Here is a 115,343-nt window from a genome sequence, read left to right on the forward strand (position 1 = left end):
CAAGACTTCTTGCACGGTAGTCAACCCAGCCATTACCTTCTCTACCGCTGCCTTACGGAAAGACGCATAGTTAATCTCTCGCAAGTAACGCTGTAACTGGGTCATCGTACCTTCGTAGATAATATCGCGGATGCGATCGTCTACGTCGATTAATTCGACAACTGCTTCTCGTCCCAAAAATCCCGAATTGAAACACATCGAGCAACCTCGACCTTTACGCCACGTATCAGTACGCATTTGCTCTCGTCCCAATCCCAGCACTTTCAAATCTGATTCTGTAGGGTTATAAGGTTCGCTGCAATGAGGACAAACGCGACGTACCAAGCGCTGAGCCACAACTCCTAACAACGCATCGCTTAACAAACCAGGATCTATACCTAAATCCTTCAGACGCGGAATTGCTCCGAGTGCATCATTCGTGTGGAGAGTGGTAAATACCAAGTGTCCGGTTAGCGCCGCTCTAACTGCGGTTTCTGCCGTTTCGCTATCGCGGACTTCACCCACCATGATAATGTCTGGATCTTGACGCAAAATTGCCCGCATCCCTGCGGCAAATGTCATTCCTGCTGCTTCGTGGACTTGAGTTTGAGTAATTCCTGGCAGTACGTACTCAACCGGATCTTCTACCGTGACGACGTTAACGTGTTCTTTAGCAACATTCTGCAAACTCGTATACAGCGTACTAGTTTTACCGCTCCCCGTGGGACCCGTTAGAATAATCATGCCTTGAGGTTGTTCTAACCAAGCTTTGTAGGCGTTCATCGTTTCTGGAACAAAGCCCAGGTTACCCAAGTGAGTAAAGGGATTTTCTCGGGGCAAGAGGCGGATAACTGCTTTTTCGCCATTGACGCAGGGCAAGGTACTGACGCGCATATCCATGTTGAGTTCTGCTTCATCGCCTGAAGCATACTTTTCCTCAATCCTGCCATCTTGAGGGCGACGGTGTTCGGCAATGTCCATGTTGCACATCACCTTCAATGCCATCACGACGCGGCGGCTCATGGTTATTGGTAAGGTGGTAATGTCACGTAGCACGCCATCAATTCGGTAACGCACTCTCAAGCCGTCTACCATTGGCTCTAAGTGGATGTCGCTAGCTCGGTTGCGTAATGCTCCAGAGATAATCGTTTTGATCCGCTCGATTTGATCGCCAGCTTTGCTCAGATAAATTTCTGTCGTTTCGCTGATGTCTTCTTGCTCAAGTTGTCCCGTGATCGGGTTAACTATGGGCATAGAGCTAATCCGATTGGGATTGAGGCTTTGAGAGTGAAACCAAGTGCGGTAGCTCTTATCAGCAATTGGGACGACTTCGATTTGGCTACCCGTGCGCTGTTGTAGTTGGGCTAGTGTTTCTTTCGAGAGGGGTACGGGCGAACCGAGATAGTAACATCCACGCCACAATAGCAAGGGAATCGCTGGGGGCAAAGAAGACTTATCGGGAAAGTGGCGCAAAAATCTGCTACTAACTTCCTTATCTAGTAGTGTTTGGTTGACAATTCCTTCATTATCTACTAGAAGGGCGATCGCTTCTTCACAGCTCAGTTCGTTTCTTTTGAGCCGTTGCCAAGCGGAGGTAATGTTTGGGGAAGCTTGCATGATTCCTCTGTAAAAGATTTGTGTAGCAACATTGACAGATATTGCACGCCAAACACTTCAAGCAAAACTAGAGATTGCCCAATTTGCCGACGCTAGGGGATGTTCTCGAATTAATTTACTAACATAATTTAATGAACTTATAAAAATTCCTTCACAAACTTATCTTCACTTTCATTCAATCTTCAAGCGGACTTTTACTGTAACTTCATTTTATTTTTTATACCAACTGCTCGTTACTTCCGTAAATGTACAGTTATATTCTAGAAAAATCTCGTCCAAATATGAGTTTGATTATAACGTTTTTTGACTTGCTGAAGTCACATTTTTTACATCAATTTTAAGCATATACGTATGAGAAAATATTACCGCTAAATCCGATCGCGTAATTTAGTTGTTGGTTGTTGGTTAACTGATAACTGGTCACTGATAACTGATAACTGATAACCCAGACCAGCGATCGCGCAACAGTCCGGCAAGGGATTTTAAACCCCATTGCTCGCAACGGCGATGTCCGACTGCGATCGCGCTAATTCCTGTTTCCTTCAAAGCTTCAATAGCTGGCTGGCGCATTTGTCCGGTTACATACAGATGAGCGCCGCGTGTTGCAGCTTCCCTAACTAGTTCATCGTTCATTCCTCCTACAACTGCTATACGTGAAACTTCGATTGCTTTACCTAAATGTACTTCCTCTCGTCCGCCAAAAATTTCGGTAATGCAATGTAAATATTCCGCGATCTTTTGCTGGGGTATGTTGCCGATCGCCCCAATCGCTCGCCCTTGTTTTTCTCCCAGTACCTCCAAGTCTGACATAGATAATACATCCGCTAGACGGGAATTAAACCCCAATGTCATGCACTCGTCAAAAGCCAAGTGATAGGATAAGACCCCAATATCTGGCAATAATTCCGCTTGGAAATTCCAAGGACGATGGAGAAACAGAGCATCCAATTTTTGTTGCTCCACCCATTGGGGTAAATTTTCCCACGGCTCCAAAGCTAGTCCTATTCTACTAATTGGGCGCGTTGATGGGATGTAAACACCACCCCTTTCAGAAGTAGAATAGCGCTCGATCGCGAAAAAGCGATCGAGAAATTGAGCTAAATCGTTTAAGTAAGGCATGGAGATCGGTTAACAGTTGACGGTTGACAGTTGACGGTTAACTGTTAACTGTCAACCGTCAACCAACAACCCTTTACCACCCTCCCTTAAACAGCTGTTAATTCTTGAGGTTGAGATTCGGCTGGCATTTCTGCGGGAACGCCATCTTGGACTAGAGAACGTGGTTTGTCTTTGCCTTGAAGCATATTGCTGGTAAATGCGATCAGAGCGTTGACTTTACGGGTGCGCCACTCATCTACAAGTTGTTGCACTTGGGTTGCAGGCATTCGCCGCATCATGGCTTCATAGAGGTAGTTGGCGTGACCAGTTTCATCTTGAGCTACACTCAGAAGGCTCTTTTTCAGGTTACGGCTAGTTGGTTCGTCTTCAGGTAATACATTTGCCATGCGGACGAAATCTTTGCTAGCATCCAACTCTAAAATGTAGGTGCTAGCTAAAAATACATTCCACTCCATATTTTCCGGCTTGAGCTGCTCTGGGGAGTAGTCTTTGAAGAAAGCATCAAAAAAGGGACTGCGCTGCTGCTCCTTCGGTTTTTCATCTGGCGTTTTTTCGCGCTCCCGCTTGAAATCGATGACCTGTTTATTCAGTTGTTTCAAAGCATGGGCGAAAATTTGACCGTGCCTAGTTTCATCAGCTGCGTGTTTCGCCAGTTTCTCAGCCAACCACTCATCGCCTTCTGCTTTGGCACGTTGACTCAATTTTGTCAAGAAGGGAACCGAGCCTGATTCTGCTAATTGGAAGCCAGCGAGAGTATTGGGACGTGTGAGGGGATCGCGGATTTGTCGAGCAGTATAGTACGCGATCGCACCCGAACCTACTACATGGAGAATGTAAGTTAAAAAGTTCATGCCTGCTGCATCTGGAAGATTTCTCTGTTTTATCCTAGTACATTTGTTAGGGAGCAGGGAGCAGGGAGCAGGGAGCAGGCAGGGAGCAGGGAGCAGTTAATTCTCTACTTACGGCTTACGACTTTATAGTGGTTCTTTTTTGTCGGTAGCGATGATGTGTAAATCGACGTTTTTTAGTAGGCGGACTAATTTTTGAGTTAGGGAGCCTTTCAATAAGATTTTCCAACGAGATCTTTGACTTTCTCCAATGACGATTTGGGTGACATGATACTTACAGGCTACCTCTGCGATCGCTTTGGCAATGTCATGATTCTTGACGCGAATAAATGTACCGCCAAATTCTTGACACAACTTTTCACAAGTCTCGACGTGTAGGCTTTCTTCCCTGGTGAGGAATTTATCTGGATCTTCCACGAATGCTGCATATAGTGGTGCATTCATGTAGCCAGCAATTCTCGCGCCTCGGCGTAAGAGCTGAACGGAATTAGGATAAGTAGAGACGCAGACTAAAACCCGTTCGTGAATGTTACAATACTGTCCGTCTAGGTCACTTCCGTTGTTACGGGCGTTCAGTTCTAAAGCATCTTCTTCGACATTATCGGCGACTTCTCTTAGTGCTAGTTCGCGCAAAGCGATCAGATTGCGGCGTTGGAAAAAGTTTTGCAAGCATTGGTCGATTTTGTGAGAAGCGTAAATTTTACCTTCTAACAATCTTTCTTCCAAAGTTTCTGGCGTGACATCGACTACCACCACCTCATCTGCTTCGTCTAGTAGGCGATCGGGTACGCGCTCTCGTACTACAATTCCAGTAATTCGCGCTACCAGATCGTTGAGACTTTCGAGGTGTTGAATATTGACGGTAGAGTAGACATCAATTCCCGCTCTTAAAATATCTTCGACATCCTGATAGCGTTTTTCATGGATCGAATCAGGGACATTTGTATGAGCGAGTTCGTCTACTAATACTAACTGAGGCGATCGCTTGATAATTGCCTCGGTATCCATTTCTGTTAATGTCATACCACTACGCTGAATTTGTTGGCGTGGTACGATTTCTAAACCTTCAGCTTTCTGAGCGGTTTCTTTCCTTCCGTGGGTTTCTAGCAATCCAATAACAACATCAATTCCTTCTCGCTTTAAAGCATGACCTTCATCTAGCATCCGATAGGTCTTTCCTACCCCAGGAGCCATACCTATAAAAATTTTATGCTTACCTTTTTTTGTCATTTGTCATTTGTCATTTATCAGTGGTGAGGAGTTAGTATTTGATAACTTTTGACTTTTGACTTTTAGCTTTTGACTTTTGATTTACGACTTCCCCTTTGTGATTTCTAAAATATCTAATTCTTGATTTAGCTTTAGTACGTTAACTCCAGGTTCACCAAATATTCCTAAAAATCTACCTTGAGTGTGTTTATTTACCAAAGGTACAATTTCATCAGTTGAAAAATTCCGTGCTTTGGCAACTCGTACTAACTGTGCTGCTACAGAGTCTAGTGTAATATGAGGGTCTAAGCCAGAACCAGAGGTATAAACCAGATCGCCACTGGGTTGAATACCGTTCTCTTGCAACTGCTTGGCTTGGGTTTCAATTCGTTTGAGTAATTCTGGATTGCTAGGAGCTAAATTACTCGCACCAGATATTCCTGTAGGTGCAGCTTCTTTGTCAGTACTATATTCAACCGTACTAGGACGACTTTGGAAATACTTTTCAGAGGTAAACGGTTGACCGATTAAAACCGAACCTACAGGTTGATTTTCTAAATTTACTACGAGACTACCATTAGCTTGACTTTGTAAAAATGGTAATTGTCCAACTAATAAAATTAAACCAGGATAAATAACTGCCGTTAATATCCACAGTACCAGAGTCAGACGAATTCCTTTGATAATTTCTCGAAATACGGACATTAGTATCGCTCCGGTCGAAATACGACATCAAATAAATAAACTACTAGTCCCAATGTTACGAAACCTAATATTCCTAGTGCGTATGCTTGGGTTCGTTGCCACGTTCCATCTGTTGCTGCATATACTATTGGAGCGAGGATGACGTTAAGAGATAGAACTAGGAAAATTACGAGGGGTAGTTTGTGGCGGAATGAAAGATTAGTAGTTGATAGTTGGTAGTTGGTAGTTGGTAGTTGGTTCAATTTTGTCTGTCGTTTCATTTATTTTGACTCCTCTATATCTTCATTTGTGTTCATCTACGTTCAAATTATCTAAATATCTCGCAGGGCGGGTTTGTGTGGATATTGGGTGAGAGTCAAATATGGTAGGTAAACCCGCCCCTACAGGCGATCGCCATCTGCGTTCAAAATCATCATGCCAAACCTATCCCTGACACCAACACATCAATTAACTTAATTGCAATAAACGGTGCAATTACTCCACCTAAACCATAAATTAGAATATTTCGTTGTAGCAATTGATTTGCCGATAGTGGTCTAAATTTCACTCCCTTCAAAGCCAGAGGAATTAGAGCCGGAATAATCAAAGCATTATAAATTAACGCCGATAATATAGCTGAATTTGTGCTAGTTAAACCCATGATATTTAAACTTTGTAAATTAGCTGAAGCAAAAATGACGGGGATAATTGCAAAATACTTAGCGATATCATTGGCAATAGAAAAAGTTGTCAGCGCCCCACGGGTAATTAATAGCTGCTTACCAATCGTTACGATATCTATTAGTTTTGTCGGATCGGAATCTAGATCGACCATATTCGCTGCTTCTTTCGCCGCCTGAGTTCCCGAATTCATGGCTACACCCACGTTAGCCTGTGCTAAAGCTGGTGCGTCGTTTGTCCCGTCTCCTGTCATAGCAACAATTTTGCCCTGCGCCTGTTCCCGTTGAATCACTTCGATTTTATCTTCGGGTGTGGCTTCGGCAATAAAGTCATCTACCCCAGCTTCTTGAGCAATTACACTAGCAGTAATCCGGTTATCTCCAGTTAACATCACCGTGCGTACACCCATGCGCCGCAACTGATCGAAGCGATCGCGTATGCCCGGTTTAACGATATCTTTAAGGTAAATTACGCCATAAATATCGCCATTAAGTGCAACTGCTAAGGGCGTACCACCTAATTGAGAAATGCGTTCGTATGCTGTATCGAGTTCGGGGGTTTCGCGTCCGTTGCGCGATCGCACGAACCCTTTAATCGCGCCTACCGCACCCTTACGCACCTCACTCCCATCGGGTAAATTCGTCCCACTCATGCGAGTTTTAGCAGAAAATTCAATTCCTTCAGCCTTATTGCGATCGAAGTCTACTGTTGCTCCCAATTTTTCCGCTAGGCGGACGATTGATTTTCCTTCCGGTGTATTGTCAAACACGCTGGCTGCTAAAGCTACCCGCGCAATGTCATGTACCGTATGACCGTTGACAGGCACGAATTCCTCTGCCAAGCGGTTGCCTAGCGTGATCGTCCCTGTTTTGTCTAAAACGAGAGTGTTGACATCGCCGCAGGCTTCTACGGCGCGTCCAGAGGTAGCTATGACGTTAAATTGTGCCACCCGATCCATACCTGCAATCCCGATCGCGCTCAATAAACCGCCGATGGTAGTTGGGATGAGTGCGACTAACAAGGCAATCAAAATTGCGATACTGACGGGACTATTTACATAACTAGCAATTGTTGGTAATGTCGCTACAACAAACAGAAACACCAATGTTAAAACTGCTAATAACACCGTTAAAGCAATTTCGTTGGGAGTTTTAGCGCGTTCCGCCCCTTCTACCAGGGAAATCATGCGATCGATAAAACCTTTGCCAGGATCGGCGGTAATGCGGATACTCAGTTCGTCGGAGAGAATGCGCGTCCCACCCGTGACGGAACTAGCCACATCCGAACCTGGTTCTTTTAATACGGGTGCGGATTCCCCCGTAATTGCCGATTCATCTACAGAAGCTACACCCGCTAACACTTCGCCATCAGCAGGAATGATATCACCTGCAACTACCTTTACCAGATCGCCGCGATGCAGTTGGGTGGATGAAATTTCTTGAATCGAGCCATCGGGTAAAAGTTTTTTGGCAATTGTATCTGATTTCGTCGATCGCAAAGCATCGGCTTGCGCCTTACCTCGTCCTTCTGCCACGGCTTCGGCAAAGTTCGCAAAAACAATGGTGAAGAATAAAATTACGGCGATTAATCCGTTAAAAAATCGTAGGTTTTCTCCTTGAACTGGTCCAAATAAATTAGGATCGAATGTCATTAAGACGGTGATAATTGTTCCTACGTAAACCACAAACATGACGGGATTTTTTAACATCACTCGTGGCTTAAGCTTGACAAAAGATTCCTTAATTGCTCTTTTGTAAAGTCCTTTTGTGTCTACTTTCGGTGTATGCTTGCGATCGCCGCGTGGTCCTTGGGGTCTGGGACGTGGGGGTTTTGTAGAGGTTGCTTCCATATAAAAGTGTTGCGTGGTGCGTGGTAGGGGCGCACAGCCGTGCGTCCGCGTTAATTGCCAGATACTAGTTGAAATCCTTCTGCAATTGGTCCCAAAGCTAGGATGGGGAAGAATGTGAGTACGCCAAGGATGAGAATTACGCCAGCCGTAACGCCTGTAAATAGCAGCGTGTCAGTTCTCAAAGTACCAGTTGTTTCTGGAACTGGCTGTTTGCGTGCCATGCTATCGGCTAATAGCAACAAGGCAATAATTGGTAAGTATCGTCCAGCTAATAAGCTGAAACAAGCGGTTAAATTCCACCATAAAGTAGCATCTCCTAATCCTTCAAAGCCAGAACCATTGTTAGCGGCAGCTGAGGTATATTCGTAGACAACTTGAGAAATTCCGTGAAACCCAGGGTTGCTAATTCCTGCTAAGGTATCAGGAAAGGCAAGGGTAATCGCACTGGGAATTAAAATCGCGATCGGGTGGACGAGTAAAATAACGCTAGCAAGAACGATTTCCCGTTTTTCAATTTTGCGTCCCAAAAATTCTGGGGTTCTCCCTACCATTAAACCCGTGAGAAACACGGTCAAAATTAGGTAAACGAACAAATAAGCCGTTCCCGTTCCCTGTCCGCCCCAAACCATTTGAACGAACATATTAAATAGGGTGGAAAATCCCCCATTGGGCATAAGAGAATCGTGCATTCCATTGACTGCACCGCACATCGTTCCTGTTGTTAAGACTGCCCACAATGCGGTTTCTGCCCAACCAAATCTGATTTCTTTGCCTTCTAAATTGGGCTGGTCGCCAATTAAATTATTTACGAGAGGGTTGCCTTGATATTCACCTACTCCTGTCACGACAACTAGCGTGACAAAAATGATAAATACCATCCAAAACAGCAACCACCCCTGCTTTTTATTATTAGCAAAGATACCGTAGGTGATGATTAATGCGGCTGGAACGCAAACCATCGCAATCATTTCTACCAAATTTGTAAACGCATTTGGGTTTTCAAAGGGATGGGCGGAGTTGATGCCAAAAAAGCCGCCGCCATTTTCTCCCAGTTCTTTAATAATTTCAAAATGGGCAACTGGACCTCTGGCAATAACTTGAGTTGCGCCCTCTAAAGTAGTAACTGTTGCTGGTTCTGCTAGGGTTTCTGGTACACCTGCAATTAATAATGCGATCGCCCCTACGATCGAAATTGGCAGTAAGATTCGGGTAATCGATCGCACTAAATCCACATAAAAATTACCTAGAGGTCTACCCGTCAAACCGCGAATAAAGGCTATTCCTACAGATAACCCCGTGGCGGCTGAGGTAAACATCAAAAATCCTAAAGCTAGCATTTGACTGGCATAACTAAAGGTTGTTTCACCAGAATAATGCTGTTGATTGGTGTTTGTGACAAATGAGATAGTGGTGTGTAGGGCTAAATCCCAACTGGATGCTGGTAAATTCGTTGGATTTAAGGGCAATCTTTCCTGAAACATTAATATGAAATAAACAAAAATGCCCATCACAATATTGCTGTAAAGTATTGCTTGGGCGTATTGCCATCCGGTCATATCACCTTTGGTACGGATGCCTCCTAAAGTATATATAATCCGTTCTATTGGCTTTGCCACCGGATCGAGAAGCGTTCTCTTTTCTAAGAAAACAGAGGCGATGTAGCTACCAAAGAAAGGAGTGATGGCTACCAAAATAATGAGTGTTATTGCAATTTGAAAAAATCCTTGCCACATATATATTTAAAATTGATATGTTTGATAGCAAAGTAGGTTTTGTTCACCTTATGCTTGAGATTCTGCTGACTTTATCCTGTAGAGTAAGCTCACCACCTGCTAATATCAATGGTTTTTTCTGTTCCAAACTATAACAACATAATTATTTGAGCAGTCTGCTAAATATTTATGACTTGTAATAACTTAGCTGATGTTACTTAAATTTTACAATTGAGTTTAGATATAAGTTTTATCTTGCTACTGTTTATACAATGACAAGAAAAAGAGCAGCGATCGCATAGAGTAGACTATATATATAATTTATTCTCTTGTTATATCTGTCGGTATAGTTAGAACTAAACACTGACTAAACACTCCCTCCAGTAGAGACAAACAGTAAGATATATCGGAGATTGCCTAGATTTTTTCGTTAAAGATGACAAAATAATAATTAAAGAATCGAACGAGGATAAGACCATCGCACTTCACAAAAACTTTAGCTGGAGTTCGCTGTGGCAAGTTATTAGCCTATTTGCAGTAGTGCTGATACTAGAGTTCGTGACTCCTGTAGATTATGTCTTTGGCTATCTTTACACGGGACCAATCCTAATTTCAGCTTCCCGCTTGGGTAGAAAAGCAACATTTTACACTACTCTTGCTGCTGTAGGATTGACAATTTTAAATTTATGGCTGCCTGGGGATAAGATTGCAGAACCTTCAACGGTAGCTAGTCGCATCATTGCCGCGATCGCTCTGATTGTGACAGGAATCTTGGGCGATCGCAACCGTCAATACGAAATTGCGATCGCTCAACAACAAGTTCAGTTACAATCTCAACAGGAATTGGCTAGAGTCAGAGAAGATTTTGCCTCGACGCTTACCCACGACTTAAAAACTCCGTTACTCGGTGCGATTGAAACTCTCAAAGCTTGGGAACAAGGAAAATTTGGCACGGTTACGCCTACCCATCACAAGATTTTAGAAAAAATAATCCGTTCGCATCAGTCTAGATTACAACTGGTGGAAACCTTGCTAGACGTTTATCGCAACGACACGGAAGGATTGCAATTACAACTAGCGCCTGTGGATTTAGTCACAATCGCGCAAGCAGCGATCGCCTCCTTGACAGATCTCGCTGCTTCGCGTCAAATTTATATCAATTTGGGATATGGCGACTCAGATTTTCGCCGCGCCATGCGAGTAAATGGTGACGCGCTGCAATTAGCACGGGTGTTTACCAATCTCCTCACCAACGGAATTAATCATTCGCGTCGCGGTGGTAAGGTAGAAGTGGTATTTGAATCCCAGACGGGATATTGCCTTGTCAAAGTTTTGGATAACGGTTTGGGAATTACCAGCGAACAACTACCCCATTTATTTGAACGATTTTATCAGGGACATAGCGATCGTCAAGCGAAAGGTTCGGGTTTGGGACTCTACCTAACACGGCAAATTATTTCCGCGCGTGGCGGTACAATTTGGGCAGAGAATCGTTTGCCTCAAGGTGCGCTGTTCTGTTTTCGCTTACCCGCTTTGTCAGTTTATACATAAGAATGTCTCCTTCCTTACGGTTACTCCTGGTTGAAGATGACGAACTCTTTCGCCTTGGTTTAGAAGTCAAATTGCAACAAGAATCGGATATCGAAATCGTTGCTGAAGCGGAGGATGGAGAAACAGCCGTAGAAATGGTACAGCGTCACGCCCTCGATGTGGTATTACTCGATGTAGGATTACCTGGAATTGGCGGTGTAGAGGCGTGTCGGCAAATTAAACAGCAAAATCCTCAGCTACCAGTTTTAGTTTTAACTTCTCATTCTCAAAAGTCTTTGATTGCGCGGTTGATTGCCGCAGGAGCAGCGGGTTATTGTTTGAAAGGGATTGCTGCCGAGACTTTGATTTTAGCAATTCGTTCGGTGGCTGCTGGTGCTTCTTGGTGGGATCGCACGGCAACCACAGAAATTCGCACTACATTCGAGCATAACCCAGATACGGGTGAGGCGATCGCAACTCCAGCCGAATCGACTTTACCGCTAACACAACGAGAACGAGAGATTTTAGCTTTGATTGCGGCGGGTAAGTCTAACCAAGAAATTGCTTCTACCCTATACATTACCCCAGGTACGGTGAGGGTACACGTCCATACCATTATCCAGAAATTAGGAGTACGCGATAACTTCGTTAAGCTTCGCTAACGAACCCAGGCGGCGGTGTTGGCAATTTAGAATAAATGGATTGCAGGTGGGTAAGGGCGGGTTTACCAGCAATCTCTGCTGCTTATCTAGATCTCGGTGAACCCGCCCTTACATTTTCCAAGCCACGACTAAATCGCTAAATTTCATAAAGATATTCAAACAATTTTCTCCCCTTTGTGCAAGTGCAGCTAAGCTATTCGGAGATTCAAACCGACCAAGAGCTGTATAGCGAGGATGTCAAATATGACCTATACGATCGCCACTGCTAATATGAAAGGGGGTGTCGGCAAAACGACTCTCAGCGTCAACTTAGCCACGGCGCTAGCAAAAGAGCATGGTAAGCGAGTATTGATTTTTGACTTAGATACCCAAATTAGCGCCACTCTCAGCTTAATGGCTCCCACAGAGTTTGCTAACTATAGAAAAAGAAAGCGTACCCTCAAGAATTTTATTAATCAAATTATTCAGCCGAATCCACCAGCTAAAATTCCGATTCAAGATGCAATTCATCGTTCTGTCTGTAACATCAATAACCTGGATTTGTTACCAGGAGATATTGAGTTATATGACGAATATATGGTGGCAGAAATGCTACATGAAAAAGCTTTTGAAGTCGATCGCTTGGACTTTGAAGTTGTCTGGAATCGGTTTGAGAGAACTTTGCTCAGACAGATTTTGCAGCCAATTATGTCTGACTACGATTGCATTATTTTTGATTGCGCTCCTGGCTACAATCTCATGACTCGTAGCGCCCTTGCTGCCAGCGATTTCTATATTTTACCAGCTAAGCCAGAACCTCTATCAATTGTAGGAATTCAGTTATTAGAAAGACGCATTGCCGAATTAAAAAAAAGCCATGAAGCCGAGGCTGTCATGGGAATTCAACTCATTGGTATTGTGTTTACAATGGCTGGCAATCTATTTACAGGTAGATACCAAAGACAAGTCGTACAGCGAATTAATCAAGATTTTACCCCTGATAAAATCTTTAATACTCAAATTCCAATGGATGTCAATGTTGCTAAAGCAGTTGATAGTTTCATGCCCGTAGTTTTGAGCAATCCTCACTCTGCTGGAGCCAAAGCTTTTAGTCAGCTAACTCAGGAGTTCGTTCAGAAGTTAAACGTAGCTCAAGAGCGAAAAACTCAGCCGATGAATCCTAGTTTTGCTACTGTTTAAAATAGTCAGGTGCGTTATTAACGCACCCTCCGACTATCCTTTAGAAATTTTCCCTTCAAGAATAACTCTATTTGCGATCGCAATTAATGTTTCTGCAACCTCATCGCGACTCATTAAGTTAACCAAACCAATAATTGAACCAGATAAACAACTATTATCAATAACCACATTTAAGCCTGAGTGTTCGCCAATCAACCGTTGTACTAACTCAGCTTTATCTTCTAGTGGCAAACTCTCTGCAAGAGGCAGAACTTCATCTAATGTACGTTTAATGTTACCGTTTGAAGCCACAACGCACCTTTTGTTTTCTAAGTGAAAATTGAATATGAGATCATCCTAGAATGAGGTTGATTTTTATTTAACCGCAAATTCACTGGTTTATTCTGCACTTGTGCAGCTGTCTCCGCATTCTTACTTAGACATGACTAGGTATTTATTGGTATATTCTCAGGTGATGGGATGCGATCGCCTATTTTAAAAGGTATATCGGTAAGGTTACTGAATTGCTGAGATGAAACACGTAACCTGTAGTAGGGGCGCACAGCTGTGCGCCTCTACAAGTATCATGCTGTATAGAATATTTACGTTCTCATCCCCAATGTCAAACGATCCTTATGCTTGGATAGAACAATCTCTAGCAACCATCCACAAAGCCAATTGGTATCGCGTCGTACAGACAATTGACAGCCGCCCTGGTGCTACAATCCAGATGGAAGGGCGATCGCTACTCAATTTTGCTAGTAACGACTACTTAGGGTTAGCAGGGGACGAACGCCTAATTCAAGCCGCTATAACGGCTACGCAGATATACGGTGCGGGAAGTACGGGTTCTCGTTTACTTAGCGGACATCGAGAATTGCATCGAGAATTGGAACGAGCGATCGCAATCTTAAAACAAACTGACGATGCTTTGGTTTTCAGTTCTGGATATTTGGCAAATTTAGGCACAATTGCGGCTTTAGTTGACAAACGAGATCTAATTCTTTCAGACCAATACAATCATTCTTGCTTAAAAAATGGAGCGCTTCTCAGTGGTGCAACAATTATTGAGTATCCCCACGGCGATATTTTGTTTTTAAAAACCCAATTAGAACAACGCGATCGCTACCGTCGTTGTTTAATTATGACTGATAGCGTCTTTAGTATGGATGGGGATTTATGTCCTTTACCAGAACTAATAGATCTAGCAGCGCAATTTAACTGTATGCTATTAATTGATGAGGCTCACGCTACTGGAGTTTTTGGTGAGACTGGGGCTGGTTGTGTCGAACATTTTAATCTTACTGGTAGCCCGTTAATTCAAGTCGGAACTTTGAGTAAAGCTTTAGGAAGTTTAGGCGGTTATGTCGCAGGTTCAGCCGCTTTAATTGACTTTTTACGCAACCGTGCGGCTAGTTGGATTTATACTACAGCTCTTTCTCCTGCTGATACTGCGGCTGCGATCGCGGCAATTTCTATTGTACGGGAAGAACCAGACCGCAGACAGAAACTCTGGCAAAATATTAATTATTTAAAACAGTTACTTACTCAAGAATTACCCCAATTAAAATTATTACCTTCTGAGTCGCCAATTCTGTGTTTGCAATTAGCAGATGCAGCGACGGCTTTAAAATTTGGTTCGGATTTGAAAGAGTTGGGAATTTTTGCCCCAGCAATTCGTCCCCCCACCGTACCGACAAGTAGGATTAGATTTTCCATAATGGCGACTCATGAGTTAAGTCAGATTGAGCAATTAGTAGAAATTTTGTGTCAGCTTAATTCTCAGGTGCATTTCAAGATATAGTTTTGTGTCGCGCATCAGCCGTAGGCGAAGCGTTCACGAAGTGTAGCGCAGCGTTAGCGTTAGACGCAGAGGCGCCAAGAAGAAGACTTTAACTTATAGATCCTTCGCCATAAAAATACTGTTTGGATCTTCTTTATATGTGGCAAAAGGCGCACAGTTCTTAAAGCCGTATTTCTCATATAAATTGCGTGCTGGCTGAAAAAAAGGCATTGAACCAGTTTCTAAACTTATACGCCGATAACCTCGTAGCTTTGCTTCGTTCAAGATATGCTGAAGTAGCATTGATGCAATACCTTTCCCTCTATATGCAGTAGCCGTACGCATCGACTTAATTTCAGCATGGCTTGCGTCTAATTCTTTCATCGCACCACAGCCGATTAACCTACTATCATCCCACACCGTCCAAAATGTAATTTCTGGTTTTCTTAACCCTGCTAAATCTAAAGCATGTTTACTTTCAGGAGGCGAAACGGACTTCATTTCTCTGATATGATCTTTCAAAAACTCAGCAATTTCAGAGCCAGAAAGATCGTCAATCTTTATTTCCATTTATATTTCCATTTGTCTCCTTTTCTGCTGCTGTCGCGTTCGATAAGCGTATGATGGACTATTACGAATATCTGCTTCTGCACTTGCGATCGCGCGATCGAGTAACTCATTCAACTCGTCAAACTGACGACAAACTTCCTTCAACTTCTCAACAGATCGCCTTCTAGTTTCTGGATCGGGTATTCTAGGTTGGTTACTCATAGCAAATTCCAGTTCCTTTTGACATCCATAATACTTGCTGCTGCTGAATCAACATAGGCTTGTGTCTGCTCTATCGATTGCTCCAGTAAATTTAGCGTAGCAGAACTAGCTACTGGTTGAGCCTCTGCTACTCTCAACAAAAGAGTGTAGAGTCGAGTGTAAGCAGATGTCGATCTCTCCCTAATACTTTGGAGTTCTTCTAGTTCTGGTCTTGTTTCCCACTTCTCCAAACCGCTCAAAGATGGCTGCATCTGTAGCTGTAGCTTCATTGATGCGTTCTAGCAGTCGTCGTTGCAAGCTAAAGATAGTTGAAAATGTTTCATCAGGTAACTTTGCCATTTCGTTCGCCGTTGCATTTTTGAATCATATGGCATATTACCTTTAAGAGAGACTGCATAAACTGACTGACTCGATGGTAAACATTCCCCAACTACTAGCTCAAGAACTGACTCTCAAACCCTTCCAGGTGCAAAGCGCACTCGAACTGATGGCAGAGGGTGCAACAATTCCATTTATCGCTCGTTACCGCAAAGAACGCACGGGGGAGATGAACGAAACCCAATTGCGGGAACTAGCTGACAGACACGCATATCTCACAGAACTAGAAGAAAGAAAAGCAGCAATTTTAAGCGCGATCGCCTCTCAAGGTAAACTGACAGAGGAACTACGGGCAAAAATAACCGCCTGTTTGCAGAAAACTGAATTAGAAGATTTATACCTCCCCTATCGCCCCAAACGCCGCACCCGCGCTACGGCGGCGCGAGAAAAGGGATTGGAACCACTTGCCGATTGGATTAAATCTCTCAATGTCAAAAACGCCCCCATCGTACCTTTAGAAACAGAAGCAGCGAAATATATTTCTGAGGAAACAGGAGTTAAGTCAAACGAGGAAGCGCTTAAAGGTGCGGCTGATATCTTAGCGGAAGAAATTGCCGAAAAAGCAGAGTTACGCGCCTATATTCGCGAATATCTCCTCAACGAAGGGTTATTTGTCTCGCGAGTCAAGGACGATTACCCCGAAGGTACGACAAAATTTGAAATGTACCGCAACTATCAAATTCGAGTTGAAGATATCGCACCGCACAATCTACTCGCGCTATATCGCGGTGAAGCCGAAGGAATATTGAATTTCGATCTCAGTTTTGATGAAGGGGTGGTACTGTCCTATCTAGAATCGCAGGAAATTCGCACGAAGAACCCCAGTTTGAGGAAATTTTACCACGATTTACTCAAAGATGGATGGACGCGATTAATGAAAGAGTCATTAATTAGTGCCGTCCGTGCTGAGAAGAAAAGCTTTGCCGATGTTGAATCAATTAAAACTTTTGAAGCAAATTTACGCGATTTATTGTTATCCAGTCCCGCCGGAATGCGCCCGACACTAGCGATCGATCCTGGGTTTCGGACGGGGTGCAAGGTAGCCGTGCTATCGCAAACAGGGCAGTTTTTGGCATATCAAGCAATTTTTCCCCACCAATCAGCAGCAGCGCGATCGCAAGCAGCACAAACTGTGAAGCAATTGTTGGAAAAACATCAAATTGAGTTAATTGCGATCGGTAACGGTACGGCAGGACGAGAAACGGATGAATTTATTTCAGAAGTTTTGCAAACGGTAGAACGCAAACCAATTAAAGTGATGGTGAACGAATCGGGTGCATCGATTTATTCCGCCAGTCAAGTCGCGATCGCGGAATTTCCCGATCTCGATGTTACCGTGCGCGGGGCGATTAGTATTGGACGACGCTTGCAAGATCCGCTAGCAGAATTAGTCAAAATCGATCCCAAATCAATTGGTGTGGGACAATATCAACATGACGTAGACCAAAAGCTTTTGAAGCAAAAGCTAGAGGAAATTGTAGAAAGTTGCGTCAACTACGTTGGTGTAGATCTCAATACTGCTTCGCAAGAATTGTTAGGCTACGTCTCTGGAATTACACCAACAATTGCCAACAATATTGTCGCCTATCGGGATACCAACGGTGTATTTAAAAACCGCCGCCAATTACTGAAAGTAGCAAAATTAGGACCGAAAGCTTTCGAGCAAGCTGCCGGATTTCTGCGAATTCGAGGTGGAGAAAACCCTTTAGATAATACCGCAGTGCATCCTGAGAGTTATAAAATTGTAGAGGCGATCGCTAAAGATTTAAACGTATCTCTAACTCAGATTTCTCAAGTTGCATCTAAGCTCAAAGGAACGAATCTGAAAAAATACGTTACCGAAACTGTAGGCGAACCAACATTAAGAGACATGATCGGCGAATTAGAAAAGCCAGGGAGAGATCCCAGAGCTGAATTTAAATATGCTACATTTCGAGAGGATATTAAAGAAATTTCCGATCTCAAATCGGGAATGGAATTAGAAGGAATTGTGACTAACGTAGCCAACTTTGGCGCATTTGTAGATATTGGCGTACACCAAGATGGTTTAGTTCATATTTCTCAACTAGCCGATCGCTTTGTGGACGATCCGAAAAAGATTGTTAAGGTTGGGCAAATTGTGAAAGTGCGCGTATTAGAAATTGACGTGCAAAGAAAACGAATTGGGTTGTCAATGAAGTTAAATAAATAAAACGTAGGGCAAGTTTACCAAGACACTGCGATTAGCCTAAAGATTGTTGGTAAACCATCCCTACGATGACACGTTCAAACCAATAAAATTAAATTTAAATTATCCGTCCGCATTAATTTGACTAATGATTTCCCTCAATGTTTCATCCACTGCTTCATGCGCGACCTGACAAGTTCCAGCGTTAGCATGACCACCACCACCATACTTTAACATCAACTCGCCAATATTAACTTGAGAACTGCGATCGAAAATCGATTTGCCAACTGCGAAAACTGTATTTTGTTGCTTCAAACCCCACATCACATGAATTGAGACAGTACACTCAGGATACAAAGCGTAAATCATAAACCGATTTCCCGCGTAAATTATCTCTTCTTGCCTTAGATCTAATACAACTGTCTTATCGCGAACGATCGCACACTTTTTAATTTGTGCTTTAAACTTAGCCTCGTGTTCGCGATAAATATCGACCCTTTCTTTCACGTCAGGAAGATTTAAAATCTCGTCAATCGTGCTACTTTTGCAAGCATCGATCGAATTCATCATCAGCTCGTAATTAGAAATTCTAAAATCTCTAAACCTGCCTAACCCCGTTCTCGCATCCATCAAAAAATTCAGCAGGACCCAGCCTTGAGGTTGTAAAACTTCCTCTAGGGTAAACTGAGCCGAGTCCGCTCGGTCAACTGCTGTCATCATCTCTTGGGAAATATGAGGAAATTTTTCCGCTCCACCAAAATAATCGTAAACAACTCTGGCAGCAGATGGAGCGTTAGGATCGATGATATGAGTAGAGGAGCGATCGCGATTTCTCAGCGTTTCGCTAAAATGATGGTCGAAGGCTAAATATGCACCTTCAACATAAGGTAAATTTGTAGTAATATCATGATTAGTAATTTCAATTTTGCCATCTTGCATATCTTTCGGATGGACGAACTTAATCTCATCGATTAAATTCAAACTTTTTAGTAAAACAGCACATACGAGACCGTCAAAATCGCTTCTCGTAACTAACCGATACTGTTGGGTTTTTAGTAACATAGTAATCTTGACCTCTTGAGTAAGCGTTCAAATCGATTTGCATAGACAGTACACCTCTTGGTTTCTAGCTATGCTCGATCTAGTTTTCCCAGGAATTTGCTTAAATAAACAAATAAGAAGGGAATCGGGAGTCGGGAGTCGGGGGAAGAATTCAAAACTCACGCATTCAAAATTCAAAATTATCTAGCCACCAGTCACTAGTCACTAGCCACTCTTTACTGATAACTGACGAGAGAAAATTCTTGAACACACTCTACTTACTAGAGCAAATTTCAGCCGCAGAACGCCTACAGATAGGAGAAAAGGCATTCCATCTCGGTCGGATTGCGATAAACGGTTATCCAGTAGTACCTAGTTGTGTCGTTCCCGCTCAAACTCTATGGAAATTTCTCACGCAGTTAAATTCGTCCGATCCATTAATTGCCGATCTGCCAGAATCTTCATTGAGAATAAATGTTGATGATAGTCATCAACTCCAGAAAGTTGCCCAACGCCTACAGCAAGAAATTCTTGCCGCACCCTTACCAGAAGAGTACTGGCGATCGCTGCTAGAAGCGACGCAATCGTGGCAAGCATCGGCATTAATTTTTCGCCCTTCTTTAATCCTGAAAACTGCGGCAATCCAAAATCTCAATTTCTCTGGACTGCTAGAAGCTCAAATATGTTGTCCAGAACCGGAAGCGATCGCCCTAGCTTTGAAGCAAACCTGGAGCCAGTTATTTCGCGCCAGAAGTCTTTTATATTGGCAGCGCCACGGGATTGAATGGCGAGACATTCATCTCGCAGTCTTGGTACAACCCCTACAAAATGCGATCGCCTCGGGAATTTTAACGTGTAACCCTTCTGAGATTGAGATTAGCGCCACTTGGGGTTTAGGTATAGCGATCGCCCGTGGGGAAGTTTCACCCGATCTCCACTTCGTTTCCACCGCAACGAATCAAGTGCGATCGCGGCAGTTGGGTAATAAAATCTTGGCTTATGGAGTCGGCAATATTCCCTTCATTCCAGATTTAACTCTTTGTACGACTTCTCTTTTACCCTCATCTGTCACTCCTTGCTTGCAAACATACTTGTTGAGCGAAGCACAACAGCAGCAGTATTCTCTCAGCGATGAGTTTCTCCAACAACTGATTCAACTCACGCAACAACTAAAAACAGATTTGGGCGCAACATTCTATTTAGAGTGGACGTTGGCTCAAACAGCAATCGACGCAGAACCGCAACTCTACTTGACCCACGCGAATACCTATAGAGTTCGGGGAATAGAAGCCAGCAGCCAGCAGCTAAAAGAGAATTCCGAATTGCGATCGCGCAGTATAGCGTCACTATCTATTCCCAACCCCGAATTCATGCCAGGAATTGCAGCAGCAAGGGGAGAGGTCATTGCTCCAGCATACGCGATCGCAAAAAGCGAACCGCGACCTGTAACTATACCAGCAGGATCGATTTTAGTCGCTCCAGCGATCGCCCCAGACTGGCTACCCCTATTGCAACAAGCAGCGGGAATTGTTACCGAGCAAGGAGGATTGACTTCTCACAGCGCTATCCTTGCTAGAGAATTAGGTATTCCGGCTGTTGTGAGTGTTGCGCGCGCCACAGCATTAATCCAAACAGGAGAATTATTGGAATTGAATGGCGATCGCGGTGAAGTGTGGAGAAGAGGAGACAAGGGGGACAAGGGGGACAAGGGAGAAGTCAAAAGTCAAAATTCAAAATTCAAAATTTCCCGACTCCCGACTCCCGACTCCCAACTCCCGACTATAGCCACTCAACTCATGCTCAACTTGAGTCAGCCGAGCGTAATTGCGCAGGTCAAGGATTTACCCGCTGATGGCGTGGGGTTGTTGCGATCGGAACTAATGATGCTGAACGTGTTAGAGGGACAGCACCCGAGAGTGTGGCTGCAACAGGGACGACAGGCTGAATTATTAGATTTATGGCACTCACAAATTCGTCAATTTGTCAATGCTTTTGCTCCCAGACCCGTATTCTATCGCTCTTTAGATTGGCGATCGCCAGAATTTCAATCTTTGAACCTGGATGGGCTAGATGCTTCTGCTGGTAACAGCCGTAATTCCATCCTGGGACAGCGCGGTACGTTGAGTTACCTTAAAGATCCGCAAGTTTTTGACTTAGAACTAGCTGCTTTAGCCGCCGTGCAGCAGTCTGGTCAAACAAATCTTCACCTCATGTTACCGTTTGTCCGCAGTGTCGAAGAGTTTAGTTTCTGCCGTCAGCGCGTCGAGCAAGCAGGACTAACTCATGTTCCTCAATTTCAATTATGGATCGTGGCAGAAGTGCCTTCAGTGCTATTTCTGCTACCTCAATACGTTAAAGCAGGAGTTCAAGGAGTCTCCATTGGTACGAACGACTTGACTCAGTTGTTGCTGGGAGTAGACCGCGATCGCGGTGAGTTAGCCGCTAATTTAAACGAACGCCACCCAGCAGTCCTGCAAGCGATCGCCCAAATTATCCAAATGGCGCAGCAAGCCAATATTCCTTGCTCGATCTGCGGTCAGGCTCCCGTCCTTTATCCAGAAATTATCGACTCTTTGATCCAATCGGGCATTACCTCTATTTCCGTCGAACCGAATGCCGTCGAACAGACTTATAGAGCGATCGCCCGTGCCGAGCAAAGATTGCTCCTGGCTGCTGCGCGGAAGATAATATAACGGGGATAAAGAGGATAAGGGGGACAAGGAAGACTTGGGAGACAAGGAAGACATGGAAGCGGGCAAGAATGTTAGATCTATTCTCTCTGCTTCTAGCTCTTGACTTCTTTCCCTAGCCACTAGCCACCAGCCACTAGCCACTTCCCCGACTCCCGCTAATAAGCTCTAGCAAAAATGACTCGTCGATCTGTTTGCCTACCCGTATAAAAACATTTCCCCGTACCTTGTTGTAGGTCGAAAGGAATGCAGCGTCCCGTGGCTTTGGTTTCTTCTTTGATTTTCTCTTCGTCGTCAGAATCACCATCAAAGTAAGCAACGTAAAAACCTGCTTTTTCTTCGATTTGTTGCTGAAATTCAGCGTAGGTTTCTACGAAGTGTAAATTTTGTTGCTGAAATTCTTGCGCCCGTTTGAATAAGTTGACTTGGATGTCTTCTAATAAAGTTTTAATTTGCGATTCCAAGTCACTTTGAGCCACACTAATTTTCTCGCCAGTATCGCGACGAACTAACACGGCAGTACCATTTGCTAAGTCTCTCGGACCCATTTCTAAACGTAAAGGAATGCCTTTTAATTCCCAATCGTTAAACTTGAATCCAGGGCTTAAGTTATCCCGCGTATCGACTTTAAATGAAAACGCTTTTGTGGTCTTAAACTGCTCTTGGAGTTCGGTAAATCGAGCTAATACTTGCTCTTTTTCCGCATCTTTACGATAAATCGGTACGCCAATTACTTGCAGAGGAGCAATGCGTGGCGGACAGACAAAACCGCGATCGTCGGAGTGAACCATAATGAGAGTACCGATCATTCTGGTCGTAATCCCCCAACTCGTCGCAAATGGATACTCTTGCGTCCCTTCGGCAGACAAATATTTCACGTCAAAGGCTTTAGAAAAAGTCGTTCCTAAATTGTGGCTAGTACCAACTTGAATGGCGCGTTTATCTTGCGTCATTGTTTCGATTGTATAAGTATGTACTGCCCCAGGAAACTTCTCATTTTCTGTCTTGCGTCCGGCAAATACTGGGATAGCTAAATACTGCTCGACAAAAGTTTTGTAAATTTCTAACATTTGCCTTGCTTCAGCTTCAGCTTCATCAGCAGTTGCATGAGCTGTGTGTCCTTCTTGCCAAAGAAATTCGGTTGTGCGTAAGAAAGGTCTGGTTCTCAACTCCCAGCGACAAATATTTGCCCATTGATTCAATAGAATCGGTAAATCTCGATAGCTTTGAATCCAATTACGATATGCCGACCAAATAATAGTTTCGCTTGTCGGTCTGACAACGAGTGGTTCGGATAGTTCAGCATCGGGATCGACGGTAATTTCTCCCGATTCAGTGAGTTGTAGCCGATGGTGAGTGACGACAGCGCATTCTTTGGCAAAGCCAGAAACGTGTTCGGCTTCTTTAGAGAAGTAGCTGACGGGAATAAATACCGGAAAGTAAGCATTCGTGTGTCCGGTGTCTTTAAACATTCCGTCTAGGGTTTGCTGCATTTTCTCCCAAATCGCAAATCCTTCCGGTCGAATAATCATGCAACCGCGAATCCCAGAGTCTTCGGCTAGCTTAGCTCTGTCTACTATATCTAGATACCAGCGGGAGTAGTCTTCATCGCGTCTGGTGATTTTGAGTGCATCAGCTTTCTCTGCCATTAACGTTCCCTTGTGCCTTGACGATCTCAGATTTAGTCTAAAGCATTAGCTGCCCCTGTTAAGGAGGTCATTTCGGTTAAATGCGCGATCGCAAAACCCAGGCAAGAAATACAATGTTAAGATGGCAAGCTCTGAGGGTCAAGAATGGATTATTCAGTTGCGATCGCGGCACTTACAAAATCCGACCCTATCCTTGCTACTCTGATTCACCAAGTTGGTGCTTGTCAACTTAATCAAGTTCAACAAACGGGAGATTTATTTTTCTCCCTCTCCAAAGCCATTATCCACCAACAGCTTTCAACTAAATCTGCAACTGCGATTCATCAACGGTTTCTGAAGATTTCTCCCGCACAACCTCCCTCAGCTTTAGATATCCTCAACACTCCAGATGAAGTTTTGCGGGGAGTGGGTATTTCTCGTCCCAAAATTATTTACCTGAAAGATTTAGCAGCAAAGGCGATAAATGGATTGCCTACCATTGCTGAGTTGGAATTAATGGACGACGAAACAATTATTCAAACTCTTACACAAGTCAAAGGAATCGGACGTTGGACGGTGCAGATGTTATTAATTTTTCGGTTGCATCGCTGGGACGTTTTACCCATAGATGACTTAGGTATTCGAGCTGGCGTACGAAAAGTCTACAATCTAGCAGAGCTACCTCACCGCAAAACTGTAGAACAATTGGGACAGATGTGGAAACCTTATTGCACGATCGCATCCTGGTATCTTTGGCGCAGTCTGGAACAGTTATCAGTGACCAGTGACCAGTTATCAGTGACCAGTGACCAATTATCAGTGACCAGTGACCAGTGACCAGTTATCAGTTAACCAACAACCAACAACTGTTAACTGTCAACCGTTTTCACGCAGTGTAGCGTAGCGTTTACTGTCAACCAATGACAAATGACAAATGACAAAATTATAGGTATTTAGATTTTAGGCGACCAACTGTTTACAAAAATAGTTTTTAGATTATTGAAAATCTTCTTCAGACAATTGAGCTATTTTCATCAACGCTCTGAGAGTTCCAACTTTCAAATCGCGATCGCTGTGAACGGGAATTGATAATATTTGATTAGCTTCCGATTTCGTATATATGTGATGACTACCTTTAATTCTCTGTAAAACCCAACCTTTTCTCTCCACGATCTTGCATAGTCTCTTACCAGAAATAGATGTCACACAGCAATTTCTACAACCCGATCTGTTGATGCAGTAGAATGGCTGTCGTTGGCAACCTCAAGCCAACCTTCAATAGCCTCCTTTAAATTAGCCATTACTTCGTCCATTGTCTCCCCTTCAGTAATGCAACCTGGGAGTGCTGGAACCTCTGCCCAATAGCCTCCCTCTTCTGCTGGGTGAATTATTGCTTTGACTTTCATGCTTTTCGTGTCAATGTTTTATAAATCTCTATAAACATATTAGTTATATTTTGTACTTACTGTCTTGAAGGAAAAGCCAAAAACTCCAAAACCAAATTATTAAATTTCTCTGGATATTCTAAATGAGGATGATGCCCGCAGCGATCGAAAATGTGGAGACGAGCGTTTGGTATAGTTTTGGCTGCAATATAAGCGTGAGCTACTGGTATAATTCTGTCTTGTTTGCCCCAAATTATTAAAGTTGGTGCGGTAATGGTAGCGAGTTGGCTGAGAATTGGACGAAATACTTGCGATCGCACTCCTAATAAGTGAAAATTCGTCTTAACCATTGCCATCAGTGCGGGTTTTCTTCCAGGTAAAGCAAAGATAGGGTAGCGCAATTCTATCCACTCGGAAGGAATGCTTTGCGGATTGAAAAAATTATTTTTCAACATTGGAGCCAGCAGGCGGCGCGAGGGACGCAGTAACCTAATGAGTAAGGGTAAAGTTGTCAGGCGGATACCTAAAGCAATTTCCCTCCCAAAGCCCATACTATCCACCAACACCAACTTATTGACTCGCTGGGGAAATAGCAAAGCCAACTGTAACGCCGCACCACCACCCATAGAATTGCCAATCAAAGTTGCAGACTCAATCTCAAGGGTATCCATAAAATCTTTGATAAACTGAGCCTGGTAAGTGAGAGAATAGGAAGCTTGAGGCTTATCCGAACGTCCAGAACCCACCATATCGAGTGCGTAGACGCAGTTAGATTTTGCTAGAGTACCAATGTTATACAACCAAAACTCTACCGAACCTTGACCCCCATGTAACAAAATAATAGGATTTTCACTTCCCATCATCCAATAGCGAATATTAATAGAACCAACTTTAACGTATCGATCTATTGGTACTTGTGTTTTTTGCATAAGCCAACAAAAGTCAAAAGTCAAAAGTTAGAAGTCAAAACTGAGGAGACAGGATTCATAATTCTTCCCCTACTCCCTACTCCCTACTCTCCACTCCCTCATTCCGAATGTCTAAATCTTACAAACATCTAGACGCGATCGCGACTTTATTTGTCACTGTTTTATTAATCTCAAATATTACCTCAACTAAAATCGTTAACTTGGGATGGTTTACCTTTGATGGCGGAACGCTAATTTTTCCACTCAGTTACATTTTTGGCGATATTTTAACTGAAGTTTACGGATATTCTCGTTCTAGAAAGGTTATTTGGTTAGGTTTTTTCTGTGCTTTTTTAATGGCTGTAACTTTTAGTCTTGTTGGCGCGTTACCTCCAGCAGCAGATTGGAAATATCAAGAGGCATATAATCAAATTTTAGGCTCTACTCCGAGAATTGTTGCTGCAAGTTTAATAGCTTACTGGGTAGGAGAGTTTTCTAATTCTTTTATTTTAGCAAAACTGAAAATATTAACTCGCGGTAAGTGGCTGTGGACTCGTACAATTGGCTCAACTTTAGTAGGGCAAGTTTTGGATACGACAATATTTATTCTAATTGCTTTTCTTGGAGTTGTTCCCAATAGTGTAATAGGGTCGCTGATTGTATCTAATTATTTATTTAAATGTGGGATTGAAATTTTATTTACACCTATGACTTATTGGGTTACCAATTGGTTAAAGCGTCAAGAACAAGAAGATTACTACGATACCAATACGAATTTTAATCCGTTTCGTTTTTCCAAACTCACATCTTACACCAAGCCCTCAGAATAGAATTCTGAGGCTATACAAACATAGACGCAAAGCGGCTTCCCGAAGGGTAGTCCGCCTGCGCGGACTCATGAAAAATCAACAATTTGAACCCCGCGCACCATTCAGGTTTTGTACGCGGCTAATGTTGGGCAACCCGTTGCCCAACCGCCCGCTGTAGCTGCGACTTGCAGTCGCCTGGTGCAAGATCCGCTTTCTACCTTCTATTCGCTAGTACAAACCAAACCAAAGACAAAATCTTGAATCGTCGTCTTAAAATCAGGATCGCCAGCAGCAGGCTTCACCGACAAACTCAACCTTACGGGGTTCTTAACTCTTCCCAAGGCAAAAAGATTGCCAATATCCCGCCGAAAAAGTTCTGCTTCTGGTAATTGTCCCGTTACCGTACTCGGATCTCCATTTGTCAGTGTTGTGATTTCTAAATCGGCGAAATCTTCAAAATTTAGAAAATCATTCCACAGACTAGCTACAGTTAAAGTATCCCAGAAAAATAACGTATCAAAAACGAAAACGCCAGGAGCGGGTGAATTAGCAAATTGCACGTTTTTGATATATTGTGCGGGGGCAGTATTACACTGAGAGGGATTATCTTGAATGCGTTGGGCGAATCCTTGCAAGCGGGCGAAATTTGTGGCATTTAACGGTACGATATCCGCCGGAATTCCTGAATTGAGGATTTTATCTACCGCAGGCGCATCAATCCAGAAATTGACTTCGGCATTATTCAGGGAATTGAAAGCTTTTTTGTGTTCGGCAGTTTGAATATTCTCAAAATTTGTCCCTGGAAATGGTAAATGGTGCGAGCCAAAAACATGTTCTCCATCTTGATAGTAAATATTACCTTCCGTCCAAACTGGAAATGGTTCGTTTAAACGGTAGTTACCATTAGCATCAAAATTATCAGCTTTATTTTCATCCAAAACGCCGCCCATGTGAATAGTAGAAATGACATGATTTAAATCTGCAAGTTTGATTTTCTTAGGACAGCCGTACTTGCGAGGATTTTCTTCTATATAAGAATAAGCTCTTGCTAAGTTAGTTACGGGTCCAACGGTAGCAATTGTCAGCGGCTCGTCCTTTTTATATGCTTCACAGATAGAAGTTGCCAAGTAGTTAGCCGCCTTTTTTTTCGGATCGATCAGATCGACTTCTCGTAATTGAAATTGCTCTAAAGCTGCTTGAGCTTGCGGCAGAATATACCTTAAAGTTTCATCGCGAAACGTTCGATTAAACTCGTTCCAACAGACAAAATCGCGGGGAGACGACATGAATTCTTGATGGAACAGGCAAGGTTCTAAAGCTGGTTTACCTGCAAATGGTAACTGAACTCGTACTGAAGTAAAGTCAGTTCCAAAGACGGGTTTACCAAAATCATCAGCTTTGTTTGGCACGTTAATAGTTGTTGCACTTTCATCACAACCAGAATATATTTTTGCGTCCCGATATTGAGCGATCGCTAAAACTTTTTGCGTCAGTCCGTCAATGGATCCTGCTTCAGAACTAAAATCGCCTAGCAGCTCCCGTTTTAATTCTGGATAACCTTCAGAATTATTACAATAAGATTCTCCATGCGCCATTGTGGTAATTCCAATTAGCTTGACTGGCGGAGATTTCTGCTGGGAAGCCAGGGCTAAAGTTAAGATGGCATAGTAGTCTTCAAATGCCCCATCGTGATCGAAAATGACTCGAATTGGACGATCGCCAGCCACAGCAGAATTTGGCAAACAAAAAGTTGCGGAAATAGCTGCGATCGCTAATCCAGAAACGAGTTTTTTCAGTTGACAATTTAACATGATTCACTTGTCTGCAAATGGAGACAAGCTAACACGATAAAAGATTTTTCTCGGTAGCAATTTTTACTTATGCTATTGCTTTAAGACTACGCCACGGAAGATCCCCCCAACCCCCCTTACAAAGGGGGGCTTTTGCGCCTTACTAGAGTGCTATGACCTCAACTAAAGCATCGCCAACAGCGGCGGCGTGACCCATATCTGCAAACGCAGACGAGGTAGCAGCATTGATGGTATTATTGGCAAGGCTGAGTTTACGCCAATATCCCAAAGGTGCGATCGCCACCCCAGAACGAGTCATATCGCTGACAATTGCAGGGACTTGGAAAGAACCGCGATCGTTAAATACCTTCACCACTTGACCGTTAGCTATACCCCGCTTAGCTGCATCGTCGGGATGAATAATTACCCTCGGTTCGCCTTGAAGTTTGGCGTGCTTGGGTAAATTAGCAAAACAAGAGTTGATGAATTGGTGGGGTTTTGCCGAGAGGAGATTGAGCGGATACCGCTTTGCGAGTTCGGGGTTACTAGATGCAGATTCCCGTTGTGGCGTGTAAGTAGGCAACGGATCGATTGGTTCTCCTGGTTGATATTCTGAATATCCCTGACGAAACGCAGGCAAGACGAAGTTACTATCTACTTGTGCAGTAGCCAGAAATTCGCATTTACCTGACGGTGTGGGAAAATTGCCTTGGGCATGAGGAACGAGATCGACCTTTAACTTGCCATAGCCCTGCTGCTGGAGCGATTCCATACTCATGTCTTGCATGACGGGTGCTGACCAGTCGAGGACTTCCATCGCCAGTTGTTCGTCAGTCAATTTGAAACATTCTTCCTCAAAACCCATCCGCGCAGCCAAACGACGGAATAATTCAGTGTTGGGAACAGCTTCACATAAAGGCGCGATCGCGGGTTGGTTTAATGTTACATAGGTATGACCCCAGGAAAACATCAAATCTAAATTTTCAACTTGAGTCGTTGCAGGTAGAAGAATATCGGCGTAGTCGGCAGTATCGGTCATAAAATGTTCGCTGACTACCGTAAATAGATCTTCCCGTGCCAAGCCAGCCACAATCTTGTCTTGTTCTGCCGACTGCGTGACGGGGTTGCAGTTATAAACAAATAGAGCCTGAATCGGTGAGTCGAGACTCATTTCTCCCGTCAGTGCTGCTCCCAATTGCCACAAGTTAATTAATCGCGTCCCAGGCTGAATAAATTCAGGGCGATGCACGACTTCCCAACGGATGGGGAAGGGCCACATCGGAGCTTGGAGTAATCCACCGCCTAAATGTCGCCAAGCACCGACTAAAGCAGGTAAACAACAAATGGCTCTGACTCCCTGACCGCCACCCGCCTGTTTTTCTAGCGCCACTCCCAGACGAATTACGGATGGCTGGTTAGAAGCATATTCCCTTGCTAGTGTCAAGATATCTGACACGGGAATACCTGTGATTTGGGCAACTTTCTCAGGAGGATACTGGGCGACTCGCTCTTTCAGTTCGGCATAGCCGAGAGTATACTTTTCCACATACTCAGCATCGACCAGATTTTCGCTAATAATAACGTGCATCATTCCCAAAGCCAGCGCCCCATCTGTACCTGGTCGTAAGGGGATATGCCAGTCAGACTGGTTGGCGGTGCGAGTGCGTACTGGGTCAATTGAAACTAATTTCGCCCCGTTTTTACGTGCCTCTTGAATAAAAGACCATAAATGTACGTTGGTGCTGAGAGCGTTGCAACCCCAGAGAATGATGTATTTAGAATGCTTGAACGTATCGGGGTCAGTACCGTGAGTCAGTCCGCAAGTCATCATGTAAGCGGTACTGGTACAGGAGGCGCAAAAGGTACGTTCGCTAATCGTTGCACCTAAGCGATTGAAGAAAGCATCGCCCACAGTTAAGCCATTCAGCAGCCCTTCATGACCGAGATAGCTGCAAGGCATAATTGCCTCAGCCCCATATTCGTTAATAATTTGCTTAAAGCGATTAGCAATCTCATCTAAAGCATCATCCCAAGAAATGCGCTCGAACTGCTTGCTACCCTTCGCACCCACGCGCCGCATTGGGTACAGGATGCGATCGCTACTATAAACTCGATCTAGATAATCGCTCACTTTGCCGCAGAGCGTACCACGGGTAAAAGGATGGTCTGGATTCCCTTCTACCTTAGTAGCGCGACCGTTTTCCACTGTAACTAACATCGCGCAAGTATCGGGGCAATCGTGGGGACAAGCACCAAAGACTACCGACTTCTCATTTGCTGACTTCTCACTGGCAGTACTGACCATAGATCTATCTCTGCAAGAGCGAATGTTTGATATCTCAAGATCGAATCAGTAATTGTGTCGCGATATGTGTAAGCAAATTTACAGTTACTTGCTTGTCTCATGAATTCTTAACAAATTAGTGAATAGTGAGTCGTGTATCGTTCAGTATGATATCGAAATACTAGAAACTGCGAGCAAGTACTTTTAACTATAATTAGCTAAAAATTTAAAAAATTAATAGAGTTTGATAATAGCAATGATAGTTAGAAAATTAGCAAAAACTGATGCAGAAGATTATAGACAAATTCGATTAGAAGCTTTATACAACAATCCAGATTCCTTCGGTACGACGTACCATGAAGAAACAATTAGAACGATAAATGAATTTAGAAACAGAATGCCAGAAGGCAATAACAACTTTATATTAGGCTGCTATGAAAAGCAAGAGTTAATTGGCATAATCGCATTCCATCAAGAGGAAAGAATAAAAGTAAGACATAAAGCCTATATTCGTAGTATGTATGTCAAACAACAATATCGCGGACAAGGTATAGGTAAATTACTCTTGGGTAAATTGATTGACATAGCAAAAGCTATCAATGAAATAGAAATATTATTGCTTGATGTCGTTACAAATAATATGCCAGCAGAACAACTTTATTTATCGTTTGGTTTTCAAGTCTATGGAATAGAAACAATGGCATATAAGTTTAACGATCGCTATTTCGATCTAAAATTTATGTTTCTACGGATTAAATAAGCTGATACTCGGTTAGCTACTGATAACTGTCAACTGATAACTGTCAACTGATAACTGTCAACTGATAACTGTCAACTGATAACTGTCAACTGATAACTGTCAACTGATAACTGTCAACTGATAACTGTCAACTGATAACTGTCAACTGATAACTGTCAACTGATAACTGTCAACTGCCCTTTATCTGCATCTAAAGTTGCGGGAATACCAACGGGTAACGCGGCATTAACTCCATCGTGACCGAAGGGTAAATCGGAAACTATAGGAAGATTTAAATCGCTCAGGCGATCGCGCAATACTTCCTCTATAGTTAAACTAGAAATATTGGCTGGTGCTTCGCAACGGCTAAAGCGTCCTAAAGCAATACCTTTAACCTGAGTAAATGCACCACTCAAACGCCATTGTGTCAACAGGCGATCGATCCGATACGGTGCTTCGGTAACATCTTCTAAGGCAAGAATCACATCATCAAAATTCGGTTGAATCGACGTACCCAGGAGATGAGTCGCAACAGTCAGATTTGCTGGTAGCAACACACCCGTCATCACGCCACCACCCCAACCTGTACCCTGGAGGGGAGGTAGAGGACGACCTTCCACCCAATCAAATAATCTTTGTCTAGACCAATCTGGTTCCCCTGCTAGCGTCGTCAATACAGGTGCATGAACTCCTGAAATCCCTTCTTTACTCAGACTCCAGAGTAAAGCCGTGATGTCGGAAAAACCAATCAACCATTTGGGTAATGATATAGGGGCGCACAGCTGTGCGCCCCTGCCAACCATCCACGTCCAATCTTCCAAAATCCTCATCCCACCGTAGCCACCCCTGGCACAGAGGATACCGCGACAGTCGGGATCTTGCCATGCATCGAGGAGTTGTTGGCGACGGCTAGCGTCTGTTCCGGCTAAATATCCAAAAGTGTCGCCAATTGTAGGACTAACTTTAACTTGATAACCGCGCGATCGCCATATTTCGATCCCCTTTTCAAATGCTGCCATTTCTCGTAAAGCACCGCTAGGGGCAATTACCTTTAATAAATCTCCTGGTTTTAATGGTGGTGGCGGCTGGCAAATAAACATTGCTGCATATAGCGAAACTGTAGTTAGCGTAAAATATACTTGGGAGGTATACGATTATGCAAATAGCTAATACAGATTTAATGGGAAGAATTATAACTACAAAATATCCCTAAACCACTGCTCAAACCGATCGCCTAGCGCCTCTAAAGAAAATTCTGCTTCGGCTTGTTGACGGCACGTATAACGGTCAATCTCATCCAAACGCGCGATCGCATTTACCAATCCCTCTACACTATCTGGTGTGACTAAAAACCCCGTCTTTCCATCTTGAATAATTTCTGCTGGTCCTCCACGGCGATATGATATGACTGGTACACCGCAAGCTAAAGCTTCAATCGCTACGTTGCCGAATGCTTCTACCCAGCGCGGAGTCATTAACATTGCCCGACATTGACGCAATTCTTGCTGCATCTTTGTTGTCGAAAGAAACCCTAAATATTCAAAAGATGCATCGGAATAATTTTGACAAATTTGCTGCCAATAGTCTTCATCTTGAATTTTTCCCATGATTTTAAGGGGAATTTTAGCAATTTGAGCTGCCGCAATCGCATCTTCTAAGCCCTTTTCAGGAGCAATCCTCGCTAACCAAGCTAATTTGTTTTGCGGTTGAGGACAAAACTCGTATAAAGATAAATCAATGCCGCTACTGAGGTAGTATACAGGTAGATTGTTGTGCAGGGGCGCACAGCTGTGCGCCCCTACGAAGGAAAATGTTGCCCCTTGAGAGGGTGTATAAAATCCTATTGTCCCTGGAAATTGCTCTGCAACTTGTGCCACAATTTCATCCATTGCATTATAAATTGAACCCATACTGACGAAATGAGCGATGGGAGTTTTAAAAAAAGGTGTGAGATAAAATGGCAACCAATCGTAAGCAAAATTGACAATTAAATCGTACTCATTCTGTACTTGTCTTGCATATTCGCACATATTTGCCAAGACAGAATTTTCGGGCATAGTAATGGGTGCATTTCGTTCTTGACTCTGGGCAATAACTTGTAAATTACCAGGAATTTCTATAATAGGCATTGACTCAAGTTTTGAGCCTTGGGGAGCAAGAATTTGCAGCGTATGCCCCCGCTTTATCATTTCTTGAGCGATATTGTACAGGCTTAATTCTACTCCACCCCCCAGCCCTGTACCGAGGGGTCCCACGGAAGTAGAGATAAATAACAGTTTCAATTGTGGTTGGTAGTTGGTAGTTGGTAATAGGTAATTGATAGGTGTAAGATATCGAGATTAGATTGCATTTCAACCTTTTCTAGCTACTCTACCAGCTACCCATCTGACATTGTAAGTAAGTATTGATTTTGACACGTAAGTTAAAAATTCGTTGCAATCGAAACAATGTATATTCTAAGAAAGTTTTTGGGCAATCTATAGCTAGGAAGCTCATGCCTGCACTCTTAATGCCCATCATCTTAGTAGATAACCATGAAATCGTCTCAACCGATCGCGTCACCACAAGAGCAAGATATTCCAAAACATACAAACTTTAGAGGATTGTCTCTACGATTAGTTCTAGTCTTACCTTTTGTGCTGGAAATTGTTGGCGCAGTGGGATTGGTAGGCTATCTTTCCTTCAAAAATGGGCAAGGAGCAGTTAGCGATCTTGCCGATCGCTTGATGGATAAAAGTAGTAATTTAGTGTCCGAACACCTCAATAATTATTTAGAAACTCCTCAAAGACTCAATCAAATTAATGTTGATGCGATCGAGCTTGGTTTGTTGAACTTAAAAAATTTTAAGACGACAGGACATTATTTTTGGAAACAAATGCAAGCTTATCCTGAAATAACTTATATTTCTCATGCACTGACAACAGGAGAATTTGCTGGTGCAGGAAGATTTTTAGCAGGAAAGGGAGTTACCATAGATGAACTTTCAGGTGCGACTAAGTGGAAAACATACACCTACACTACAGACGCTCGGGGCAACCGTGCAAAAGTAGCAGCAGTATATGATGACTACGAACCTTTAATGGAAGTTTGGTACAAGGAAACAGTTAAAGCAGGTAAACCAATATGGAGTTCAGTAGCTAACTGGGATGGAGAAAATTTAGCAGGATATATATCTATTACAGCTAATCAACCTATTTACGATCGCCAAAATCAGCTTATTGGTGTCATAGGAATCGATTTACTATTAGCCAATATTAGTCATTTTTTACAACAATTAAAAATCAGTCCTACAGCCAGAACTTTTATTATCGAGCGTGATGGTTTACTAATTGCATCTTCTAGTACTGAAAAACCTTTTACCATAATTAATGGCGTAGCTAAAAGGCTAAGCGTCCTGAATAGCTCGGACTCTCAAATTCAAGCTACAGCTAAACATTTACATCAACAATTCGGTGATTTTCAAAAGATTACAGGCACACAAAAACTGAATTTTCAATTACAAGGAAAAGAGCAGTTCATTCGAGTCACTCCCTGGCAAGATAAATTTGGGCTGAATTGGCTAGTCGTGACTACCATCCCCGAATCAGATTTCATGGCACAAATTCATGCCAACAACCAGACAACCATCATTCTTTGTTTTATAGCGCTTGTAGTAGCAGTTTGGTTAGGATTAATTACTTCTCGTTGGATTACTCAACCAATCCTACGTTTGAGTAAAGCTTCAGTGGCGATCGCTCAAGGAAATTTGAACCAACAAGTAGAAGTTAAAAACATCGTTGAACTTAGAATATTGTCGCATTCTTTCAATGAGATGGCGCAGCAATTACAAGCATCCTTTGCTAATTTAGCTCAAACCAATCAAGAACTCGATCGCAAAAATCAAGAATTTATTAAAGTTAATGAAAAGTTAGATAAGGCGAACCAAGAATTAGAAATTACTAATGATGAACTCGAACTTCGAGTTGAGAAAAGAACAGTCGAATTACAACAAGCTAAAAACATAGCAGAATTAGCCAATCGTGCTAAAAGCGAATTTTTAGCAAACATGAGTCATGAATTAAGAACTCCTCTCAACGCCATTCTTGGTTTTTCCCAACTGATGAATCGCGAAGCCTCTTTAACAAAACAGCAACAGGAAAATTTGGGAATTATCAATCGCAGTGGCGAGCATTTACTCTCGCTAATTAATGACATACTAGACTTAGCTAAAATTGAGTCAGGAAAAATGACTCTTTATCCAACTGACTTCGATCTATATGCCTTATTAGACTTGATGGAAGAGATGTTGGCATTACGAGCAGAATCTAAGAATTTACAACTTACTATCGCTCGCAATAACAATTTACCTCGATATATTAAAACTGACGATAAAAAATTGCGGCAAGTTTTAATTAATCTATTGGGTAATGCTATTAAATTTACTGACAAAGGAAGCATAATCTTAAGAGCCTGGTTAGGAGAGCAAAAACAAATAATAGCTAACGAGCAACCAATAACTATTCATTTTGAAGTTGAAGATACTGGTACAGGTATTGCACCCGCAGAAATTGATAGTCTGTTTGAAGCATTTGTTCAAACGGAAACGGGTAAACAATCTCAACAGGGAACTGGATTAGGCTTACCTATTACCAAAAAGTTTATCGAACTGATGGGAGGAGAGATTACTGTTACTTCCGAGCTAGAAAAAGGTACGGTTTTTAAATTTGACATTCAAGTTTTAGCAAGCGAAGTTAATAAAGTTAGCGGACAGAAAATAATTCAAAGAGTTATTGAACTTCAACCAAATCAACAGGAGTATCGGATTTTAGTAGTAGACGATCGCTGGGAGAATCGCCAGCTTTTATTAAGATTATTAGAACCAATTGGTTTTCAAGTTAAAGAAGCAGCTAACGGACAAGAAGCAATAGAAATGTGGCAACAATGGCAACCACATTTGATTTGGATGGACATGCGAATGCCAGTCATGAATGGTTATGAGGCAACTCAACAGATTAAATCTCATTTGCAAGGACAAGCTACTGCAATTATTGCCCTCACAGCCAGTACTCTTGAAGAAGAAAAAGCAATAGTTCTTTCAGCTGGATGCGATGATTTTGTCCGCAAACCTTTTCATGAAGAAGTCATTTTTGACAAAATGGCTCAATTTTTAGGCGTGCGATATATTTATGAAGAGATTGACTCTACAAATATTTCTGTCGCTGTAAATATTATAAATTTGACGGCGGAAGCTTTAACAATTATGTCTAATGAATGGTTAGTCAAACTGTCGGAAGCAGCCGCTTTACTTGACGAGCAACAAATTGCTCAACTATTAACTCAGATACCCGAAGAAAATCAAGCTTTAGCTCAATCTATCCAAAAAGAAGTCGATGAATTTGATTTCGATCGCATTATGAACCTTGCTCAAACGGCTGCCAATTTATGAATGATATTCAGTTGAGTCAGACTTATGAACGTATTTTATTGGTAGATGATATACCTGATAATTTGCGAGTTTTATCTACATCTTTAATCGAACGAGGTTATCAAGTTCGTTGTGCTAAAAATGGTTTGATGGCGTTGAATGCTGCTAGTAAAGAACCACCTCAGCTGATTTTACTGGATATCAAAATGCCAGACATGGATGGCTATGAAGTTTGTCGAAACTTGAAAAATAATGACTCGACTCGCGATATACCAGTTATTTTTCTGAGCGCTTTAGACGATGTTTTTGATAAAGTAAAAGCTTTTACAGTTGGCGGTGCAGACTATATTACAAAACCCTTTCAAATCGAAGAGGTTTTAGTTCGCGTTCGGCATCAGTTAGATTTGCAAACAGCAAAGGCAGAGATTTATCAGTTAAATACTAAATTAGAACAAAAAGTCCAGCAAAGAACTGCACAACTCGAAACAGTTATTAACAAACTGAATCTAGAAATTAACGAACATAAACAAACACAAGAAAAACTCATCCATCATGCTTTGCACGATGCTTTGACGGGTTTACCAAATCGAACGTTGTTCATGGAGCATCTGCAAAAATCTCTTTACCGTATTACTAGAAATAACGATTATTTATTTGCCGTATTATTTATCGATCTCGACCGCTTTAAAATTATTAACGATAGCTGGGGACACGTTGTCGGCGATCGCCTTTTAATTGCGATTTCTCGTATTCTTCAAGAGTGCTGCCGTGAGTTAGATACTGTGGCACGTTTAAGTGGAGATGAGTTTACTATCTTATTAGAAAATCTACAACACTTTCAAGATGCGATCGCGATCGCCGAGCGACTGTTAGATAAACTCGCTGCTCCAATCGATTTAGATGAATATCAAGTATATATTGGTGCTAGCATTGGCATTGCTTTGGGTTCTGTAACTTACCAAACTAGCGATGAATTACTACGAGATGCCGATATTGCGATGTACCGTGCCAAGGCTTTAGGAAAAGGACGTTATGCAGTCTTCGATCGCGAGATGTACGCTCAAACGTTGCATCTTTCACAAATAGAAGTAGACTTGCGGTATGCTTTGGAACGTCAAGAATTTATCCTGCATTATCAACCAATTATTTCTCTAACAACTGGTAGACTGACGGGTTTTGAAGCCTTGTTACGCTGGCAGCATCCACAAAGAGGATTGATTTATCCAGGGGATTTTATGACAATTGCCGAAGAAACTGGCTTAATTGTCCCGCTGGGTGAATGGATTTTACAGGAAGCTTGCCAACAGTTGCATCTTTGGCAACAAAAGTTTTCCACTGCTGCATCTTTATATATCAGCGTCAATCTCTCTAGCAAGCAAATTAAACAGTTTAACTTTGTGGATAAGTTAGCTTGGATTTTGGCTGATACTGGTTTAAGTGGCAGAAATCTGAAATTAGAATTGACTGAAACTATGTTAATGGATCGAGGAGAAAAGACAATCGAACTTCTTTCCCAGATCAAAGAACAAAATATTCAACTCAGCATTGATGACTTTGGCACGGGATATTCCTCTTTAAGTTATTTACACCGTTTCCCGATAGATGCGCTGAAAATCGATCGCTCTTTTGTCAGTCCAATTGACGCAGAAGGCAAAAACTGTGAAATAGTCAAGACAATTATTACTCTAGCTCATGCTTTAGGAATTAAAGCGATCGCCGAAGGAGTAGAGACAGCCGCACAATTAGCTGTATTAAAAAAATTAGGATGTGAGGAAGCACAAGGATATTTCTTTGCCAAACCCGTCAACTCTCAACTAGCAGAAGCGATCGCCTCTAAAAATCCCCAATGGTAATTTACTATTAATTTAATAGATTTCTTATACCATTTTACTAAAACTATGCTATGGACGATCCCCCCAACCCCAATACTTCTCGGTTAAGCCTTAAGCAGAGTTGGGAATCGCAAAAATAAGTTGCGGTCGTTGGGTTTCCCGCTCGAGATGATGTCGCTTCTTGGCAGGAAACTTTGACCTGGGCTTTTTGACCACTCTCGGATTGACTCTGCCTTGAGGGGGTGGAATTTGAGCATCGAGAATCTCGCGCATCAACCAACTCCAAAAAGGGGAAGTTCATCAGGGGAGACCACTTGAAATTTAGCTACGGCTCGACGCAAAACGTGCAACGTGCCAGTAAAGCTCAAGCACAACGGTGAGATACCTTCTAGTTGTGCCGCTTGCACCATTAACGAACGCACTGCCCAATGCCCGAGCAATAACCCGTAAACCTCCTGCACCACCTCACGGGGCTTGAGCGAACGAATCGGCACCTTGCGTCCAAGTAAATGCGTTTTGACTTCATCTATCGTCGTTTCCACTTGCCACCGTTGATGATATTGCTCGGCTAACAACAGGGCAGGAAACTGTTGCCGGTCGAGCAAGCTGGTAATCAGTCGGTAACTTTGTTGCTGTTCAGGTTGTTGGGCATTGTCAATGGTGTACTCAATCACCCGCACTTGCATTCGGGTTGCTCCTTTTTTCTTTGATTTCCGGTCTGGATAAATCCAACTGAGATAGGAGCCATCCGAGAGCACTTGCTCGACTTCAAACTTGACATTGGCAGGCACTCGTCCCAAGTAATGTCCTCCCCGTGCCACGGTTGCTTGCACCATTGCAAACGAATGCAGTCCTCGGTCCCACATCAGCAGCATTCCTGTGCCAATCGCTCGCAGCAGTCGCAGTGCCCGTCGTCGTTCCCCCATGCGATACGGGCAGATAAGCGCATCAGTAATCAAATGCGTTCCTGCTTCAATTAACAGTACCAGTCGCACTTTGGGAAATGCCGCCTGATGACCAAAGCGAGTTCCGGGATAGCCAAACACCCGTGCATTGGCTTTGCTGTCTGGGATATCCAGCAATGTGCCATCCACTGCCATCAATCGCAACCCGCCTAGAAATGCCCCAGGTGTTTCTGCTGTGGCTAACGGTCGCACCACTTGCTCAAATAACTGCCGCATCACCTGGCATCCCAACTTGGCTCGTGCCTCACTGATTGAGGCACTGTTGGGCACTTTCCAATACTGCGCTAAGCGTGTCCATTGCACACTGAGCCCATCCACCAAGTTCTTGAGCACCTCTCGCATCGCTGCTTTCGACCAAAAGCTGAAGGCGATGACTAAGCACACGACCAAGTGAGCAGGCAGTTTCCGTTGTCGTTGACTTTGGCAATGACTCTTAGCGATTGTCTGATGAATTAACTCGATAGGAATGACAGTTTCAATCGCTTTGAACACTTGTCCTGCTCCAATCGTGGGACTAATCAGGGTGAATTCTCGTAGTTGCATCGGGCAGGGAATGAAAAGGTTATTACATCCTGTAATTTACCAGTTTTGTCCTTAACCGAGAAGTATTGCCCCCAACCCCCCTTATCAAGGGGGGCTAGGGGGGATCTCTTTTGTCGTAGTCAAAGAGTAAATTGGTATTACAAAAATACTGAAGATATGCAATTCAACACAGATGGATGTTGGGTGTTGCAAGAAACATTAGGAATGAAAATCTTTTTTCCTGACTCCAGTACGGGCGCATAGCCGTGCGCCCCTACGAATTCCGATTTCCTTATAACTCTGATTTGTTTGTAGGTACAGGTATGGACTTTGCTGATTCTAAAGTTTGTCTAGATTCGGATGAATGTGACTCTTGCGTTGTACTTTTCTGAAACAATAGTTCTAATTTCTCTCGCTGATTCACCAGGTAAATACTAACTAAGGTGAGAGAAACGCCCGTCCACTGGATGGGGCTGAGAACTTCGGAGAGAATTAAGTTGCCAAATAAGAGGGCAAATACAGGTGTGAGAAAGGTGAGGGCGCTGAGACTGGTAAGATTACCGCTAGAAGCGAAGTAGAAAAATAGTCCATAGGCGATCGCACTACCAAAAATCGTGGCATAACTTAGCGATATCCACCCAGATAAACTAATATCTGCCCATTGCCCAGCCTCTAACCCCGCAGAAAGAGCAAATAAGGGAATTCCACCGATAATCATATGCCATCCCGTTGCTGAGACTGGATCGGCGTGACGACAAACATAACGAATAGCTACCGTACCGACAGCCATTGATAGGGCTGCAAGTAACATCAACCATTCGCCGCTGGCGAATAAGGATTGTAGGGGCGGATTCACCTGAAATATTTGTTGCAACACTGACATATCTGGTAAACCCGCCCCTACAGGGGTAATACCAGAAAATAGGTTGAGAATTAAATTATCTGGTAAGCCAATTAAACTAATCCCCAGTACGCCAAACATCAATCCCAGCCATCCCCATAAACCGATTCGTTCGCCAAATAGCCAACTCGACATTAAAGCCACGGCTAGAGGCTGGGAGTCAATCATCACCGATCCTAAACCCGCCCCAGTTCTGACTAAACCTTCAGCCAAGAAGCCTTGAAATAAAGATCCATCAATTAAGGCAAATAGACTTATCCACAACCACGCCGCCCATCCTTTAGGCTGAGGTCTACCCATCGCCATTGCTGCACCTAATACTAATATGCCAGCAGGCAACAGCCTTACTCCTGCCATAAATAAAGGTGTTGTATGGGGAATAACGCCTTTCATCGCTACCATTGCTGTTCCCCAGAGAAAAAAGGGTGCGATTAGTAGCACGGAGGCAAAGGGCAATCTTGATTCAGTCAGTTTCAGATGCATGGGATGGCTGACGGCTGGGATGAGATGACATTTCTCCGATCTTAATCGATTATGTATTTTTGTGAAGCGATCGCCCTGCACTGTAACAGAAATCTACAGAGAAAAAATGTTCTATGCTTAAAGTCTAAATTGAGTTACGTCTGGTATATAACTGTACATGCTACGGCTGTTTAAAACCCCTTTTCGCAAACAAATTGCACGGCTAGAAATTACTGGGGCGATCGCGAGTGCGACGCGCAAAAGAGTTCTAGAAGCCCTCAAAACTGTAGAAGAAAGACGCTTTCCCGCCTTACTACTCCGCATTGATAGCCCTGGCGGTACGGTAGGAGATTCTCAGGAAATCTATAGTGCTTTAAAACGACTGCGAGAAAAAATCAAAATTGTTGCCAGTTTTGGTAATATCTCTGCTTCTGGCGGTGTCTATATTGGTATGGGAGCCAGTCATATTGTGGCAAACCCAGGTACGATTACGGGTAGTATTGGGGTAATTCTGCGGGGTAACAACCTAGAACGCTTGCTAGATAAGATTGGTGTTTCGTTCAAAACGATCAAATCCGGTCCTTATAAAGATATTTTGGCTTTCGATCGCGAATTGACAGAACCAGAACAACATATTTTGCAAGAATTGATCGATACCAGCTATCGGCAATTCGTTCAATCTGTGGCTGAAGGGCGAAATCTGACAGAGGAAGCTGTGAGAAGCTTTGCAGACGGACGCATTTTCACCGGACAGCAAGCTTTAGAGTTAGGCGTTGTGGATCGGTTGGGAACTGAAGAAGATGCCCGTCGTTGGGCAGCAGAGTTAGTCGGACTCGATCCTGAAAAAACCAAGTGTTTCACTCTAGAAGAACGCAAGCCCCCATTGCAGCGATTACTTTCTAGGGAGTCTACGGTAGCATCTGGTTTATTAACTGGGGTAGATTGGTTAGAGTTTGAGCTATCTACGAGTGGCTTACCTTTGTGGCTGTATCGTCCGTAATTAAGATAATTTTGGCTGATTCTAGTTAACAGTTGACAGTTGACAGTTATCAGTTAACCGTCAACCGTCAACCAAAAACGTTTTAAGAAGTCAACACAAAAAACTATTCAGTTAATTTAAATTAAGGGAGGAATTGAGCGTGGAGTGGCGATTAAAAGCAATTCGTGGGGCAACAACCGTTACAGAAAATACGGTGCAGGCAATTGACGAAGCCGTGACAGAAATGTTAAATGAGCTGGAAATGAAGAATCAGCTAGATCCGACTCAAATTGTGAGCGTCACTTTTACTGTCACTCGCGATCTCGATGCCATTTTTCCCGCTGCGATCGCCCGCAAGCGCCCTTTCTGGGATTGTGTAGCCATGCTTGACGTACAGCAGATGCATGTAGAAGGTAGTTTAGAACGTTGCATCCGCTGCTTAATCCACGCAAATCTTCCTGCTAACCAAGTCCAGGTTTGGCATCCTTATTTACGCAAAGCAAAGAATTTACGTCCCGATTGGAGTTCTCCCCAACGACTCGTACAACCAGAATCAGTCCAACCTCATTTAAGGTGATAGTAACTCGTTCCACATTTAATTAGCAAATAGGCAGCATTCAAAAGCCTTACTAGAAATATATTTTCCCTTTTTGACTTTCGACTTTTAACTTTTGACTTGCTTAACTTTCAACTGCAAAACTTTTCCACGCAACGCACGAAAATTTCTACTCCCATTCCTAAAGCAGTTTCATCAAAATCAAATCGAGGATGGTGGTGAGGATAAGCTAAGTTTCTGCTGAGATTAGCAGCACCTAAAAAGAAGTAACACCCTGGAACTTCTTGTAGGAAAAATGACATATCTTCACCACCCATTGTCTGACATTCCGGCACGATTCCAAGGGGCGTTTCTACAACTTTTTCAGCTTGCGATCGCACTAAATCTGCTATTTCTAAATTATTGATTACGGGTGGATACAATTGCCAGTAATCTAACTCATATGTCGCACCTTGACTTTGGCAAACACCTGCAACAACTTGTTCAAATCGTTGACCGAAATAGCCATCGTATTTAGGATTAAAATAACGAATTGTGCCACTTAAGTGAGCTGAATCTGCAATGACGTTATGGGCAGAACCAGCGTGAAATTCTCCTACCGTGACCACAGCAGAATCAATTGGATCGACATTTCGCGCCACAATTGTTTGTAATGCATTCACAACTTGACTGGCGACGACAATAGCATCTACTGTTTGATGCGGCATTGCACCGTGTCCGCCTTTGCCTTTAATTTTGAGATCGAATAGTTCTACCGCAGCCATTAGCGCGTCGCTACGCACTCCAACCGTACCCAAAGGTAAGTTATTCCACAGATGCAAACCGATAATTGCATCCACATTGGGATTTTTCAAAACTCCCGCTTCAATCATTGGCTTTGCGCCGCCTGGTCCTTCTTCTGCTGGTTGAAAGATAATTTTTACAGTACCCGCAAAATCTTCGCGGTGCTGGGAAAGATAGTATGCTGTTCCTAATGCGATCGCGGTATGTCCGTCATGTCCGCAAGCGTGCATCACACCATCATGTTGCGACTTGTAAGGCACGTCATTTTGTTCTTGGATGGGTAACGCATCCATATCGGCACGAATGGCTAGGACGGGATGATTTGTAGGGGCGCACAGCTGTGCGCCCCTACTTAAGGTTTTTTTGCCATTGATGGTGGCGACAATGCCAGTTATGGCTATCCCTGTTTGATGTTCTATGCCCCATTCTTGCAACTTTTGCGTAATAAATTCAGATGTAATACGTTCCTTAAATCCCAGTTCTGGACGTTGATGCAACCGCCGCCGCCATTCTACCAATTGTGCTTGCAATGCTTGGATATCTGGACGAATGCGGGAGCGATCGACTGTGAGAGGATTTAAGGAAGTAGAAACCATGCTAAGTCAGTAATATTTCGGGGCGGAATTGAGGATATGCCTATACTCAGTTTAAGGTGCTGCGAGGAAAACTGCATCCGATGGTTAAGTAGTGCGATCGCTCTTTGATTTAATGCAGAGAAGAGAGATTCGGGGTCATCAAACTAGATATTAAGCTGGAATTACAGTTAAGCGCGATCGAGCTGCGATCGCAAACGTTGACGAAATTCTTTTGCAGCTGCTAAGGGATTGGAATTACTCAAGCATTCAGCCAGTAGATTAATATCTAAATTTGGTAGTATTTCACTTCGCTCTATTTTTCCATATCCAAAAGTCTGCATCGACTGAGAAGGCGTTTCTTCCCATAAATAGTAAGGAGAAAAACTCTCATTTTCCCAAAACCAAACTTCTCGCACGCCCAATCGCTGATAAAGTTCTAATCGATTAATTCCACCACGGGTTACTACTACTTCAATAGCTAAATCTGGAAAATCTTTTTCAGTACCAATACAATAGCTTTCGTCTGGTTCCCCTCCTGCTTGATTATCTTCCTTGCGGAAAGTTGTAGAACCTGTAGGAAAGTACTCTGTATCTGTTTCTAAAAAGAATAGTTCTAATAATCCACCAATGCGAGTTTTTCCCCTTTCATGGCGACGACTTGGCGACACAATTTCCAATACTCCATCTAAATAAGCAACCCGATAGCCAGAATTATCTCCCAAATCAGCTATCAAGGCTTCGTATTGCTGCCAACTCACACCTGTAACAATCCGCTTCTCTTCAGGATCGTCAGCTTGCAAGCGTTGAGTTAAATCGTTGAGTAACACCATAGTCGAAAGTCAAAAGTCAAAAGTCAAAATAATACGTTATAAACTATTTTCTATAGCCCCCCTTAAAAAGGGGGGCTGGGGGGATCTTTCTGTCGTAGTTAAACAGTTAATTGGTATTAATAGACGTACCATAAAAACCAATTTTCAACTGGGTTTATCTTAATATATTTTGGTTTGCAAGCTCGGAGGTCTTGGAGATCCTCTAACTGAGTTAAAAAGGGGGCTAAGATACGAGATTAAAAAGGGGCTAAAATAATTTCCTCTTTAATTCCAATCCTAACCTGAAACAGGCTGCGGTTCCCCCACTGCCTCCACAGCTTCAGTAGCGCGATCGCGCACGTATTCGATTGCCCATAAAATAGCTTCAGGAGTCGCAGGAGAAGCCAAAGGAACGTAATCTGTCTCGCCAAATGCTGCAACTGCGGCGCGAATTGCTTCCCGTACCGAAAGCGCCAACATCAACGGGGGTTCGCCTACAGCTTTACTACCATAAATTACCCCATCTTGAGCCGCCCGTTCTAATAAATGTAAATTGAAATTTTCTGGTATTTCACCAATTGTCGGAATTTTATAAGTACTGGGGGCATAAGTGCGGATGCGTCCTTTCTCATCCCACACCAACTCTTCCATCGTCAACCAACCCATTCCCTGTACGAAACCGCCTTCAATCTGCCCGCGATCGACTAAGGGATTCAAAGATTCTCCCACATCATGCACGATGTCAACTTGTCGTAACTTAAAGTTACCTGTAAAGCCATCCACCTCAACTTCACTTACAGCAGCGCCGTAAGCAAAATAGTAAAACGGTCTGCCTTTACCCGTCGCATCATCCCAATAAATATTAGGAGTGCGATAATATCCTGTAGCTGAGAGGCTAATGCGATCGCCATACGCTTGTTTCGTCACTTCTTCAAAATGGACTCTTGCTGAAGGGTAAGTCCGACAGTAAATCCAATCGTCGGCAAATACCATTTCTTCCGGTGTATCCAATTTCAGCAACCCAGCCGCCACCACAGCCAAGCGAGATTTCAGCGTTTCGCAAGCATCTTTCACTGCTTGTCCGTTTAAGTCTGCACCGCTAGAAGCAGCCGTGGCAGAAGTATTCGGTACTTTTTCCGTACTCGTAGGCATGATCCGCAAGCGTTCGATCTTTACCCCTAGCGTTTGGGCGGCGACTTGCAACATTTTAGTATGCAACCCCTGCCCCATTTCCGTGCCACCGTGGTTTAATTGAATGCTGCCGTCGGTGTAGATTAAAACTAACGCGCCTGCTTGGTTGTATTGGGTTTTATTGAAGGAAATCCCGAATTTTACGGGAGTAATTGCCAAACCGCGTTTTTTATAAGTACTAGCTTGGTTGTACTGCGCGATCGCCTCTCTACGGGCAGTAAAATTAGAGCTATCTTTTACTTGCTGCCAAACTTTTGTAATCCGGTTATCAAAAATTTCTTGGTCGTAATGAGTAGTATTCGTTTCTCCTTCCCCGTGGTAGAAATTGCGTTCTCTCACCACTTCTGGGGGTAAACCTAAATGCCGCGCTACTCGATCCACAATATCTTCAATGACTACCATGCCTTGGGGACCGCCAAAGCCTCGAAATGCTGTATTAGAAACTTTATTAGTTTTGGCAATTTGTCCTTTTACTGCTAAATGGGGAATGTAATAAGCATTATCTACGTGTAACATTGCCCGCAAAAGTACGGGAGAAGATAAATCCAAACTCCAGCCACCATCGGCGTATAAATCTACATCTAAAGCAACGATTTTTCCCTCATTGGTAAAACCAACTTTATATTGTCCTAAAAAGCCGTGACGCTTACCCGTCAAAATCATATCGTGGTGACGTTTTAATTTTACCCGCACCGGACGACCTGTTTTACACGCTGCGATCGCGGCTACACCTGCGAATGGATTTGCCTGCGATTCTTTCCCACCAAATCCGCCACCCATTCTGATACAAGTGACGACAACTTGATTTTTAGTAATCCCTAACACGCGGGAAACGACAATTTGAGTTTCTGTGGGATGCTGGGTAGAAGCATAAACTTGATAATTACCTTCCCCATCTGGTATTACCCAACTCGCATGGGTTTCGAGGTAGAAATGATCTTGTCCGTTCATTGCCATTTCGCCTTCAAGATAGCAGTCTACCTGTTGTAAAGCCGCAGTCGGATCGCCTCGTTTAATCGCTTTCGGTTTAAGATGAAAGCTATCTGCTGCGATCGCGTCTTTTATCGTCAAGATTGGTTCTAGTGGTTCGTATTCAACGACAACTTTTTCTGCACCCAGTCTTGCAGCTTCATCGGTTTCTCCTGCTACCCAAACTACTGCTTGTCCGTAGTAACTAATTTCCTCGTCGGGAAGTAGGATTTCATCGTAGACAATCGTTCCAGTATCGTTGACTCCTGGTACGTCGGCGGCGGTGATAACAGTAACAACTCCATCAATTTCATATGCGCCAGCAGGATCGATTTTGGTAATTCGCGCCTTCGCGTGGGGAGAGAGTACGGGGTAGAGGGAAAGCATCCCTGCTGGTAAGCGTTGGTCATCAGTATAAATTGCTTTGCCGCTGACGTGTCCAACTGCGCTTTCGTGGCTTCTTTTTTCCCCTACTGTGTTCATGCGTTTACCCCTGACGAATGATAAGATTTCGATCGCGCAAAGACGCAAAGGCGCAAAGATAAGAAGGTCAAAAGCTAAAAGTTAAAAGTCAAAATTACAACAACTGTCAACCGTCTTCACGCAGTGTAGCGTAGCGTTTACTGTCAACCACCCATTTCCACAAAAAATTTCTCAAACAAATTTGCAACTAGCATCTTGCGATACTCGGCGCTACCGCGTAAATCGGTAAGTGGTGTAAAGGCTTGTTTCAATTCTGGTTTCGCTTGTTTTACTGTCTCAGCATTCCAAGGTTTGCCAAGTAGCATTGATTCTACTGCTATTGCCCTAGCTGGTGTTGCGGCAACTCCGCCGTATGCGAGTCTGGCGTGTTGGATTTGGTTGCGATCGCCCAAGTCGATTGTAAATGCAGCTGCGACAATACTAATATCATCCGTACCGCGTTTCCCAACTTTATAAGATTGACTCAAACGGCGCACGCCTGTTGTAGTTTTGGGAATTTGGATGGAGACAATCACTTCCCCAGGCTGCAAGTCTGTTTTTCTATATCCTTTGAAAAAATCTGCGATGGGAAGAGTTCTTTCACCTCCACTCCCAGCTATACGTAATTGGGCATCTAAGGCTAGTAATACTGGAGGCAAGTCGCCAATTGGTGAAGCTGTACCGATATTACCTCCTAATGTGGCTCGGTTTCTAATTTGACGCGCCGCAAACCAGTACAGCATCTCATCCATTGCCGGAAAGACACCGCGTAGGTTGTCTTCAATATGGCTTAGTGGTACTGCTGCCCCAATTTCTACTAATTCTGGTGTATTTGTCAGTATTTTCAATTCTGCTACTGCTTCTAAGGAAATCAGCACCAGAAAGTCTTTGCTATGGTGGCTCATTTCCAGTCCTAAATCTGTTGCGCCTGCAACTAAGCTAGCGTCGGGGTGCTGTTGCAGTAATTCTAAAACTGTCTGTAACTGCGTCGGGCGATAAAACTTTTGGTCGGCGCAAGTGTAGCTAATTTGACTAAATTCAGTAGTTGCTTGTGCTATCTTCTGGCTGAAACAATCTCTGGGCGGCTGCATCTGCATCACTTGTTGAGCAGCACGGCGAATTGGTAAATATCCCGTACAACGGCACAAGTTCCCCTCTATCGCTAGATCGTCAACTTGGCGATCGTAGTAGGCAGCAAACATGCTCATGATAAAGCCAGGGGTACAGTAGCCACACTGAGAACCACCCGTCTCTACCATTGCGGCTTGGACTGGATGTAACTGTCCGTTGGCAACCCCTTCTACAGTAACAATTTCTCTTCCCGCTACCGCACCCAAGGGGATAAGACAGCTATTGACTGCTTGATAGTGGGGTTTTCCATCCGCGCCTTCGCCTACAATGGCAATAGTACAAGCTCCACAGTCGCCATCGCCACAGCCTTCTTTCGTGCCGATGCGTCCGCTTTGCCGCAAGTACTCTAACAGCGTTATCGTCGGTGAGACATCTTTCAGGCGAACTGTTTCGCCATTGATGGTTAAAATTAAGCGTTCTGATGATAATTGCTGCACTTTCTAAATCCAATAGTTAAAAAGTGACTTCGCGATCGATCTTATACGAGTCAGCCACTGGGCTGCATAAAAGTGCTTGACCAATGCGATCGCGCTACCTAATTAAATTTATTTAAGTATACTGTATACAATAAAACCAAAAGAATAAAAGTATTCTGAAATACTTAAATGGGTTGATTATGGCGATCGCGACCTCTAGTACTTTGCTAAGAAGCTCTTAATCCTACTTCACTATTGTTAAAAATTTTTAGAAATCGCCGCAGCGATCCCAATTTGCAGTAAATTCGTTTTTGGTTGTAGTCTTATATTCATAAGGAATCTAGCAATATGTTTTCAGCATCGTTTTTACCATCAATCCTAGTTCCGCTGACTGTTCTGGTCTTTCCTTCCGTAGCAATGGCTTTATTGTTTCTCTACATCGAGCGTGAAGATCCTTCAGGAATCTAGAGAATTCGGAATGCCGAATTAACTCTGTTAACTACGCACTGTTTCTGAATCCCTAACAAAAAAACCGCTTACCTAGACTAGGTAGGCGGTTTTTTTGCACAATTGTCGATAACGGTATGCGCGATCGCGAAGAACTTCAGCTAGCTAGTACAGCACTGCGAAAATAAAGCGATCGCTTAAAATCAGCCAAAAGCCTCTCAAATCAACTTTTTGACCTTTGACTTTTGAGTTTTAACTTTTGCAAGTTCTTACAACGAGGAACCTAAATGAGTATAAGAACCGTAAAAGAATGTTCCAACAACAACAATCACGCCCAAACCAGCAATAGTTGCTACAACCCAAAGGGGTATTCTTCCACTTCCAGACACAGCTTTTTCTCCTGCCTAAATTACACAGTTAGATAAATTAAAGACAACAGCCTTGAATCTAGTTAGTTGAAGAAATAACTAGAAAACAAAATGCCCAGCACGAATATTAGCAACAAACCCAAGTATAGGGAAGTCCGGTTTAACTCTACGGGCTGGTTATTAGGGTTTTTCGATCTTTCTAATGGCATAAACTTCTCCTAGCGCTGAATGAACTGCATAGAAGCGATCGCACCTAAGAAAAACACTGTTGGTACAGCTAAGGTGTGAACTGCTAGCCAGCGGACGGTAAAAATTGGATATTGAATTGGTTGATTGATTTGATTGGTGTTCATTTCAAATTACTTTCCTATAAAGTCTTCGATCTGTTTTCTGCTCTCAAAGCGATCGCTCACGATTGGCAACTCTTGCCGTTCTTGAGGATAATATTCGTTTGGTCGGGGTGTCCCAAATACATCATAGGCAAGACCAGTACTAACGAATAACCAGCCAGCGATAAACAAAGCTGGAATAGTAATACTGTGAATCACCCAGTAACGCACGCTGGTAATAATATCCGAAAACGGACGCTCACCTGTCGTTCCTGACATTTACCTTCCTCCATTAAGAACCATTACTTTCTTACTCATTATCATACGAAACCTTGACCAGTAGTTAGCGATTAGTCGGGAGTAAAGAATGGGTGTGAACATTTGATAATTGGTTGACAGTAGACAGTTATCAGTAGCTAGTGGCTAGTGGCTAGAGTTTCTCCCTTGTCTCCCTTGTCTCCCCCCTCTCCCTTGTCTCTTTCTTCCCGACTCCCCACATTCATTAAGCCGATTGTGCCTGACCTTGATAACGCAGCAAAATTCCGCGCTGACCGATAATAAATCCTTTTTCTGGAGAGAGAAAGACGATCTTGTAAAGATTTGAGGGGACTGATTCTACGCCTCGGTCTTTTTGCCAAGTTTTCCCGCCATCTGGACTGTAAAGTAGATTGCCGCTACCACCAGTCACCCAAATTTCCTCAGGTGTCCGGTAAGCCAAATCTAACAATCCCCAACTAGTAGATAACTCTGGATTTTGTACTTCTTCCCATTCTTCTGTATTATCTGCCTTAGTAAATTGCACCTGACCGCCTCGTGCCAGCATCCATATGCGTCCATCTTTACCAAAACCCATATTTTGCAGGCGACGGGAACTATTCCGGTTATGACCTTGCCATGCCGTTTGACCTGGTTCCCAAGTGGAATAGAAATTCCCCTTAGCAGAAACAGCAATGTACTTACCATCTTCAGAACGCGCCACGTTTCGCAGCACGCCTACGGCTTCCTGTACCATTGCTTTCCAGTTTTTACCACCGTCAGTAGTGCGGTAAATTGCGCCTACATCTGTAGTCATCTCCGCTGACTGTTGCCCCAGCGCCACGATTGTATTTGGGTTGCCTGGTAGCTTTTCACTTAAGAGAATCCGCGACCAAGTTTCGCCACCATCATTTGTATGTAGCAGTAAAGATGGTTCGCCAACAATCCATCCTTCTTGACCGGAAAAACTTACGGAAGACAGAATAAAGTTTTTGTCGCCTAAATCCAAACTCTTCTGCTGCCAGGTTTTGCCACCATCTTTAGTTTCAAATAAAGCAGATTTATTCCCCACTAACCAGCCATGTTGGGTGTCTTCCGTAAAGCCAACATCTTGTAAGTTAACATCCGTTGGTAAAGTAACTACCTCCCAAGGATTGTAACTAGTAGAGGGAACGCTACTACAGCCGACGCACAGCAAGACGACTGCTACGAGGACAACAATCTTTTGCCAAAATTTTAACGGTGAAAACATGCTGATTTTACGTGCTCTACTTAAACAAATTGAATGTATTGTAAGAATATTTCAGTATGCCGATAGGTTGAATGAAAGCCTATTTTGTTGCCGCATACAGATAGATGGTTGGGCGATCGCCCGCTGTACTAAGCTTGCTTGACAGCAGTTTCACTGTAACCCATATAGGCTGAGAAAAAACAAGACGGCTAGCGCTAATGCACCGAAAATCAAAATGTTCTTCTGACCTGGAGTGAGCTGATTTACGCCAAGCCCGTAGCCGAGATTTTCCTTAAAGCCAGAGGCTTGTCCCACTGGACCAATATTGGCAAATGCGTTTTTACGCGCTCCACAAACAGGACATCGCCAAGTAGAAGATAGTTCTGCAAATGGTATGCCAGGGGCAATATCGTGCTTATCATCGCCGCGATCGGGTTCGTACACATAGCCGCAAGCCCGACATTCATAGCGGTCTAGCGCTTGGGTATCAATAGCTGGTTCGCTCATAGTAAGGCAAATGAGAAAGTAGAGGCGCAAAACTTAAAATCATGTTAAAAATTATGACGCGAAATGACTTCTTCTACAAGGGGTGAGGAGTGAGGAGTGAGGGAAAGAGGACGATGGGGAGAAGAGAGCAGAGCTGAGGAAGCAGAGGGGCAGAGGAGTAGAGGAGAGGATCCAAAATTCAAAATTCTCCACACCCCACACCCGCATCAACACGCACCACGCACCACTCTCCTATCCCTCACTCCTCGCTCCTCACTCATGCATAGATTTTTTCAATCAGAAGCAGAACTGAATCGAATGATGTCAAGGGTTAGGTTTTGCTAGTGCGTGAAACCCAAATATATATAATATGTAAAGACAGATAACAAAACTATTGACTCTAGCAACGGTAATTATCCATCGTGTTTGTTCTTAGCGGCTACGAGTATTTACTAGGCTTCCTCTTAATCTGTAGTTTAGTTCCAGCGCTTGCCCTTTCTGCATCTAAGCTCCTTCGACCGAGCGGACGCAGCCCAGAACGCCGGACGACATACGAATCAGGCATGGAACCCATCGGCGGAGCCTGGATTCAGTTCAATATCCGCTACTATATGTTTGCGCTGGTCTTCGTGGTCTTTGATGTAGAGACAGTATTTCTCTATCCTTGGGCAGTTGCATTCCACAGCCTCGGTCTTTTGGCTTTTATTGAAGCCCTCATTTTCATTGCAATCTTAGTTGTTGCCCTTGTATATGCATGGCGTAAAGGAGCTTTGGAATGGTCTTAAATATCGATCCAGCCGGACAAAAAGAACGTATCATTAACCCAATCGAGCGCCCCTCAGTTACTCAAGAACTATCTGAGAACGTCATTCTCACTACAGTTGACGATCTCTATAACTGGTCTAGACTCTCTAGTTTGTGGCCCCTGTTGTTCGGTACGGCTTGTTGCTTTATCGAATTTGCGGCTTTGATTGGCTCGCGGTTTGACTTCGATCGCTTCGGACTCATCCCCCGTTCTAGCCCCCGTCAGGCTGACTTAATCATCACCGCTGGCACGATCACGATGAAGATGGCTCCACAACTGGTGCGGCTTTACGAGCAAATGCCAAACCCCAAGTATGTAATTGCTATGGGAGCTTGTACCATCACTGGTGGAATGTTTAGCGTAGATTCGCCAACAGCCGTGCGGGGTGTCGATAAATTGATTCCCGTCGATGTTTACTTACCTGGTTGTCCTCCCCGTCCCGAAGCCATCATCGATGCCATCATTAAGTTACGCAAGAAAATTGCGAACGAGTCGATGCAAGAGCGGACTCCGATTAAACAAACGCACCGCTATTACAGTACGACTCACAGCATGAAGGTTGTACCACCTATCAGCGATGGTAAATATCTACAGGTTGCTACACGGCAAGCGCCACCGAAGGAGCTGACAGAGGCAATTGGTATGCCCATACCACCAGCCCTACAATCAGCTGCCAAAAAAGAGGAGGTGAACCGTGGCTGAAAAAGAAATCAAAGAAGAGACTAAACCCGTACCTGCTGAAGAAACAAAAATTGTCGAAGCGGGAAAGACTTCTAAGTGGCTGAAGGAAAATGGCTTCGATCATGAAGTTATGGAGCCAGACCACTTAGGAGTGGAGATTATCAAAGTCGATCGCAATTTCCTCTTGCCGATCGCCACAGCGCTCTATGCTTACGGTTTTAACTATCTTCAGTGTCAGTGCGGCTACGATGCAGGTCCAGGGCAAGATTTAGTCAGCATGTATCATTTAATCAAACTAAGCGATAATGCTGACAGACCAGAGGAAGTGCGGATTAAAGTTTTTCTGCCTAGAGAAGACCCCCGCGTACCTTCGGTTTACTGGATTTGGAAAGCAGTAGACTGGCAAGAACGAGAATCCTACGATATGTTTGGCATTGTCTATGAAGGACATCCAAATTTGAAACGGCTGCTCATGCCTGAAGATTGGGTTGGTTTTCCCTTACGTAAAGATTACGTTTCCCCCGACTTCTACGAATTGCAGGATGCTTTTTAACAGTGACCAGTGAGCAGTGACCAGAATAAACACCGATCGCTGATTTAGTTTTTGTAGAGACGTTACGTGTAACGTCTCTACAAATTTTTGACATAAATTCGATCGCAGCGTGCTGTTTCTACCCCTGTTGCAGGTTGATAGCCGCTGCTTTCGTATAGTTGAATGGCTTCTACAAGAACGCTAGCAGTTTCAATCCATATTTGCTGAAATCCCTTCGCTGCGATCGCTTTTTCTAATTCTTGTAATAAAAATTTCCCCAAACCCAACCTTCTCGCTGGGGGTAATAAATACATTTTTCTAATTTCTACAGCTTTCTCACCACGACGAAAGGGATAGTAGCCAGCCGTTCCCACTATTTGACTTTGGAATTCAACTACCCAAAACTCCCCACTAGTGGCTAAATAATAATTTTCGATCTCCAATACATCTCGGTCAGCACCTACAGGTTCCCACCCTAAACCATATTCTGCCAACACAGCACCAATAACCGCCGCCGCCAAATCGCGATCGCTCGTTTGCCAGTCTCGAATCAGAAAATCTTTATAAATAGCTTGCATGAATGGTAATGGGTAATGGGTAATGGGTAATAAGCGATTTACAACTACCAATTACTAATTACCAATTACCTAAATACTAACTATGTATCCTCGGTTGAGGATGTAAAGTTGATAATAACTGACTTTCCACTACAGCTAATTCTTCTAGCCTTTGGGTGAACACAGCGCGATCGAAATAAGTATCTGCCAAAATCCAATACGTCCCAAAATGTCTAGCCTCCGAAGCCATCAAACCGCGATAAAATTTAGCTAGCTCTGGTTCTGGGCAATGGGTGGCTAAAAGCCCTAACCGTTCGTGACTGCGAGCTTCAATCAAACCAGAGACGAGCAAAGAATCCAACATCCGTTCTGGCTCTTTGACACGGATTTGCGCTTTTAAACCCGCGCCGTAAGGAGGTGGTGCTAAAGGTGCTAGAGGAATTCCTCGTCGTTCTAACCATTGGTTCACCTGCTCGAAGTGTTCCAATTCTTCCCTCGCGATCGCCGTTAGCGATCGGACTAATTTTTGGCTCGAAGGGTAACGAAATATTAAATTTAGAGCTACCCCAGCTGCTTTGCGCTCGCATTGGGAATGATCCAATAAGATGGTATCCAAGTTAGCGATCGCTTGTCGTACCCAATCCTCAGTGGTCGGAACGACTAGAGCGTTAATTTTGGCGACTGTTAAATCGGCTACATTCATACTTACTCAATTTCACTAGAGCTGATTTTTTTGGCTTAAGCCATAATTAAAATGAAAGATTAATATCTTCCAAACATTCTTCACCCATTCTTTAACCAATATCTCCTTGAGTACAGATAGGCTGGAATCAACAAGCGGTATTATTGTTAACCCAAAACTTCTATGAGCGCAGCGCACCAACGTCGCATTATTATCGGTGATGTGCACGGTCACTATGACGGACTGATGATTTTGCTTGAGGCGATCGCCCCTGGCGCAGCCGATGAAGTTTATTTCTTGGGAGACTTAATCGATCGCGGACCGCAAAGCGCACAAGTTGTTGATTTTGTCAAGCAAAGTCCTTACTATTGCTTGCTTGGCAATCACGAACAAATGCTGTTAGATGTGTTGACTAAACGCGCATCCAATCAAATTCGCCAAGCTTGGCTTTACAGTGGTGGATATGAGACTTTAAGCAGTTACAAAACAGCCACTATTCCTCGCGATCATATCGAATGGCTGCAAACCTTGCCTACTCATCTTGACTTAGGCGATATTTGGTTAGCTCATGCTGGACTCGATCCTAGACTTCCCTTGGCAGAGCAGTCAGTCGAGCAATTTTGTTGGGTGCGACAGGAATTCCACAGCATGAAACAGCCTTTCTTTGCAGACAAACTCATTATCGTCGGTCATACAATCACGTTTACCCTACCAGGAGTACGCCCTGGAGAACTCGCCCAAGGACAAGGCTGGTTGGATATCGATACTGGTGCTTATCACCCCAGAAGCGGTTGGCTCACAGCAGTTGATATCAACAATCAGATTGTCTATCAAGTCGATGTTTACGATAAGCTAGTTCGGACATTGCCCCTGTCGGAAGCAGCAATCCATATCAATCCCGCTCAGGTGTTAGCAAGATTGTAGAGACACTCTACCGAACGTCTCTACAAATAAAAATTAACGTAATAGCGGGCGAATTCTAGCTCTGTAAGCAGCGCTATCTAACCCATCGCCCTCATCTGCGGCTGGAGAATCGATCGCTTCTCTGAGTCTGGCAATACGGCTCTGAGTGGCTGGATGGGTACTCAAAACAGTAGGTGTGGAACCACCTTTCTTCAATAATTTCTCCATAAAAGAAACCATTGCTTCTCGATTGTAGCCAGCTCGTCCTAACATCTCTAACCCTGTGGTGTCCGCTTCATACTCATCTTTACGACTATTAGGACGGCGCAAAGCCAGATCGACACCGATCGCCACAGCTCGGTTACGGTTTAAGCCAGCCGCAGTTGCCAATCCTCCCGCGATCGCAGTGCTACGCATTTGCTTAATCAAGTGACGATTAGTGATGTGACCGATTTCGTGACCTAGTACGCTGGCTAATTCTGCCTCGTTATTGGCAGTACGCAGCAATTCAGTGGTGACGTAGACAAAACCCCCAGCCGTAGCAAAGGCATTGACGCTGTTATTATCTACAACTTGAAACTGATAAGGAAGATTGGGGCGATCGCTCTCGGCGGCTACCCGTTCTCCTACCCGTTCTACATAGCGATTGACGCTTGTGTTGCGATAGAGACGAAATTCTTTCCCAACCATCTGTTGGTTGATTTGCTTGCCTAACTCGACTTCCTCTTCCTCCGAAACATCAGACAGTTGGATGATTTGCGCTCCCTGTTGAATCAGATCGAACCAGGAAATGGCTTTTGCCAATCCAGCAGAGCCGATCAGCAAGCCGACGACTACTGATAGTGATATAAGCGGATAAAGCCAGCGACGCTGGGTACGACGAGAGAACGAAAAGAATAGGTTGAACATCGCCGGGAATTGTTGTTTGAAAGACGGAAAAATTTTTAAACTTGCTGTAATGATAGACGGGCAAAAAAGCTTTTGGTTGCCATAAATGGAGATGAGAAACAGGGGGGACAAAGGAGACTAGGGGGACAAGGGAGACTAGGGAGACTAGGGAGACTAGGGGGAACTCGCTCTTCCCCACGACCGAAGGGAGTGGGGAATAGGGGGCGAAGGGGGACAAGGGAGACAAGGGGGAGAAATATAGATTCTCTAATTCTTGTCTATTCAAATCGTAAAATATCTGTCATCGCAGTAGAATCGTGCTACCCTTTCATTGACCAGCGATCGGCAATCAGCAATCAGTATCTCTCCCTCAGCCTCCTCAACCTCCTCAGCTCCCTCAGCTCTCTTATATTCCTTAGCCTCTTCCCCCAAGTATGAAAATTTTAGATTCCCAAGGGCGTTTATTTGGTAAGGTCAGTCTCCTCGATATTGGAGCAGCCTTAGTCATCTTCTTGGTAGTAGTGGGGATCTTTTTCTTCCCTGGCACTTCTGGAGCGCAAATTGGCGTGACTACCAAACCTGTAGAAATTGACGTGATCGTGCGGGGTTTGAGCGTGCGCGATCCGCAACAGCTATTTGAGCAGGGACTAAAGCCAGGTGGAAAAACCAATATCATTATCCGCAATCAGCCTTACGGTCAGGTAGGCGTGAAAGCTGTTAAACAACTACCGAGAACCACGCTCGTACCTCAACCTGATGGCTCGGTGAAAGTTCTGCCCGATCCACGCGAAAATCAATACATTATGGATATGGTTGTCACCCTAGAAGGCAACGCTCAAATCACTAAAAATGGTCCAGTCATTGGTAATAGCAAACTCAAAATCGGTATCCCTGCTCAGTTAGAAGGCTTTAATTACGATTTTACTGGTGGTGTCATCGCTCTGAGATTTCCAGAGAAATGATTACTGGGGAGTTAGAAAGAAGTTACGATCGCATTTGCACCTAATTTGCTTGACTTGTCTCCCGACTCCCGACTCCCGACTCCCGACTCCCTTCTAGTATGGGTAAAAATTGCCGAATCAGTCCAATTGTCACGGCTGGGAGTTCTAGCTGGGGTGTCAAGCCAACTTCTGGCAAACTTTGAAAAATTTTAATTGCTTGAGAATTGATCTGAGCAAATCGCTGTCCAATTTCTGGAGAAGTGAATTCAGATTTTTGTCCCCAAATAATAGCTGTAGGAACGGTCAGTTGGGGAATATAGAGAGACAAGTCGAAGCACAAGTCGCCACGGACAAAAGATAAGGCGGCGTACTCAGCGTTGGGTTGGGTAGCAGATTCGAGGTAAGCAGCGACTATTTCTTCATAAATACGATTGGGTTGGGCAAACTGGCGCTGTTCTAAAAAATTACGAATTCCGTTACTCGTAGCAACGCCCGTGCTGTAAAGTAGGCGATCGAGAACGGGAACGCTGACGATTTGGGCAAAGAAACTGCGGGAATAGTTTTCGCCAAAATCAGATAGTCCGGCAGGTGTAGTTAAGATTAAAGACTGAAATAATTCTGGACGAGCGATCGCTATCCTAACGACCATCGCCGCTGTCAGGGAGGAAGCAATAACTGTGACTGCACCCTGACAAGTCTGTTCTAAAAACTCCGCGATCGTCGTGAGATAGTCTTCAACGCGATAACTCCGTGCTGGATGCTCAGAGCGTCCCCAACCAATTAAATCTGGCGCTACAATGCGGTATTCAGCCGCAAAAGCCGGATAAACCTTCGACCATTCGTAAGCTGAAGACCCGCCGCCAAAACCATGTATGAAAACGAGAGTTGGTTTGTCAGCATTATCGGCTCCATCTTTCAACCAAGGTTCCCCAGCATCGGTATAGTAAACCATTCTGCCTAGAGAGGTCATCACAGAACGCTGTTCAAATCCAGGTGGTAAAAACATAATTTGTCATTGGTCATTGGTCATTTGCAAGTAGCTAGCCACCAGCCACCAGTCACTGATAACTGGTCACTGTTTCACGGGTTCCGCTTTTTCTACCGATTTATCGGTGACTCCCAAAGTCAGTTTTAAGGGCGTGCGCGTGGGACGAGCTTTGACAACTTGACGATAGACTTGATAATTCGTAGGTAAAGTGACTTGGCGATCGCCTTGGGGATAACTGAACTGATACTCCACAGATTTGATTAACTCTGGAGGACTCGCCCCTTCGCCCGATTTCTTTCTTTGTTCTACCTCATCTACTGTAGGGCGCGGTGGTAGAGCCGCCCACCACAGTCCTCGGTCGTCGGGACCAGTGACCGCGCCGATTGGTTTAATCCCGTTACGATTGATTAAAGATGTGGAAGCAAAGGTTTCAAATCGAGGTGATTTGTTATTAAGGTCGATGGCATACTTGACTTGCCAAGTGTAAATTGTTTTTGCAGTAGCTTCGTATTGGTCAATTGTTAGATTAGAACAACCACTTAGGGCGATCGCGATCGCACCCCCCACTACCATTAGTCGATACCAAGAATTGCTCATCAGTTATCAGTTGTCAGTTATCAGTTATCAGCGAGTCGGGAAATTTTGACTTTTAACTTTCCCTACTCCCTACTCCCTACTCCCTACTCCCCAGTTAATGCAGCTAGCGCCCTTCTTACCCCTAATGTATCGAATTCTCAAGCCGTCGTTTCCTAGTTGCTTGTGGTCTGGTCACGATCGCGCCCGCTCGATTGCTTTGACTTTCGATGACGGTCCCCATCCTTGCCATACAACTAAGTTGCTAGAAGTTTTAGACCGCTATGCCATCCCTGCTAGTTTTTTTTGGCTGGGTGCTTGCGTTCGACGCTCTCCCGACCTTGCCAAAGCAATTTACCAACGAGGACATTGGATCGGTAATCACGGCTACGACCATCGCTCTTTTCCCATGCTGACACCTACCGAATTGCAACACAGTCTGGTAGCTACCCAAGAGGCGATCGCGACTGCTTGTGACTTACCTACTGCCCGCGTGCGCGATGTCCGTCCGCCGAATGGTTTGTTTACACCTCAAACCTTAAATTTGTTACATCAATGGGACTACAGACCTGTAATGTGGAGCGTAGTTCCCGAAGACTGGGTTCGTCCTGGGATAGCTGTTGTCGTTCAACGGGTCATGCAGCAGGTACAAAACGGTTCGCTGATCGTACTGCACGACGGTGCTTGTGGTGGTGCAGATGTTGCCGATGTTGCTGCTCTGTTAATTCCGCAATTGTTAAGCCTGGGTTACGAATTTGTTACGATCGATACCTTGTGGCAACAATCTCTATCCCTTACGAGTCAAGGTTTTTCGTCTTCTTTAACTAGTGGCGATCGCTCTTTTTGACACAAATTTAGTGAATTTCTCGTGAGGGGAGCTGTCATCTGCCTTCAGTATTAATTACAATGACAGAGAAAAGTTTATTAGTTTGTCAAGAACACGTAGGTTGAAATATCCGTACAACCTCGGTTAACTTGTGATTATGATTGACGATCGAATCAGTCGCATCTCAATCGAGAATAGAACATTTGCACTAAGTGGGAAGTTTGATGTTTCGGAAAATGCCAAAACCTATTTCCGCACCAGTGCAGAGTTACTGGTACTACTATTGTCAATCGCGCTTAGGGGACACATGAACGACTAAACAAGGCTGAATAGGTGGTCTAGACTATTTTTCCTCGCAAAACACGCAATGGCAAAAAATGCTCTACTCCTGTTGTCTTACACTACTAAGCATTACACTTCACCATCAATTTGCACTCTGCAACCTGGGTAGATCTACGCGATTTTTCTCCAGATTGCGGAAGACAAATTTAAGATGTAATTCGTAGGTGTAAATACAAATTGGGAAACAATTGAACTTGTCTTGACCTTCTGACTTCAAAATTAGAACACTAAATCTGCCCAAATTTTGTGAAACAGGCTACAATCGGAACGGTCTTCATTACCTAAGAGATAAATAGCTATTGGTGCATCTATCCAAGGCTATGTCTATATAGATTGAGCAGAGCTTATTTTAGACCAATCGGTTAATCTCAAAGTATGTTTTCAGGCAAGAATCCTACCACCATATCGTTCGGATCTGCCCATGAATCTTCCCGACAGAGAATCTCTTTGCAGCCAGTCGCTAGCTGATGCAATGAGAGCAATTTTTAAGTGACTAAATGTTTGTTGAATCAAGGAGCATGAGGAACGCGGCATGAACCAGGCTAACAACGTACTACTCGAAAATATTCAACAGTCTGAACCCCAAATGGCTCGCCAGTCTGATTTCGAGCGCGATTTTGACTTTTCAATAGAAGAAGCAGAAGAGTTACAAAGCTTAGAAGTAGATGATAGTGACGGATTTTTAGAAGTTCAGCCTGACGAGGATGACGCTAAGCCTGGGAAAGGTGGAAAAACCCGTCGGCGGGCGCAAACAAAGAAAAAACAATATACCGAAGACTCGATTCGCCTTTACTTACAAGAAATCGGTAGAATTCGCCTATTACGAGCAGACGAAGAAATTGAATTAGCGCGAAAAATTGCCGATTTACTAGAGCTAGAACGAATTCGAGAAAAGCTATCCGATCGATTAGATCGCGAACCACAAGACAGTGAATGGGCGGAAGCAGTTAAGCAGAATTTACCTGCATTTCGCTATCGTTTGCACGTCGGACGGCGGGCTAAGGACAAAATGGTACAGTCAAACCTGCGTCTAGTGGTGTCAATCGCTAAAAAATATATGAATCGCGGGCTGTCGTTCCAAGACTTGATTCAAGAAGGTTCTTTAGGTTTGATTCGGGCGGCTGAGAAGTTCGACCACGAAAAAGGCTATAAGTTTTCTACCTACGCTACATGGTGGATTCGCCAAGCAATTACTCGCGCCATTGCCGATCAATCTCGTACCATTCGCCTGCCAGTCCACCTCTACGAAACTATTTCCCGCATTAAGAAAACAACTAAATTGCTATCGCAAGAAATGGGTCGCAAGCCTACCGAAGAGGAAATTGCTACCCGCATGGAAATGACAATCGAAAAGCTGCGATTTATTGCTAAATCAGCTCAGCTACCAATTTCATTAGAAACGCCCATCGGTAAGGAAGAAGATTCCCGACTGGGCGATTTTATTGAGTCGGATGGAGAAACGCCAGAAGATCAGGTTTCTAAGAATTTATTGCGCGAAGACTTAGAAAAAGTTTTGGATAGTCTCAGCCCAAGGGAAAGAGACGTGTTGCGTTTGCGCTATGGCTTAGATGATGGTCGAATGAAAACACTAGAAGAAATCGGACAGATCTTCAACGTGACTCGTGAAAGAATTCGTCAAATCGAAGCAAAAGCCCTGCGAAAACTTCGCCATCCCAACCGTAATAGCGTGCTGAAAGAATATATTAGATGAAGTCGGAATTCGGAATTCGGAATTTGGAATTAAAGATTCTGAAACGTCTTTAGACTAAATTCTGATTCTGAAGAAAAAAATGAATCATCGGTGTGAAGAACATTTGGAATGGTCTTCATACTAAAAAGACTTGGGAACGCACATTCCCAAGTCTTTTTCCTGCGCTAAACCTTCCACCACAGATTTACAGAATTCCCCAGAAGTGTAGGAAACCTTGACCCGAGAACAGCTCGATCGCAACAGCTGCTAAGAAACCGATCATTGCTAAGCGACCGTTCCAAATTTCGGCTTGAGGTGTGAAGCCCCAACGCCATGCGTTGCGATCGTCCATAACTGGTGTGGTGACTTTGGTTGTGTCTTGCATGATTGATGCTCCTAAATTGATACTTCAGAATTCTGTAACTTTTTATTTAATTATGTAAATTAATATAACAACTGTTTGCTGGAAATGCAATAGTTTAAATGAAATTGATTCTCAAAAAATAGACGGACTTAGAGAAAATAAAGCCGAAGAAGCCACTGCAAACTTGCTTTTTCTGTTGTGCAGCAATTCAGACTGAAATCAATTAGTGATAATTTATACTAATTATTTATAAGAGCTTTAATTCATGGATGTCTCAAGCGTGAAGAAAGCCCTGTTCGGATAACATAAAGAGCGTCTAACTCACACTATGTAGATAGACAAGATGCTTATCCAACGAAAGCTAGAGTATTCGCTGAGAAGCATTCACCGCGACAAAATCAAATGTTGACTAGCTTAACACTAGGAATAAAGCAATAAAAAACCCTACCATTGCCAAGCGACCATTCCAGAGTTCTGCTTGAGGGGTGAAACCCCAGCGCCAAGCATTGCGATCGTCCATCGCTGTAGCAGCAAGTTTTGTAGTGTCTTGCATATTTCTATCTCCAGTTAATCCCAGTTCATTAAGAATTACAACAGAATATGTAAATTAATGTAAAAAATAAAGATTCTGCTGCGCTCTATCTTAAGGAGGAGATAGGTGGTTGTCAGTTATCAGTTATCAGTTATCGGTTATCAGTTATCAGTGACTGGTGGTTAGCAAAAAGTCAAGCCACTAGCCACCAGCCACTAGCCACTCACTACTCTCTACCAACTGCCAAATTAGTTGCTGGATCGAAAAAGTGAATTTTTTCTGGGTGAAGCGATAGCCACAATTGTTCGCCGATATTCGCCGTTTGGTCTGGTGGAATACGAACTTGTAAGGGAGTAGGAGTAGCATTAGCCGCAGCCGTAGTGGTGACAAAGAGATAGGTTTCGTTACCCAAGGCTTCCACTAGCTCGACTTGTACGGGAAGATTGTGAGGTGCGGCGCTACTCAAATTTAGGTGTTCTGGTCGAATGCCCAAAATTAAATCTCGTCCATCGTACTTGAGTAAAGCAGATGTCCAAACTTCGGGGAGATTGAGACGAAATAGGGGATGGACGATCGCTGGAGTCTGAAACTGAACTGAGAGAAAATTCATCGGTGGTGAACCGATAAATTCAGCGACAAACTTAGTCGCGGGGTGATTGTACAGTTCTAGCGGACGAGCGACTTGCTCGATTTGTCCTTGGTGCATCACAGCAATGCGATCGCCCATAGTCATTGCTTCTGTTTGATCGTGAGTGACGTAGATTGTTGTCGTTCCCAACTGGCGTTGTAGTTTGACGATTTGGGCGCGGGTTTCTGCCCGTAATTTTGCATCTAGATTGGAAAGGGGTTCGTCCATTAAAAAGACTTGAGGGTTGCGCGCGATCGCTCTACCAAGAGCTACCCTTTGCTTTTGTCCCCCCGATAGCTGTTTTGGCAAGCGCTGTAAAAACGATTCAATTTGTAACAGAGCCGCAACACTTCTGACTCGCTGGTCGATCGCCCGTTCCCTTGCCGTCATGTAACGCAGTCCTTTCGGCAATCTTCTGGTTATCCCAATTAATAAATTTTGGATCTGAAGTGGAATTTCTGCCCCTCCAACTCCCTCAGCTCCCCCAGTTCTAGTACGCCGCAGTCCAAAAGCAATATTGTCATACACGGACATATGGGGATAAAGAGCGTAATTTTGAAATACCATCGCGATGTCTCGTGCTTTCGGCGGAAGTTGGTTGACAAGGCGATCGCCAACCCAGATGTTACCCGAACTTAACTCTTCCAACCCTGCGATCGATCGCAACAGCGTACTTTTACCGCAGCCTGAAGGTCCAACCAGCACCATAAACTCGCCATCCTCAATGGTGAGGTTAATCGAGCGTAAAACATCGACATTTTCTGTTTGCTTTGGTACTTTCTCCACCTGTGGTTTAGATGCTCCCATTGCAGGTGTAGCCTCAACCGGAGCGAGCAGATCTGCTGTCATTGGAACTACAGCGCGATCGCCAGGACGAGCGGGAAAGCTTTTGTAAACGTTTTCTAGTGTGACTGCTGCCATTAGAGGGGCGAGGAGTGAGGAGTGAGGAGTGAGGGGACAAGGGGGACAAGGGGGAACTCGCTCTTCCCCACGACCGAAGGAAGTGGGGATTAGGGGCGAAGGGAGACAAGGGAGACAAGGGAGAAGAAACTACCAATTAGCAACTCCCGACTCCCGACTCCCGACTCCCGCTCTTTGCTGACAACTGATAACTGATAACTGATAACTGATAACTGACTAAGCATCGCCGAAGACCGTAAAATGCCAGGGTTTTTTGACTGCGCCGCTGAGGTCGAACATAACGTGTTTGGCAATTGTATACTCATCAAAAGCATAACGGGAGAGATCTTTGCCAAAGCCGGACTCTTTAAAGCCACCGTGGGGCATTTCAGAAGCCAGGGGCAAATGGTCGTTAATCCATACCGTGCCAAATTGTAGCGCACTGGCAACGCGCCAAGCTTTAGCAGGGTCTTTCGTCCACACAGAGGCAGCCAAACCGTATTTCACGTCATTAGCAACTGCGATCGCCTCTGCTTCGGAGTCAATTGGATTTACTACGACAACGGGACCGAAGACCTCTTCTTGCATAATCTCGCTTTGAGTGGCAGCCTGACAAAATATCGTCGGTTGATAGAAAAAGCCTTTACCTTCAGGTATTCCGCCTAGTAAGTGTGCGGTAATTCCATCCGCCTTGGCTCTTTCTACAAATCCATGCACCCGTTGGCGTTGGTCAGATGAGATTAATGGACCCATATCTGTTGTTTCTGCTTGTGGCGTTCCCAGGCGAATCTGTTGCGACAGCTCAGTAAAAGCCGATAAGAAATCTTGATAGCAAGAGCGTTCTACTAAAATTCGCGTGGCTGCCGTACAATCTTGTCCTGTATTAATATAAGCGCCAACGACTGCACCTCTAGCTGCTGCTTCGATATCTGCATCAGCAAACACGACAAAGGGAGCTTTTCCGCCTAATTCTAAATGCACTCGCGTCACTTTTTGGGCTGCTAGTTCCATAATCCGCTTACCCGTGCGGGTAGAACCAGTAAACGAAACCATTCGCACGTCAGCATGATTTACCAGAGGCTCCCCTACCCCTGGACCTTTACCTGTCACGACATTAATAACGCCTGGTGGAAAGCCGACTTCTAAAGCTGTTTGAGCCAGCATTATAGTTGTTAGAGGAGTTTGGGGTGCGGGTTTAATCACAACCGTGTTACCCGCCGCAACTGCTGGGGCAATTTTCCATGCTGCCATCATGATGGGATAATTCCAGGGAGCAATAGAAGCAACTACGCCAATTGGTTCGCGACGGACAGCAGAAGTATAGCCTGGAACGAATTCCCCAGATGCAATTCCCTCTATAACTCTGGCTTGTGCGGCAAAGTAGCGAATATTGTCGATCGCAAAGGGAGTATCGCCGTTTGCTGCTAGTTTTATTGGTTTACCGACATTGAGGCTTTCAGTTTGTGCTAGTACTTCTGCTTTTGTTTCTAAAGCATCGGCAAGTTTGTACAGCAACGCACTCCGTTCGCCTGGAGAGAGGCTAGACCATGCAGGAAAAGCTTGTTTTGCTGCCTCTACAGCTTTATTGACATCAGCATAATCTGCTTGCGGGACTTCCGCGATCGCGTCTTCCGTAGCAGGATCGATGACTGTTTCCCAATTGGCACTCACAGCTGCCACTGCTTCCCCGCCGATAATCATCTTATGTTGTTCCATAATCCGCTCAGTTATCAGTTATCAGTTACTTACGACTTACGATTTACGACTTACGACTTACCGATCGCTCCTCGCTCCTAACCACTGACTCAACAACACCAAACCGACTGAAAATAAAAGAATTAGTGTTACTGTAGCGTTAATTTCTGGGGTCATACCAAAACGCAGTCGCGCCCATATTTCCATTGGTAGTGTATTATCCTGCCCCGTGAGGAAGATTGTCACGACGATCTCATCAAAACTTAGGGTAAAGGCGAGTAGGGTAGCTGAGATCAGAGCCGATCTCAATCCGGGAAACACCACTTTCCAAAATGCTTCCCAAGGGGGAGAACCCAAGTCGGCTGCGGCTTCTTCCAGACTGCGAGGGAGGCGGGCAATTCGGGCAGCGACAGTGTTAAATACAACTGGAAAGCCAAACGTGGCATGACCGATAATGACAGTCATTAATCCCAAGGGTAGGTCTATTGCCGAAAAGAAGCTGAGCATGGCTACCCCCGTGACAATTCCAGGTAGAACAATCGGTAAGATAACTGCGGCGCGGAAGAAGTTTTTGCCAAAGAATTGATATCGCTGGATTGCTAAAGCTGCCAAAGTTCCTAAAGTTGCAGCAATAGTACAAGATGCGATCGCTACTTTTAAACTATTAAATAATCCTATTTGTAGCTGTTCGTCCTGCAAAGCCTTGGCGTACCAATCCAGAGTCCAACCGTGAATTGGTAGAGATAGCACTCTCCCCTGACTGAAGCTAAAAATAGCGATCGTCAAGATAGGCAAATACATGAATAAATAGACGATCGGCGTAATTGTGCCGAAAATGAATTTAGGGAGTCGTAGGGGCGGGTTCATACAGAATCTCTATTTAGTACGAAGTTTTTTGGTAAACCCGCCCGTACAGGAGTCGGGAGTCAAGAGCGTTCAATTCCGAATTCCGAATTCCGAATTCCCTTCTGTCTCCTACTAATTTCATAAGTTTTCTAAAGCACCTTTGCGGGAGATAATGGCTATCAGTCCAAATATTAGCAACAATACTACCATTGCCAAAGCAGAACCAAGAGGCCAATTGTCAGCGACACCAAATTGATTAGCGACAATATTCCCAATCAAAATATCTCCTGCTCCACCCACTAAGGAAGGGGTGATATAATCTCCCATTGTCAAACTGAATACTGATAGCGAACCCGCCAAAAATCCTGGTAAAACTAAAGGAAAAGTAACTCTACGAAAAGTGTATAAAGGATGTCCTCCTAAATCTGCCGATGCTTCTAATAAGTTACTCGGCAGTCTTTCAAAGGCAGTCACTAAAGGTAAGATCGTAAATGGCAGCCATACGTAGCAGAGAGTCACAACCATCGAGAATTGATTGTAGAGAAATAGGGAAGAAGGCTGAGATAGTATACCTAGAGATATTAGCAAGCTATTTAAGACACCGTTGTAGCCTAAAATAATTCGCCACGCAAAAACGCGCACGAGATAACTAGACCACAGCGGTAAGAGAATTAAGATTGTTAGTAATCGTTTATATTTTCCTGCATACTTAGTCAGAAAATAGGCAACTGGAAAAGCTAATAACGTATCAATTATAGTGACAGCGATCGCAATATATAAAGTACGAATAACTGTATTGCGGTAACCAGAATTAGTAACAATTTGGATAAAATTTTCCCAGGTGAAACGAGGAATAACCTCCACATACTGGTGCTGCATGAAAGCATAACTGAGAAGTATGGCTAGGGGAATGAAATAAAACCCCAACATCCATAAGCAAGGAGGCAGAAAATTAACCCAAAAATCTGCTGGTTTAGTCACAGGTTTTGACTGGACTGTTATGGTTACGTCCATTGAGAAAGTCAAAAGTTAAAAGTCAAAAGTCAAAACTTGAGAAAGTCAAAAGTTAAAAGTCAAAACTTGAGAAAGTCAAAAGTTAAAAGTCAAAAGTCAAAACTGAGGAGTCAGAAAACAGAAGATAGGAGACAGAGGTTAACATTACCATCGATCGCTGGTCACTGGTTACTGGTCACTGTTGCTCCGCCACCAACAATTGTAACGACTTCTAGGCGATCGCCTGCTTGCAATTGCGTGTTATCCCAAAACTGACGGTGCAAGATTTCGCCGTTGTATTCTACTGCAACTAAGCGCGGGTTAAAGCCGAGCTGTTCTAGCGCCTCTGGAAGTCGAGCATTGTTAGCACAATTACGAGGTTCTCCATTCACTTGTAAGCTAATTTGTTCGGTCATAAATCTCGATCGACTCTTATTTATAGAGTTTTTATTTATGGAGTACGGTTTTGGATGCGGGCGAGTTGCGCTAAAAAATACTGCGTTACTAAAGTAGGTTGCTCGGCTTGGACGATCGCTCTTACGACTGCAACTCTCTGCGCACCTGCGTTTAGCACTTCATTCACATTGTTAACGTCTATGCCACCGATCGCAAACCAGGGAATGGAAACATTTTTAGCCACATGGCGAATGTATTCTAATCCTACTGGGGCTTTACCTGCTTTTGTAGGCGTTTCGTAGACTGGACCCACGCCAATATAATCAGCACCTTCCTGAATTGCCCGTTGCATTTCCTCTGGATTTGTGGTAGAACGCCCGATAATTTTCTGGGGTCCGAGGAGTTGGCGGGCGATCGCAATTGGCATATCCTGTTGTCCTAGATGCACTCCATCGGCATCTACTGCCAAAGCGAGATCGATGCGATCGTTAATTAAGAAAATTGCCCCGTATTGCTGACAAAGTTGGCGTAGTTGGCGGGCAATCTCTAGGCGATCGAGATCTGCGGTATTCTTATCGCGGTACTGTACGAGGCTCAGTCCTCCTTGCAGTGCTGCTTCTACCACATGAAACAACCCTTCTGTTGGAGAAGTCACTAAATATAAGTACGATTGCGCTAGTCGTTGGTGTCTTTGATAACCCAGTAAGTGACTTTCCAGGGTATAAACTCGATAACGCATCTGTTTAAAGGCAACTCCCATTTTCGGATTGTAGAGCTTACCGTATTCTTCTACAACTCGCAGAGCTTCTTGTACTCGGCAGAAATTGGCTTGTAGTAAAGTTCCTAAGCTAGATCGTCGCTCCTCTTGGGGATGAGTCAGGTCTGTCCCAGGATCGCCAGGAGTATTTCGTGCCGCTCGTAAATCTAGAGTATGCCAGCTAGCTAGTTCTTGGCGTAACTGCTTGCATTCATCGCTGAATTGGCTGCTATTTAATCCAAATCGACACCACTCTTCTATAATCCGCAAGCCTTCACGGGCGCGGTCTAGATTCGCATCCAAAATTCGGCAGACAGCTGGCTGCACTTGTCCTCTCCCGTTTCGTAGCTACCTGACTGAGAACAGACCAATTGATGTTCTAATCGTAACAGTCCCTGCTCAGTTTACGATAGTCGGGAGCAGTTATCAGTTATCAGTTATCAGTGACCAGCGACCAGTTATCAGTTATCAGTGACCAGCGACCAGCGACCGGCGATCGATTAATTCTGAATTCCGCGCTTCCAAATTCCGAATTCTCTCCACTACACCCCACACCCTGATAACTGATAACTGATTGCTCTTGACTTTTGGACACTTTAGCTATATAAGGAGGCAGAACAAGTCAAAAAAGAAAAAAGCTAAACTTTGCTGCCGTCGAAAATCTGGTAGTAGGATTCTGCGTCTGTGTGAGAAGGAGTGCCGTGAGTATGAAAAGTTTCCGTAGCGATCGCCATCCCTATTTATCCATCCAGAGGATGGCGCAGAAAACTTGCATTCACGGTTTATTCTTAAGTGCCACTAGAATTAGTCTAACTGTATTTTTCTGGCTGTGTTTCAGTCATGTAGGTGTTGCCATACCAACATTGCAATTGACGCAAGCTCTCACTAGCGAATCTCAAACGGCGAAGAAAGTTATATTTGTCAATCCTACAGCTGGTGAGAATGGCAATGGCAGTGAAATCAGTCCTTTTAAAACGATCGCTCAAGCCCTTCAACAAGCTGAATCCAATGTCATCATTAAACTAGCGGCGGGAACTTATAGCAGAGAATCTGGTGAGACATTTCCGCTCAGACTGAAACCAGGAGTTACTCTTCAAGGCGACTCTAGCAGCCAAGGTAGCAATATTGTTATCAAAGGTGGGGGAACGTACATGAGTCCTACCTTTGCCCGTCAAGATGTAGCAATTTTAGGAGCGGATGAAGCTGTATTGACGGGAATCACAGTCACGAATCCCAATCCACGCGGTTATGGATTGTGGATCGAGTCATGCAGTCCGGCGATCGCGGATAATACTTTTACTGGTAGCAGCCACGATGGGATTTCCGTCACGGGTGATAGTACGCCCATCATCCGCAACAACCGCTTTACTCAAAATGGCGCGAATGGAATGACAATTTACGGAATTTCCAAACCAGAGATTCGCGCTAATGTCTTTGAGCGAACGGGTTATGGCATTAATGTCGCTCAACGAGCCGCACCGTTAATTATAGAGAATCAAATTATGAACAATCGGGCTGGTGTTGTGTCTCAAGCTTTCACAAAACCAGTTTTACGCAATAACATTATCGAGGGTAATAAAGAAGATGGTGTCGTGGCGATCGCCAACAGTCAGCCCGATTTAGGCACGTCAACCGAACCAGGTAACAATCAATTTCGCCAAAATGGGCGTTATGACATCAATAGTAGTGCCGCCAAGCGAGTCACAATCTCTGCGGTAGGCAATCAAGTTACCGCAGATCGTTCCATTGGTGATATTGATTTTGCAGGAACGAGTAGTGTTGCCTCAAATTCGGGAGTCGGGAGCGGACAAGCAGAGGAGCAGAGGAGCAGAGGAGCAGAGGAGAATAACAACCAATTACCAATTACTAAACCACAAATTCCGAATTCCGAATTCCGAATTCCGAATTCTCAACCAGCGTTACAAGTTGTAGAAATTCCCGTACCGCTACCAGAGTCGGAGTCAGCACCAGTTCAAAAGAAGCCCGCTCAAAAGCCAAAGAAGCCTTCAGCATCTAAGCCTAGCAAACCTGCACCACAAAACCAATCTCCAAAAGTCGCGACATCAACGACAAAACCTCAGCCCGAAGTAGCAAAAGCTCCTGCAACTAAACCCAAGTCTGAAGCAACAAAAGCCCCTGCTACAAATGAGAAGCAATCGCTTGCTGCCAACCCTCAAACTGAAGTGGAAATTCCTGTCAGCCGATCGCAGCCACCAGCAAAAGGCGATACGATAACTCAAGGCTTACCAACTTTAAAACCAGCTGCTGTCAATCCTAACGAATTGTTACCCGTTCCCGATGGTGATATACCTTCTAGTAGCGATCGCCCCGCCCGAATTGCTGCGGTATCGTCGCAGCCTAACTCTTCTCAAGTGGGAAGTTTGCGCTATCGAGTCTTGGTAGAAGCAGAAAACGCACCTACACAAGAAAAAGTGCGATCGCTCGTTCCTGGTTCGTTTCGGGTTTCTGCTAAGGGTAAAACAATTATGCAAGCGGGAGCATTTAGCGATCGCTCTAAGGCTGATGAAGTCGCGCAGTTACTTACTAGCAACGGGTTAAAGGCTAAAGTCGAACAGATGAATTAGTCCCTCAGCTCACCTCAACGAAAATTCTCAGCAAAACACGAGTCAACCAGGAGGCCAACTCATTTGTCGCCCGCCGAGAATGTGAAGGTGCATGTGATCCACAGTTTGTCCGCCGTCTGCACCAGTATTAATCACGACGCGATAGCCGTTATTCAGTCCTACTTGCTGGGCGACTCGCTTAACAGTTAGTAACAAATGACCCATGAGGGCGTGGTCGTGAGATTCGGCATCCGACAGCTTGGCTATGGGTTTTTTAGGAATCACGAGGATGTGAACGGGGGCTTGGGGATTAATATCTGTAAATGCGATCGCCAGTTCGTCTTCATAAACGATATTGGCGGGAATTTCTTTACGAATGATTTTGCCAAAAATAGTATCTGTGATTTCACTCATGCCGATCGCCCTTGAACTCTGTTAGAGATTCTAAAGGGTTCTTGTCATGGAAGAAATATAAAATGCTGGCACGGGTTTGGAGTGCATCAATTGTTGGCATCGATGCCGTCAAAGTAGGAGTCGAAATCGATGTCTCGGCGGGGCTACCGGGAATTGTCGTGGTAGGATTACCGGATCTGGCGGTTCAGGAGTCGAAAGAACGGGTGAAAGCAGCGCTCAAAAACGCTGGGTATGCCTTCCCGCTGAAAAGGATCGTGATTAACTTAGCGCCAGCAGATATTAGGAAGGAAGGACCCAGCTTCGATTTACCAATGAGCGTGGGCATTTTGGCGGCTTCAGAGCAGGTCAACCCGCAAATGCTAGGAGATTTCTTATTTCTGGGTGAAGTCTCGCTAGACGGGAGTTTGCGGGCTGTGGCTGGTGTTTTACCTGTGGCGGCGGCGGCGCAAAAAATGGGGATTACTGGGTTAGTCGTACCCGCAGATAATGCCCAGGAAGCAGCTTTAGTACAAGGGATATCAGTGTATGGTTTTCAATCTCTATCGGAAGTCGCAGCATTTCTCAATCAGCCAGAAAAATATCAGCCCGTGCAGTTTGATGGTAAACGGGAAATTGTCAGAAATGTTCATTTTGGGGCAGATTTGAAGGATGTTAAAGGACAAGCTCACGCTCGTAGAGCCTTAGAAATTGCCGCAGCTGGTGGACACAACTTAATTTTTGTGGGTCCACCAGGAAGTGGAAAGACGATGTTGGCTCGTCGTCTACCGGCAATTTTGCCACCGCTCAGTTTTCATGAGGCGTTGGAAGTTACCCAAATTCATTCCGTAGCGGGGTTGTTAAAAAATAAAGGTTCGCTAGTTGCAGAACGTCCCTTCCGCAGTCCCCACCATTCCGCCTCTGGTCCTTCTTTAGTTGGTGGCGGGACTTTTCCTCGTCCTGGGGAAATTTCCTTAGCTCACCACGGAGTTCTCTTCTTGGATGAATTAACGGAATTCAAGCGGGATGTATTGGAATTTCTGCGCCAACCCTTAGAAGACGGTCACGTCACTGTATCTCGCACCCGCCAATCGGTGATGTTTCCCGCTCAGTTTACTTTAGTCGCGAGTACGAATCCTTGTCCTTGCGGTTATTTTGGCGATTCAATTCAAGCGTGTACCTGTTCCCCGCGGCAAAGAGAGCAATACTGGGCAAAGCTTTCGGGTCCCTTGATGGATCGAATTGACTTACAAGTGGCGGTGAATCGGCTGAAACCAGAGGAAATTACCCAGCAACCCACAGGGGAAGATTCAGAAAGCGTCAGGCAAAGAGTTCAAGCAGCACGCGATCGCACCCGCGATCGGTTTGAGTCAGAATTATCAGTCAGCTGTAATGCAGCAATGCAAAGTCGCCATTTGCGGAAGTGGTGTCAGTTAGATGATGCTTCTAAAAGTTTATTAGAAGGGGCAATTCGGAAATTAGGTTTATCGGCTAGAGCCAGCGATCGCATTCTCAAGGTAGCGCGGACAATTGCCGACTTAGGGGCAGAAAAAAACCTGCAAAGCCATCATGTTGCCGAAGCAATTCAGTACAGAACTATAGATCGGATGCAGTAATCGCGCTAAATTACTCATTAGCCTCATACAATATAGTGCTGAGCCTCTATTTCTGTCCCCGTGCTAGCCCAACCGCCATTACGATTACCTCGCCGTCCGCGTCGCTTGCCAAATCAGCGCTGGCAAATCCATCCAGCACAGCCGGATTTGGTCGATCGATTGACGACAGCAAACCAGCTGTCACCCATAGTCAACCAGCTTCTAGTCAATCGCGGGATCGAGACACCAGAGCAGGCAGAAATATTTATCAATCCAGAAACCTTAGATTTGCCCTCACCCCTAGAGGCATTTCCCGACCTGGCGATCGCCATAGAGTTATTAGAACAGGCGATCGCTGCTCAAGCGAAAATTGCCATTTGCGGCGACTACGATGCTGATGGGATGACAAGTACAGCCTTGTTGCTCCGCAGCCTGCGCTGGTTGGGAGCGCAAGTCGATTACGCCATTCCCAGCCGAATGCAGGAAGGCTATGGGATTAACAAGCGGATTGTCGAAGAATTCCACAGTGAAGGCGTGCGGCTAATTTTAACCGTAGATAATGGCATTGCCGCGATCGAACCAATCGCTAGAGCAAGAGAACTCGGTTTAAACGTCATCGTCACCGACCATCACGATATTCCTCCCACTCTACCCCCAGCAAACGCGATCCTCAATCCCAAACTCATTCCCGAATCTTCACCTTATTGGGGTTTAGCTGGGGTTGGCGTTGCTTACGTCCTGGCTATCTGTCTGGCTCAGAAAACAGGACAACTTAAGGGTTTGGTCAAGCCTTTATTAGAACTCTTTACACTAGGAACGATCGCCGATCTCGCACCTTTAATTGGTGTCAATCGGCGGTGGCTGAAACGCGGATTGCGACTGCTTCCCCAATCTCAGCTTGAGGGAATTCAAGCCTTGATTCAAGTTAGTGGGGTAAACGACAAAAATAAGTCGCTCAAACCAGATGATATTGGTTTTCGCCTCGGTCCCCGCATCAACGCGATCGGGCGAATTGGCGATCCGCAAATTGTTATCGATCTACTGACAACTGATGATGCTGGAATTGCCTTAGAACGGGCAATGCAATGCGAACAAATTAACGCCCGTCGCCAGCAACTTTGCGAAGAAATCGAACGGGAAGCGATCGCCTATGTCGAATCATCGCACGCCATGTCTCTACAAGAGGATCGGATTTTACTTGTGGTGCAACCGAATTGGCATCACGGCGTAATCGGGATCGTCGCCTCTCGCCTGGTAGAACGCTACGGCGTACCCGTATTTATTGGCACGTATGAAGATGAACATCACATTCGCGGTTCGGCACGTAGTATTCCTGAATTTAATATTTTTGATGCCTTAGAATTCTGTCGAGATTTATTAGGTAAGTTTGGCGGACATAAAGCAGCTGGAGGCTTTTCCCTCTCCTCTGAAAATTTAGAGGCATTGCGATCGCGTTTGATTCAATTTGCTAATTCTTGTTTGCAACCGGAACACTTAAAGCCACTGCTAAATATTGATACCCAAGTCAATTTAGATCGGCTCAACTTACAACTTTATCAACAGCTAGATATCTTACATCCTTGTGGAATTGACAATCCAGAACCCGTCTTTTGGACGGCAAATGTGAAAGTCATCGACCAGCAAATTGTTGGTAAAGGTCATATTAAATTGACTGTCGCTCAAGAACAAGATTTATCTGTAGGGACGCACAGCCGTCCGCCCCTGCAACAAATGAAGGCGATCGCATGGCGTTGGCGCGAATATTTTCCTTTGCCACCACGGATAGATATTGCCTATCGCTTGCGAGAAAATACTTGGAATGGTAATACTAATATTGAGTTAGAATTAATTGGCGTGCGCCTACCTCATCAGCCGCAAATATTATTTCCCCTCAGACGAACTTCCACTACAATTCCCTTTGAATACAAACAGCGGCATTATACTTGCGGTGTTTTCTCTACAGATAACTCAGTAGAATTGAGAATCAAAAATACTGAAGGAAGGGTTTTAGCTATTGAGTCGGGTAACCTTACGGGTTTGTTGGGTAATAGCCGTAAAGATGCTACCCAGGTCGATCTGTTTCAACCTCATTATTACAACCTCGTTCAAGCGGCAATTCAAGCTTTAGAGATGGTTAAAGCCTAATTTTCTATACAGATTCAGAGCGATTAATTTGGTTAAACTTTGCTCTCATAGTTTCTATTCTGCCACGATTTACCCCTAAATCTGACTCTCCTAAACGAGAAGCAGAGCGAACGTGGATGACTTTAGCATTGTCATCCAAGAAAAATTCTACATCGTCTACAAACCCAACAACGGGAATGGTAAATTCAGTATAGAGATAATTTTCCGTTTGAGCGATCGCTTTTGTTCTTCTAAATGACTGAAGTACAGTTTTGAGGTCAGTCATAGCCTTTTTAGTAGAGGAACTATAGGTAAGAGGCGCAATTTTATGTACGGGATCTTGACTCTGACTGCTAACACAATTAGGAGTACTGGGACAAGGTGCAAGCTCACCTGCACGAACGCCTAAATTGTCGGGACGAGTCCCAGCAAGTAACTGCGGTTCTCCTGTTAAAGCTATTTTCGTTCCTAGCAAACAAGCAAAAACTAATAGTAAAGATATGCAGGTGAAAAGCACTCGCTTGACAATTGGATTTAATTTAGTTGCGATCGCTGACATTGCTTTCACTCCAGAATCATTCTACTGATACGTTCTATCGCTGTAAAATATGTTTGTGTTTCGTCGCAAATAGTTAGGAAAATTTTGAACGCAGATGAACGCAGATAAGAAATAATTTAGCGCTCTTCTTTGCATTTTTGCGGCTTTGCGCGAAACAAAAAGAGAATTTTTAAAAAGCTTGTATCCACTCTTTCACTTCATACTCCGTCCAAATTCCATTAAGCCAATATGGATCGGACTCAATTAAATTCCTTATAGTCGTCTCATCTTCTGCTTCATAAATACCAAAAACCTTGGTCACATCTTTAGTCGGACCAATTGTGATTAAAACCCCAGATTCTTTCTGTTTTGCCAGTCCATCTAAATGTGCTTGTCGATAAGGTGCGCGCTTTTCCAACACGTCCTTGCAGTAACTTCCCCACACAATATATTTAGGCATAATCTTTTTTGCTCTTTATGTTTTTGTCGCTGAATCTTGCACTCTCTAAATATTCCTATTATCAAAGCATGTCCCCTGCTCCCTGCTCCCTTATCTCTGCTCCCTATTCAGTAAAAAATCAAACCAAACTCAAATCTACCATTTTCATGCTGTCAGTCATGAATTTAAACTTGCTTGAGATAACCTTCATACCGCTGTCTTAATTGTTCGATAGTTAAACTCTGCGTCCAATACTCTACCAAAGCATGACCGAATGCCCAAGCATTATTTTCTGGAGATGCTGAGTTTTCCAATAACAACGACCAGAGGGCGAGTAAGTCGAAGTTACGCGGATTTTTATCTGGGTTAAGCAGTGAAAATAGTTCGTATGCCATTTGTAATTTACCAATGACAACAGGCAATTGTTCCACCGGAATTTGTGCTGCTAGCAGATTGGCTAAGGTAGGCGATCCAGTTGAGATGGTGGAGATAAACTGGAGGACGGGGCTTTTGAGTAAAGCCGTGAGTCCCTGAGTCGTTGCCATTTGGAAGGTGTAGCGATCGATGATTTTGGCGGCGGCGGTGGTGCGAGTTTCTAAGTCGCGCATGAAGCGTGCTAGCCGCAGTTGTTTAGCAGGGGCGATCGCCTGAACTAAGGCTAAGGACAGCGCATCGATCCCCCAAGCAGTTCGACCAACTTGCGGATCTGCCGTGACAATGGGTAGCACGACATCACAATAATTAGCTAGCAGTTGGGCGCGATACTGAATCGCCTCTCGTATGGAAATTTCTTTGGGGCGATCCCCCAGTTCCCAATTATAAGGCAGTTGCCACTCGCGGATCGGACGCAACCGATCGACTTGGGTGACAGCTGTAATGACGGGCAAGTCCGTGACTTCTGCCTGAATATCTTTGAGAAAGTCTACATCCATTTGTAAAGCTGGATCGAGGGCAGGATTGACAAGTAGCAATAAATCTGAGTCGTTAGCATATTCGAGAACCTGCGCCCGTAACTCAGCGCGATTCACCTGTTCGTATCCCGGCGTATCCCACAGTGTCAGCGTTTCTCCCGTATCAGTTTGCCAGCGATAATTTTGCAAGCGATCGGTGCTAGGTAAAACATCAACGGCGGCGAGTTCTGCTCTAAATAAGGTATTAATTAAGCTGCTTTTTCCGGCTCCGGTGCGTCCTACTAACAGAATACTGACAGGTTTTTGCTCTAGAATTTCCACAGGCTGGGCTTGTGTCAAAATCTCTCGCAGAGTTTGAGTCTTTGCCTGGGGTAAAGTTTGAGTCTTGGATGATTCTAAACCAGGTAAAGTATCGCCACTGTAGAGGGCGATCGCTTGCCGACACAGGTTTCTTAACGCTGCTTCCCGTAACAATTGACTCAAATTGACCAAAAGTTGTCGATCTGCCTGGTTAGTGTAACGCTGGCTAGCTTTTTTCGCTACGGCGGCGGCTGGGTTCAACAGCCACTGTGCTAAGTTCCACGCCCGCCAGAATTTCCGCGCCGATGGCTCTAGCTTGCGGTAAACTTCATATGCCTCATATGCTTGCCCGACGGTTACTTGATTCAAAGCAGGCGATAGTTTTTGCATCCACCGATCTAAATCGTCTACCGTCCCTCGGATCAACCCGTAAGCTTGGGGAATATAGATATTTAAAAGCGGATACTTGACTTCTGGGTGATAAATTTGGGCGATCGCGACAACTAAATCTTGACAGCGCTGCCAAAAAGTTTGCCAGTCTTCCCACACAGGGCGATCGCTTTGTGCTACAAAGAGAATTTCTTGTAGCGTGGCTTCTGCTTTCTTGCTGCTGTCTGGCGTTGAGAGTGTGGCATCTGCGGAAAATGATTCTAATTCTTTGCTAACTTCTGCGGCTACAGCCTCCACCTGCAAGACAACAGGGCGAGTCCACCGTACTAGCAACCACCGCCAGCCGACAAATATTAGAATAAACACACCCCAGATCCAATTGATGCGCCATTCATGGATCTGCAAACCTGCTGCTACCAGGAAGAAACCAACGATAGACGCGATTGGAGTTGCTAAGACAATCCACTGCCACAGCTTTAATCGCACCATTGCCCCTACCTATACAGTTATCAGTTATCAGTTATCAGCGATCGGTGAGGCAAGAGGCAAGAGGCAAGAGGTAGAAAATGAATTTCTGGCTTCCGACTCCGACTACCGACTTCTCCTAAGAAGTTCATAGTATTTTATACTCACAGAGACATGAGGAGTTAAAATTTAAAAACTAGGAGTGCAAAGGCAAGAGCTGAAGCGAACAGAAATAAACAATGTTCTGTTTTCTACCACCAAGCTCTTAGCCTCAAGCCCCTAACTTCTACCACATGAGTGTAGACAACATCTCAACCAAGCATTTATACTTTAGCCTCGATTTGAAACAAGAAGTGGCGAGGAGGGAACTATCGCTGAGACACTAAATCTAACTGTTAGCCTGAGAGGAACTCGTGAGGTTCGGAGTAATTATCAGTTATTCCGGTTGACGGGTTTGCTTGATGCCTTTTCAGAACCAACCTTTCGCAAGGTACTCGGCAAGTATGTTGAAGAGGGACCAAAGCACATCATATTGGATTTGTCCCAAATTGATTTTGTCGATAGTTCTGGAATTGGCGCTTTGGTGCATTTGAAGAAGCAGGCTGAAACCAACGGTGGGACTTCACAAATTGTCACCAATGCCCGCGTAACTCAAACAGTCAAGACAGTTAACCTAGAGCAATATTTGGGTTTACGACCGACTGTTGAAGCAGCTTTAGAAAATATTCAAGCATCTTGAGCGATCGCGGGCATCTTAACTTTAGCTATCCGGTTTTGCGATCTGGATAGCTTAATTTTTTGATATAAAAAACTTATCATAGGTTGAACCCTCTGAATTTGGGGATCGATCATAATAATGTAGTCACCGATCGCTGATGGCTGAGATTGGTTGTTGACGGTTGACAGTTGACAGTTGACAGTTGACAGTTGACAGTTGACAGTTGACAGTTGACTGGTCACTTTCCACTGATAACTTTGTACAGACGTTACAGGTAACGTTTCTACACTGATAACTGAGAACTGATAACTGACTTGTTCTGGGAGAATCCAAACCGAGTGGAACCGAAGGAGGACAATTTATTCGACGGCTCAGCTCGGGAAGCTCAGACAGATGTAGTCACTCAGTTGGAGTTGCTACCTAGTTGGTTGGCGATCGCTCCCGAGCAGCTACAGCAACTCTCACCTACGGCTTTAGCATATTTGGGCGACGCGGTTTACGAGCTGTATGTGAGGAGCCATTTTTTGCTACCCCACAAGCGATCGCAGGCTTACCACAATCTTGTCGTTGCTCAGGTTAGAGCTGAAGCCCAGGCTTCACACTTACGCTATCTCACTCCCTACCTCAACCAAATTGAATTAGACATCGTGCGTCGGGGACGCAATGCTACTGTAGGACGACCGCGCCGCGCCGCACCAGAAGTTTATCAACAAGCAACAAGTTTAGAAGCTCTCGTAGGCTATCTTTATCTGAGCGATCGCCAGCGCTTACATCAACTCTTGGAGCAGCTACCATTAGCGCCTAATTCAGCAACATTAAACTCCCCTAGTATAAATAAAGACGAGTACTAAGGCTATTAAAAAATAAGAAAAATTTATGACAGAGCCACCCAAATTAAAAGCCAAATCTAACCCTTCTGGAAAACCGCAACGTGGCAAACCAGAGCGTTATACAGGCAAGCGTGCCGATTTCAAACATAATGGCACTAAACAGGATGGGGAAAAACGTCATGTGGTAGGCAAGAAAGATTTCTCTCGACCAGTCTTAGCTAGTCCTACTTACAATACAGAGCGCGACAAGACAGATCGTTTCTCGTCCCAAATTCCACCTTCCACATCAGAAGAAGAGAGCGATCTGATTTACGGTCGCCATCCCGTGCTGACAGCTTTGGAAACCCAACGACAGCTCAATCGGCTTTGGGTTACTGCTCGTCTGCGTTACGATCATCGCTTTCATTCTCTGCTCCAACAGGCAAAGGAGAATGGTACGGTCATTGATGAGGTTGAACCAAAACGCCTAGACCAAATTACCCATCACGCCAATCATCAAGGGATCGCCGCTCAAGTAGCTCCCTACGATTATTTGGAATTAGGAGAGCTAATTGACAAAGCTAAATCGGCTTCTCAGCAACCCGTAATTGTTGCTGCCGATGGCATTACCGATCCTCACAACTTGGGAGCAATTATCCGTACCGCTGAGGCAATTGGAGCGCAAGGCTTAGTCATCCCTCAACGCAGAGCTGCTGGGATCACGTCTACGGTGATGAAAGTCGCAGCGGGTGCTTTAGAAACATTCTCTGTCGCCAGAGTCATTAACTTCAGCCGCGCTTTAGAAGAATTAAAAGCAGCTGGTTTCTGGGTTTACGGTACGGCATTAGAAGCGGAACAATCGATACAGACAGTTAAATTTAGTGGTCCTATTGTGCTAGTAGTTGGCTCAGAAGGGGAAGGATTGAGTTTGAGCGCTCAGCGCTGCTGCGATTTGCTGGTATCGATTCCCTTGTCAGGCAACACACCGAGTTTGAACGCTTCTGTCGCAACTGGTATGGCACTTTACGAAATTTTTCGCCAACGCTGGCAAAATGTAAACTATGTCAACATAGGTACAAAAAAAGATACATTAGAAAACTAGCGGTGAGATTTTTTTACGACCTGTGACAATAGTTTACGATTTGTTTTGTTAGTCCAAATCCTTTACCACAAGCTGATAGGAAAAAAACACATGAACCCAATTTGGAATCACACTAAAGAAAATTTGATTAGCTTCTTCCATAACTTCGGTTGGGCATGGTGGGTAGAAATTGATACCCAAAATCCCCGTTGTACTTACTACTTCGGTCCTTTTCTCAGCGCTAAAGAAGCGGCAGCTGCCCAGCGTGGTTACATAGAAGATTTGGAGCATGAAGGAGCGCAAGGGATTGCAGTCGAGATCAAACGCTGTAAACCCTCTCGGTTAACGATCGCCGATGATATGGGAGAAAGATCTGAACCTCAGATCAAACCAATCTTGAGCGGTCAAATGTAATTCTGAAGTCAAAAGGCAAAAGTCAAAATCCAAAAATTGTCGGGGCGGGTTCACCCGAAATACTGGTCAGAATCAAAGATGATTGGTAAACCCGCCCGTACAGGAGTCAGGAGTTATTTTGTCTCCCCTGCTCCTCTGCTCCTGTTTCAAGGCTTGATTTCCAGCCTTGCTGTGGCGGTTTTGGGGTAATAGTGCGCCAGAATTTGCAGATAGTTGTAGCCTTGTGCTGCCAGTCGATAGGCTCCTGTTTGGCTCATACCTTTGCCACCATGAGCTTTTTGAACGATCTCATCTGTCGCAGCGTAAAGCGATTCGACTACGCCACCTTGATAGCTAATAATCTGTCCAGCAGTATCTTTGACGGCTTTTTGCGTAGTGTTATATTCGCTGTTCATCCCTTTGTAGACTTGCCAGCGCTGGGTATTCCCAAGATTAAACCAGGAATTTGCCGGACGTACCATGTGAACCAAAGCATAGGAGCGAGCGGCAACGGCTTGAGCTTTAAGGGCTTCAGTCGGGGCGGAAGCGTGCATTTCGCTACCGACAACGCTGGCAAGATAATGTTCTAAATCGACATAGTTAACCGCGAGTAATTTCTGTTGTCGAGCAACGAGCAGGAGTTTGCCTCTGTACCAGCGATCGCCTACGTAGATCGCACCTCCTTTTTGAGGATAAATCCAGACTGCATTGGGTAATTGGGCATTGCCAATTGTAATCCGATCTGAGTCGCTAGGCTGTGCTGTAAAAGCCTGTCCGTTGGGCAGTTGGCGTAATACTTTGCCGTTTTTCTCTACAACTTGGGCGAGAGTTGAAGAGCCAACGATCAGAGAATCTGCATCTTGAGCGATCGCCACGCGAATTTCTAAGTTTGGCGCAGCATATTGTGTTTTTTTGGCTACAGGCTGCCGTTTTCGTTTAATTTTTTGAGGTTGCTGTTTGCTCGTTTTATTTAGCGTTGGTGGCTGAGCTTTTGGTATCTTGCTTTGCTCCTCCCGCCTAGCTTCTGCCTCCCATTGAGCGACACTAGAAACGTTATTCGCAACATTATTGTTAGCTGGAGTCGCAGAAGATGGATCTGTTGCCGTAGTAGAAGTCAGAGAGAAAGATTGACTGAACAAAGGTAAAAGCAGAGGTGCAGACGCGATCGGGATCAGTAACATCCCTAAATTTCCAATAACTTTGAATCCTCTATTTTGTCTGTCAAATCTACTCATATAGCTTTGCGTTTAGCTTTACGTTCATCAGTCGCGATCGTCAACCCGCCAAACCATCTGACGGTAGCACAGCAGAACTAAGTCATTTTAGCCGAATCAGCGATCGGTGACCAGTTATCAGTTATCAGTTATCAGTTATCGGTTGTCAGTGTAGAGACGTTACATGCCACGTCTGTACAAAGTTATCAGTGAAGAGTGAGGAGTAACTTACGACTTACGACTTACGACTTACGACTTGTCTTCTCACCCCCTAAGCTCTAGTTTTCCTGTTACGCTAGAGCTATGCTAATGACTGCCGAGCTGCTGCTACAATACCAACGTTGTAATCGTCGCCCATTTCTCGATCGCCACGGAGATTTGGCGCTTAAAGATGCTCCTAGCGAACTGTTGCTGAAGTTACAACAGGACAAGTTCGAGCATAGACAGAGCATGATGGCAGAACGGATTTATCAGCAACCTCAGTATTCTAAAGAGGATTGGCAAGCAGGAGCAACAGCAACTTGGCAGTTAATGCAACAGGGTGTAGAGCAGATTTATCGAGGGGTTATAATTGCCCGCACTTCAGAAGATGTAACGCTGCTCAGTCGTCCCGATTTGTTAATTAAACAACCAGGGGGATCGATTTTTGGAAATTGGATGTACATTCCAGCCCAAATTGAATTAGGCAAGCGCCCCAAACTAGAATATCAAGTTGTAGCTGCTTTTCACGGACAGGCGTTGGGCATGGTGCAGGAGACTACACCAGATCGAGCCTGGTTGCTCTTGCGCCGCAAAGAGATGTATGAGGTAAGTTTAGCCAGAATACTGCCGCAGATGCAGCAGATTTTTACCGAGTGCGTCGAAACACTAGCAGCACCTCAAGCACCAGAAGTCTTTATTTCTCGCCAGCGATGCAGTTTATGCCGTTGGTATAGTTATTGCTCTGGCGTTGCTAGATCTGAACAACATTTATCTTTACTGCCTGGGGTGACACCCAATCGTTATAAAGAGTTACAGGCGATCGATCTTGTCACGCTAGAATCTTTGGCTCAGGCTAACTCATCTGACTTAGCAAGCTTACGAGGTTTTGACCAAAAGATCGCCCATCATTTAGTATTGCAAGCGCAGTCAGTCTTGGAAAATCGTCCGATTTCGCTTTTAAGGGAGCAGGGAGCAGGGGAAAGAGAGCTGAGGGAGCTGAGGGGGCTGAGGGAGCTGAGGGAGCAAAAAACAACTGTCAACCATCAACTGTCAACCGTCAACTGTCAACCGTCAACTACCAATTACCAGTTACCAAATCCTATTGAAATCTACTTTGATATTGAGGCACAGCCAGATCTAAATCTCGATTACATGTTAGGAGTGTTGGTGGTCGATCGCCTGAAGCAAACGGAAACTTTTCATTCTTTACTAGCAGAAACACAGTCAGATGAAGGCACGATTTGGCAACAATTTTTAGACATTGTTGGGCGCTATCCACAAGCGCCCATTTTTCATTTTTTCTCGTATGAAGTTGATACAATTAGACGCTTGGCTCAACTTTATCGGACACCAGCAGAACAAGTTAGAGCGATCGTCGATCGCTGTGTTGATGTTTACGAGCAGATCGCTCAAACTGTGGTGTTACCAATTGAAAGTTATGCTCTCAAAGCGATCGCTCGTTGGATTGGGTTTGAATGGCGCGATCCCCAAGCGCATGGTTCGCAGTGTATTTATTGGTACGATCGCTGGTTAGCGACAGGCGATCGCTCTTTTCTCGAAGCAATTGAACGTTATAACGAAGATGATTGTCGCGCGACTCGTCTGGTAAAAGATTGGTTAGAAACTTTCATCAAGCGGGAATTAGAAACGGATTTAGAGCGAGTTTCTTTAGTATTTTAGCTGGCGCTTCTATGCCTGATTTCAAGCTGCGAAACCGTTGTCTTGTACGTCGTTAGTTTGTTGCGGTTGCAGTTGAAATTTTTGCTGTTGTCGAGCGTGGCTTGATGTCAAGTAACGATTTAAGATGCGATCGAGGGGAACGAGAATTTTTTCTAGCCAGTGGCTTTTGATCCCAAAGGTGAGGCGGTGGCTGAGGGGATGAACGATTGTCCATCGCCGCCGCCAACCCAATTGTTTGTATTTTTGGAGAAAGTAAGCATCTTCAGCTAAATTCCACTTGTCACACAAGCGATGCAAACTCGCTAATGTCCATGCGTCACTCCAACGCAGCATATAAAAGTGTAAGTCCGTCCATTCTAAGGGTGGTCCCGGTACGTAAGTGACAAGGCTGCTGGGTTCAAAATAGACTTTACCTCCCGCCTCTCTAACACTCATGCAAAAGTCCAGATGTTCTTTCGTGTTCAGCATGGCTTCATCTAACAAACCAATGCGGGAAAAGATCTCTGTACGCACGAGAACGCAGTGAAATTCTGCTAATTCAGTTTCGTTACGGTGTAGGCGATCGCGGACTTCTGCGACTCGTTTTCCCTGCTTGTACATCTTTTCTCGCAACCTGCGTCTGGGAGTTACTTTATTTTTATCAACCCAAATATGAGATTCGCCACCTGCAAAGTGGACGATTTCATGTATTGGTAAATCCTGACACATCAATGGTCCCACAACTGTAGCTTGAGTTGCTTCGGCACATTGAACTAGATTTTCTAGCCAACCAGGGGAAACAACCACATCATTGTCAGCAAATACAACATATTGAGTATCCACTTGCCGCAAGCCTATATTTCTAGCTTGATTGGGAGAAAGATAGTAATCTGTTCTGATAATTTGAAAGTTTCTAACTCGCGCTTGTTCCTCTAAATATTGGCGTACTTTTCTAGGAGATTTGCCATCAATATAAACTAATTTAAAAGGAATTTGCGTATGTTCGTAGATACTTTCTAAAGACTCTTTAGTATAACTAAAACGTTCGCGAGGAGTTACAACAATCGTAACTTGAGGAGTTGTCATGGTAAGTGGTAGTTAGTAATTGATAATTTTTGGTTGATGGTAGACGCGCTCCGCTACACTACGCGAAGACGGCTGATGTTTTTTGATTAACCAAGCGGCGATCGCTGTCAACTGTTAACTGTTAACTGTTAACGACTTACTTTCTGATAAATATCGACAAGTTCGTCGTTAAGGTTTTGCATATTAAAATATTTTTCGACTCGCTGGCGACCAGCTGCACCTATAATATTCCATATCTCTGGATGTGCGATTAAATATTGTAACTTTGAGGCGATCGCCTCTGTATCTCTTTCTGGGACTAAAAAGCCAGAAACACCATCTTCTACAAGTTCTGGAATTCCCCCGTGATAGGTGCTAATGACTGGTAAGCCGATCGCCATTGCTTCTTTTAAGACATTAACAGGGGCATCTTGATTACCATCGCGTGCCGTAATACTGGGAGCAATAAATATGTGAGATGCTTGCAAAACTTCAATAATTTCCTGCCGATCTTTTTTGCCTAATAAATGTACGATATTAGTTAATTCTAGTTCTTGAATCAGTTGTTCTAGTTCTGTTTGTAAAGAACCGCAGCCAACGATTTTATATTCTAGATTAGGACAAAATTTTGCTATTTTCGCTACAGCGCGAATACTGTATTCAATTCCTTTCTTTTCTACTAAACGCCCAATAGTAGCAATACATATTTTCTGATTAGAATGACGATCGCGGGGTGTATATTGGAAGCGAGCGCAATCAATTCCTGAGTAGTGAACGCAGATTTTTTTTTCGTCACAACCGAGTTTGAGGAGACGGCGCTTAAAAAAATCGCAATTTGGCAGAAAGAGATCGGCTTCTACAAAGGTGCGATCGTAAATGCGATCGCCATGTTCTTGAATGAATTGGCTGATATCGTAACCGCGAAACGATACGACTAATTTGGCTTGAGGAGCATTAATTGTCCGAAACAGCATACCCCAAAAACTTAAAGTTCCAAACTGACAGTGAACGATATCATATGCTCCTTTATCTGCGCTAGCGATCGCGGCATAAAATAATCGTAAAGAAGTCGCCGATTTGCCATACTTGAAACCATTAAGCGATCGCAGTAGTTTAGCAGGTGCTTTTGTAAAATTTATACTCAGTAAACTAATTGCTTTGAGCGATCGCCTCAGAAAGTTTTGGGGAATCTCTGGTAAATAATAAGTGCGTTCTAGTAAGCGGTATTTTTCTACATCAGGATGGACTTTATTCAAGTCGCCTGGAGTGCAAGTATAAATGTCTACTTGATGTCCGCGTTCTAGGAGTCCGGTAATTTGGTTAAGAATAAAGGTTTCTGAAAGTAAAGGAAAGTGATTGACAATAAATGCCACTTTTAGCATAGAGATCGATCGGGTATCTTAAGATAGAATTTTTGGTATTGTCTATAGAAGACTGATGCTAATGAAGCAATCGAGAACTACGAGTTAGAGGGAGAATAAGCAGATTTCTTATATCTTTTACCAAATTACAGGAGCAATTGTATAATCTCACAAGTTACCCAAAATTCCTAGAGGAAAAAATCAAAACGAATCTAATGCTAGTTAAATTTGGCAAACCTCGGTCGGTTTATTTCTACCCTTGAGAATCAGTAAGACTTGCTACAAACTTTATCTTTTTTTCTGTTTTAAAGACAAAGTAAGCGAGTGGATAGTCTTAAATAAAATATTGAATAAGATGTTAATGAGTTTTCTATGAAATTAATGTGAGAAAAATCCTAGATAATTTAGACGCAAAAAGTTATAGTTAAAAATTGATAATTATGTATACTAGTATGCTTGACAAAACATTGCTTGAAGCTAGCCGTCACTGAACGGATCGCTAGCGATCGCCGACTGTTAAGAAATTATGTTAAAAAATAGAGTTAAGAAAGATAACAATTATTGATAAAATAATCGAGAGAGGAAATACAGTAAACTCTTTTTCGATCGCCAAAATAACAGTGATAGATAAGATATGTTTACTGATAGTAGATTCAATCAAATTTTAGGGAGATACTGAAACTTATGGCTTTAGCAGTTGGTACGCAAGCACCTACATTTACAGTCAAAGATACTAATGGTAATACAGTCTCCTTATCTGATTTTGCTGGTAAAACTGTAGTTTTGTACTTCTATCCCAAAGACGATACACCGGGCTGTACAAAACAAGCTTGTAGTTTCCGAGATGCCAAGCAAACCTACGATAACAAAGACGTTGTAATTTTAGGTGTAAGCGTTGATGACGAGCAGTCTCATCAACAGTTCACTGAGAAATACGGACTTAATTTTCCACTTTTAGCTGACACTCAGCAAACTCTAGTTAAAGCCTATGACGTTGACGGTGGCGGCTATGCCAAGCGCGTGACTTATGTAATTGATGGTAGTGGTAAGATTATCCATGTTGATAGCAGCGTTAACACGACAACTCATGCGAGTGACGTGTTAGGAGCATTGGGATTATAAAAAGTAAAGGGATGGCAACGCCATCCCTTTACTTACTTATTTTGTTTGAGGTGGATTAGCAGGATTGTTATTAGGCTGCGATGGATTTTGTTGCATCCTTTGTAGCTGCTGCTGGCGAAACTTAGCAGCTGCATCATCTAAAGATTGATTTTGCTCGGTGGCAAAATCTCCCGCAGAGCGAATATTGCCCATTTGAGCGCGGTGCATAATATCCATTAAACCGCTCATAGCATCGCCAGTATCACCACGAGAAAAGGGATCGCGGTTTTGTTCCTGATTCAGATCCCGTAGAGGTTCGGCATCTGTGGTTGCTTGCGCCCAAGTGAGTTGCGGTAGTAATAAGGTAGCTAAGCTCATTCCTACTACTGCACCGAAAAATATTTTTGTTAGAGATGAAGCAGAGATTTTCATGGAGTGATGGCTCACATAACTGAAAATAGGAGAAGAGGTAGGCTTCATACCTTATGCCAGAGTCCGCCGCAGTAAAGGTTGAATACTCAGCACAGCTACGAAGCTAAAACCGACCAACATCAGTATAGCTCCGCCAAATGTCACTGCACCCCAAGGCGCTTGCATGACTACATTACCTAAGTTCCAGCTATTGTGTAGATAGAGATAGCGAATCGGTTCGATCGCATAACTTAATGGGTTAATTGTTGCGACAATTTGCAACCACTTAGGCATAAAAGACAAAGGCGCGAGAGCTGTGCTAGCAAATAGCAAGGGCAGTTGAGTCACGAAAATGACGGCAATCAGTTCTATATGTCCTGGTAAGGCGAAGGCTAAACCGAGACTTACAGCTGTTACACCCAAAGCCAGCAGTAAAATAATTAAAGCGATCGCACCCAAACCAGCTAGATTGGGTAAGCCAGCGCCCAAAAAGGCAGCCGCCGCCACAATTACCGCTGCTTGCAACAAACTCTGACTGACAATAAAAATAGTTGAAGCTAAAACAATCGAGAAGCGCGAAGCCAGAGGAGCCACCAATAAGCGGTTTAAAAAGCCGAATTCGCGATCGAACATGACTGGTAATCCTGCATTTAGCGCCCCACCAAAAGCAGTAAAAACGATAACGCCAGCACTTAAAAATTGACCGTAATTGGTGCTATCGCCAAACATTCCTTTGGGAGCATTTTGAAACAAAGCACCAAATAGAATCAACCACATAACAGGTTGAATGATTCCAGCAATTAAAGTTGAGGGGCGGCGCTGTAACTGGATGAACAAGCGGCGAGTGAGTGCCAAAGTTTCTTGGACTATTTCACCTAACCAGTTAGGAGTATCTTCTTTTTGAACTGCCGTCGATGCCAGTTGTTGCCAGTTAACATCAGATTTGGCATCAGATTTTGGAGGAATAAAAGTACTGCTCATACGATTTTAGATTTTAGATTGGTAGTTGGTAGTTAGTAGTTGAGTGGTGCGTGGTGCGTGACAAAAGTTCTTTACTTACGACTTACGAATTACGACTTACGACTTATCTCATATTTTGTTTTCTTTCTGCTTTGGGATCGCGGCTTCCGGCGGCAGCGAGTTCGGCATCCATCAGAGTGCGACCTGTGGCAGCGAGGTAAACATCATCTAAACTAGGGCGAGACTGGGAAATGCCAAAAATGGGCAAACCAGCAGATTTCATCGTTGCCTCAATTTGAGTTAAAGCTTCTGCTTGGGGTGTGACAACGAGATTGAGCGAGTTACCTTGAGCGCTATTAACGATCGCTTCTTGGACGAAAGGTAGCGCCGTCAGCATTTGTTTAGCTTTTTCTGCTTCTTCTGGAGGGGAAAATTCGCGAATTCGCAGCGTGATGCGATCGCCTCCTACTTTATCTTTCAATTGGGAAGGCGTACCGGAAGCAATGACTAAACCGCGATCGATAATTGCTACGCGATCGGCTAATGCGTCAATTTCTTCTAGGTAGTGGCTGGTGATTAAGACGGTAGTTCCCAGTTCGCGCAGCTGGCGTAAAAAATCCCACACGACAAAACGGCTTTCAATATCAAGTCCAACTGTTGGTTCGTCCAATACCAAAACATCGGGAGCGTGGAGTAAACCTGCGGCTAAGTCTAGGCGCTTGCGTAAACCGCCGGAGTACGTGCCTGTCTTTTTGTCTGCGTACTCCTGCAAGCCTAGTAAATTTAATACCGTGTCAATTCGTTGTTTAATGACAGCATTAGGTAGGTGATAGAGAGCTGCTTGTAGTTGCAATAACTCTCGTCCCGTCAGGACTTTATCGGGAGCAACTTCTTGAGCTACATATCCCAATCTTCGTCTAGCGGCTCTAGGGTTATCTACTACTGAAATTCCAGAAACTTCTACTACTCCTGCATCTGGTGTAGAGAGGGTACACAAGATGCGCAAGGTTGTAGTTTTACCTGCACCGTTGGGACCGAGTAGACCAAAAATCTCCCCAGGTTCGATCGCAAAGGAGATATCTTTGACAGCCTCAACACTGCCATAACGCTTTTGTAAATTTTGGATGAAAACAGCAGGAGCCATAGGAGCTTCTTCTCGCTAGCAGCGATACAAATCTAAATACTTCCTGTCTTCATCATAGAAGAGTGAGTAGTGACTAGTGACTAGTGGCTAGAAAATAGATTGACTAGCCACTAGTCAAAGCACCACTATCGAGAAATGAGAATCGTGCTGATGATGGTGTTTAAGCTGGAAGCTAAAGCGTTGGTAACCTGGTGGGTGAAAGGTAAACTATCTACAACCATGCCCGCACACAATAGCATCATGTAAAGGATGGAATAGAGGAATAGCGATCGCGCTTGAGTCTTACAGGTGGGATTGTGCCATAATAGCCACGCTTTTTGCACGAAGATGCTACCAAGAATAAGGGCGATCGCGCCGTAGATCGAACCGCACGATTGTAGGGGATAAATAAGTAAGAACGTAGCGGGGATCAGAATTAGGGTGTAAAACCAAATCTGCTTTGCTGTAGCCTCGTCGCCTGCTACAACTGGTAACATCGGTACGCCTACTTTGGCATAGTCTTCGCGGATCATCAACGCTAGCGCCCAGAAATGAGGTGGTGTCCACAGAAAAACAATGGCGAAAAGCGTCCAAGCCGTCCAGCTTAAAGTGCCTGTCACCGCTGCCCAACCAACTAGGGCTGGAATTGCCCCTGCTGCACCACCAATGACGATATTTTGGGGAGTATGACGTTTGAGAAAATGGGTATATATGGCAATGTAGAAAACGATGCCAGCCATTGCTAACAGAGCAGCTAGCAAGTTAGCAAAGATTGCTAAGAGTGAGAAAGAAATGACTGCTAAGGCGATCGCAAACAGGAGGGCGTGGTGCGACTGCACTCGTCCTGAAGGAATTGGACGGTGGCGAGTGCGTTCCATCGCATAGTCAATATCGCGATCGTAAATGCAGTTGACGGTTTGGGCAGCAGCGGCAGCAAACGTTCCGCCTACTAGAGTGACGACGAGCAATTTTGGATCGACTCGTCCTTGAGCTGCAATCCACATACTGCCAGCAGTAGTAATCAAAAGTAGAGGTATAATCCTCGGTTTAGTTAGCTGATAGTAGCTATGAACGACTTGAAGAAAGTTTTGATGGTGTCTAGAGACATCTGCCCCGATCATAAAATTCACACCAAATTCCGTTTATTTTGAAACCAACACAGTATCAGAAGTCAGAAGTCAGAAGTCAAAATCAACTGCTCCCTGCTCCCTAATAACTGGTCAGGAGTCACTGATAACTAGTCACCAGTCACTAGCCACTAGTCACTGACGCGACGATCGCTTCGCGAACCGCCGGAGGCATCGCGAATTGCCAGTACGGTGTAGCCAACCAAAACACCTAGTAAGGCTGCGCCAACAAACTGGTGAGATACAGTCAGTGGTTCTACTTGTAAATGCAAGCGGAAGGTAGCAACCCCTAAGAGAATTTGCAGGAAAACTAGTCCGCCAGCCATGTTTGCTAGTCGGCGCAACGCAGGATGCAAAGCCGGAGTTCGCCAAGATAGTAACACTAAAACCAAGGTGGCTAGCGTTGGGGGAACCACACCCCCAATGTGACTGTACATGACGCTACACAATTGCTGTCCGGTTAAGCACTGGTGTAGCGCCCAGCGCGAACCTACCAATGCCCCAAGCAAACTTTGCACGTAGACTAACACAGCAGCAGCCAATCCCAACCAAGCCAATTTCCCGGCGTTACCAGTTCCTTGATAAGGCGTGAGTGCCGTACCAATAACCAGTAATGCGCTAAAGAATAATAGCGCCGTCCCCAGATGCGCGGTGACAATATCGAACCGTAGTAATTCTGTAACTGTCAATCCGCCCAAGACCCCTTGAAAGACAATCAGGCTAAGGGCAAAGATCGCCGCCCAAGGTAGCCAGCGGGGGAGAAAGTTACGGTTCCACCAACTCACGACTGTTAGCGCGATCGCCCCTAGCCCGATTAAAGCCGCATCTAGGCGATGAAACCACTCTAAAAATACCTGAAAATTCATCTGTTGAGTCGGTACGAGCGTACCGTAACACAGGGGCCAATCTGGGCAAGCTAGCCCAGCATTCATGACCCGCGTAGCACTGCCGATCGCCATCAAGATCAGAGTTGCTACGCATAACTTCCACACCAACCGCCGAATTCTTTCCCGTGGCTGGGACTGCTCGATTGTGTCTGTGTTTTGTCTTTGCAGGACGAACTCAGTCATGGACTGTACCTTAATTGCCTGTCTTCAAAGGGTTGCCAGTATCTAACCAAGTATTTACAAATATGTAAGTGCTAGCTCACCTTCCACCCTAGCGCATCGTCGCGAGGTGATTTGGTTAGCCATATACCTAATGTGCCGGATTGCCGTAGCTTAGCCCCTAAGCTTTAGAGATTTTTAAATTGTTCTACCCCGTTACATTTGTTCATGGTTTATGGATAACCAACTCCAACTTGAGCTAGATTCGCTTAGGTGGTCGATTGAATCAGTTATCAGTTGTCAGTTATCAGTTATCAGTAGAGACGTTACATGTAACGTCTGTACAAAGTTAAGTTATCAGAGACTAATTAATTTTGACTTGTGACTTGTGACTTGTCCCCTAGCCCCTCATCTCCCTGTACCCACAGAAAAGTTCCAAAAAAATCAGAAAAAATTAACTTGGGGATCGGCAGGTTTTGGGCTGGCTGCACTACCTTGGTAAGTGAGTGTGGCTAATTGTTAAGAAGCTAAAAATTATCAAATCCTTAACCGTGAACATTCCTAGTTCTATTTGGACGCTATTAATTGGCATCGTCTTGACTCTGACAAGTCTGTGGTACGGTCAAAATCACGGCTTACTACCCACGGCAGCCTCAGATGAAGCCACTTTGGTTGATGGGCTGTTCGACACAATGATGACGATTGGCACGGGTCTGTTTGTGCTGGTACAAGGCATATTGATCTATGCTGCCTTTAAGTTTCGCCGTCGCCAGGGCGATAACACTGACGCGCCTCCGGTGTTCGGTAATATTCCTCTAGAAATTCTGTGGACGGCGATCCCGGCAATTATTGTCATCGGCTTATCGATCTACAGCTTTGATGTCTACAACGAAATTGGTGGTTTCGATCCCCACAGCGCTCACGAAGCCCCTATTGCTGGGCAAGCAATGAAAATGCCAGGAGCAGCGATCGCGGCAACATTGAACGATACGCCGCCTAGCACCGAACCTAACGCAAATCAAATCAAGTCGGATGAGGCAATGTCAGATCCAGCAACCGCCTCCGTCCGCAACTCCGACCAAATTCCTCAAAAACGCGATGCTCCTGGTATGGGTATAGTCTCTCCTGGCATCGGTGCAAGCCCAGGTAACGAAGGAAAAGTTCCAGGGCTTGCAGTTAACGTCACTGGCTTGCAATATGCTTGGATTTTCACCTATCCAGATACGGGCGTTGTGGCTAGCGAATTGCACGTTCCTGCTGGTAAAGAGGTGAAACTAGACATGACAGCGAATGATGTCATCCACGCCTTCTGGGTTCCAGAATTGCGTTTAAAACAAGATGTCATTCCTGGTAGGCAAAGTGAAATTCGCTTCACCCCAAAAATCTTAGGGGAATATAAAGTAATCTGTGCTGAACTATGCGGTCCTTATCACGGGGCGATGAACACCAAGTTTATTGTGGAAACACCAGAGAACTTTGACAAGTGGATGCAGGAACAACAAGTCGCAACCAAGGGCAATCTAGAACAGGCGATCGCCCTCAATGCCGCAGATCGTTCCCCCGCTGAATTTCTCTCCCCATACACCGCGCAAATGGGAATTCAGCCCGAAACCCTTCATCAGCTTCACCATCAATAGAGGGGTGAGGAACGAGGAGTGAGGAGTGAGGGCTAAGTTACAAAATTGCTTTATTCTTCACTCCCTACTCCCTACTACGCGGCTCCGATGGCGAGGTTACCTCGCCCTCTGCCCGCTTCCCTACTCCCTACTCCCTTTTTTTGCTATGACTCAAGCACAAATCCAACGATCGGCTAACTTATCTATCTTGGAAGCAGAACCAGGGGAAAGAAAGTGGCGCGATTACTTTACTTTTAATACTGACCATAAAGTAATCGCCATTCAATACCTGGTGACGACGTTTATTTTCTACTGTATCGGCGGCGTAATGGCTGACATGGTGCGGACGGAACTGAAAACGCCCGAAGTCGATTTTGTCAGCCGCGAAGTGTATAACAGCTTGTTTACACTCCACGCCACGATCATGATCTTTTTGTGGATCGTGCCAGCAGGGGCAGGTTTTGCCAACTTCCTGATTCCCTTGATGATTGGGGCGAAGGATATGGCATTTCCGCGCTTGAACGCGGTCGCATTTTGGATGATCCCACCTGGGGGAATCTTACTCATCAGTAGTTTAGTCCTGGGCGACGCTGCTGACGCTGGCTGGACTTCTTATCCTCCCCTTAGTTTAGTCACGGGACAATTAGGCGAGGGGATTTGGATTATCAGCGTCTTGCTGTTAGGAACTTCTTCAATTTTGGGGGCAATTAATTTCCTCGTCACTTTGTTGAAGATGCGGACACCAGGTATGAGTACGACGCAAATGCCCCTATTCTGTTGGGCAATGCTGGCGACTTCTGCCTTGACGCTCGTTTCTACACCAGTGTTAGCAGGTGCTTTGATTCTGCTATCTTTCGACTTATTTGCTGGCACGGCATTTTTTAACCCCACAGGAGGCGGCGATCCGGTAGTTTACCAACATATGTTTTGGTTCTACTCGCACCCTGCGGTGTACATTATGATTTTGCCCTTCTTTGGGATCATTTCTGAGGTGATTCCCGTTCACTCCCGCAAGCCAATTTTCGGTTATAAAGCGATCGCCTATTCGAGTTTGGCAATTAGCTTTTTGGGATTGATCGTCTGGGCGCACCACATGTTTACCAGCGGTATTCCTGGTTGGTTGCGGATGTTCTTCATGATCACGACTATGATCATCGCCGTACCTACGGGGATCAAAGTTTTCAGTTGGTTGGGGACGATGTGGGGTGGTAAAATTCGCCTCAACAGTGCGATGCTGTTCGCGATCGGCTTTGTCAGCCTGTTCGTCATCGGCGGGATCAGCGGTGTCATGCTAGCTGCCGTACCGTTTGACATCCACGTTCACGATACCTATTTTGTCGTCGCCCACCTCCACTACGTTCTATTTGGTGGCTCGGTATTTGGGATCTATGCTGGAATTTACCACTGGTATCCCAAAATGACGGGACGGATGATGAATGAATTCTGGGGTAAGGTTCATTTCGCTTTGATGTACGTCGGGATGAACTTGTGTTTCTTACCGATGCACAAACTCGGACTGATGGGCATGAACCGCCGGATTGCCGAGTATGATGCCAAGTTTGCCACGCTGAACTTTGTCTGTACGATGGGGGCTTACTTGCTAGCTATCTCCACCGTACCGTTTATCATCAATGCAATTTGGAGTTGGATGTACGGTCCCAAAGCTGGTAACAATCCTTGGGAAGCACTAACCTTAGAATGGATGACAAGCTCGCCACCGGCGATCGAAAATTTTGCTGGATTCCCCGTATTGGCAACTGGTCCTTACGACTACGGTATGGACAGACCTAAATCTGAGGTCGATGTCCCCTTGGCTGATGAAAGAGAACCAGCTTTAGCTGCTGGACCCAAATCGGCTTTACGTGCCGATCCCGATCCAAATGTCGCTGCCAATCCTGAAGACCGTAAGTAGAGATGTTATATGTGTAGAGGGGTTACATATAACGTCTCTACCCTACTCCCTACTTCCCACTCACCCTGCGTGCGACTTCATTAATAGCCCCCTTTTGAAGGGGTTGGGGGATCGGAGAACTACGCCAATTCACGAAAAGATCCCCCCTAGCCCCCCTTGAAAAGGGGGGAACAATAGAAAGTTGCACCGAAGCGTTACTCCCTATTCCCTAAATTATGCAAAGTCCAACTATAGACCCAGCAAAAACGGAACTTAATTACCACCACAAAGCAGAAGCCGCCCATCATGAAGAACATCCTGATTTTCGGATGTTTGGCTTAGTCATGTTCTTAATCGCAGAGGGCATGATTTTTCTTGGTATGTTTGGCGCGTATTTGGCTTACCGTTCCACTTTACCCAGTTGGCCCCCTGAAGGAACGCCAGAATTAGAACTTCTACTACCAGGAGTCAACACTATTATCCTGATTTCTAGTAGTTTCGTGATGCACAACGCCGATACCGCGATTAAGAAGAATGATGTCACGGGTATGCGTACCTGGATGGCAATTACAGCGGCGATGGGTATTATTTTCCTGTCAGGGCAGATCTACGAATACAGTCATTTAGAATTCGGGCTAAAGACGAATTTATTTGCCAGTGCATTTTACGTTCTGACTGGTTTTCACGGACTTCACGTTACTGTTGGGGTATTGGCAATCTTAGCGGTTTTGTGGCGATCGCGCCGCGCCAATCACTACAGTCAAGAGCATCACTTTGGTGTAGAAGCCGCCGAACTTTATTGGCACTTTGTCGATGTTGTTTGGATTGTTCTATTTGGTTTGTTATATCTGCTTTAACAGTTATCAGTTATCAGCATCAGTCATTTAGTGTCGTCTGCTGTTAACTGATTTAAACTGAAGATATCTTAATTTTGCACTTGGTTGAAATTAGCCCCTATATAGGGGTTTTTTCTTGTCTTTGTGAGAGCGGGTTTATTGAAAAATTCTGTTACAAGCGGGGCTTTTTGGTGAACCCGCCCCTACGTTTGACGGATAATTTCTGATTCATGCAATCGATGTATTCACCACACCTCACACCCGATCCTAACTAGAAAGTTTTGCAGCCAATTTCTCCGTCTTAATGGAGTAGAAAGATACTCGCTGGCAGTTTGAGCTAAAATTTCTCCCCAACTGGGATAGACGGAAACGAGAGCGGCAATTGCGTCAATTTTCAGTTTTTGGGCGATCGCTAAAGCAATAAGATTAATTAACTCCCCTGCTTGAGAGCCAATAATTGCCCCACCTAAAATCGTGCCATTACGCCGCACGACTAATTGACAAATCCCCGTCATTTCATCCCGAATTTGGGCTATTGCTAAAGTCTTAAAATAACGTTGTAATACGAAGACATCATTGTCATATTTTTGTCTAGCTTGAGCTACTGTAAAACCCACTCTTGCTAAGGGCGGATCGGTACAAACTAACCAAGGAATATTACGATAATCAACTTGATAGTGAAAAGAAAATAAAGCATTTTGTAAAGCGTTGTGCAGGGCAATTTTAGCTTCGTAATTGGCAATATGAGCGAATTGATAACCGCCGATCGCATCCCCACAAGCATAAATGTGTGAATTTGTCGTTTGCAATTTTTGATTCAAACGCAGGCGATCGCGTTGTGTTTTCACCCCCACTGCTGCTAGATTGAGCTGTTCGAGTTCTGGCTGTTGTCCGGCACAAAGTACAATTTCATCAAATTCCATAGCTTCGCGATCGGCTTGAATCCATTTTTTGCCCTCAATGCCCTTGACTTGAGTAACGGTAGTATTAGTGAGAACGCGCACTCCCTCAGCTTCGAGAATAGCTTGCAATAACTGAGCAATTTCTAGATCTTCTCTAGGTAAGATGTGAAGACGCTGGACAATTAAAGTGACATCTAAACCCAATCTTGCTAATGTTTGTGCCAACTGACATCCATTTGGATCGCCACCGAGTATTGCCCAACGTTTCGGTGGGTTCGGAGAAGTCAACGACGAGAAAACCTCGGTAGCGGTTAAGTATCCTGTAGCGGCTAGCCCTTCGATCGCGGGAACTATTGGACGTGGGTTAGTGGCGATCAGATATTTCCGTGCTGCCAAGCAACGATTATTAACTACAAAACCCAGATTTGGCTGAGCGACAAACTTACCCTGCCCGAGAATAAAATCAACTCCTAAAGCAGCTAAAACAGCAGGTGAGTTCTCCTCTGCTAAATTTGACTGGACATTTTGCGCCCAGTGCATGATCCGGTTCCACTGGATAGAAAGTTGACAGTCATCGATCGCATTCCCATGACTCGAACGCAAGCCAAAATTTCCCATCTTTTCCCATTGTCGAGCTAATTGCCCGATGTAAGAAAGAGAGTCGGGAGTCGGAAGTTGGGAGTCGTAGGGGCGCACGGCTGTGCGCCCGTACAATGGCAAATTCGTTTCTACTAGGGCTACAGTAGCATTCTGTTTTGCCGCGATCGCGGCAGCGTAGCGTCCGGCTGGGCTGCCGCCAATAATAACTATGTCGTAATCTGCCATAGTGCTTCAATGAGGCGCTCGTTTTCAGTTGTAGAGCGCACGGCAACCCGAAAATAGCGATCGCCTAGTTCGGGAAAACTAAGACAATCTCGGATTAAAATTCGCTCGTGTTTTAATAGCTGCTGTTGGAGTTTTGAACTCGGTCGCTCAGACTCTACCAATAAAAAGTTAGCAGCACCAGGCAGAGGTTGCAATCCTGGAATCTGAGATAGCTCCTGCTCTAATCGCGCTCGTGTAGGTGGTAGCCATGCCCAAGTTTGTTGCTGAAATTGGCTATCTTTAAGTACCGCGATCGCCGCAGCAACAGCAAGAGTATTAACTGCCCAAGGATCGCGTCGCGCCAGCCAGCGATTGAGACGTTCGGGATGGGCGATCGCGTATCCCAATCGCAGCCCTGGCAGGCTGTAAAATTTAGTCAGCGATCGCAAAATGACTAAATTGGGATATTTCTGCACCAATGGGATCAGACTTTGTTCTGCTGCTGGTGGTAGAAAATCCATAAAAGCTTCATCCACCACTACCAAAGCAAATTGCTCCAGATAGGGCAGAATTTCTTCTTTGTGCCACATCTGCCCTGTTGGGTTGTGGGGATTGTTCAGGAGTAAACCAGAATTTGAAGGAGTGAGGAGCGAGGAGTGAGGAGTGAGGGGTGAGTGGTGTGGGAAGTGTGGGAGGACACTCGAAGAATTTTCTCCCTCAGCTCCCTCAGCTCCCTCAGATCCCCCAGCTCTCTTCTCCCCCTTGTCTCCCTTGTCTTTCTCTGCTCCCTGCTCCCTACTCCCTGCTCCCTGCTCCCTGCTCCCTGCTCCCTCTAATTCCAACGGACACTCGATCGCCTTTGCACCAAACGCTTTCAGCGCCCGCCAGTAGTCGCCAAAAGCTGGAGTCACGAGATAAGTTGCAGCTAATTCAGATAAATCCCAACCCGCCCACGTAAGTAAATCTGCCGAGCCATTCCCCGGCAGAATCCATTCTGGTGGTAACTGATGCACCTGCGCTAGAGCTGTTCTCAGTTCGCTGTAATTGGGATCGGGATAGGAACTGAGTTGGCTGATGGCAGAATGAATCGCAGCGATCGCGCTTTGGGGTGGTCCCAAAGGGTTGATACTAGCCGAAAAATCGAGAATCGCATCGGATTCACAACCCGCGATCGCTGCTGCCCAAGCTAAATTTCCTCCATGTACAGGTTGCATCCAGTTCGGGTTTCCTGCAAGAACTTTATTCTCAGTCTTCGGGAGGAGCGACTTTTTCTTTAAATAGCTTCCCTGCTGAGAAAGCCGGAACCTTAGTTGCCGGAATTTCCATTTTATCGCCAGTTTTCGGGTTGCGACCTTCGCGAGCTTTGCGCTCCCGCGACTCAAAAGAGCCAAAGCCTACTAGCGTCACTTTATCTCCTGTGGAGACTGCATCGATAATGGTTTCCAAAGCAGCAGTCAGAACGGCATCTGCTTGCTTTTTCGTCACGCTTGCCTTTTCAGCAATTGAATCGACTAATTCACCCTTGTTCATTTCATTCTCCTGTGAGTTAACAAACTACCTCAAAACAAGTGGTTCTGAACTCTCGCAACCTGAGCTTCAGCTTTTGTCTGTGGCTAGTTTGCCCACTAAAATCGCTGAAACTCTCATTGGTTGGATATTTCATTGACCTATTCTAAGGTCTGCTTGCCAAATATAGATCGTTAAAACCTTTAAGTTATATGGATTTCAGGATTTTTTAGACAATTGCTCGATTTTTTCTGCACAATTTTTGATGAAATTTCGCTAATTGATTTTTTGACGCAAACAGAAAAAACTTATCCGATATAATTTCTAGGCTATTTTTGATTGTTTTGAGAATTAGTTTGCGGTTCTGGTGATTTTTTTGGCGGTGCTGAAGCCTGTTTCCACTCCGCTAGGGTTCTGTTGACAGCATTTTCAAAATTAGTAGAGACCAATAGTACGCTACTTTGAGCGGGTTGTGGAGTCGGTGGATCGGCTTGAGCGTACAAAAAACTACGGTTAAAATCTGGCTGACCCAAGACCAATCGATGAGTTTTCCCATCCTGTAACTTAACTTCTACCGTCGCTTGAGGTTGCTGCAAGCCATAGTCAGAAAGCTGTGCAGCGGGTACGGTCAAAACGCGATCGCTCTTGCTATTAACCAACAAATCTAACAAATAGGCGATCGCCCCCTCACTGGCAGGAGCTTTATCGGGAACCTGCATTTGCCACCCTGTCTTACTATCCTTAGCGCGATCGAACTGTAAAGTTTGGTTGCGAGTCTTAACATTTAGAGACTGAATTTGGTCTTCTTTAAACGTAAATATTTGTTGCTGCTTTTCTCGTGCTTTCTGGCGTTGAGGCGTGCCTTGAATTTCATAAAAGTACACAAATCCCCCCATTCCCAGCGCGAGGAGGAGCAAAATTAATGTCGTGCGTTTCATATGAGGAGTGAGGAGTGAGGAGTGAGGAGTGAGGAGTGAGGGAAGAAAAATTTGGAGGACAAGGAAGCAGAGGAGCTTCAGGTGCAGAGGGGAAAATCAATTCAGTATCCAAAATCCCACACCCCACACCCCACACCCCACACCCCATTCTTCACTGATAACTGATAACTGACAACTGATAACTGATTTATCTCCGCAGCCACCACAGCAATACAGCGCAGGCAAAACCAATGACTGGCAGAATGACTAAAGAGATCCAACCTAGAAGATTAATTTGTAGGGGTGTGAGATTCAGACGGCGCTGTTTTTGTTCCTTGGGGCGCACGGATAGAGTTTGTTTGTTATCTTGACTGCTCAACCAGCTAATGGAATTTAAGAACACGTCTCCATTCAATTGCTGCTCGAATAATCCATCGATCGCAAATTGAGCGTTACCAATGACTACCATCCTGGCTTGAGTTGTCTTGGGAGCAGCATTAGCTACTGGCTCGGCTGAGACGATGCGATTGAGGGCGTAACCTATAGTTAAAGGACCTTTGCGATCGCTTGCCGGATCGAAGCGCAATGGTTGGCTTTGTATGTCGCTTTCCGCCCAACTTTCAGCACTCGTTTGTAGAATTGGCGTTGCTTCCACTCCTGTGACTGGTTTGCTGTCAATTGCTCTCGCACCACCAAAAATCGATAGATTATTGCCAAAATCTTGCGTAATTGGATGTTGTCCGTAATTATCAACCACAGCAAAAGCAGGACCAAAACCGATTGCTTGTCCAGCAGGATCGATAATCACTCGGTTATCTAGGGTAAGCCCCCAATTTTGCAGCAGACTATCTAAATTGGGGTTTGTCTGAGGGTCGAGGAGTAGCATCAAACTTCCACCCCGATCTAAATACGCGCTTAAGGCTTTAACTTCCTGGGGAAATAACCCTCGTTTGGGACTGGCGACGATAACCACAGTCGCATCTTGAGGAATTTTCGCTTGCTGGACTAAATTCAGCGGTTCGGCAGCAAAGTTTCTATCTTTAAGTGTATTCAGGGCTGAGGATAGCTTACTCTGTTCCCCAATCCCAACTTCGCCGTGACCTTGAAGGAAATAGACTTTTCCAGCGCGATCGCTTGTCACTTGCTGAATTTTAGTTGTCAGTTGCACTTCTGACAATCGCCCTTGTCCGACCGATTGTATGAACTGTCGCCGATTGCCTGCTTCTATGTAAACATCACCAAACGATTTCACACCGAACTTTTGAGCTAACCCTGGTCGTGTTTGTGGATCGACATACTCAAAACTAAACTGCGACCCTTGACGGCGATAATTTTCTAATAATGCTCGATCTTGGGGGTTTTGGTTGCGATCGAATACCCACACCTTGACGGGTTGAGATAAATTTTGGACAATTTCACGCGACTGAGGGGCTAAGGTATACAGCCCTGTTTCGGTGAAATCGATCCGCGTTTGGTAGCGAGTGGCTAAGAAATTAATGAGTCCGAGAATGACCAAAACTGCTAAAGTTGCAGCGATCGCATTTGTTCCCGCCTGAGTCGAACGTCGCTTCCACCACTTAGTTTTATAAGCTTGCCATACCAGACCTAAAACGCTTAAAACAGCGCCAGCAGCAATTAATCCCAAAGGGACAATTCCCCAACTACCTGCTACGGTTCCCGCTGTTAAGCCCATCAGAATCAGGAAGGGACCGAGCAAAAATAGGTATTGCCAATAAGTTTTTTTCTTTTTAGCGACAGTTTTCATAATAGTTTTCTATTTGACTACGGCAGAGGAGATCCCCCCAACCTCCCCTTAAAAAGGGGGGCTAGAGGCGATAATTAAACTTTTTTTGGCTGCATCAAGTAATAGCTGATAAACTCTTTGTCCCTCTGGTTTCTTTCTCGTTTTTGCGCGATGAAGGGCTGTGATTTGCATCCAACCAGGAATAGTTGGATTAGCACCTGCATTAATTAGCAACTTGGCGACTTCAAAGTCACAATTTCCTGCGATCGCACCATCAAGATCTTTGAAATCGTAAAGCATCGATCGCCTGTGCGGTGAGAAAAATCCCTAATAGAATGTAACTGAGAAAAACAACTAAACTACTAGAATCAAAAATCCCTTGTATCCAATTGGTATAGTGTTTGAGTAACGAAAGATGACTTAAAATTGCACCCACTGGCGTACCGCTAAGATTTTGGGCGATCGCATCGATAACCCAAAGAAACAAAATTAAAGCAAATGTAATAATCGCCGCCAGAATTGTGCTATCGGTGAGAGAAGAAATGAACATTCCTAGAGATAAGATTCCTGCCGCTAATAGGATGAGTCCCAAATGTCCCATCAAGGGAACGACTGGAAATATGGCAGGGTTCGCAGTACTTAAAGCAAATGCTTCATAAGCAAAAATTGGCAATATCAATGTTAGAAAAAATGTAACAACTCCTAATAGTTTCCCTACAGCAACCGCCCAGTTTGTCACGGGAGAAGTCGCGAGTAATTCTAACGTGCCGCGCTTGCGTTCTTCGGCATACAAACCCATTGATAATATAGGCAAGATAAATAAAGCCAAAGAACCCATGATTCCCAAGAAAGCTTGTTGAAACTCGTAAGCCACATCAATCGGTGAGGCAGGAACTCCAGGTTGCTGCCCTTGCAGTAAATCTCTTTGAGCAACTTGCTGAATAATTCCTTGTGGACCCAATAGAATCAAGGCAAAGAAAAACCCAGATAATAACCAAAATATACCCGCGATCGCATAAGCCAAAGGCGAGACAAAATAACTTTGTAACTCCCTTCGATAAATCGCGATGATGTTAGCAAAAATTAAACGCATAATGAGGAGCGAGGAGTGAGGAGCGAGGGGACAAGGGAGACAAGGGAGACAAGGAAGCAGAGGAGCTTCAGGAGCAGAGGAGATAAAACAACTAACTGGTCATTGATAACTGGTTACTGCTCACTGGTCACTGATAACTGGTCACTGGTCACTGTCTCTTCCATAGTTAGTTCTAAGAACACATCTTCTAATGATGCTCGCGTTCTTCGCATTTCGTAAATTTTCAGGCCCATTCCGACCAAAACGGCAACAATATCTGGTCCTGGCTCCGTAGTAGGTTGGGAAATGACTCGCAGCACGTAGCGATTGGCTTCTGTGGTAGATATTGATTCTACCGATCGCACGCTGGGCAGCATTTTTATCAATTGTTGCGCCGCCGCGCTATCCCCTTCAGTCTCAATTTCGTAACCTGCACCACCAGTCAGGTTTGCCTCTAAACTGTCGGGAGTTCCGGTAGCAATGATTTGTCCGCGATTGATAATGGCGACGCGGTTACAGGTCATGCTGACTTCTGGCAGAATGTGGGTAGAAAGTACGATTGTATGGCTATCAGCAAGACTTTTAATTAAATTACGGACATCAATAATTTGGCGGGGATCGAGTCCTACCGTAGGTTCGTCGAGAATAATCACTGGGGGATCGTGAACGATCGCCTGAGCGATCCCCACCCGTTGACGAAACCCTTTGGAAAGTTTGCGAATCAAAACGCGCCGTTTTTCTTGTAGGTTACACCGTTCGATAGCTGCTTTGACCCGCCGATGGCGATCGCCTGCGGCTACTCCCTTCAGTCTTGCTACAAAATATAGAAACCCTTCCACCGTCATATCGAGATATAGAGGTGGTGTTTCTGGTAAATAACCAATCCGCTGACGCACGGCTAAGGACTGTTCGTGGACATCATAGCCTGCGATGCGTGCCGTACCGCTACTCGCAGGTAGATAGCCCGCTAAGATCCGCATAGTTGTGGTCTTTCCAGCGCCATTGGGTCCAAGGAAACCCAAAATTTCTCCCGCTTCCACGCTGAAAGTCACATCCTGAATCCCAGACGTAGAACCGTAAATTTTACTCAAATGTTCGACTTCAATCATGAATCAGTTATCAGTTATCAGTTATCAGTGGAGAGTGACTAGTGGCTGGTGGCTAGTGACTAGAATGAATCCCCTGCTCCCCTGCTTCCTTGTCCCCTCTGCTCCCTGCTCGTGCGCTCCCTGCTCCCTAGTAAATACCCTTCCATCAAGCAATCAGAACCTACGGTACGCCACTGGACTCGTTCGAGAGTTATGGCTTGTGTCATTTGGGTGAAGCCTAAGTCGCCTACTGGGGTGGGAGCTGTGCTGCCGCCGATGATTTTGGGGGCAATAAAGGCGAAAATTTTCTGAATTGTACCTTGGGCGATCGCTTCTGCTGCTAAAGTTCCGCCGCATTCCCACAGAACGGAAAGACAGCCGCGCTGGTAGAGATGAGCCATTGCTGCGGTGGGGGTGAGGGAATCGAGTTCTAAAATTTCTACACCGCGATCGCGTAAGATTTTCTGCATGTCAGGGTTTGCTCCCGTTTGCGTCATCACTAATGTCGGTACTGTTTCGGTTTGCCACAAATGAGCCGTTGTTGGTAAATCTAACGTCCGGCTCATGACTACCCGTAAAGGATTAGGAGCATCAATTTGGCGGATTGTCAAGCGAGGATTGTCAATCCTCACGGTGTTTCCGCCCACAATGATGGCATCGCACGCAATTCGTAGCTGCTGTACCTCTTCTCGCGCTGCTGGATTAGTGATCCAGGCACTATGACCGCTAGTGGTGGCAATTTTGCCATCGAGGGTCATGGCATATTTAAAGATGCCGAAGGGTCGCTGGTAGATCATGCGATGAATAAACCCTTCATTGAGTTGCCGACAGTCGGCTTCTTCGACTCCAACTACAACTTCAATTCCCGCACTGCGTAGCCGCGCAACTCCCCTCCCTGCAACTAAAGGGTTCGGATCGACCATTCCCACTACAACTTTTGCTACCCCAGCCGCGATTAAAGCTTCCGTACAAGGTGGGGTACGTCCGTAGTGGTTGCAGGGTTCGAGGCTGACGTAAACGGTAGCTCCCAAGGCGCGATCGCCTGCTGCTTTTAAGGCAAAAACTTCTGCATGGGGTTGCCCCGCCCCAGGATGAAAGCCCTCGCCGACGATTTTTCCATCCTGCACCACAACAGCCCCAACCAGAGGATTGGGAGCAGTGCGTCCCAAAGCACGACGGGCAAGGGTAAGACACCGTTGCATCATTTCTCGGTCGAAAGCAGTACCTACCCTTGGCTCTATTTTGGAATCCATTGCCAATGCCGCTTGTACTCCAAAGATTAGCTGAGATTCTGCGCTATATTATAGGCTTGGTGAGACTTTTGACCAAGCAAGAAGTCAGGAGTCAGGAGCCAGGAGTCAGAATAACTAAATAAAAACTGAAATCTCGCGCCTTCAGAGTTACAAGGAAAAAGCCAAGTCTACTGACTCCTAACTCCTTCGATCGATTTTGACTTTTAACTTTTGACTTTTGACTTTTGATTTTGCCATGACATACTTTCGCCACAACATCGAGCAAATGTCAGGCTACGTACCTGGAGAACAGATCGTTGGCGCGAATATTATCAAGATTAACTCGAATGAGAATCCTTACCCGCCCTCACCTTTGGTATTGGAAGCATTACGTAACTTAGATGGAGAATTATTACGGCGCTATCCAGAACCAATGGCTGGACGTTTTCGCACTGCTGTTAGTGCTGCTTTAGATCTCCCTTCCGACTGGATTATTGTCGGTAACGGTAGTGACGAACTGCTTGGTGTGATTACCCGCGCTTGTACCTCACCGCAACGGCAAATTGTTTGTCCGATGCCGACCTATGTTTTATATCGTACCTTGGCACAGATTCAGGATGCTGAATTTGTCGAAATTCCCTATGACAACAATTACAATCTGCCGCTAGAAGAACTCATCGCGGCAAATGGAGCTGTGACATTTATTGCTTCACCCCACAGTCCATCTGGTACAGTCGTGTCACTGGATATACTCGACAAGTTGGCAGCACAACTACACGGTGTTTTAGTCATTGACGAGGCTTATGTTGACTTTGCCACAGAAAATGCTTTGGAACTGGCTAAAAAACACGATAATGTCATCATTTTAAGAACGCTTTCTAAGGGCTATTCTTTAGCAGGAATTAGACTGGGCTTTGCTGTAGCTAATCCTACTTTAATTGCCGGATTAATGAAGGTGAAAGATAGTTACAACGTTGATGCGATCGCCTGTATTGTAGGGGTAGCTGCACTTCAAGACCAAGCACACAAAAATGCTAATGCCGAGAAAATTAAAACGTCGCGGGTAAAGTTAGCTAGTGAATTGCAAAAACTCAACTTCGATCTTTATCCATCGCAAGCCAACTTTCTTTTAGCGCGATCGCCTCATGGCAATGCCGAATATCTTTACCACAGTTTGAAAACACGAGGTATATTAGTCCGATATTTTCCCCAGCCGCGCCTAGAAGACAAACTTCGCATTACTGTTGGTACAGACGAGCAAAACGCTCAACTTGTCAAGGCTCTGGCTGAGATTTTGTGAAGAATGTAGGAGCAGGTTTTAACTAAAAATTGTCATACCAATTCTATTTGTTTGTGCATAGACTCGATCCCCCCTAGCCCCCCTTATGAAGGGGGGTTGGCGGGATCTTCTGCGGCGTAGTCACAAAGAACTGGTATCAGTAAAATCTGTTCTCAAATCCTCATCGCGTGCCTAAAAATCTCGTTGTTGTCCACCAATGATTTAAGGGATAGTAAATAACTGGAGCCCAAAGGCTACTGATTACGGCTGAAATTAACGCAATTTGTTGGTGATGTTGCCACACCTCAGCTAATTTCTCTAATGGCAAACCAAATGTATATGTTGTTGCCTCACCCAGAAAACCAAATTGTAGAGTGGCGATCGTTTCTACCATAATCGTCATGGCAAAGACAATCAGAGCCACAGAAATAAAATCTTCCTGAAGATAGCGCTGCTTTTGCAACCGTGCCGTCAGAATTCCCACCATCATTAAACCAAAAACGTGAGTGGGATTATGGGCAGTCATGCCATCTTGAATCAGTCCTAAAGTAATACCTGCGATCGCTCCTTGTAAAACCGAGCGTTTAATACTCCAAGTAACTACCCAGATCAGCAGCCAGTTAGGAGCAATACCAAGTAAAACTGTTCCTGGCAAGCGCATCGGTAGTAAGAGCAGACACAAACTCGCCGAGCCAACAATCGCTACCCCATTAACAAACTGTCGCCAACCAGGAGACTTTTGCCACAGATATCGCAAAGATTTAAGTCCCTGCATAAAAAGAAGAGGAGATTTTTTAAAATTTCAATTTTCAGAGCCTCGATCTTAAAGCAGCAAACGAAAATCGTAATTCAGACTTTGTAAATCGTAATTTTTATGTTTAGATCGAGCAGGACGCACGACTAGCCATGCGCCCTACTTGCTAATGACTTTTAGAATAAACAACTACCCACTCTAGATGGGGAATGGGAGCGGAAAAGGAGACAATAGCTTCGGGAGCGGGGCTTTTATTCAAGTCGATGGATTCAATCTTGCCTACGGGTAGTCCGGCGGGATAAATTTGGCTGTAGGTAGAAGTGACGATCGCATCGCCGCGTTTCACGTCAGGCACTTTATCAAAAAACTGCATCACGGCTTGACTTTCTGATAACCCGCGTAAAAATCCCGTATGACGGCTGCGACTGACTGTCACCCCTAGCTGACTAGTGCGATCGCTAATTAACAGTACGCGGCTGGTACTGGGAGTGACGCTACTAATCTTACCCACCAATCCCCCAGGAGCAGTGACAATATCTCCGACTTTAATTCCCGTACTCGTACCGCGTCCCAAAGTTATTTGTTGCCACCATTGATCGGCACTACGTCCGATGACTGGAGCGACAATAGCTTGTTCTAAACTATTAGCAGACTCATAACTAAGTAGTTTTTTCAACTGCTGGTTTTGGCTTTTGAGTTCTGCTAACTGAGCTTGCAGCTCTTGATTTTGAGCATCACTTAAACGCTCTGCTTGCACGGAAACCGAGCGATGAAATGGGTGAGTGATGAGCTGATAAATTTCAAAAATCAGTGCTGCTTGGGTCTGCCTGACAGTCCAAGCAGTACCAAGGGCAACAACGCATAGTAAGATCGGTAGGGCGCGTTTCTCCCACCACTGACGACGTTCGATATACATAGGTTTTAGTAGTTAGCAGTCAACTCGATGGGCTGACTTAATAGGCTTTTAGGTTTAGATAACAGAGAGATATGCAATTTCGTTGACGGTTGACAGTTAACCGTTAACCGTCAACTGTTAACGCTAGCCGCGCCGAGAGCGATCGCTAAAGACTCGCTCCATTTGCTTAAATTTTTCCAATGCCAATCCCGTTCCTAAGACAACGCAGTGCATTGGCTCGGCTGCTACGTGGGTGACGATACCAGTCTCATGACTAATTAGCGTATCTAGTCCTTTTAACTTCGCGCCTCCACCCGCAAGCATAATACCTCGATCTACAATGTCGGCTGCAAGTTCTGGTGGTGTCCGTTCCAGCGTCCGCTTGAGTGCTTCCACAATCACAGACAGCGGTTCTGACATACTTTCGCGAATTTCTGGTTCTTTAATTGTGACGCTGCGCGGCAAACCAGAAAGCAGATGCAATCCCCTGACTTCCATCATATTATCTTCGTCATCGCGGGAGGGATAGGCAGAGCCAATCCGCAGCTTAATTTCTTCCGCCGTGCGTTCGCCGATGACTAGGTTGTAAATTTTCCGCATATACTGCATGATGGCTTCATTCAGCTCATCCCCTGCAATCCGTACCGATTCGCTCAGTACCGTACCGTAAAGGCTGAGAACGGCGATTTCTGTTGTTCCACCCCCAACATCTACGATCATGCTGCCGATAGGTTCGGCAACAGGCAAACCCGCGCCGATTGCTGCTGCTAGTGGTTCATCAATCAAATAAACTTCTCTCGCACCTGCTTGAGATGCTGCATCCATTAATGCTCTGCGTTCTACCCCCGTAACTCCGCTGGGAATACCAATCACGACGCGGGGAGAGACAACCCTGCCTTCATGAACTTTTTGCATGAAATGCTTCAGCATCATTTCAGCGGCATCGAAGTCAGCAATGACTCCATCCCGTAGCGGACGAATTACCGAGACGTTCACGGGCTTGGTAGGCGTTCTACCAAGCATTTTTCTAGCTTCTTCTCCCACGGCAATCGATGATTTATCGCTTAAATCCAGCGCGATCGCCGAAGGTTCTTGCAGTACAATTCCTTTGCCAGAAACATAAATCAAGGTATTTGCAGTACCGAGATCGATACCCATATCTCTAGACAACGACAAACGGTTAAACAGACCAAACATACCCACGCTTCTCACTCCCCCGTAAAAGCAAGATATAGTTTTTACACATCAGTAGAGTATTAGTAACTAGATCGGAATTCTCTTACCCCTCTAATTCGAGTTTAGTCGAGCCAACTAATTCTCGGTCAGGCTTAGTTGCAATTCTTAGACTGGCTGACAAAAACACCCCTTCAGTTAAGAAAAGTTAACGCTTGTCCAACTAAATTCCCAAGGGTAATTTCACGGAATCTTTATACAAATTTAAGCCATTTTTTGCTTACTTTAAGTAATTCCACAGTTGTCAGTTATCAGTTATCAGTTATCAGTTATCAGTTACCGAAAAGCCAAGTTTCAATAGTTAGAAATTAGGCGGTCGGTATTAACACTTAATAGATTTGTGAAGAAACAAGTAAATGATTTACAGAAAGTAAATACATAAGTATTTTAATTTATAAAACAGTCGCTAGTACTTGACCAATGACCAATGACCAATGACAAATATACTTGCCAGTATAGGTACGGAATGAGCTACGATTGTGGTTATAGATTTCGAGTACAATTGTACTAAATTTGAGCGATATGAGTCTTAACGTTGTTACTCTCGTCGGTCGTGTTGGTGGCGACCCCGATATTAAGTATTTTGAGTCTGGTAGTGTCAAGTGCCGCATGACGCTAGCTGTAAGAAGACCTTCCAAAAATAGCGATGAACCAGACTGGTTCACGCTAGAAATTTGGGGTAAAACAGCGCAAACAGCCAAAGATTACGTTCGCAAGGGAAGCCTAATTGGAATTAAGGGTTCCTTAAAGTTTGACACCTGGGACGATCGCAACACGGGTACACCGCGCTCAACACCAATCATTCTGGTGGACAAAATGGATCTTTTAGGATCTAAACGCGATAACGAAGGTGGCGGCTATAGCGGTTACAGTAGCGATGATAATTTTTGACCAAATTTACGCATGTGTAGGGGCGCACAGCTGTGCGCCCCTACGATTCATCTGTGCGCCCCTACGATTCATCGCGCCCCTATATTATCGATCAATAACCAATTTGCAGCGTCACAGAAGCCTCTATTTGCTGTTCTCCACCAACTACAGGAGTCGCAGCAGCTTTATCAGCAAAAGCTGCTTCTCTTGCCATTAAAGGCATGGGAGGCTGTGGCGGGTTGGCGCTGTCGATCTGAATGCTGACAATTTCCTTTTGGCTGAAATTGAGGCTGCTAAAAACAGCACTCGCTTGCTGCTGAGCATCTTTTGTTGCTGCTTGCAGGGCTTGTTGTCTCGCTTTAGCGATCGCCTCATCTGTAGCAGTAAAACTCACCCCTTCGATCCGAGTTGCTCCAGTTTTGACGGCAGCATCAATGATATTACCAGCTTGTGACGTTGGGACGCGGAAACTGACTGTATTTGTGGCAGAATAACCCGTAAGCCGTTGCTCGTTGTTGGCGTAATTATAAAGAGGGTTTAAATAAATTCCCGTAGTTTCTAGTTTTTCTACATTACGCGATTTCAATAAGTCCACAACTGCTGAAGATCGCCGCGCTGCTTCTTGCTGCACTTGTTGGGCTGTTTTGCCTTGTACTTCCACTCCCAAACGTACCTGAGCTAGGGTAGTGGGGATAGATTCTACCCCTCTACCCGTGACAGTGAGAGTTTTATAACTTCGATCCATTTTTTCTGGAACTGTTTGCGCCCATACGGGAGAAATATAGCTGAGAGTTGCGATCGAGGCGATCGCAAGTAGCTGGGGAGTCAGAGATGGAAAAATAGCATTACGTTTGGTTAGAAACTTGTTTTCAGAAATTCGCGAGCGTTGCATAGATTAAATTTGCCTCACACGTAGCCGTGCTGAATTAGAAAGCATGGAGAAATAATTTGTTCCTAATCTGGCATCGAAGTCATTCAAATTCTGGATGCGTTACAGTTTCGGCAACAAATAGATTCACTTAGATTCGCCCAACTGACAACTTACAACTTCTCTCCATTCCCCTTTCTCAGGGGAAGAATAACTGTCACTTCAGTTCCCTGCCCTACTTCGCTTTCTAAGCTAATTTCTCCACCGTGTAGGTCGATGCAAGCTTTGGCGATCGCCAGTCCTAAACCCGTGCCTGGAATGGTATCGACGTTGCTACCCCGACTGAAGGATTTAAATAGGTTGGCTCGATCTGCTGCGGGAATGCCAATACCTTCATCCTTGACAGAAAAGATTATTTGTGCATCGGTTGCTTTGAGGTCTACCTTGATACAACCACCTTGAGGAGAATATTTAATGGCATTGGAAATTAAGTTGCTAAAGGTTTGCCGTAATAGTCGTCGATCGCCCCAAAAATTTTGCAGATCTCCTGTAGCTTGAAAGATCGAATGGTGGCGATCGCTAGCTAGCTGTTTTTGCTCTGCGAGCGATTCCGAGCATAATTGCTTCAGATCGAGTAGCATCGGCTGAAGCTGCATCTTGCCCGACTCCGATTGATTGACGCTCAGCAGATCGTCAACCAGTTTTGCCATGTGCCGAGCTTTGTCTTCAATCAGTTGCAGAAACCGTTGCTGCTGCTTTTGGTGTAGTAAAGTGCTATTCTGCTTCAGGGTTGATGCTGATGCTAGGATGGCAGCTAGAGGCGTGCGATATTCGTGGGAAACAGTGGCAATAATTTGGGATTTCAACGCATTGAGTTGTTTTTCTGCTGCTAATGCGGCTTGAGTCTGCGATAGAAGCTCTGCTTGCTGGATCGCGATCGCTAGCTGTACTGCCAGTTGTTGTAAGATTTCTACCTCATCCGGTTGCCATTGCCACTCGCTAGTACTGTGGTGAGCAATTAGTAAACCCCAAGGTTGCGGGTTTGTGTAATTGTAACTGAGCTGAATCGGTACGACTAAACTGGCTGGTGACTGAAACTTTTCTGGCAGGCGATCGCAAATTTCGCTCCAATTTGCCTCGTAGCCGCTACCAATTTGGGGGTACTCCCGAATAAAGTTACCTATTTCTAATTCGCAGCTAGACTTTGCCGAATCGGCTACAATTTGGCTGCCTTGGGTGGGAATGAACTGGCAAACCATGACGCGATCGCATCTGAGCAGTTGGTGTACCTCTACCACTGCTGTATGTAAAATTTGCTCTACATTGAGCGACTGACGAATCCGCAACGCCGTAGTTGTAATCAAACGCTGTCGCTCTCGCGTTTTGTATAACTCGGTATGCAAGTACGATTGATTCAGGGCGTTACGCACCGCTAGCTGCAACACATCTGGCTTCAAATATTGCTTGACAAGATAATCTCGCACGCCTTGTTTCATGGCTTGCACGGCGATCCCTTCGTTGCCTTGCCCCGTCAGCATAATCACCGCTGTCGGAGCTGCCAATTCTAGCTCTAACTTTTCCAAAAAATCTAACCCGCTCATATCTGGCAGGTAAAAATCGAGCAAAATCAAATCGCAGTATTTTTCTTGATATATTGCTAGTCCGTCTTTAGCTGAGTCAGCTTCTAGAATTTGGTAAGACTGGCGTGGATCTTTCAACAGATACCGACGATAAATTTTCCGATCTTCTGGACAGTCATCAACGATGAGTAGCGTCTGAGCGTTCGGCATATTCGGCGATCGGGAGAGCAATAACTCTCCTGAAGTTATATGTGTGC

Annotated in this window: 112 protein-coding genes (1 of these 112 only partly in view); 38 read left to right on the forward strand and 74 right to left on the reverse strand. The window is 44.7% G+C overall.

Annotation, left to right across the window (positions count from 1 at the left end; translation table 11 throughout):
• From QH73_RS10095 to kdpA, 8 genes are all read right to left on the reverse strand, one after another.
• Positions 1-1,596: the 5' portion of a GspE/PulE family protein gene (locus tag QH73_RS10095; protein ID WP_039716535.1), read on the reverse strand. Its footprint begins 114 nt before the window's first position; 1,596 of the gene's 1,710 nt are visible here — the first part of the coding sequence; its start codon is at positions 1,594-1,596; the stop codon falls past the left edge of the window.
• Positions 1,597-2,016: 420 nt separating this feature from the next.
• On the reverse strand, positions 2,017-2,715 hold the full coding sequence (locus QH73_RS10100) for a Nif3-like dinuclear metal center hexameric protein (protein ID WP_039716534.1): 699 nt from the start codon (positions 2,713-2,715) through the stop codon (positions 2,017-2,019).
• A gap of 86 nt (positions 2,716-2,801) precedes the next feature.
• A complete protein-coding gene (locus QH73_RS10105) occupies positions 2,802-3,566 on the reverse strand; it encodes a ferritin family protein (protein WP_039716533.1) in 765 nt (254 codons plus the stop codon).
• Between the two features lie 123 nt (positions 3,567-3,689).
• Entirely contained in the window at positions 3,690-4,793 is a 1,104-nt protein-coding gene (locus QH73_RS10110; RefSeq protein WP_052290161.1) for a universal stress protein, read from the reverse strand.
• Positions 4,794-4,874: 81 nt separating this feature from the next.
• Positions 4,875-5,477: a K(+)-transporting ATPase subunit C gene (gene kdpC / locus QH73_RS10115; RefSeq protein WP_039716531.1), complete on the reverse strand. Its 603-nt coding sequence runs from the start codon at positions 5,475-5,477 to the stop codon at positions 4,875-4,877.
• Positions 5,477-5,737: a potassium-transporting ATPase subunit F gene (locus tag QH73_RS10120; protein WP_132866883.1), complete on the reverse strand. Its 261-nt coding sequence runs from the start codon at positions 5,735-5,737 to the stop codon at positions 5,477-5,479. Before QH73_RS10120 ends, kdpC begins: the two co-directional genes overlap by 1 nt.
• A 152-nt stretch (positions 5,738-5,889) precedes the next feature.
• The gene (kdpB, locus tag QH73_RS10125; RefSeq protein ID WP_039716530.1) at positions 5,890-7,986 is read right to left on the reverse strand and encodes a potassium-transporting ATPase subunit KdpB; all 2,097 of its coding nucleotides are present in this window, start codon (positions 7,984-7,986) and stop codon (positions 5,890-5,892) included.
• Between the two features lie 50 nt (positions 7,987-8,036).
• Positions 8,037-9,719 carry a potassium-transporting ATPase subunit KdpA gene (kdpA, locus tag QH73_RS10130; RefSeq protein ID WP_039716529.1) on the reverse strand — a complete coding sequence of 561 codons (1,683 nt, stop codon included), beginning with the start codon at positions 9,717-9,719 and terminating at the stop codon, positions 8,037-8,039.
• A gap of 456 nt (positions 9,720-10,175) precedes the next feature.
• Between kdpA and QH73_RS10135 the strand changes: the two genes are divergently transcribed.
• The 3 genes from QH73_RS10135 (at position 10,176) to QH73_RS10145 (ending at position 13,069) form a co-directional block, all read left to right on the forward strand.
• On the forward strand, positions 10,176-11,249 hold the full coding sequence (locus QH73_RS10135) for a sensor histidine kinase (RefSeq protein ID WP_309476475.1): 1,074 nt from the start codon (positions 10,176-10,178) through the stop codon (positions 11,247-11,249).
• A gap of 2 nt (positions 11,250-11,251) precedes the next feature.
• Entirely contained in the window at positions 11,252-11,890 is a 639-nt protein-coding gene (locus QH73_RS10140) for a response regulator transcription factor (protein ID WP_052290160.1), read from the forward strand.
• Positions 11,891-12,133: 243 nt separating this feature from the next.
• Positions 12,134-13,069, forward strand: a complete 936-nt coding sequence (locus tag QH73_RS10145) for a ParA family protein (RefSeq protein WP_039716527.1) — start codon at positions 12,134-12,136, stop codon at positions 13,067-13,069.
• A 33-nt stretch (positions 13,070-13,102) separates the two neighbouring features.
• On the opposite strand, the gene QH73_RS10150 is transcribed toward QH73_RS10145, so the two are convergent.
• Positions 13,103-13,360 carry a hypothetical protein gene (locus tag QH73_RS10150; protein ID WP_015155180.1) on the reverse strand — a complete coding sequence of 86 codons (258 nt, stop codon included), beginning with the start codon at positions 13,358-13,360 and terminating at the stop codon, positions 13,103-13,105.
• A gap of 307 nt (positions 13,361-13,667) precedes the next feature.
• Between QH73_RS10150 and bioF the strand changes: the two genes are divergently transcribed.
• A complete protein-coding gene (gene bioF, locus QH73_RS10155; protein WP_039716525.1) occupies positions 13,668-14,852 on the forward strand; it encodes an 8-amino-7-oxononanoate synthase in 1,185 nt (394 codons plus the stop codon).
• A 93-nt stretch (positions 14,853-14,945) separates the two neighbouring features.
• Here the strand turns inward: bioF and QH73_RS10160 are convergent, their stop codons facing one another.
• Genes QH73_RS10160 through QH73_RS10170 form a run of 3 tightly spaced genes read right to left on the reverse strand, consistent with a single transcriptional unit; the run spans position 14,946 to position 15,871 of the window.
• Positions 14,946-15,401 (reverse strand): GNAT family N-acetyltransferase, encoded by a 456-nt coding sequence (locus tag QH73_RS10160; protein WP_039716524.1) that lies wholly within the window; start codon positions 15,399-15,401, stop codon positions 14,946-14,948.
• Positions 15,402-15,602 (reverse strand): hypothetical protein, encoded by a 201-nt coding sequence (locus QH73_RS10165; RefSeq protein ID WP_039716523.1) that lies wholly within the window; start codon positions 15,600-15,602, stop codon positions 15,402-15,404.
• Positions 15,599-15,871 (reverse strand): hypothetical protein, encoded by a 273-nt coding sequence (locus QH73_RS10170; RefSeq protein ID WP_201278068.1) that lies wholly within the window; start codon positions 15,869-15,871, stop codon positions 15,599-15,601. Before QH73_RS10170 ends, QH73_RS10165 begins: the two co-directional genes overlap by 4 nt.
• A gap of 143 nt (positions 15,872-16,014) precedes the next feature.
• Between QH73_RS10170 and QH73_RS10175 the strand changes: the two genes are divergently transcribed.
• Positions 16,015-18,171 (forward strand): Tex family protein, encoded by a 2,157-nt coding sequence (locus tag QH73_RS10175; RefSeq protein ID WP_039716522.1) that lies wholly within the window; start codon positions 16,015-16,017, stop codon positions 18,169-18,171.
• 99 nt (positions 18,172-18,270) lie between these two features.
• Here the strand turns inward: QH73_RS10175 and QH73_RS10180 are convergent, their stop codons facing one another.
• Positions 18,271-19,209 (reverse strand): DHH family phosphoesterase, encoded by a 939-nt coding sequence (locus QH73_RS10180; RefSeq protein ID WP_039716521.1) that lies wholly within the window; start codon positions 19,207-19,209, stop codon positions 18,271-18,273.
• A gap of 242 nt (positions 19,210-19,451) precedes the next feature.
• Between QH73_RS10180 and QH73_RS10185 the strand changes: the two genes are divergently transcribed.
• Complete coding sequence (locus tag QH73_RS10185; RefSeq protein ID WP_039716520.1) at positions 19,452-21,881, forward strand: putative PEP-binding protein; 2,430 nt, start codon at positions 19,452-19,454, stop codon at positions 21,879-21,881.
• A 155-nt stretch (positions 21,882-22,036) separates the two neighbouring features.
• Here the strand turns inward: QH73_RS10185 and proS are convergent, their stop codons facing one another.
• Positions 22,037-23,527, reverse strand: coding sequence for a proline--tRNA ligase (gene proS, locus QH73_RS10190; RefSeq protein ID WP_039716519.1), 1,491 nt, complete (start codon positions 23,525-23,527; stop codon positions 22,037-22,039).
• 144 nt (positions 23,528-23,671) lie between these two features.
• Between proS and QH73_RS10195 the strand changes: the two genes are divergently transcribed.
• Positions 23,672-24,343, forward strand: a complete 672-nt coding sequence (locus tag QH73_RS10195) for a DNA-3-methyladenine glycosylase family protein (protein ID WP_052290159.1) — start codon at positions 23,672-23,674, stop codon at positions 24,341-24,343.
• 159 nt (positions 24,344-24,502) lie between these two features.
• Here the strand turns inward: QH73_RS10195 and QH73_RS28120 are convergent, their stop codons facing one another.
• Genes QH73_RS28120 through QH73_RS10210 form a run of 3 tightly spaced genes read right to left on the reverse strand, consistent with a single transcriptional unit; the run spans position 24,503 to position 25,820 of the window.
• Positions 24,503-24,712, reverse strand: a complete 210-nt coding sequence (locus QH73_RS28120; protein ID WP_132866886.1) for a type II toxin-antitoxin system HicA family toxin — start codon at positions 24,710-24,712, stop codon at positions 24,503-24,505.
• Positions 24,709-24,912, reverse strand: coding sequence for a type II toxin-antitoxin system HicB family antitoxin (locus QH73_RS10205; RefSeq protein WP_039716518.1), 204 nt, complete (start codon positions 24,910-24,912; stop codon positions 24,709-24,711). Before QH73_RS10205 ends, QH73_RS28120 begins: the two co-directional genes overlap by 4 nt.
• A 56-nt stretch (positions 24,913-24,968) precedes the next feature.
• The gene (locus QH73_RS10210; RefSeq protein ID WP_039716517.1) at positions 24,969-25,820 is read right to left on the reverse strand and encodes an alpha/beta fold hydrolase; all 852 of its coding nucleotides are present in this window, start codon (positions 25,818-25,820) and stop codon (positions 24,969-24,971) included.
• A gap of 107 nt (positions 25,821-25,927) precedes the next feature.
• Between QH73_RS10210 and QH73_RS10215 the strand changes: the two genes are divergently transcribed.
• Complete coding sequence (locus QH73_RS10215) at positions 25,928-26,629, forward strand: queuosine precursor transporter (protein ID WP_039716516.1); 702 nt, start codon at positions 25,928-25,930, stop codon at positions 26,627-26,629.
• A 200-nt stretch (positions 26,630-26,829) separates the two neighbouring features.
• Here QH73_RS10215 and QH73_RS10220 read toward each other — a convergent pair whose 3' ends face one another.
• Together QH73_RS10220 and QH73_RS10225 are read right to left on the reverse strand one after the other, a co-directional pair.
• Positions 26,830-28,419, reverse strand: a complete 1,590-nt coding sequence (locus QH73_RS10220) for a nucleoside hydrolase (protein WP_039716515.1) — start codon at positions 28,417-28,419, stop codon at positions 26,830-26,832.
• A 142-nt stretch (positions 28,420-28,561) separates the two neighbouring features.
• On the reverse strand, positions 28,562-30,703 hold the full coding sequence (locus QH73_RS10225) for a molybdopterin-containing oxidoreductase family protein (RefSeq protein WP_039716514.1): 2,142 nt from the start codon (positions 30,701-30,703) through the stop codon (positions 28,562-28,564).
• Positions 30,704-30,938: 235 nt separating this feature from the next.
• Here QH73_RS10225 and QH73_RS10230 point away from each other — a divergent pair, with 235 nt between their 5' ends.
• On the forward strand, positions 30,939-31,442 hold the full coding sequence (locus QH73_RS10230) for a GNAT family N-acetyltransferase (RefSeq protein WP_039716513.1): 504 nt from the start codon (positions 30,939-30,941) through the stop codon (positions 31,440-31,442).
• A gap of 155 nt (positions 31,443-31,597) precedes the next feature.
• On the opposite strand, the gene QH73_RS10235 is transcribed toward QH73_RS10230, so the two are convergent.
• Both QH73_RS10235 and QH73_RS10240 read right to left on the reverse strand, forming a co-directional pair.
• Positions 31,598-32,521, reverse strand: a complete 924-nt coding sequence (locus QH73_RS10235) for a S66 peptidase family protein (RefSeq protein WP_039716512.1) — start codon at positions 32,519-32,521, stop codon at positions 31,598-31,600.
• Positions 32,522-32,617: 96 nt separating this feature from the next.
• The gene (locus tag QH73_RS10240; RefSeq protein WP_039716511.1) at positions 32,618-33,703 is read right to left on the reverse strand and encodes a glycosyltransferase family 4 protein; all 1,086 of its coding nucleotides are present in this window, start codon (positions 33,701-33,703) and stop codon (positions 32,618-32,620) included.
• Between the two features lie 252 nt (positions 33,704-33,955).
• Between QH73_RS10240 and QH73_RS10245 the strand changes: the two genes are divergently transcribed.
• Both QH73_RS10245 and QH73_RS10250 read left to right on the forward strand, forming a co-directional pair.
• Complete coding sequence (locus QH73_RS10245) at positions 33,956-36,847, forward strand: hybrid sensor histidine kinase/response regulator (protein ID WP_039716510.1); 2,892 nt, start codon at positions 33,956-33,958, stop codon at positions 36,845-36,847.
• Positions 36,844-38,679 carry a two-component system response regulator gene (locus tag QH73_RS10250; protein ID WP_039716509.1) on the forward strand — a complete coding sequence of 612 codons (1,836 nt, stop codon included), beginning with the start codon at positions 36,844-36,846 and terminating at the stop codon, positions 38,677-38,679. Before QH73_RS10245 ends, QH73_RS10250 begins: the two co-directional genes overlap by 4 nt.
• Positions 38,680-38,930: 251 nt before the next feature.
• Here QH73_RS10250 and QH73_RS10255 read toward each other — a convergent pair whose 3' ends face one another.
• Both QH73_RS10255 and QH73_RS10260 read right to left on the reverse strand, forming a co-directional pair.
• A complete protein-coding gene (locus tag QH73_RS10255) occupies positions 38,931-40,076 on the reverse strand; it encodes an IS4 family transposase (protein WP_309476474.1) in 1,146 nt (381 codons plus the stop codon).
• Between the two features lie 361 nt (positions 40,077-40,437).
• Positions 40,438-41,529 carry a DMT family transporter gene (locus QH73_RS10260; RefSeq protein ID WP_039716508.1) on the reverse strand — a complete coding sequence of 364 codons (1,092 nt, stop codon included), beginning with the start codon at positions 41,527-41,529 and terminating at the stop codon, positions 40,438-40,440.
• Positions 41,530-41,686: 157 nt separating this feature from the next.
• Here QH73_RS10260 and sppA point away from each other — a divergent pair, with 157 nt between their 5' ends.
• Positions 41,687-42,508: a signal peptide peptidase SppA gene (sppA, locus tag QH73_RS10265; RefSeq protein ID WP_015153997.1), complete on the forward strand. Its 822-nt coding sequence runs from the start codon at positions 41,687-41,689 to the stop codon at positions 42,506-42,508.
• Between the two features lie 139 nt (positions 42,509-42,647).
• Complete coding sequence (gene aroH, locus QH73_RS10270) at positions 42,648-43,064, forward strand: chorismate mutase (protein WP_039716507.1); 417 nt, start codon at positions 42,648-42,650, stop codon at positions 43,062-43,064.
• Positions 43,065-43,174: 110 nt separating this feature from the next.
• On the opposite strand, the gene QH73_RS10275 is transcribed toward aroH, so the two are convergent.
• The 4 genes from QH73_RS10275 to xdhA form a co-directional block, all read right to left on the reverse strand.
• Positions 43,175-44,422 (reverse strand): M20 metallopeptidase family protein, encoded by a 1,248-nt coding sequence (locus QH73_RS10275; protein ID WP_039716506.1) that lies wholly within the window; start codon positions 44,420-44,422, stop codon positions 43,175-43,177.
• Positions 44,423-44,589: 167 nt separating this feature from the next.
• Entirely contained in the window at positions 44,590-45,231 is a 642-nt protein-coding gene (locus QH73_RS10280; protein ID WP_039716505.1) for a Uma2 family endonuclease, read from the reverse strand.
• Positions 45,232-45,507: 276 nt separating this feature from the next.
• Positions 45,508-47,853, reverse strand: a complete 2,346-nt coding sequence (gene xdhB, locus QH73_RS10285; protein ID WP_039716504.1) for a xanthine dehydrogenase molybdopterin binding subunit — start codon at positions 47,851-47,853, stop codon at positions 45,508-45,510.
• Between the two features lie 143 nt (positions 47,854-47,996).
• On the reverse strand, positions 47,997-49,400 hold the full coding sequence (gene xdhA / locus QH73_RS10290; protein WP_052290158.1) for a xanthine dehydrogenase small subunit: 1,404 nt from the start codon (positions 49,398-49,400) through the stop codon (positions 47,997-47,999).
• A 327-nt stretch (positions 49,401-49,727) separates the two neighbouring features.
• Between xdhA and psaI the strand changes: the two genes are divergently transcribed.
• Positions 49,728-49,847 carry a photosystem I reaction center subunit VIII gene (gene psaI / locus QH73_RS10295; protein ID WP_015154003.1) on the forward strand — a complete coding sequence of 40 codons (120 nt, stop codon included), beginning with the start codon at positions 49,728-49,730 and terminating at the stop codon, positions 49,845-49,847.
• A 248-nt stretch (positions 49,848-50,095) separates the two neighbouring features.
• On the opposite strand, the gene QH73_RS10300 is transcribed toward psaI, so the two are convergent.
• From QH73_RS10300 to QH73_RS10325, 6 genes are all read right to left on the reverse strand, one after another.
• Positions 50,096-50,215, reverse strand: coding sequence for a photosystem II reaction center protein J (locus tag QH73_RS10300; RefSeq protein WP_015154004.1), 120 nt, complete (start codon positions 50,213-50,215; stop codon positions 50,096-50,098).
• A 62-nt stretch (positions 50,216-50,277) separates the two neighbouring features.
• A complete protein-coding gene (gene psbL / locus QH73_RS10305) occupies positions 50,278-50,403 on the reverse strand; it encodes a photosystem II reaction center protein PsbL (protein ID WP_015154005.1) in 126 nt (41 codons plus the stop codon).
• 9 nt (positions 50,404-50,412) lie between these two features.
• Entirely contained in the window at positions 50,413-50,547 is a 135-nt protein-coding gene (gene psbF, locus QH73_RS10310; protein WP_039716503.1) for a cytochrome b559 subunit beta, read from the reverse strand.
• A 6-nt stretch (positions 50,548-50,553) separates the two neighbouring features.
• Positions 50,554-50,802: a cytochrome b559 subunit alpha gene (gene psbE / locus QH73_RS10315; protein WP_039716502.1), complete on the reverse strand. Its 249-nt coding sequence runs from the start codon at positions 50,800-50,802 to the stop codon at positions 50,554-50,556.
• A gap of 223 nt (positions 50,803-51,025) precedes the next feature.
• Positions 51,026-52,030, reverse strand: coding sequence for a photosynthesis system II assembly factor Ycf48 (locus QH73_RS10320; protein ID WP_039716501.1), 1,005 nt, complete (start codon positions 52,028-52,030; stop codon positions 51,026-51,028).
• Between the two features lie 150 nt (positions 52,031-52,180).
• Positions 52,181-52,516, reverse strand: coding sequence for a rubredoxin (locus QH73_RS10325; RefSeq protein WP_015154009.1), 336 nt, complete (start codon positions 52,514-52,516; stop codon positions 52,181-52,183).
• Positions 52,517-52,612: 96 nt separating this feature from the next.
• Between QH73_RS10325 and QH73_RS10330 the strand changes: the two genes are divergently transcribed.
• From QH73_RS10330 to QH73_RS10345, 4 genes are all read left to right on the forward strand, one after another.
• Positions 52,613-52,840: a hypothetical protein gene (locus QH73_RS10330; protein ID WP_132866888.1), complete on the forward strand. Its 228-nt coding sequence runs from the start codon at positions 52,613-52,615 to the stop codon at positions 52,838-52,840.
• A 77-nt stretch (positions 52,841-52,917) separates the two neighbouring features.
• Positions 52,918-53,280, forward strand: coding sequence for a photosynthetic/respiratory NAD(P)H-quinone oxidoreductase subunit C (gene ndhC / locus QH73_RS10335; RefSeq protein ID WP_015154010.1), 363 nt, complete (start codon positions 52,918-52,920; stop codon positions 53,278-53,280).
• Positions 53,271-54,002, forward strand: a complete 732-nt coding sequence (gene ndhK / locus QH73_RS10340) for a photosynthetic/respiratory NAD(P)H-quinone oxidoreductase subunit K (RefSeq protein ID WP_039716500.1) — start codon at positions 53,271-53,273, stop codon at positions 54,000-54,002. The genes ndhC and ndhK overlap by 10 nt, the downstream gene beginning before the upstream one ends.
• Before the next feature lie 7 nt (positions 54,003-54,009).
• The gene (locus QH73_RS10345) at positions 54,010-54,534 is read left to right on the forward strand and encodes an NAD(P)H-quinone oxidoreductase subunit J (RefSeq protein ID WP_039717652.1); all 525 of its coding nucleotides are present in this window, start codon (positions 54,010-54,012) and stop codon (positions 54,532-54,534) included.
• 77 nt (positions 54,535-54,611) lie between these two features.
• On the opposite strand, the gene QH73_RS10350 is transcribed toward QH73_RS10345, so the two are convergent.
• Both QH73_RS10350 and QH73_RS10355 read right to left on the reverse strand, forming a co-directional pair.
• The gene (locus tag QH73_RS10350) at positions 54,612-55,091 is read right to left on the reverse strand and encodes a GNAT family N-acetyltransferase (protein WP_039716499.1); all 480 of its coding nucleotides are present in this window, start codon (positions 55,089-55,091) and stop codon (positions 54,612-54,614) included.
• A gap of 76 nt (positions 55,092-55,167) precedes the next feature.
• Positions 55,168-55,773: a MiaE family protein gene (locus QH73_RS10355; protein WP_039716498.1), complete on the reverse strand. Its 606-nt coding sequence runs from the start codon at positions 55,771-55,773 to the stop codon at positions 55,168-55,170.
• A gap of 162 nt (positions 55,774-55,935) precedes the next feature.
• Here QH73_RS10355 and QH73_RS10360 point away from each other — a divergent pair, with 162 nt between their 5' ends.
• A complete protein-coding gene (locus QH73_RS10360) occupies positions 55,936-56,676 on the forward strand; it encodes a metallophosphoesterase family protein (RefSeq protein ID WP_039716497.1) in 741 nt (246 codons plus the stop codon).
• 33 nt (positions 56,677-56,709) lie between these two features.
• On the opposite strand, the gene QH73_RS10365 is transcribed toward QH73_RS10360, so the two are convergent.
• Complete coding sequence (locus QH73_RS10365; RefSeq protein ID WP_039716496.1) at positions 56,710-57,564, reverse strand: M48 family metallopeptidase; 855 nt, start codon at positions 57,562-57,564, stop codon at positions 56,710-56,712.
• 413 nt (positions 57,565-57,977) lie between these two features.
• Between QH73_RS10365 and QH73_RS10370 the strand changes: the two genes are divergently transcribed.
• Positions 57,978-58,505 (forward strand): DUF4330 domain-containing protein, encoded by a 528-nt coding sequence (locus tag QH73_RS10370; RefSeq protein WP_039716495.1) that lies wholly within the window; start codon positions 57,978-57,980, stop codon positions 58,503-58,505.
• Positions 58,506-58,545: 40 nt separating this feature from the next.
• On the opposite strand, the gene QH73_RS10375 is transcribed toward QH73_RS10370, so the two are convergent.
• The gene (locus QH73_RS10375) at positions 58,546-59,490 is read right to left on the reverse strand and encodes an alpha/beta fold hydrolase (protein WP_052290157.1); all 945 of its coding nucleotides are present in this window, start codon (positions 59,488-59,490) and stop codon (positions 58,546-58,548) included.
• Between the two features lie 66 nt (positions 59,491-59,556).
• Positions 59,557-60,069, reverse strand: coding sequence for a hypothetical protein (locus tag QH73_RS10380; RefSeq protein ID WP_039716494.1), 513 nt, complete (start codon positions 60,067-60,069; stop codon positions 59,557-59,559).
• A 97-nt stretch (positions 60,070-60,166) separates the two neighbouring features.
• On the opposite strand from QH73_RS10380, the gene QH73_RS10385 reads away from it, so the two are divergent.
• Entirely contained in the window at positions 60,167-60,892 is a 726-nt protein-coding gene (locus tag QH73_RS10385; RefSeq protein ID WP_039716493.1) for a polysaccharide deacetylase family protein, read from the forward strand.
• Between the two features lie 702 nt (positions 60,893-61,594).
• Here QH73_RS10385 and QH73_RS10390 read toward each other — a convergent pair.
• Entirely contained in the window at positions 61,595-61,747 is a 153-nt protein-coding gene (locus QH73_RS10390; protein WP_158266008.1) for a hypothetical protein, read from the reverse strand.
• Here QH73_RS10390 and rpoD point away from each other — a divergent pair.
• Positions 61,746-62,924 carry an RNA polymerase sigma factor RpoD gene (rpoD, locus tag QH73_RS10395; RefSeq protein WP_039716492.1) on the forward strand — a complete coding sequence of 393 codons (1,179 nt, stop codon included), beginning with the start codon at positions 61,746-61,748 and terminating at the stop codon, positions 62,922-62,924. The two genes, QH73_RS10390 and rpoD, sit on opposite strands and share 2 nt — an antisense overlap.
• A gap of 184 nt (positions 62,925-63,108) precedes the next feature.
• On the opposite strand, the gene QH73_RS10400 is transcribed toward rpoD, so the two are convergent.
• The 3 genes from QH73_RS10400 to QH73_RS10410 all read right to left on the reverse strand — a co-directional run bounded on the left by QH73_RS10400 (position 63,109) and on the right by QH73_RS10410 (position 65,348).
• Positions 63,109-63,288, reverse strand: a complete 180-nt coding sequence (locus tag QH73_RS10400) for a CAB/ELIP/HLIP family chlorophyll-binding protein (RefSeq protein WP_039716491.1) — start codon at positions 63,286-63,288, stop codon at positions 63,109-63,111.
• A 388-nt stretch (positions 63,289-63,676) separates the two neighbouring features.
• Entirely contained in the window at positions 63,677-63,820 is a 144-nt protein-coding gene (locus tag QH73_RS10405) for a chlorophyll a/b-binding protein (RefSeq protein ID WP_039716490.1), read from the reverse strand.
• A 205-nt stretch (positions 63,821-64,025) separates the two neighbouring features.
• On the reverse strand, positions 64,026-65,348 hold the full coding sequence (locus QH73_RS10410) for an ABC transporter ATP-binding protein (protein WP_039716489.1): 1,323 nt from the start codon (positions 65,346-65,348) through the stop codon (positions 64,026-64,028).
• A gap of 28 nt (positions 65,349-65,376) precedes the next feature.
• On the opposite strand from QH73_RS10410, the gene QH73_RS10415 reads away from it, so the two are divergent.
• Entirely contained in the window at positions 65,377-65,529 is a 153-nt protein-coding gene (locus tag QH73_RS10415) for a hypothetical protein (RefSeq protein ID WP_165587657.1), read from the forward strand.
• A gap of 35 nt (positions 65,530-65,564) precedes the next feature.
• Here QH73_RS10415 and QH73_RS10420 read toward each other — a convergent pair whose 3' ends face one another.
• The 5 genes from QH73_RS10420 to QH73_RS10440 form a co-directional block, all read right to left on the reverse strand.
• Entirely contained in the window at positions 65,565-67,043 is a 1,479-nt protein-coding gene (locus tag QH73_RS10420) for a gamma-aminobutyraldehyde dehydrogenase (protein ID WP_039716488.1), read from the reverse strand.
• A gap of 57 nt (positions 67,044-67,100) precedes the next feature.
• A complete protein-coding gene (locus QH73_RS10425; RefSeq protein ID WP_039716487.1) occupies positions 67,101-67,889 on the reverse strand; it encodes an ABC transporter permease in 789 nt (262 codons plus the stop codon).
• A gap of 117 nt (positions 67,890-68,006) precedes the next feature.
• On the reverse strand, positions 68,007-68,882 hold the full coding sequence (locus QH73_RS10430; RefSeq protein WP_039716486.1) for an ABC transporter permease: 876 nt from the start codon (positions 68,880-68,882) through the stop codon (positions 68,007-68,009).
• Between the two features lie 161 nt (positions 68,883-69,043).
• Positions 69,044-69,277, reverse strand: a complete 234-nt coding sequence (gene thiS, locus QH73_RS10435; protein ID WP_039716485.1) for a sulfur carrier protein ThiS — start codon at positions 69,275-69,277, stop codon at positions 69,044-69,046.
• Positions 69,278-69,312: 35 nt separating this feature from the next.
• The gene (locus tag QH73_RS10440) at positions 69,313-70,341 is read right to left on the reverse strand and encodes a thiamine phosphate synthase (protein ID WP_039716484.1); all 1,029 of its coding nucleotides are present in this window, start codon (positions 70,339-70,341) and stop codon (positions 69,313-69,315) included.
• A 380-nt stretch (positions 70,342-70,721) separates the two neighbouring features.
• Between QH73_RS10440 and QH73_RS10445 the strand changes: the two genes are divergently transcribed.
• A complete protein-coding gene (locus QH73_RS10445; protein ID WP_039716483.1) occupies positions 70,722-72,599 on the forward strand; it encodes a DUF1565 domain-containing protein in 1,878 nt (625 codons plus the stop codon).
• 42 nt (positions 72,600-72,641) lie between these two features.
• On the opposite strand, the gene QH73_RS10450 is transcribed toward QH73_RS10445, so the two are convergent.
• Positions 72,642-72,992, reverse strand: coding sequence for a histidine triad nucleotide-binding protein (locus tag QH73_RS10450; RefSeq protein WP_039716482.1), 351 nt, complete (start codon positions 72,990-72,992; stop codon positions 72,642-72,644).
• A gap of 62 nt (positions 72,993-73,054) precedes the next feature.
• On the opposite strand from QH73_RS10450, the gene QH73_RS10455 reads away from it, so the two are divergent.
• Both QH73_RS10455 and recJ read left to right on the forward strand, forming a co-directional pair.
• The gene (locus tag QH73_RS10455; RefSeq protein ID WP_039716481.1) at positions 73,055-74,584 is read left to right on the forward strand and encodes a YifB family Mg chelatase-like AAA ATPase; all 1,530 of its coding nucleotides are present in this window, start codon (positions 73,055-73,057) and stop codon (positions 74,582-74,584) included.
• Between the two features lie 60 nt (positions 74,585-74,644).
• Entirely contained in the window at positions 74,645-76,708 is a 2,064-nt protein-coding gene (gene recJ, locus QH73_RS10460) for a single-stranded-DNA-specific exonuclease RecJ (protein WP_039716480.1), read from the forward strand.
• Between the two features lie 4 nt (positions 76,709-76,712).
• Here recJ and QH73_RS10465 read toward each other — a convergent pair whose 3' ends face one another.
• The 3 genes from QH73_RS10465 to QH73_RS10475 form a co-directional block, all read right to left on the reverse strand.
• Positions 76,713-77,147 carry a DUF1499 domain-containing protein gene (locus tag QH73_RS10465; RefSeq protein ID WP_039717650.1) on the reverse strand — a complete coding sequence of 145 codons (435 nt, stop codon included), beginning with the start codon at positions 77,145-77,147 and terminating at the stop codon, positions 76,713-76,715.
• Positions 77,148-77,415: 268 nt separating this feature from the next.
• A complete protein-coding gene (locus QH73_RS10470) occupies positions 77,416-77,685 on the reverse strand; it encodes a YciI family protein (protein ID WP_039716479.1) in 270 nt (89 codons plus the stop codon).
• A gap of 164 nt (positions 77,686-77,849) precedes the next feature.
• Positions 77,850-79,754: a GTPase family protein gene (locus QH73_RS10475; protein WP_039716478.1), complete on the reverse strand. Its 1,905-nt coding sequence runs from the start codon at positions 79,752-79,754 to the stop codon at positions 77,850-77,852.
• A 346-nt stretch (positions 79,755-80,100) separates the two neighbouring features.
• On the opposite strand from QH73_RS10475, the gene QH73_RS10480 reads away from it, so the two are divergent.
• Positions 80,101-80,469 carry an STAS domain-containing protein gene (locus QH73_RS10480; protein ID WP_039716477.1) on the forward strand — a complete coding sequence of 123 codons (369 nt, stop codon included), beginning with the start codon at positions 80,101-80,103 and terminating at the stop codon, positions 80,467-80,469.
• Here the strand turns inward: QH73_RS10480 and QH73_RS10485 are convergent.
• Positions 80,457-80,690 carry a hypothetical protein gene (locus tag QH73_RS10485; protein WP_132866890.1) on the reverse strand — a complete coding sequence of 78 codons (234 nt, stop codon included), beginning with the start codon at positions 80,688-80,690 and terminating at the stop codon, positions 80,457-80,459. The two genes, QH73_RS10480 and QH73_RS10485, sit on opposite strands and share 13 nt — an antisense overlap.
• 96 nt (positions 80,691-80,786) lie before the next feature.
• Between QH73_RS10485 and QH73_RS10490 the strand changes: the two genes are divergently transcribed.
• The 3 genes from QH73_RS10490 (at position 80,787) to QH73_RS10500 (ending at position 82,752) form a co-directional block, all read left to right on the forward strand.
• A complete protein-coding gene (locus QH73_RS10490; RefSeq protein WP_039716476.1) occupies positions 80,787-81,299 on the forward strand; it encodes a Mini-ribonuclease 3 in 513 nt (170 codons plus the stop codon).
• A 25-nt stretch (positions 81,300-81,324) separates the two neighbouring features.
• Positions 81,325-82,359: a 23S rRNA (guanosine(2251)-2'-O)-methyltransferase RlmB gene (rlmB, locus tag QH73_RS10495; RefSeq protein WP_039716475.1), complete on the forward strand. Its 1,035-nt coding sequence runs from the start codon at positions 81,325-81,327 to the stop codon at positions 82,357-82,359.
• Between the two features lie 90 nt (positions 82,360-82,449).
• Positions 82,450-82,752 (forward strand): DUF1816 domain-containing protein, encoded by a 303-nt coding sequence (locus QH73_RS10500; RefSeq protein ID WP_039716474.1) that lies wholly within the window; start codon positions 82,450-82,452, stop codon positions 82,750-82,752.
• A 146-nt stretch (positions 82,753-82,898) separates the two neighbouring features.
• On the opposite strand, the gene QH73_RS10505 is transcribed toward QH73_RS10500, so the two are convergent.
• Positions 82,899-83,966 (reverse strand): SpoIID/LytB domain-containing protein, encoded by a 1,068-nt coding sequence (locus QH73_RS10505; protein ID WP_039716473.1) that lies wholly within the window; start codon positions 83,964-83,966, stop codon positions 82,899-82,901.
• A 282-nt stretch (positions 83,967-84,248) separates the two neighbouring features.
• Between QH73_RS10505 and QH73_RS10510 the strand changes: the two genes are divergently transcribed.
• Positions 84,249-85,826 carry a TM0106 family RecB-like putative nuclease gene (locus QH73_RS10510; protein ID WP_039716472.1) on the forward strand — a complete coding sequence of 526 codons (1,578 nt, stop codon included), beginning with the start codon at positions 84,249-84,251 and terminating at the stop codon, positions 85,824-85,826.
• A 21-nt stretch (positions 85,827-85,847) separates the two neighbouring features.
• Here the strand turns inward: QH73_RS10510 and QH73_RS10515 are convergent, their stop codons facing one another.
• Both QH73_RS10515 and QH73_RS10520 read right to left on the reverse strand, forming a co-directional pair.
• The gene (locus tag QH73_RS10515; RefSeq protein WP_039716471.1) at positions 85,848-86,891 is read right to left on the reverse strand and encodes a glycosyltransferase family 2 protein; all 1,044 of its coding nucleotides are present in this window, start codon (positions 86,889-86,891) and stop codon (positions 85,848-85,850) included.
• Between the two features lie 128 nt (positions 86,892-87,019).
• A complete protein-coding gene (locus QH73_RS10520; RefSeq protein ID WP_039716470.1) occupies positions 87,020-88,252 on the reverse strand; it encodes a glycosyltransferase in 1,233 nt (410 codons plus the stop codon).
• Between the two features lie 663 nt (positions 88,253-88,915).
• Between QH73_RS10520 and QH73_RS10525 the strand changes: the two genes are divergently transcribed.
• Positions 88,916-89,353, forward strand: a complete 438-nt coding sequence (locus QH73_RS10525; RefSeq protein ID WP_039716469.1) for a peroxiredoxin — start codon at positions 88,916-88,918, stop codon at positions 89,351-89,353.
• A gap of 36 nt (positions 89,354-89,389) precedes the next feature.
• On the opposite strand, the gene QH73_RS10530 is transcribed toward QH73_RS10525, so the two are convergent.
• From QH73_RS10530 to QH73_RS10550, 5 genes are all read right to left on the reverse strand, one after another.
• Positions 89,390-89,812 (reverse strand): hypothetical protein, encoded by a 423-nt coding sequence (locus QH73_RS10530; RefSeq protein ID WP_132866892.1) that lies wholly within the window; start codon positions 89,810-89,812, stop codon positions 89,390-89,392.
• A 3-nt stretch (positions 89,813-89,815) separates the two neighbouring features.
• Positions 89,816-90,724 carry an ABC transporter permease gene (locus QH73_RS10535; RefSeq protein ID WP_052290154.1) on the reverse strand — a complete coding sequence of 303 codons (909 nt, stop codon included), beginning with the start codon at positions 90,722-90,724 and terminating at the stop codon, positions 89,816-89,818.
• A 103-nt stretch (positions 90,725-90,827) separates the two neighbouring features.
• Entirely contained in the window at positions 90,828-91,847 is a 1,020-nt protein-coding gene (locus QH73_RS10540; RefSeq protein ID WP_039716468.1) for a daunorubicin resistance protein DrrA family ABC transporter ATP-binding protein, read from the reverse strand.
• A gap of 125 nt (positions 91,848-91,972) precedes the next feature.
• Positions 91,973-92,947 (reverse strand): heme o synthase, encoded by a 975-nt coding sequence (locus QH73_RS10545; RefSeq protein WP_039716467.1) that lies wholly within the window; start codon positions 92,945-92,947, stop codon positions 91,973-91,975.
• Between the two features lie 137 nt (positions 92,948-93,084).
• Complete coding sequence (locus QH73_RS10550; RefSeq protein WP_039716466.1) at positions 93,085-94,023, reverse strand: COX15/CtaA family protein; 939 nt, start codon at positions 94,021-94,023, stop codon at positions 93,085-93,087.
• A 527-nt stretch (positions 94,024-94,550) separates the two neighbouring features.
• Here QH73_RS10550 and QH73_RS10555 point away from each other — a divergent pair.
• From QH73_RS10555 to QH73_RS10565, 3 genes are all read left to right on the forward strand, one after another.
• The gene (locus tag QH73_RS10555; protein ID WP_039716465.1) at positions 94,551-95,636 is read left to right on the forward strand and encodes a cytochrome c oxidase subunit II; all 1,086 of its coding nucleotides are present in this window, start codon (positions 94,551-94,553) and stop codon (positions 95,634-95,636) included.
• Between the two features lie 145 nt (positions 95,637-95,781).
• Positions 95,782-97,527 (forward strand): cytochrome c oxidase subunit I, encoded by a 1,746-nt coding sequence (gene ctaD / locus QH73_RS10560; protein WP_039716464.1) that lies wholly within the window; start codon positions 95,782-95,784, stop codon positions 97,525-97,527.
• Between the two features lie 215 nt (positions 97,528-97,742).
• Complete coding sequence (locus QH73_RS10565) at positions 97,743-98,363, forward strand: cytochrome c oxidase subunit 3 (RefSeq protein ID WP_015155997.1); 621 nt, start codon at positions 97,743-97,745, stop codon at positions 98,361-98,363.
• A 224-nt stretch (positions 98,364-98,587) separates the two neighbouring features.
• On the opposite strand, the gene QH73_RS10570 is transcribed toward QH73_RS10565, so the two are convergent.
• The 4 genes from QH73_RS10570 to QH73_RS10585 form a co-directional block, all read right to left on the reverse strand.
• Positions 98,588-100,069: a dihydrolipoyl dehydrogenase family protein gene (locus QH73_RS10570; protein WP_039716463.1), complete on the reverse strand. Its 1,482-nt coding sequence runs from the start codon at positions 100,067-100,069 to the stop codon at positions 98,588-98,590.
• Positions 100,051-101,262, reverse strand: a complete 1,212-nt coding sequence (locus QH73_RS10575) for a pyridoxal phosphate-dependent aminotransferase (RefSeq protein ID WP_039716462.1) — start codon at positions 101,260-101,262, stop codon at positions 100,051-100,053. The genes QH73_RS10570 and QH73_RS10575 overlap by 19 nt, the downstream gene beginning before the upstream one ends.
• A gap of 31 nt (positions 101,263-101,293) precedes the next feature.
• Positions 101,294-101,578, reverse strand: coding sequence for a non-specific DNA-binding protein Hbs (gene hbs / locus QH73_RS10580; RefSeq protein WP_015156000.1), 285 nt, complete (start codon positions 101,576-101,578; stop codon positions 101,294-101,296).
• A gap of 305 nt (positions 101,579-101,883) precedes the next feature.
• Positions 101,884-102,492: a DUF4340 domain-containing protein gene (locus tag QH73_RS10585; RefSeq protein WP_039716461.1), complete on the reverse strand. Its 609-nt coding sequence runs from the start codon at positions 102,490-102,492 to the stop codon at positions 101,884-101,886.
• Positions 102,493-102,527: 35 nt separating this feature from the next.
• Here QH73_RS10585 and QH73_RS28735 point away from each other — a divergent pair, with 35 nt between their 5' ends.
• On the forward strand, positions 102,528-102,650 hold the full coding sequence (locus QH73_RS28735) for a hypothetical protein (RefSeq protein ID WP_286194082.1): 123 nt from the start codon (positions 102,528-102,530) through the stop codon (positions 102,648-102,650).
• Between the two features lie 29 nt (positions 102,651-102,679).
• On the opposite strand, the gene QH73_RS10590 is transcribed toward QH73_RS28735, so the two are convergent.
• From QH73_RS10590 to ribD, 5 genes are all read right to left on the reverse strand, one after another.
• A complete protein-coding gene (locus QH73_RS10590; RefSeq protein WP_039716460.1) occupies positions 102,680-104,236 on the reverse strand; it encodes a GldG family protein in 1,557 nt (518 codons plus the stop codon).
• A gap of 48 nt (positions 104,237-104,284) precedes the next feature.
• The gene (locus tag QH73_RS10595) at positions 104,285-104,515 is read right to left on the reverse strand and encodes a hypothetical protein (protein ID WP_039716459.1); all 231 of its coding nucleotides are present in this window, start codon (positions 104,513-104,515) and stop codon (positions 104,285-104,287) included.
• Positions 104,490-105,308, reverse strand: coding sequence for an ABC transporter permease (locus QH73_RS10600; RefSeq protein ID WP_039716458.1), 819 nt, complete (start codon positions 105,306-105,308; stop codon positions 104,490-104,492). Before QH73_RS10600 ends, QH73_RS10595 begins: the two co-directional genes overlap by 26 nt.
• A 113-nt stretch (positions 105,309-105,421) precedes the next feature.
• On the reverse strand, positions 105,422-106,396 hold the full coding sequence (locus QH73_RS10605) for an ABC transporter ATP-binding protein (protein WP_039716457.1): 975 nt from the start codon (positions 106,394-106,396) through the stop codon (positions 105,422-105,424).
• 59 nt (positions 106,397-106,455) lie between these two features.
• Positions 106,456-107,628: a bifunctional diaminohydroxyphosphoribosylaminopyrimidine deaminase/5-amino-6-(5-phosphoribosylamino)uracil reductase RibD gene (gene ribD / locus QH73_RS10610; RefSeq protein WP_039716456.1), complete on the reverse strand. Its 1,173-nt coding sequence runs from the start codon at positions 107,626-107,628 to the stop codon at positions 106,456-106,458.
• Positions 107,629-107,863: 235 nt separating this feature from the next.
• Between ribD and hisC the strand changes: the two genes are divergently transcribed.
• Positions 107,864-108,907 (forward strand): histidinol-phosphate transaminase, encoded by a 1,044-nt coding sequence (hisC, locus tag QH73_RS10615; RefSeq protein ID WP_039716455.1) that lies wholly within the window; start codon positions 107,864-107,866, stop codon positions 108,905-108,907.
• A 160-nt stretch (positions 108,908-109,067) separates the two neighbouring features.
• Here the strand turns inward: hisC and mreD are convergent, their stop codons facing one another.
• From mreD to QH73_RS10630, 3 genes are all read right to left on the reverse strand, one after another.
• A complete protein-coding gene (gene mreD / locus QH73_RS10620; protein WP_236146961.1) occupies positions 109,068-109,643 on the reverse strand; it encodes a rod shape-determining protein MreD in 576 nt (191 codons plus the stop codon).
• Between the two features lie 163 nt (positions 109,644-109,806).
• Positions 109,807-110,556, reverse strand: a complete 750-nt coding sequence (mreC, locus tag QH73_RS10625; RefSeq protein WP_039716453.1) for a rod shape-determining protein MreC — start codon at positions 110,554-110,556, stop codon at positions 109,807-109,809.
• Positions 110,557-110,679: 123 nt separating this feature from the next.
• Complete coding sequence (locus QH73_RS10630; protein WP_039716452.1) at positions 110,680-111,693, reverse strand: rod shape-determining protein; 1,014 nt, start codon at positions 111,691-111,693, stop codon at positions 110,680-110,682.
• Between the two features lie 597 nt (positions 111,694-112,290).
• Between QH73_RS10630 and QH73_RS10635 the strand changes: the two genes are divergently transcribed.
• Complete coding sequence (locus QH73_RS10635; RefSeq protein WP_039716451.1) at positions 112,291-112,659, forward strand: single-stranded DNA-binding protein; 369 nt, start codon at positions 112,291-112,293, stop codon at positions 112,657-112,659.
• Between the two features lie 91 nt (positions 112,660-112,750).
• On the opposite strand, the gene QH73_RS10640 is transcribed toward QH73_RS10635, so the two are convergent.
• Together QH73_RS10640 and QH73_RS10645 are read right to left on the reverse strand one after the other, a co-directional pair.
• Positions 112,751-113,530 (reverse strand): SIMPL domain-containing protein, encoded by a 780-nt coding sequence (locus tag QH73_RS10640; RefSeq protein ID WP_039716450.1) that lies wholly within the window; start codon positions 113,528-113,530, stop codon positions 112,751-112,753.
• Positions 113,531-113,679: 149 nt separating this feature from the next.
• Positions 113,680-115,296, reverse strand: coding sequence for a hybrid sensor histidine kinase/response regulator (locus QH73_RS10645; protein WP_039716449.1), 1,617 nt, complete (start codon positions 115,294-115,296; stop codon positions 113,680-113,682).
• Positions 115,297-115,343: the final 47 nt, after the last annotated feature.

Origin of the sequence: Scytonema millei VB511283 (assembly GCF_000817735.3) — a bacterium.
In the GTDB taxonomy this organism is placed as follows: Bacteria; Cyanobacteriota; Cyanobacteriia; order Cyanobacteriales; family Chroococcidiopsidaceae; genus Chroococcidiopsis; species Chroococcidiopsis millei_B.

Bases quoted from the DNA above. Each gene is read 5' to 3' on its own strand.
- mreC (WP_039716453.1), bottom strand. From the start codon at position 110,556: ATGTATATCGAACGTCGTCAGTGGTGGGAGAAACGCGCCCTACCGATC.
- QH73_RS10110 (WP_052290161.1), bottom strand. From the start codon at position 4,793: ATGACAAAAAAAGGTAAGCATAAAATTTTTATAGGTATGGCTCCTGGG.
- QH73_RS10355 (WP_039716498.1), bottom strand. From the start codon at position 55,773: ATGAATGTAGCCGATTTAACAGTCGCCAAAATTAACGCTCTAGTCGTT.
- QH73_RS10100 (WP_039716534.1), bottom strand. From the start codon at position 2,715: ATGCCTTACTTAAACGATTTAGCTCAATTTCTCGATCGCTTTTTCGCG.
- QH73_RS10530 (WP_132866892.1), bottom strand. From the start codon at position 89,812: ATGAAGCCTACCTCTTCTCCTATTTTCAGTTATGTGAGCCATCACTCC.
- QH73_RS10105 (WP_039716533.1), bottom strand. From the start codon at position 3,566: ATGAACTTTTTAACTTACATTCTCCATGTAGTAGGTTCGGGTGCGATC.
- xdhB (WP_039716504.1), bottom strand. From the start codon at position 47,853: ATGAACACAGTAGGGGAAAAAAGAAGCCACGAAAGCGCAGTTGGACAC.
- QH73_RS10370 (WP_039716495.1), top strand. From the start codon at position 57,978: ATGAAAATTTTAGATTCCCAAGGGCGTTTATTTGGTAAGGTCAGTCTC.
- QH73_RS10250 (WP_039716509.1), top strand. From the start codon at position 36,844: ATGAATGATATTCAGTTGAGTCAGACTTATGAACGTATTTTATTGGTA.
- QH73_RS10380 (WP_039716494.1), bottom strand. From the start codon at position 60,069: ATGAGCAATTCTTGGTATCGACTAATGGTAGTGGGGGGTGCGATCGCG.
- QH73_RS10505 (WP_039716473.1), bottom strand. From the start codon at position 83,966: ATGAGTAGATTTGACAGACAAAATAGAGGATTCAAAGTTATTGGAAAT.
- QH73_RS10470 (WP_039716479.1), bottom strand. From the start codon at position 77,685: ATGCCTAAATATATTGTGTGGGGAAGTTACTGCAAGGACGTGTTGGAA.
- QH73_RS10205 (WP_039716518.1), bottom strand. From the start codon at position 24,912: ATGAAAGTCAAAGCAATAATTCACCCAGCAGAAGAGGGAGGCTATTGG.
- thiS (WP_039716485.1), bottom strand. From the start codon at position 69,277: ATGACCGAACAAATTAGCTTACAAGTGAATGGAGAACCTCGTAATTGT.
- ndhK (WP_039716500.1), top strand. From the start codon at position 53,271: ATGGTCTTAAATATCGATCCAGCCGGACAAAAAGAACGTATCATTAAC.
- QH73_RS10475 (WP_039716478.1), bottom strand. From the start codon at position 79,754: ATGGTGCGATTAAAGCTGTGGCAGTGGATTGTCTTAGCAACTCCAATC.
- QH73_RS10590 (WP_039716460.1), bottom strand. From the start codon at position 104,236: ATGAAAACTGTCGCTAAAAAGAAAAAAACTTATTGGCAATACCTATTT.
- QH73_RS10365 (WP_039716496.1), bottom strand. From the start codon at position 57,564: ATGTTCAACCTATTCTTTTCGTTCTCTCGTCGTACCCAGCGTCGCTGG.
- QH73_RS10455 (WP_039716481.1), top strand. From the start codon at position 73,055: ATGCTGGCACGGGTTTGGAGTGCATCAATTGTTGGCATCGATGCCGTC.
- QH73_RS10245 (WP_039716510.1), top strand. From the start codon at position 33,956: ATGAAATCGTCTCAACCGATCGCGTCACCACAAGAGCAAGATATTCCA.
- QH73_RS10360 (WP_039716497.1), top strand. From the start codon at position 55,936: ATGAGCGCAGCGCACCAACGTCGCATTATTATCGGTGATGTGCACGGT.
- kdpB (WP_039716530.1), bottom strand. From the start codon at position 7,986: ATGGAAGCAACCTCTACAAAACCCCCACGTCCCAGACCCCAAGGACCA.
- QH73_RS10280 (WP_039716505.1), bottom strand. From the start codon at position 45,231: ATGGTGTTACTCAACGATTTAACTCAACGCTTGCAAGCTGACGATCCT.
- QH73_RS10575 (WP_039716462.1), bottom strand. From the start codon at position 101,262: ATGCAACCTGTACATGGAGGAAATTTAGCTTGGGCAGCAGCGATCGCG.
- QH73_RS10640 (WP_039716450.1), bottom strand. From the start codon at position 113,530: ATGCAACGCTCGCGAATTTCTGAAAACAAGTTTCTAACCAAACGTAAT.
- QH73_RS10525 (WP_039716469.1), top strand. From the start codon at position 88,916: ATGGCTTTAGCAGTTGGTACGCAAGCACCTACATTTACAGTCAAAGAT.
- QH73_RS10385 (WP_039716493.1), top strand. From the start codon at position 60,167: ATGCAGCTAGCGCCCTTCTTACCCCTAATGTATCGAATTCTCAAGCCG.
- QH73_RS10160 (WP_039716524.1), bottom strand. From the start codon at position 15,401: ATGGAAATAAAGATTGACGATCTTTCTGGCTCTGAAATTGCTGAGTTT.
- QH73_RS10220 (WP_039716515.1), bottom strand. From the start codon at position 28,419: ATGTTAAATTGTCAACTGAAAAAACTCGTTTCTGGATTAGCGATCGCA.
- QH73_RS10275 (WP_039716506.1), bottom strand. From the start codon at position 44,422: ATGGTTTCTACTTCCTTAAATCCTCTCACAGTCGATCGCTCCCGCATT.
- QH73_RS10410 (WP_039716489.1), bottom strand. From the start codon at position 65,348: ATGGCAGCAGTCACACTAGAAAACGTTTACAAAAGCTTTCCCGCTCGT.
- QH73_RS10605 (WP_039716457.1), bottom strand. From the start codon at position 106,396: ATGATTGAAGTCGAACATTTGAGTAAAATTTACGGTTCTACGTCTGGG.
- QH73_RS10405 (WP_039716490.1), bottom strand. From the start codon at position 63,820: ATGCAAGACACTACAAAACTTGCTGCTACAGCGATGGACGATCGCAAT.
- psbF (WP_039716503.1), bottom strand. From the start codon at position 50,547: ATGAACACCAATCAAATCAATCAACCAATTCAATATCCAATTTTTACC.
- proS (WP_039716519.1), bottom strand. From the start codon at position 23,527: ATGGCAGAGAAAGCTGATGCACTCAAAATCACCAGACGCGATGAAGAC.
- hbs (WP_015156000.1), bottom strand. From the start codon at position 101,578: ATGAACAAGGGTGAATTAGTCGATTCAATTGCTGAAAAGGCAAGCGTG.
- ribD (WP_039716456.1), bottom strand. From the start codon at position 107,628: ATGGATTCCAAAATAGAGCCAAGGGTAGGTACTGCTTTCGACCGAGAA.
- QH73_RS10585 (WP_039716461.1), bottom strand. From the start codon at position 102,492: ATGAAACGCACGACATTAATTTTGCTCCTCCTCGCGCTGGGAATGGGG.
- QH73_RS10635 (WP_039716451.1), top strand. From the start codon at position 112,291: ATGAGTCTTAACGTTGTTACTCTCGTCGGTCGTGTTGGTGGCGACCCC.
- psaI (WP_015154003.1), top strand. From the start codon at position 49,728: ATGTTTTCAGCATCGTTTTTACCATCAATCCTAGTTCCGCTGACTGTT.
- QH73_RS10235 (WP_039716512.1), bottom strand. From the start codon at position 32,521: ATGTTTATTTGCCAGCCGCCACCACCATTAAAACCAGGAGATTTATTA.
- QH73_RS10450 (WP_039716482.1), bottom strand. From the start codon at position 72,992: ATGAGTGAAATCACAGATACTATTTTTGGCAAAATCATTCGTAAAGAA.
- QH73_RS10210 (WP_039716517.1), bottom strand. From the start codon at position 25,820: ATGCAAAAAACACAAGTACCAATAGATCGATACGTTAAAGTTGGTTCT.
- sppA (WP_015153997.1), top strand. From the start codon at position 41,687: ATGCTACGGCTGTTTAAAACCCCTTTTCGCAAACAAATTGCACGGCTA.
- QH73_RS10510 (WP_039716472.1), top strand. From the start codon at position 84,249: ATGCTAATGACTGCCGAGCTGCTGCTACAATACCAACGTTGTAATCGT.
- bioF (WP_039716525.1), top strand. From the start codon at position 13,668: ATGTCAAACGATCCTTATGCTTGGATAGAACAATCTCTAGCAACCATC.
- QH73_RS10140 (WP_052290160.1), top strand. From the start codon at position 11,252: ATGTCTCCTTCCTTACGGTTACTCCTGGTTGAAGATGACGAACTCTTT.
- QH73_RS10230 (WP_039716513.1), top strand. From the start codon at position 30,939: ATGATAGTTAGAAAATTAGCAAAAACTGATGCAGAAGATTATAGACAA.
- QH73_RS10390 (WP_158266008.1), bottom strand. From the start codon at position 61,747: ATGCCGCGTTCCTCATGCTCCTTGATTCAACAAACATTTAGTCACTTA.
- hisC (WP_039716455.1), top strand. From the start codon at position 107,864: ATGACATACTTTCGCCACAACATCGAGCAAATGTCAGGCTACGTACCT.
- QH73_RS10120 (WP_132866883.1), bottom strand. From the start codon at position 5,737: ATGAAACGACAGACAAAATTGAACCAACTACCAACTACCAACTACCAA.
- QH73_RS10195 (WP_052290159.1), top strand. From the start codon at position 23,672: ATGGATTATTCAGTTGCGATCGCGGCACTTACAAAATCCGACCCTATC.
- QH73_RS10175 (WP_039716522.1), top strand. From the start codon at position 16,015: ATGGTAAACATTCCCCAACTACTAGCTCAAGAACTGACTCTCAAACCC.
- QH73_RS10630 (WP_039716452.1), bottom strand. From the start codon at position 111,693: ATGGGTATCGATCTCGGTACTGCAAATACCTTGATTTATGTTTCTGGC.
- QH73_RS10600 (WP_039716458.1), bottom strand. From the start codon at position 105,308: ATGCGTTTAATTTTTGCTAACATCATCGCGATTTATCGAAGGGAGTTA.
- QH73_RS10145 (WP_039716527.1), top strand. From the start codon at position 12,134: ATGACCTATACGATCGCCACTGCTAATATGAAAGGGGGTGTCGGCAAA.
- QH73_RS10570 (WP_039716463.1), bottom strand. From the start codon at position 100,069: ATGGCAGATTACGACATAGTTATTATTGGCGGCAGCCCAGCCGGACGC.
- QH73_RS10645 (WP_039716449.1), bottom strand. From the start codon at position 115,296: ATGCCGAACGCTCAGACGCTACTCATCGTTGATGACTGTCCAGAAGAT.
- QH73_RS10400 (WP_039716491.1), bottom strand. From the start codon at position 63,288: ATGCAAGACACAACCAAAGTCACCACACCAGTTATGGACGATCGCAAC.
- QH73_RS10545 (WP_039716467.1), bottom strand. From the start codon at position 92,947: ATGATCGGGGCAGATGTCTCTAGACACCATCAAAACTTTCTTCAAGTC.
- QH73_RS10215 (WP_039716516.1), top strand. From the start codon at position 25,928: ATGTCTAAATCTTACAAACATCTAGACGCGATCGCGACTTTATTTGTC.
- kdpA (WP_039716529.1), bottom strand. From the start codon at position 9,719: ATGTGGCAAGGATTTTTTCAAATTGCAATAACACTCATTATTTTGGTA.
- QH73_RS10325 (WP_015154009.1), bottom strand. From the start codon at position 52,516: ATGAGCGAACCAGCTATTGATACCCAAGCGCTAGACCGCTATGAATGT.
- QH73_RS10430 (WP_039716486.1), bottom strand. From the start codon at position 68,882: ATGGACGTAACCATAACAGTCCAGTCAAAACCTGTGACTAAACCAGCA.
- QH73_RS10515 (WP_039716471.1), bottom strand. From the start codon at position 86,891: ATGACAACTCCTCAAGTTACGATTGTTGTAACTCCTCGCGAACGTTTT.
- QH73_RS10170 (WP_201278068.1), bottom strand. From the start codon at position 15,871: ATGAAGCTACAGCTACAGATGCAGCCATCTTTGAGCGGTTTGGAGAAG.
- QH73_RS10535 (WP_052290154.1), bottom strand. From the start codon at position 90,724: ATGAGCAGTACTTTTATTCCTCCAAAATCTGATGCCAAATCTGATGTT.
- QH73_RS10520 (WP_039716470.1), bottom strand. From the start codon at position 88,252: ATGCTAAAAGTGGCATTTATTGTCAATCACTTTCCTTTACTTTCAGAA.
- rlmB (WP_039716475.1), top strand. From the start codon at position 81,325: ATGACAGAGCCACCCAAATTAAAAGCCAAATCTAACCCTTCTGGAAAA.
- QH73_RS10595 (WP_039716459.1), bottom strand. From the start codon at position 104,515: ATGCTTTACGATTTCAAAGATCTTGATGGTGCGATCGCAGGAAATTGT.
- QH73_RS10350 (WP_039716499.1), bottom strand. From the start codon at position 55,091: ATGCAAGCTATTTATAAAGATTTTCTGATTCGAGACTGGCAAACGAGC.
- rpoD (WP_039716492.1), top strand. From the start codon at position 61,746: ATGAACCAGGCTAACAACGTACTACTCGAAAATATTCAACAGTCTGAA.
- QH73_RS10165 (WP_039716523.1), bottom strand. From the start codon at position 15,602: ATGAGTAACCAACCTAGAATACCCGATCCAGAAACTAGAAGGCGATCT.
- ctaD (WP_039716464.1), top strand. From the start codon at position 95,782: ATGACTCAAGCACAAATCCAACGATCGGCTAACTTATCTATCTTGGAA.
- QH73_RS10180 (WP_039716521.1), bottom strand. From the start codon at position 19,209: ATGTTACTAAAAACCCAACAGTATCGGTTAGTTACGAGAAGCGATTTT.
- psbL (WP_015154005.1), bottom strand. From the start codon at position 50,403: ATGCCATTAGAAAGATCGAAAAACCCTAATAACCAGCCCGTAGAGTTA.
- QH73_RS10260 (WP_039716508.1), bottom strand. From the start codon at position 41,529: ATGCATCTGAAACTGACTGAATCAAGATTGCCCTTTGCCTCCGTGCTA.
- kdpC (WP_039716531.1), bottom strand. From the start codon at position 5,477: ATGTCCGTATTTCGAGAAATTATCAAAGGAATTCGTCTGACTCTGGTA.
- QH73_RS10500 (WP_039716474.1), top strand. From the start codon at position 82,450: ATGAACCCAATTTGGAATCACACTAAAGAAAATTTGATTAGCTTCTTC.
- QH73_RS10550 (WP_039716466.1), bottom strand. From the start codon at position 94,023: ATGACTGAGTTCGTCCTGCAAAGACAAAACACAGACACAATCGAGCAG.
- QH73_RS10540 (WP_039716468.1), bottom strand. From the start codon at position 91,847: ATGGCTCCTGCTGTTTTCATCCAAAATTTACAAAAGCGTTATGGCAGT.
- QH73_RS10565 (WP_015155997.1), top strand. From the start codon at position 97,743: ATGCAAAGTCCAACTATAGACCCAGCAAAAACGGAACTTAATTACCAC.
- QH73_RS10320 (WP_039716501.1), bottom strand. From the start codon at position 52,030: ATGTTTTCACCGTTAAAATTTTGGCAAAAGATTGTTGTCCTCGTAGCA.
- QH73_RS10375 (WP_052290157.1), bottom strand. From the start codon at position 59,490: ATGTTTTTACCACCTGGATTTGAACAGCGTTCTGTGATGACCTCTCTA.
- psbE (WP_039716502.1), bottom strand. From the start codon at position 50,802: ATGTCAGGAACGACAGGTGAGCGTCCGTTTTCGGATATTATTACCAGC.
- QH73_RS10445 (WP_039716483.1), top strand. From the start codon at position 70,722: ATGAAAAGTTTCCGTAGCGATCGCCATCCCTATTTATCCATCCAGAGG.
- QH73_RS10425 (WP_039716487.1), bottom strand. From the start codon at position 67,889: ATGAACCCGCCCCTACGACTCCCTAAATTCATTTTCGGCACAATTACG.
- QH73_RS10420 (WP_039716488.1), bottom strand. From the start codon at position 67,043: ATGGAACAACATAAGATGATTATCGGCGGGGAAGCAGTGGCAGCTGTG.
- QH73_RS10225 (WP_039716514.1), bottom strand. From the start codon at position 30,703: ATGGTCAGTACTGCCAGTGAGAAGTCAGCAAATGAGAAGTCGGTAGTC.